Raw genomic sequence first — 81,759 nt, 5'->3', positions numbered from 1 at the left:
TGTAAAAAAGAGACCGACAGTTTCCCTTGGTAATTAGCAATTACGACAGAATTGCTTGGTAATTAAGATACGACAAAGTCGCTTGGTGTTAACAGCGGTGTTTGTAGTAGCTCAGACTTGATCTGACAGTTATCCGTTTTTCTATCGGTGACTGTCAGTTTAGATTTGAGCTAAATTCTTATCGGCCCAAATCGATTTTCCATCAAGTAATGTTTCAAATGGCGTTCTGCCACAGCACATTTTTCCTTGATGAGTTCGCTCATTATTGTAATAAGCCATCCATTCGTCCAGATCTTTTTGCAGTTCTTCAAGCGAGCTATAAAGCTTTTTACGGAACGTAACCTGATAGAACTCGTTAAGTATCGTTTTGTGGAAGCGCTCGCAGATACCATTGGTTTGAGGCGACATCGCTTTAGTTTTGGTGTGGTCGATATCGTTAATCGCTAGATATAGCTGATAGTCATGATGCTCAACCTTGCCGCAATATTCCGTGCCTCGATCAGTTAAAATGCGTAGCATTGGTAGTTCGTTCTGCTCGAAGTACGGTAGAACCTTATCATTGAGTATGTCAGCCGCCGTAATTGGGGTTTTGGTCGTATACAGCTTAGCGAACGCTACTTTTCTATAGGTATCGATAAACGTTTGCTGATAGATACGGCCAACACCTTTGAGATTGCCAACATAGAACGTATCTTGTGAGCCTAGATAGCCCGGATGTGCTGTTTCGATTTCACCACAGGCTTCGTCATCGTTTTTCTTTTTCTCAAGCGCAGCGACTTGGCTATCGGTTAAGATAATGCCTTCGTTAGCGACTTTTCCTTCCAGCGCCTTTAAGCGCTTTTTGAAGTTTTCTAAGTCATGACGCAGCCAGATTGAGCGAACGCCACTGCCTGATACAAACACGCCTTGTTTACGAAGCTCATTGCTTGTTCTGTGTTGACCGTGAGCTGGATAATCAATTGCGTATTGAACAACAGCGTTTTCCGTTACTTCATCCACACGGTTTTTGATGTTTGGTGATCTGCGACTTTTATCAATTAACGCATCCAAGCCTCCGTCTTCGACTAGTTCTTGGTATCGATAAAATGTATCTCTTGAAACGCCCATAACTTTGCAGGCTTTTGACACGTTACCTAATTCTTCGGCTAGATTAAGTAATCCAGTTTTGTGTTTTATGATTGGGTTGTTAGTATGCAACATGAGAGTTACCACCTTTTGGGTTGTTTTGATTAAAAGATTCGACACCTTTATCAAAACGGGTAACTCTCAATTTTTCAAATCGAAATGTCAGATCTTGTCTGAACTAATACAGTTTAAAGTGATGATAATCTCACATTCATCTCTGCTACGGCATCTGTATGTATGGAACCATGAATAATGACTGGCTCTGCACATTCACGTTTAAACTCAGCTGTTAATTTTTTCTTTCGTATATTACCTCGTTAGTTAATTTAACTTAATCCCTAACGAGGTCTCTAGTTAAACTTTACCGTTATAGAAGTCTACGGACTAGTTTTTTCAAAAAGCTTTAAAAACAAACAATACTGAGTACCAATGGAGCGTAACGATCATTATTCGATATTCTGGATCTGCTCGCGTAGTAGAAAAATAAAAACCATTATTTCCAGATTGTTAAGCTTTATTTGCATAGGGTGATTTAGCTTTATGTCACCAATCATGTCACCACTTAGTTTAAGTATTTACGCTTAGCTTGTTTGCTTGCGTTTTCATTCCTGCAAAGATCTTATCCGATACATCTATTGGAAAGTCTTCAGGAAGGTTTGTGTTGACATTTTCAATAACAGTATCAAGTACTCTAATCACTGAGTCAATAAGCTCAATTACTTCTGCCTCGGTAAACCCCACTTCTTTGCCTTGCACAATGAAATGGCGATATTGTATTTTCTGTAATTGATAGTAATTTTTGCTACCACGAATGGCCATTGCCATTTTTACTTTCTGTTTAGCAATTTGATTCGCCTTATTGCCAATAAGCGGGTGAATAGAAAGTACATCATATAGCGGTGTTAGTTTGTATTTATTGTTTGGCAAATGGGTAATGCTAAAGTTTTTTGCGTGGCCATCGGTTGCTGCAAGTAAGTAAAATACAATTTGTGCTTTAAAAAAGTGCTGCTTATCCAAAGTTGCATTTTCACTACTGGCAAGTAGCTTCATACAATCTTCAATACTTAAACCACCATCGCTTTGATATTTAAGTAATGACGACAAACCAGTTGCTTGACAAAAATCTTCTTGAGGCAATCGAATAATCCATGAGCCATCACTTGATAATTTACGATCAAAGCGCTCAACAATAAGTGCTTTTTTACCCGCAAAAGATCCCATATCACAATGCGCAATCGGAATATCAAATTCCGCGATAATCTTCGAGCATAACCATTCATTTTCAACAGAGGCTTCCATGTCTGCTTTCATATTGCCAACTAACCCTATTGGCAGCTTAAATATGTGTGTAGTTGGCGTTTCCCCTAAAGGTTCACACCATTGGTTTTTGTGCCAAAGCAGTGCGGTTTTTTCTTGTGCGCCAGCAAGTGAAATTCTCAATTCATCATCGTCATCTAATCGACCAAGTGGGTAGCTATCAACGGCTTTATTTAGTACCCCTGCAACTTGCTGTTCATTTAGCGGTTTGTACTGAATTTTTTTAATATTGTGAGGCTTATCGCCTTCTGGTAGTAATTGAATAGCCCCTACACAATCTCGACCAAGCTCAACAAGCAAATCAAATACTTTAGTGCTAGCGGTACTAAACCGTCTTGCTAATCGTTCACGTATATCTCTGCTATCAGGAAGTAAATTATCAAAGTAAAATGAAACGATATCGCCTTTGATTGGCTGGTTTCCTGGGGTGAAAGGTAATGATAAAGACAAAGGACGACCACGCGGGTTTGCTAGCCATTCATCTGCGTATTGCAACTCATCAATCCCTGACTTTATTCGCCAAGTGCCAACAAACTCTGCGTTCATCCAAATAGTTAATGCGCTTACTTTACGTTTTGCCATTACCATTCATCCTGCGCGAGTTCGTTACTGGGTAGGCTATTCTCCAGCGGTTTATTTTTTTCTACAAATTGTAGCTTTATATCCAACATAGAAAGCACTTTAAACAGACGTTCTATCGTTACCTTTTGTGGTGCGCTTTCAAGTGTTTGATAACTTTGTTGGCTAATACCCAGTTTTTCGGCTAACGCTTTTTGGGAAAGCCCATTAGACTTTCGAAACCCGACTAGAATCGGTTTAATTTGATCAAGAGTATTAATTGTGTAATTCACGCTAACCACCAAAACAATGTATAGGCTGTTTTATCTAAAAACAGTATATAAGCTGTTTTTTAAAATAACAACTTATAAGCTGTATTTAGAATTTTAGTCAATTTAAGCGCAGAAAAGTGTTGTTATTAGCTAAATTTATCCGCAGAAAAGTGTGGTTTAACTATTTTTTCCTAATCCACTCTTGCACATCAGTTAACCGCCACCCAACGTTACTCGCAGTTAGTCGCACTCGTGCTGGAAACTTTCCTTCCCGTTCTAAGCGCCAAATGGTGGTTCTTGATAACCCGGTTAGCTCTTGAACTTCTTTCGACCAAATAATTTTGTCTGGTGGTGGAGAAGTATTTGATTGGTGATTAGATGAATTGTTCACCGGGGCGCTTACTTGAATATTACCTAATAAATGATTAAGTAATTGAAAGCCAAAAAACTCTGTTTTTTTTTCAGTTAATTGAATGAACTCAATTTGATGATTCGCTTGTAGTTTAGTTATTTCAGCTAGCGGACACCGCAAAAATAGTGATGCTTCAGTAGGCGTAAATCGCTGATATAACGATATACCCATACTATCTGCTAGTTCACATAAATTTGGGGTAAACGGCTTATTCATTGAGTCGTTTAATTCCTTATCACTACTTAATCAGCCACATAAATACGTATGAAAATATCGAGTCTTCGAATGTGATCTGCTTTAATTAAACAGGACACTTTAATAATGGAATATAATCCAATTATTGAGGTGTTAAATGACAAAACGAACAAACAGAAGTTATACGACAGAATTTAAACAAGAAGCTGAACAAGACATTAAACGACAACGCAGAGAAGCGGAAGAAGCAATTCGCCGGGAGGCTGAGAACCTAAAGCGTGAGCAAGAAAGAGCGCGTTCAAATCGTAATAATAGTCAAAACAATTCTAGACAGGAAAGTAGCCAAGATAGACACAATCAAAATCAATCTAACAGCTCTGATTCAGGCCACTTAAACCCTAAATATTTCCCCGATGCTTGTGAAATATTAGGCAAAGGCCAAGGCTGCACCAAAAAAGAATATAAAGTTGACTATATGCAACTAATTAAACTTTATCACCCAGACAAAATTGCCGGTTTATCAGGCTCTAGAAAAACCCAAGCCGAAAATGAAGCTAAGTTAATCAATGCGGCTTGGGATACAATCAAGAAGAAGCTAAGGTAACCACTTGCAATCTTGATGAAATAATATTTTTTATCATTTAAGATAGCGAGAAAAGTTACTAATAATAAAAGGATTTAATTTTGTTAAAAAAATCTCTTATTGCACTGTCAATCTATCTAATGTTAATGAGTTATGGCTCAACAACACCTCAAAGTTCAAATTACATTTCACCAAAATCAAGCATTCATACAATTAAAAACTATTTTGAATATGTGTCAGAGATTACATGGGACTTTTATGACGAACCATATTTCCTTGAATACGATGCCAAAACAAAATTGATTTGGGCAATTCAAGATGACTTATATGAGCTACCAGAAAAGAAAAACTTTACTCCTTTATTCCAACATTCTATTTATGACGCAACAAAGCGTCATTACTCTTATACAATACGTAGCATTTATTTACCCACAGTATTTTTTTATAAGAAATGGAATAGTGAAAAGGATGCCTTTGATTTACAACTTCATAAATATCCTATCGCATTACAAGGTTCAGCAAATTTAAAGTTCGATGATTCTGCTTTTATTGGAACAATTGATAATTTAGTCATAAATGGGGTTAAGCAATCATTTACATTTCCAACAATATCACAGCTTGAAAAATCAAAGGAAAAGTATAAAAAGTTAACAGCGTTTTATGAAAGAAAACATCACATTTTTATTAATGATAATTCTGGTTCAATCAAGGTTAATATACATAAATCAGGTCGCTACGAAAAGGAATATGCTGTAGTAGATAGTAAATGTTTGGATACGCCTAATTATTCAGGAACCAGCGAACGCTGCAAAAAATGGTCAAAAACAGAATATGAAAAGCCACGCTTAGCTCAGGGATACGGTAATAAAAACGTGATTGACAATATTCCTATGTTCTTAGTAAAGGTGCCCTCCTCAAAATATGAAAAAGTTATTCATAGTAACTTAAGTTCAAGCGATAAATTAAAAATAATAACAAACTTACTAACAGAGGAAAGGCTTAAGGTTAAAAAACCTACTTTAAGCAAAGTTTCAGAACCTCAATATCTTAAACAAAACGTTCTAATAAAGGGGGAGTTTGAGAAATCAGCAGATTATCAAAAAAGAAAAACTTCGCATAAGTTAGATATTAAGCAAAAAAATCAAAATTTAAGGAATCAATTTGAACTAGCTAAAATTTCAGCAAATCAAGATTTTAATAGCAAGATGGAGGCATATAAAAGTGCTGTTACCCGAAATAAGGAAGAAAATATAATTACTCAGGCTGCAAATGAATCGGCAAAACAAGCAATTACTATGGTATATGGAGACCCAAAGTTTAAAGACATTAAATATGATGCAGATAAAGAAATGTTTTCTGCTAACGTTTACTCAAGATTGAATTCTTTTAATATGAACGTAGACATTCCTGTTCATATCGATGAAGCGGAAAGCTTTAAAAAGAAAATGAGCGAGCAATATTATGTTCCTTCGATCAAGTTCAGCGTCAATAGCGAAAAGCTAACTTTCAACAATTTGAAGGTTGTTAGTAATCAAACAAAACAAGAACAAGATTTCAAAATAGCTAAAAGCAAAAATACTGTTTTGTCATATTCTGATTTCATTACGCTAAACCCTAAAGCCCCGCAAACTAAAATTGCAAAGCAAAAAATAGATGAAATTTTGGAAGCTAAGCGTATTGCTAAAGCTAAAGCTGAAAAAGAAGCAAAAGAAAGAGCTAAAAGAGCAGCAGAGGCTAAAGCGCGTGAACAAAAAGCCTATATGAAAGAAAAGTTTGTTGGTGACAAAGTCTGCATGAGTGGGAGTATGGCATTTGGATTTATCAACCCAACTATTAGTGGATTCGTTGAAGGTAAAAATGGCAATAATATTCAAATTAGAATAGCCAACACAGATGGAACTTCCCCTCATTATAATGGCGTAACATTACGAGCTAACCTCTTAATTTGGGATAGTTATTATTCATGGAAACATTGTAATTAGCTGGTAAAAATCCAGAATAGATGAAAATAAGCAGCTGGTAATATCAAACGTCAGCTGCTTTTTAAAGGCTTAAAGTATATTTTTTGCAAAGCCTCTCGCCTTTCATCTAAATAATCATAGCGATCATAAATACCTACCACACCTTTTAATTTGTGGTTGAGGCAGCGCTCAGCAACATGACCTGCAACACCCACTTCAGCTAGCAAACTTCTGCAAGTACGGCGAAGGTCATGCACGGTAAAATGTTCAACAGGCATTTTTTCTTCTCGGAATAACTTTTGAATAGCAGCATTTATAGTATCTGGACTGATATGATCAAAACGCTTACTAGCGCGCCTATTTGGGAAAACAAACTCTGAGCCGTAAGCTCGAATCTATAACTCTTTCAACCATTCAATAATTATTGGTGCTAACGGTACTGAAATTCCACGCCCGGTTTTACTTCGCTCTTGTGGTATATGCCAAAGAGCAGCATCAAAATCGAACTCTTGCCATTTAGCTGCCACCAATTCGCCTTTTCGTACTCCTAAGCAAAGCAATAACGCCACAGCTAAATAGTTTTCACGAGTAAATTAATTGTGGTTTTCACGTAAACATTTAAAAACGAGTGATAGCTCATCTATCGATAATGCTCTGCTACGGCTTTTTTCAACGCCTCCGGCATCACTTACAATAAATGCTTCAGCGGGGTTAGAAGTACGTAAATCGAGCTTTATAGCGTGCCTAAATATCTGCTTACAGTACATCAAGCAATCATTCGCTACAGTTGGTCTATTACTTTCCGCTATTTTATTGATTATCGCCCTAATATCTCTGGCCGTAACTTGATCAAAACCAAGCTCACCGATAGTGGGGGCAATGTCTTTGGTGTAGACACGCCTTGGGATATTGGGATGTTGGGATGTTGGGATGTTGGGATGTTTAAGCCGTTTATCGCACTCTTTCAACCAATCTTCGGCAAGATCATCAACAGTATTAAACTGAGGCGTTTCATTGCGTTTTTTCTCAGCGATTGGATCAATGCCATTGCTAACATCTACTTTTATTCTTGCAGCTTCTAATTTCGCATCAGCCAAAGATAACTGAGGATATTTACCAGTAGTCACTTCTCGGCGTTTTTTATTAATGGTGTAACGAATAACCCAATAGCCGATATTGTTATTTGCAATACGTAGATATAGACCATTACCTACCGCGTGCCGCCCATGTTCACCTTGTTTAATCAGAGATTTAACTTGTTTATCATTCATTTTTCTATGTTACTCAGTTAGTTAAGTTTAAAGTGGTGACATAATTTAGAAAAATGGCTAAAAAAAGTGGTGTTTTTAAGTTTATGTCACCACTATTCTGAAACAAAGCGTATAACTAGTAAACAGTCTGAAAAAACAAAACCGCCTAAGTGGCGGTTTTTATTATAAATTTTAATCAAGTGAAACAGACTGAAACATCATTCGATATTTTGGATCTGCTCCCGCATCTGTTCAATAAGCACTTTAAGTTCAACAGCTGAATTAGTAATATCTGCATTAATTGATTTTGAGCCTAATGTGTTTGCCTCACGATTAAATTCTTGCATCATAAAATCTAAACGACGGCCTTGTGCACCACCTTTTTTAAGTATATTTTTAGTTTCTTTTACATGGCTATATAGACGATCAATTTCTTCGTCTACATCCATCTTTTGTGCAAGTAATACTAATTCCTGTTCGACACGAGTAGATTCAAGTTCAATTTTAGCCTCAGTAAATTTGTCAATTATGCGGTTGCGTTGCCATTGAATAACTTCTGGCATGAATGCTTTCACTTTTTCAGCTTCAGCACTTATGCCGTCTAAGCGCTGCTCTATAAGTTGTTTCATGTTTTCGCCTTCGCTTGCTCGCGCGGCGATGAAGTCTTTTAATGCTTGATCAAATCCTTTTAAAATATCGGTTTGAATGATATCAAGATCAGCTTCTTCTGTTTCCATCACGCCTGGCCAACGCATAATTTCTACAGGGTTTACTTGGCTGTTAAGGGTTTGTTCGTTTATCCAACTTGCATGCTCTAATAACTGTGTGGCAAGTTCTTGGTTAAGTGATAACTTACCTTTAGCTGATGGATTCGGGTTAAACCTTAAATTACATTCAACTTTACCGCGTGCTAAAGCTTTACGAAAACGCTCCCGTAATACGGGTTCAATGCTGCGAAATTGCTCAGGTAAACGAAAGTAATTTTCTAAAAAGCGTTGGTTAACACTGCGAATTTCCCAAATTGCATTACCCCAAGGTTCTTTAACTTCTACGCGAGAAAATGCCGTCATACTGTGGATCATAATCTTTCCTATTAATTAATTTTATAAGAATGAACAGGGGAATTATGCCTGACATGAAACATTACAGCTATGTTTAATACGCTAAATAAAGACACCTACAATAGTTAATTGAAATTTAGGGATATTATTATCGATAAATAACATAGAAAATCACACAAACTTAAAATAGAACTCAAAAGATAGAATTTTATAAGTATGATAAAACAGTCATCATCAAGAATGAATTTGTATTAGAATAAGCCTACAATGCTCTTTTCTAATATTTAAATGTATTTTGTTTAACTTTATTTATTTTTTATCTTTCATCATTTTCTTTTCAGTGTTTGCTCAAGCCACAGAACAGAATTGCGTAGATTGTCATAGTGAACAATATAGTGGTTGGCAACAATCAGATCATTTCAAGGCAATGTCACTCGCCAATAGCAAAACAGTATTAGGGGACTTTAACAACGCAAAGTTGTCACACTTTTCTCAAACTGCTGAGTTCTTCACGAAAAATGATGATTACTTCATAAGTCTTTCGAATAAAAACGAAAAAAATACATTCAAGGTAGCGTATACCTTCGGTCATTACCCTTTACAGCAATATTTAATTGAAACAACCTCCGGCCGGTATCAAGTCTTTCCCTATTCTTGGGATAGCAGATCAAAAGAGTTGAATGGCCAACGTTGGTTCCCAAACCATCCAAATGAAGAGATCCTGTCAAACGATCGTTTACATTGGAAGCAACCCTTGCAAAATTGGAACGGAATGTGTGCTGATTGTCATTCTGACGGATTAAAGCGAAATTATAATGAAAAACTAAATATCTTTAATAGCACGTTTGATAATGTAAATATTGGTTGTCAGTCGTGTCATGGAAAATTATCTAATAACCATGGAATTCAGAAAGTAACCGTTAAAAAAGAACAAAAACTTCCAAATAACTATTGGCAGTTATTACCTAATAGAAGTGTAGCCAAATGGAGCGGCACTAAGCGTAACAACAACTTTATGAATAATTGTTTTTCTTGTCATGCACTGCGCACTCCTTTAACCGATGGGTTTGATCAAAATAAACATTTTCTAGATCAATTTTCACCTACCTTGCTACAGTCGCCATTTTATCATGCAGATGGACAAATAAATCATGAGGTGTATGTATACGGTTCTTTTCTTCAAAGTAAAATGTATCAAGCCGGCGTTAATTGTCTAGATTGTCATGACGCACATACAATGAAAATTAAAGCAAAAGGAAATGCTTTATGTTTGCAGTGTCACAGTACACAAGTTTATCAACAGCCAGCACACCTTATTCATAAATCTGATTCTGCTGGCAGCTTATGTGTAAATTGTCATATGCCCAATAACCGCTACATGACAGTAGATGACAGAAGAGATCACAGTTTAAAAATACCTCGTCCTGAGCTTACGATAAATTATCAAACACCGAACGCTTGTAATAATTGCCATCAAGATAAATCACCACAATGGTCACTCGAACAAATTAAGTCACATTATCCACGAAAAAATAAGCTATCTACAAATGAGAAGTTGTATATAAAACTACAAGCACACCAGAGATTGTCTTTAGCGCATCACAAAGCCGTTATTAACGACAATACATTAAGTGAAATTCATAGAGCGAGTGCAATTTTATTACTACCGAATTCAACACAAAGTCTACATGATGAAACGATAGCGCCTTGGGTGAATAGCCCATTACCGCTAATTCGTTTTGCAACAGCACAAATTGGCTATTTGTTAACGCCTGAAGACAGAAAGAAAACATACATAAAGTTACTCTCTGATGAATTTAAAGCCGTTAGAGTTCAAGCCGCTCAACACCTAATTAATCTGGTAGAAAAAAATAATGCTGCATTCAAGCTTGCCTTGAGTGAATTAATGACAACGAATGATTTAGCAAAATGGCGAGGCGAAGGCTGGTTAAATGAAAGTTTAATAAAACTTCAACTAAATCAAATAAAACCAGCAATAATATCTCTAAAACAAGCAATAAAAATAGAGCCATACCTAGAATCTTCATATATTGCGTTAGCCGATATTTATCGCACACTACATGAAATGAATAAAGAACATAGCATCCTTCAAAAAGGCATTAAGGCTAATCCAAAATCTGGTCAATTACATTATAATTACGCGCTTTCATTAATTCGAGCATTCAAACATTCAAGAGCTATTGAATTTCTAGAAAAAGCAAAAAGCCTATCCCCAAATAATATACTATTTGCCTATACGTATTGGTTGGCTTTAGATAATTTAAACGATACCCAAAAGGCACTTAATTCGTTAATTAACGAGTTACCCCATTACAAAAATGATCAACAACTAATTACATTAGGAATTTCTTTAGCTCAAAAAATAAATGATGAAAAAAGTTATAAGCATTTGAATAACTTATTAGATTAAAATACACACCTATTGTGCAGATTACATAGATACATTTAAAAATTTTCTTCGCAGTGTGGACGAATAACCAATTCATGTATGTGCGTATTATTATCGGTATTTATTTGTTGAAAAATCGCCTTTGCTACTTCTTCAGCAGATAAATAATCTGGTCGGCTATTGTCACGGAAATACGTATCTACACCTCCTGGGTAAATCGATAACATTTTTACCCCTTGGTGTTTAATTTCTTTACGCATCACTTTTGTATAACTATCAAGCGCAGCCTTACTGGCTGTATATGCAGCAATGCCTGGGTTTGAAAATAAGCAAACGGTTGATAGTACATTTACTATTGTTCCACGTTCGCGGCTTAACATTTGAGGAAGGACTGAATTGATACACTGCACGGGGGCATAGAAGTTAACATCCATTATCAATGCGAGTTCTTCTGTATTAATATCTTGTGCTTGTTTTCGAATATTGTTGAGCCCCGCACAATTAACAAGCACATCAACATCTCCATGCTTTGCATTCGCTTTACTTAAGAAGCGTTTAAAACTAGAGTTCTCAGTAATACAGAAAGAGTCTGCCACGGTATTAGATGAACGTTTAAGTTCCTTTAGGGTTTGGGTTAATTTGTTTTCATTTCGGCCACATAAACTTAATTTACAGTGATGATTCTCAGCCAGAATAGCAAGTGCTCTACCAATGCCTGAAGAAGCTCCGGTAATTAACAGGTGTTTTTTCACAAAACCTCACAAATATTGTATAACGGACAAAAAAGAAAGTGTTATTTCATGGTCGATGTGATTTGTAATACCGCTTTAGGCACTGTTAGAGTTGCCCAAAACGGTAATAACTTAAGCGAGCAATAATTTAATCATCATCGTAATTTTTATCATTAACGCGTTTAAATTTCGCATTTTTAAGCGGAAATTGCGAGCCAGAAAGGTTGGGATATTTTTTACGTAACTCATCGTATTCTGGGTTTATCGCTAAATCCCCCCAAATACCTAGCATCAACTTTAATGCGGCTTCATCCTCAGGGAATTGTCCTTGATCACCACTGGTTCTTATCCAGTCTTCTAATACGTTCCGATGCTCTAAGAGTACTGAATGATAAGCGGGATCTGTAGCCAAGTTAACAATTTCATGTGGATCCTTTTCCAAATTATACAATTCTTCCACCGGCCTTTGAGGCTGAAAATGTTGAGCTTGGATTTCGTTTAACTTTCCTTGTTCATATAATTCTTTTGTTACTTTAGTAAGTTGCCAATAATCTCGATAACTAGGTTGCATACCAGAGCGTTCAGGATAGAAATTCTTTATATATTTAAATTTTTCAGAGCGAACAGAGCGTATTCTATCAATCGTAAAATCACACCTATCTCTCGCTGAAATAACATATTTTGGCGCTTGATAATTTTGGGCGAACAAGTTATTTCCTTCGAAATAATCGGGTTTTTCAATACCAGCAAGCGCTAATGTAGTTGCACTAATATCAAGTAAGCTAATTTGTTCGTCACGAACTGTTTTCTGTACAATATTTTCGTGACCTTGCCAGTAGGCAATAAAAGGCACTTTAAGTCCGCCTTCGTATAAAAACTGTTTATGCCTTAAAAAACGCATACCATGATCAGCAAAGAAAAACACCACGGTATTTTCAAGCTCACCATCATCTTTCAACCGTTTTAAAATACTCGCAACTTCTCTATCCGTTATTTGCAATGACTCTAAATAACGTGCCCATTCATTAACAACAACGGGATCATCAGGATAATACGGCGGTAAAACTACTTTTTCACGGTCGATAGGATAAAGCACCTTATCTTTCATGTTCCGATTAAAGATATGCTTTCCACCCTTAAGTTGGATTTGTCCAAAAAAAGGCTGATCTTTATTTTTTCTCGCATTCCAATCAATAGGCACTCCAGATTTACCGTACAGAGGGTGCACTTTGTAATCGCCACTGTATAAATCAAACCTATCGTACTCAAAGTTATAATCATCTTTGCCGCTATTAAACGTAAAGTATCCCTTCTTTTTCATAATTTCAGGCAAAGTCTTCACGTGTTCAGGGAGTTGAATCATTGATTCTGGTGTTCTAGAACTATGATGATTTTGAATCCCTAAATTAGTCTGCATTTGACCGGTCATCATAGCTGAGCGCATCGCTGAACAAACTGGCGCAGGTGCAATAGCATTCGTGAACTTACTCCCTTTCTGTGCCAATTGATCTAACGTAGGAGTTTTAACTAGCTTTTCACCGTAGGTTCCCAAATGTGGAGAAATATCTTCAACAAATATCCATAAAATATTCGGTGGTTTTTTCGTCGTTGATAACTTCGTGTCTGTTGTTGTAGCATCAACACGACAAGTGAAGATGATAAAAATAGCGATTAACAGTAAATTTAAATTTTTCATGTAAGTACCTTAACAACAACATAGCCCCAATAAAGGGGCTATGTTGAACTTCTTGCGTGATAGTATTTAGAACTGCGCTCTTACACCTAAGGCATAACGTGAGCCAAAGTCTTCATATCCAGATAATAACTTTTTATCTAAGTCATAGAATTGGCTTAACGTTTCATTCGTAATATTAATGCCTTCAACAAATACCTGGAAGTTATCATTAATATCGTAGCTTGCTCTAAAATCTAATTGACCAAAGTTATCAGTCGATTTAGGACCGCCAATCCAACTTACCGCTTCATTGATAAAATCTGAACGGTAATTGTACGCAAATCTTACTTTTACTTGTTCTTTTTCATAAAATAAAATTAAATTTGCGTTATGTTCTGAAAGTCCTTCAAGCGTTAGCTCTTCACTATTGCCTAAATCACTATAGTCTGCACTACTATCAATATTTGTATAATTGGCTTGGATACCTAAACCATCAAATGGTGCTGGCAGGGTATCAAACACTTGCTGATATGCAATTTCATAACCAGTGATCTCACCTTCACCACCGTTACGTGGTCGTGTATCACCGAACTCAACACCTAAAATAGTAACAGGCTCCGTTGAAACGGTAAGAAATGAATCTAATTGCTTATTAAAAGCAGCAAATGTTAACGAACCAACGTCATTGAAATACCATTCTAATGACATGTCATAGTTAGTAGATTTGAAAGGCGTTAAGTTCGGGTTGGATGCACTTACTCGTTCTGCACCTACATTGGTAGAGTAACTAATTCTAGTTGATAAGCTACTGATTGTAGGTCGTGTTAATGACTCTGAAAATGCACCACGTAATAATAGGTCACCTTCTTCATCCAGCTCTATACGAATACTTGCACTAGGTAGTAGTTCTGAATAGCTATTGTTAAAAGAGGTAGCCGTAGGATCACTTAAGGTTACAATTCTGTTTTCCACAAAACCATCAGGGTCAACAATATCTACTAATTCGATAATTTCTTGGAATTGACCTGTTGATACTTGATCCGTTTCAATATATCGAGCACCAATTAGCGCATCCCAACGTTCACCCATTAGTGATAATTGAAAATACGCCGCTAAGCTCTCTTCAGTTACACTACCGCTACCACCAGGGTTAGCTTGTGGCTCAAAACCACCTGCAGCAATGCGTGCTTCAATACTTTCTCTGTCAGCTGCTGATAACTGACTTAAAGCGGCTTCACTAGTTAAGTAAGCAGGGAAGTCATCAAAATTAAAGTCTATCCAAGCATTCGTGAAGTTACCACTCGCTTCACTCATATAATTACTTGGTTTGAATGTGCTGAAAAATGAAGTGTCCGTATAATTTATTTTTCCGCCATTATAACAAGTTGCACAAGGTCCGCGTAATGATGCGTTGATGTCTTTTTCACGGTCTGAATAGTAAAGACCAAATTTAGTGCCGTAAAGCACTCCCATATCATCTATCACATAATCAAAGTCGACTTTCGCTTCAAGCACGCTATCGTTCGTGTCATTACCTTGTTTAGCAACAACATGCGACTCCCAAATACTTGGATCAGTAAGATCTTGCCCAGTCGTAATTTGCGGGAAGTCACCTACCATATTAAAGGTTACGTCAGTATCTGCTCTAGCGATAAAAAATCTATCTTTACCATAGCCATTACCTTCAGCTTCAGAGTAAGCAATATCCGCTACCATGCTGAGGTTTTCGTTTATGGTCCATTTATGATTGTAACCGAATTGGAACGTTTGCGTATCACGCGGGTTAGCCCCTTTGATCACGTCAACTCGACCATCTTTGGTAGCCGATGTCACAAAATTATTGCTATCAACAACAACATCGCTAAAGCCAAGAGACCTACCCGCATCTAACGGGAATGCCGCTTGATAACTTGTATCATCAACATCAAACAATGAAAACAAACCATCGATTGTAATTTCATGATCGTCTGCAGGTTTCCATTGGAATACCGCAGTACCACCTAAACGTTCACGATCTTGGTTAAAAAGTTGGAAACGCTGAGCTGCAAGAGTTTTTGCGCCTGTAATGGCCTGACCATTAGCTGTTTGATTTGCATCAAAGTCCATATCTCTATAGCCATCAGAAAACACGCTGTCTAATCTTGCCGTACGTTGACTATAGGCCAATGAAAACAAGAAACCCATGGTGTCATCATCAGATGTTGTACTGTAGAGTGTAGAGGCTTTTATATCATTTTTTTCTGAATTAGTGTCATATGTACCAGATACTGAGCCGATCATTTTCGAGCCTTCAATCTGGAAAGGACGCCATGTTGTAATATCTACCGTTCCACCAATCGCCCCTTCCGTTAATGCCGCATTTGAACTTTTGTATACCTGAGCACCATTGATTAAATCGGCTGATAGTACATCTAAGCTAAACTCTCGACCTGCATTTTCTGTTGCTAACATACGACCATTAGCAAGCACTGTATTGAACTCTGGCCCAAGCCCCCTAACAGTAATAAATCGACCTTCACCACCAGAACGGTCAATCGAAACACCGGTAATACGCTGAAGTGATTCAGCAACATTACCATCAGGAAAAACCCCTAAATCTTCCGCAGAAATACCATCAGTAATACTATCAGAACTTCGCTTAGCATCATTAGCTGAAAACATGCTTCGTTTGATACCCGTTACTTCAATTACTTCCACTTCTGATTTTTCAGCTTCTGAAAGCTCTTGACCGATTGCGATAGACAATGGGGAAAGAGCAAAACTGCTCGCTAGTACAGCACTTAAATATGTCGCTTTATTTTTCATCATTTACCCTTAATTATCTTGTTATTATCAAAGCGACATCTATGATGTATATTTCCTAAAAAATATCAGGAATAAAACATTAAGACTTTCATGTTCGTCGCTAGGTATACTATTGATAGCAACTTTGCTGTTTTTTTGCTTATCAGAAAAACACTAATGATTCTTAAATAATCACATTCGTATATTCTTGCTGAAAAAAATAATGAATTTTATTGGCACGAGAGTATCAACACGATAAAAAATTAGACACAAGGCTAACAAATGAAGAACTCTACCAGGCGTGCGAGCATCTACTGTAGAGGTTAATTATGGAATGTTACGCAATAAATAACACATGTTTTATGTGCAGTAAGCCTTACTGCACACATGATAAAGCATTCGATAAATCGTCAATGAGGTCTTGAGGGTCTTCTAATCCTACAGATATTCTCATATCTCCAAGTGATATACCCATTAACTTAAGTTGTTCAATTGGTTGCTCTTTATAACAACTAATTGCTGGCGCATAAATTAAACTTTCATGTCCGCCCCAACTAACACCTCGTTGGAATAAAGCTAATGCATTAAAGAATCGCTTAATCTCAGCAATATTTTCTGTTGCTAATTGAAAACTCAATAAACCTGAGAAACCCGTCATTTGTTTACGAGCTAATGTTGCTTGTTTAAAATCATCGAGACCAGGGTAAAAAACCGTTTTAATTTTCGGATGTTGCTGTAAATAACGCGCAATTTTTCCTGCACTATCACTATGACGTTGCATTCTTAAGCTCAACGTTCTTAAACTACGTAATAATAAATTGGCCTCAACAGACGCTAGCTTACCACCTAATAGCTCATATTCTCTTAGGTGTATTTGTTCAAGGATTTCGGTACTGCCTATGAGTACACCTGCCACAATATCACTATGCCCACCTAAGTATTTTGAACATGAATGCACCTCAAGATCTACCCCGAAGGTTAGCGGTTTTTGGTAGATAGGTGTTGCCCAAGAGTTATCAACTATTGTTGCAATATTATGTGCTTTAGCCAAATCGACAATCGCTTCAATATCTTGCAATGAGAACACAACAGACGAAGGACTCTCTAAGTAAATTAGCTTTGTATTAGGCTGTATTGCTTGGCGAAATTCTTCAACATTATCCCCTGATACATAACTCACTTCTGTGCCCATTTTAGGTTTCATAAAGCTATTAATGAAACTCAACGTAGGACCATATGTATTCTTAATGGTGATCATATGATCACCTTGAGACATAAAATGTAAAATCCCTGCTGATACCGCTGCCATGCCTGATCCAAACAACTTTGCTTTTTCGCCTCTCGCTAATTGAGCAAGCTTTTTTTCAACAAACGTAACGGTTGGGTTGTTTCCTCTTGAGTATATGACACTGTTTGCTTTATCTGTAAAAGCATGCTCAATTTCTTCCCAAGTTTGAAAAGTAAACAACGAATTTTGATAAATAGGAGGGACAACCGCACCATATTTATCACAATTGTCATCGCCATCAAAAACTAACTCTGTTTCAAAATGTCGTTTAGGTGTCATGAATCATTTCTCTTAGTTCTTTTCCAAAGATATTGCACACCAAGCTGCGCAAAAATAATCGCTATTGCCATATTGATTAACGATAAAAACTGCCAGCTCCAGTATTCTCCAACAGAAACTCCCAATGAGGCATAAATAAATACAGCGGTCGTACTCCAAGGTACTAGACTTTCAATCATCGTCCCCGTGTCTTCTATTGATCGAGATAAAATAGGTGCAGGCACCCCCATCTCTTTATATTTAAGTGAGAATGCTTCTCCGACAATAAAGCTATTTGCATACTGGCTAGAAGTTAATGCATTGGTTAATCCAGACGCGAATAAGGTGCTTGTGATAAGGGTCTTTTGATTATTCACTTTATGAAGCAACGAACTTACAATGGTTGGTATTACTCTCATTTGATCGATAGTGCCAACATAAATAAACACTAAGATAGTGATCACTATCGGTTCAATAAGTGCGTATATTCCACCACGATTTAGTAATCCATACACTAACGTCATTTTGTCACTAGAGACAGACGAGAGCATTTCTACGTTAAAGCCTTTATGTAAGGTATTGAATAGATCAGTAACAGAAACCTGTTGAAACATTAACGCTAAAATACTGGCAACAATGGAGGAAAGAATCAGTGTTGGTAATGAGTGCCAACGTTTAATAGAACCCCATAAAATAAGCACCGGAGGTAATAACAACCAAACATTAAAATCAAATAACGAGGTTAAATAAAATTTCGTTGATGTTAAAGTTTCCATTTGATCTGACGTGATCGTTGTTGGATATACATAGCCTAAAATAAAATATAAACAGGCAGATAAAAGTGCTGCCGGCACCGTAGTCGTTAACATGGCTTTTATATGCTGTTGCACTTCAATTTCAACGGCAATCGCTGCTATGTTTGTGGTGTCAGACAAAGGCGATAATTTATCTCCGAAATATGCCCCTCCAACAATGGCGCCAGTTAACATCGCCAAATCAGCATTAACCACTTGTCCAACCGTTATTAATACTAAACCTAACGTTGCTATTGTGCTCCAAGATGAACCTGTGCAAAGTGAAAAAATAATCGGAACAACAAACGCTGTTAAATAGATATGCTGCACAGAAACCATGTCTAAGCCAAGATAAATCAACATCGGGATAGTGCCAGATACCATCCAACTACCAATGAGAATACCAATAGCAAACAAAAGTAAAATAATGGGAAATGCTCGGTTTAATTTAATCAGAATAGCATTGATAAGTTGAGGCCAAGTATGCCCCATCAACAAGGCTTGGCTGACAACAATTGCCGAAGCAATTAAAAAGACAATTTCTAACGCAAGTGCTGGTTGCTCAAGAACGATAGGTCGATAAATCAAACCGTAAACAACAGTTAATAGCAAAACCGCCACTGCAAAAAATGAAGCGGATAACTGACCCTTACTATTAACTGCTTTCATTATTAATGTTTACTCTGTTTTTTCGAAATACGTGCTACCCAACCACCACTTGGGGCTAAGTGAATAGAAAGAGAGCTATGTTGATTAACTGATTGGTACTTTTTCTTATAATCGCTTGCATACTTATCAGCATTTACACCATCTTGGAAAAATTCCATTTGATACTCTCCCTCACTTAAGAAGTCTAAGTCAATCGTATGATTTGCTGCTTTACTATTACCCAGCGCAGCCAAAAACCATTCCTCACCAGAACGTCTTGCCATGACAATATGATCTGCAATTTTTGCTGATAATATAACTGTTTCATCCCAAACGGTTGGTACTTGGCTAATAAATGCGGTTGATTCATGTTCTTTAAGATAGTTTGAAGGGCTATCTGCCAACATTTGCAAAGGACTTTCAAACACAACGTATAATGCCATTTGATGCACACGAGTAGTTTTACTCATCGGCCTATTAAATGATACATGGAAGTTTTCTGGTTGAGTATTTACCATTGCACCCGGCGTGTAATCCATAGGCCCTGCCACCATTCTAATAAATGGCAAGGTTAAGTTATGCTCAGCAGTGATATATTCAGCCCATTTGTTATGTTCTAATCCTCTTACACCTTCGCGAGTAATAACATTAGGGTAAGCTCTTCGAAGGCCTGCTGGTTTATATGAACCGTGAAAATTAACCAATAATTGATGTTTTGCAGCAACTTCCGCGACACGCCAGTAATAATTCACCATATGTTGATCATCGCGTTGCATAAAGTCCACTTTGATGCCTTTAGCACCCCATTGTTGATAGGTAGCGAGGATATGGTCTAAATCTTCTTCGATTGTTTCCCAGATCACCCATAAAATAACATCAACACCTTTTTCGCGACCGTATTTAATAATTTCTTGCAGGTCAATCGTATCTACGATTTTTAATGCATCACCGAGTTCATACCAACCTTCATCTAAAATTATGTATTCGATGCCGTACTTTGACGCAAAATCGATGTAATACTTGTAAGTATCAGTATTAATACCAGCTTTAAAATCTACACCATATACATTGTTTGCATTCCACCAATCCCATGCAACTTTCCCCGGTTTTATCCAGCTAGGATCATCAATTTCCAGTTCATCAGCTAAAAGGTAAGACAACTGATTTGTTAATAGCTCTGCATCATTTTTACTTATCGCAAAAATTCGCCATGGAAACGTAGTTGGTGAATCAGTATTCATTGTTGCAATATCGTTCGCACGTTTATTGATCACTTCATTGCGATCAGAGCCAGGCTTCAATGCAGACGAAAGCACACGTTTAGGGTGTATTCCTTCTAATGCTGTTTGGCTAGTTCCTCTAACCCAAAGCCCTGGATAATTCCTAAGCCCACTCTCAGTAAAAACAAGTTTATACTCTTGTGTGTCGACCAATAAAGGTAGGCTAGCCATCTGCTTATTATTGATTTTTTTCAACTTAAGTGGCTGATATGTCCTTTCATTATGAGAGTAAAAACTCTTCTCTAATGGATATTGAACTAAGTGATCGTCAACAAAGTTTACTTTAACAACTTCATTATCTACGGTGAATTTTCCGTGTTTATTTGTGATAAACCGATAAGCAACACCTTCATCGAATACGCGAAACTCTACTGATGTGCCATTATCAAAATGTAACGTCAATTGATGATAATGTTCAGTGATAGTAGCTGTTTTTTGCTTAATGTACGGAGTGATGGTTGAATCAACATATTTTTTGTCAACGCTAACGACCGACGCTGTAGACAAACTTTCTGCATGACTTAGCGAAATATCAGCTTGTGCGTTTTCTATAACAAGGTTTTTTTCAATAGAGACAGAGTAACGTAGGTGCTTACCGCTGGTATCAATATTGACGAGAATTTTTTTATCTGGAGATGTTACAGAGTATTCTTTAGCAACCGTTAAACCCGAAAATGCCAAAAGAAAAAGAACTGATAAAACCTTGTTATGCATTTGCATTACCTTCTTTACTTTTTAAAGTTAGTTGGCATCCTTGCTAACTAATGGGAGATATGTGCCTATGTACACACTATTGATTCAAATTAAAACACGCTGAAATAGAAATGGCTTTCTGTTTATTCAGCAATCCCTCCCAAAAAGTAACCTTTATACTGTTAATTTGTCTTAATGATAGATGACCTAAACTCAAGTGGTGACATATGTAATTCTTTTTGAAAAATATCATAAAAGCGGCTTACAGAACCAAATCCAGCAATGTTAGCAACATTAACCACAGGCTCCTCCGTATCAACAAGTAAGGCCTGTGCATGCTGTAAACGTAATTGATTAACATATTGTTTAATGCTAATTTTCATCACGCGGTTAAACAATTTCATTGCATAATTTTTATGTAAACCCGTTGCGCCAGTAACATGTTCTATCGTTATTTTTTCATCATAGTTTTCTGCAATATAAGACAGCATGGTTTGCACATGGCTAATACCGCTTACAATGCTTGATTTTTTACTTTTACAATGGCGTTCAACCAAGTCAAATGTTGTAAAGTTTTCAATGGCCATACGGTTAATACGGCTACGAATTTCACTAATCACTTGCACCGTCAGTTGTGGATCATCTTTGTTTAAATCGTTCTCCCAAATATCGGTTACTAAACGATCGCTTTCATACAAGCTTTCCGACACTAATACTTCACCATAAAGTAAAAGCTCAATAAATCGGTGAGGGAGTTTCCATGAAAGAAAGGCCTGTAAAGGCAAATATAAATTCACCATATAGCCATCTCCTTTGTAATCCGTCATTTGGTGCGGTATTGATGCCCAAAACAAAATCATCTTACCTTCCGGAACTTCTATATGGTTACCATTAATTAGATAGCTTGCCGAACAGCCAAAAAGGTAATTGATTTCAATATGGCCATGCCAATGGCTATGCTCCATTATTTGAGGCGTATGTTTTTGAAAGCCAAACTTTGCATCTTCACCTTGAACTTCCAGAGGTCCAGACTCTCTAGGAATAATCCTATTAATCCAATTCAACATAATATCCCCTTCAACTAATGCTTTTGATCATCATATTTATGCCACATAGCACGAATATTACCACCAAGTTGCATACAATATAATTAAAATTACGATTATCATCACCGCTGAAATATTAAACGTTGTCTTAGTATCGAACGACACTTCTTGAATGTTCACACAGGTATTCTTCTGCTTTTCTGTGGTAAGTAGAGAAACAACGACACAGCTAAACAAACATAAAACAAAAACCAAGCCAACACGATCCATGAAAGGAAGCCCAGGCCATAATATTTTAAATATCAAAGAAAAAACTGCAGAACCAATTGCGGCCGCAAGTGCCCCTTTAGAATTGGCATTACGCCAAAACATACCCAGCATAAAAATGACAACAATACCTGGGGTAAAAAAGCCAGTAAACTCTTGAATATATTGAAAGGCTTGATCAAATTCTCCCAATAGTGGTTGGGCAACGACCAGTGCAATGGCAAGCGCGATTAACGCTGACATTCTGCCTATTTGTACATAATGACGCTGTGACTTTTCAGGCACAATTTTAGCGTAAATATCCATGGTAAAAATGGTTGAAATACTATTTGTCATTGAAGCCAGTGAAGAGACAATAGCAGCAACTAATGCAGCAAATACTAAGCCTTTTAACCCAACAGGCATTAAGGCCATCATTGAGGGGTAAGCTAAATCAGGAGAGGTAAGTTGAGGATACAACACCACAGCAGCGATTCCTGGCAATACCACGATAATGGGCATTAATAACTTTAAAAAAGCAGCAAATGCAATGCCTTTCTGCGCTTCGTTGATATTTTTTGCCGCTAATGCTCGCTGGATAATATATTGATTAAACCCCCAATAACTAAAGTTCATCACCCATAAGCCGCCCACAAGTACAGATATACCAGGTAAACTCATATAGTGTTCATTGTCAGCGCTAAGGATCATATCGAAGTGACTAGGCATTTGCTCAGTCAGAATCGAAAAGCCAGCAATAACACCTTGACCATCCGACACAGCATTTAACGCTAAATAACTCAACAACAAACCGCCAAATACCAATAACACTACCTGTAAAATATCGGTATACGCCACAGCCTTTAACCCACCATAAAGTGAATAAGCAATTGAAAAAACGGCTAAGAATATCATGCCAAACATCCAATCAACGCCAGCAACAGTTTCGATCGCTAACCCACCTAGCCATAACACGGCAGTCAAATTAACAAAGATATAAACCGCTAACCAAAATAATGCCAATGTCGTTTTTACGTTGGTATCAAAGCGTTGCTCTAAATACTGAGGCATGGTGAAAATTTTGTTTTTCAAAAAAATGGGAAGTAAATACTTACCTACAATTATCAAGGTAATTGCCGCCATCCACTCATATGAAGCGATGGCTAAACCAATAGCATAGCCAGAGCCTGACATACCAATAATTTGCTCCGCTGAAATATTTGAAGCGATAAGTGATGCACCTATTGCCCACCAAGGAAGCGCCTTACCTGCTAAAAAATAGTCTTCGGTATTTTTACCTTCTTGTTTTTCTTCCTTTGATATCCATAACGCTATTATTAGTAGACCAATGACATACGCAATAAACACACTTACATCTAACATTTCGAGTTTCACAACGAACAACCTTTACGCAAATTAACAAACCCTCAGACGTTATAACTTGCTTAGGTTTGCTTCAACTAAACTCTTATCAATTACTACTTATTAGGAGCATTTAGTTTTTTATCCGGACTACCCAAAAGAATTCATGTTTGTCTTTTATATTGGCCACTAAAAAAAGCCGCATTATTTGCGGCCTTTTTTTAGTGCAATGTCCCGTCCTGAAATGTATTTACATTTTTACTATAGACAATAATCCTGATGCAGGTACCTCAACGTCAAGTAAAGACGATTGCAATCGTTTGATAGTTTTACTCACAACGTTACCTTCACAGTCTTGAACAATTAATTGTACCTTCTGCCAGTCATTCTCAAACTTAACAATAACAGACGTGCTTTTCTTTGCATTAAGGATATCTGTTTGATTGACATCGTGTTCACTGATATTAGCGATTACGTCATCATAAAGTGCAATGATTTGCTTTTGCCCTTTCTCACTTGAAATAAGCGGATAATTAGCAAAAATACCTTTAGGTTTAAATGAACCATTAAGTAAAACATCTTTATTTTCAGACCAATATTGCGTGTAATGCGTAACCATATTTAAGTGGCTTTTGGGTAGCTCCGCCAGCCTCACTGATAACTGTGGTACAGAATGGAAAATATTCAATAATTGTAGTGCCGCAATTTCTACAGGCTCTTCATAATGCCACATTAGCATATCAGAATGTACCGCAGTGTCTCCGCTCAGTAATCTTAAATCAACGATTCTTCTTCGGTTCGTTACTGCGCCATTTGGAATATCTGTTGCGCGAAACATATTGCCATACTTTCGCATAGCCGGCCCTATGTATCTTTGTCTAAATTCCACCATGACATCAGGGTTAATCTCTGTCAGTTCAGTGATCAAATCTGACATCAGCTTGTCTACGGCTTCATACACTGACGCAAAGTCACGACCATCTCGCTTTTCAAGTACGGTATCTTTATTTGTTTTAAATTGATCAATAAAATCTAACTTTAAACCATCCCATTTCCAATCTTTAATCGCGTGAACATAATGATCAATTAAGTACTTTCTTACTTCAGGATAACGCGGATCTAATACATAAGTCTCTAATGATTCACTATGACTTAAGTATTTACCTTTAAATTGTTCAGCTACTTTTGCTTTTTCTCCTACAAAAGGAATGGAATACCAAAGTAACGCTTTCATGCCTAACTGATGAATGTCATCGACAAATTTTTCAATGTTATTTAACCGCTCTGGCTCCCAATCACCTGTGTATGCGTATCCTCTATTACTGTCTTTCGTTTGCCAACCATCATCCACAATAATAGCTTTATAACCTAACGAAGCCGCTATTTTCGCTTCAGCAAGTAATTCTTCATGATCAATAACTTGATGATAGCTATACCAAGTAGAGTACATAGGATCAGTAGCATCATTTGGCACATGTGTCGGTTTAAATTCAGGCATACTAGCCCACCAACTAGCAACATCGCTTAATGATTGATAGAACGGAACGCTGCGCATATCGATTCGAATTTTTACAGAATAGGTGTTCACCGCTTTATGTTTTTCAGATAAAAACTCAAGCTCATGATAAATCATTGAGTCTTCTTCTCGCACTTTCGCTGAGAGGTGTACTAAATTTACCGCGTCACTAACAGCCACAGTGTAGCGATTAACATCATCGTGACCAAATAATGTATAAACAGGAGCATTTCGCGTTAGCATTGAATCTAGCGCTTTGCTACTCCAGTCTGCTGGAATAATATGATCATTATTAAAGATAGGGTTCCACACACCAGCAATGTCGTGTGACGGCGTTTGCCATTTTACAGAAAACGTTGTTGGTATTGCTTTTTCATGCTTATCATTTAACGATTGATGAATTGTCGCATAGTATATGCCGTTTTCCATTCGAACATCGCTGGTCGAAAATGAAAAATCACTTTTAAGCGATTGTATTTGGAACTTTTGTCCGTTAATTGAAAACTCTTGCTGAACATTTTCAGCGCGCACATTGTTTAAGATAATTAACAATGTAAAAAATAATAGTGCTTGTATGGCTTTCAAAAGAAAACTTCCTAATCATATAAAACAGTAAGCCAAATGCTATCACTAAAACCCTCAACGTCCGTCTCATTTAACATGAAAACACTCCCAAAAAATCATCTTTTTTGACAATTCATAAAGACTTTAACGATATAATATCACTAAAAACGTCGAGTAAATTAAACACAATATTGTTAACGCATCTACATAGAATGTAAAACTTCTTCGTATATTAATGAAATAATACTGCCGTACTTCCCTGTTTCAAACTGCTTACCTTTGAAACTGTAGTGCTTTTCATCACCTTCAATTAATGTATGTCGTGCATTTGTCAGTAACACAATGGCTAAATCATGCTCTGGATCTATCACTGTAACTGTTCCTGTCCATCCTGTGTGACCATAAGCGGAAGAACTAGCATAGGGACCGAAGTGCCATTTTAAGGCGCCGTTATTACTACGACGCCAACCTAAACCAAAACTACCATCGCTATCATCAGGCTTAGTAAATTGATCTAAAATGCGCTGATTAAAAAAGTGTTTATCGCCATAGCCACCACCATTTAAAAGTGTTTGCATCAGTACACCGATTTCTAATGTTGTTGAAAACAGACCTGCATGTCCGGCTACGCCATTAAAAGAATGAAAGGCTTTTTCATCGTGTACTTCACCTTGCAATACATACTTACGGACATTACTAAAATCAACACGACCGCCTCTGGTTGTGCCATGTACTTCTGTTGCGGCAAACTGTTGTTTATATTTACCTTTATCTAAAGGGTTAAATAATGTGTCGGTTAGCCCAAGTTGTTGGTATATGTGTTGTTCGACATAAACATCTAATGACTGTCCGGTTATTCTTTCTATTAACATGCCAAGCAACATAAAGTCTGTATCGCTGTACATGTGCTTAGTATTACGCCCAACAACAAAGGGCACATTATTTAGAATGAGTTGCTTGGTTTTTTTATGGTGTTGAGAATAAAAGCTCTCACCTAATTTATTCTCTTTGGTAAAGAATCGTACTTGAGGTGCGTAGCCTGCTGTATGCGTTAGAAAATCTTTAACTAAACGGCTATCTCTACCTCCACCACTGTAATCTGGTAAGTAATAAGAAAGCGGCTTAGTCACATCGAGTCGTCCTTCTTCTGCCAATGTCATTAAGGCAAAATTAGTCGCAAACATTTTCGTATTTGAAGCAATATCAAAAATGGTATTTTTCTGCATTTTTACCGGCTGTGCTAAAAGCTCACCACCATCTGCAAATTTTCTGGCATAACCATATGCCTGATGTTTAATAATGTTGCCATCTTTTATCACTAATAAAGCGGCGCCAGGAAACCCTTGCTCAATATCATCAGTAATTTGTTTATCTACCGCTGAAAAGCTTTTAAGGTTTTTAGCATTTTTATTCATAGACTTATCGACGAGCGTAGGATAAGGAATAACAATATTAATTGTGGCACCTTCAGGTATTACATTTTCAACTCTAAGCGTGTTATCACCATTTTTAGTGCGTCGTGCCAAGCTGTATTGATAGCGGTTTCCAGCAACCATTGGAGAAGCAATAGAAATCTTTTGGCCATTAATGTAAATATCAGCTGATGTAGCGTTCATGCTATCAATAATAATTTCGCCGCGCCCTTTATACGCTTTAAAAATTGCTCGGTCATTTACCAATTCTCTTTTGCTGCGTTTTTCTTCCGCGTCAGGGAATACTCTATCTATTTGCCCGCGTTTGGCACGATATACAGGTTCTATCACTGGTTGCAGTTCAAACTGATAGCGTTGCCATAACGCTTCAAGCTTATTGGGCTTGTATTTTTTCAATAACGCAAACAATGTCGCGACAGTTTTAGCATCAGCTTTCCCATTAATATTCCAAGGAATAAAATGCATTTGAAAAGCGGTCAATGTATCAATGGTATTACTATCTAAAATCCCAGTTTCAATGATCCCATATCCATAGCGATTAAGCGCTTTTTGTACTAGGCCGATATTCGGAATATCTCGCTGAAATATTTGCCAGTATTGATCCATATCTGACTTTTCATACCAAGCACCGATGCCGGCTTTGTATAACTGATACCAAGGAAATCTAGGGCCTGGATCCGTCTTTCGAGCCGGTGCAATATCGGCATGGCCAACCACTTGCGTAGGACCAATATCAGGGTTTCTTGCTAATATGTCTTTTGATAGTTTAATTAATAGCTGTATTTGTTCAGGGTCATAATCAGGAAAAATACAATTTCGGCTATCACTGCTTCTACCTATAAGTGCTTTATTTTCAGTACGTTTACATTCTGGTACGTTGACTATTTCTATACCAATTGAATGATCATTTAAATCTCGTCTTCCTTGCCAATAACTTGAACCCGCGTGCCAAGCGCGGTCTTGTTCATCAACAAGTCGATAAATATTTAAATCACTATGATCATAGGTGTTGTCTAGTCTTTCAGGTAATAGATAATGGGAGCTCACACCGCCTTTATCCACTAGCGCCGTTACCGAGCGTTCATAATTGATCGCCGTATAATGCATCACCAAAAATTTAATGCGTTTGCTATAGTTTTCAGAAGGTAATTCTTCGATGGAAAGCGAGCTACAGCTTGAGAGAAAAAGCAAGTATGTTGCCATCAATGCTGTAAGGGCTGTTGGTTTTTTATACGGCGACAATAAATTATTTTTAAAATAAGACACTAGCATGATGTAACGTTCAAAGTTCCTGTTTAATGTTATTGTTTAATCAATGATAATTAACAATGAGCAAACAATAAAATTAAGAAAAATCCCCGTAATTACGGGGATTTTTATCTAAACCATTTATCAATAAATATTGGCTAATCTCAGTTTAAAAACCAATATTAACCGATAGCTGTAAGCGGCGTGCATTAATCAAGTCACGCGCTTTACCGAAGTTCTCACTGTCGGCAAATGGGTCGTAGTTGTAACCGGTTTGGTTATCAAATACATTAAATAAATCGGCACGGAATCTCACAGTGTAGTTATCAAACACGGTAAAGTTTTGCGTATAATTTAAGTCCATTTGCCAATGACTCGCTTCGCGGCGACTGCCGGCATGCTCAGCATAACGAATGGTGTCACTTGCATAGCCAAAGACCTCACCATCCCATTTTTCCCATACATCACCTGATTGGTAGACTAAGTAAGCACCAATATTGGCTTCCCAGTCGGTGGTGTAATAGCCATACGCTTTAAATACGTGAGGTTTATCACCATTTAATTTACCGTATTTACCATCCCATAGTTGACGACCTATACCATCCGCTAAGTTAGATGAACCGATAAATAAGTTACCATCACTGGCACCACTGGTAATATCTTGGTCATAGTTACCGTAGTAATGGCTCCACGTATATGAAACACTAGCAAAGTATCTGTCTGCGCTATATTCAGCTTCTAAACTCACTTCATAGTAGGTGTTTTTAGCGCCATCAAGTTCTGCAATAACGTAAGACGAACCGCCGATTTCATCACGCATTGCAGCTAAGTTTTCGATATATAAACCTTTTTCAGCAATATTCGCTGGCACACCACCAAATGGGCCATATTCACCATAAAGCCTTGCATTGTTCGGAGTATCTTCCCAAGGGTGTGATAATTCGCGGTGACGAACATGACCTTTTACGTATAACTTGTCTGTGACTGACTTTGTTGCACCAATGGTAATTTCATCGATACGTTTTGGCTTGATGCCTTCCTGGAAGAACTTACCCGACGAGCCACTCGCTGGTTGGTCAGTAATATAATCACCGTTCTCATCAAAGAGTACATCGATAGATTTTTGTGAATTACGTGCCCAAGATGCCGCACGCGCCAAAGACGATGCTTCAGGGTTATAACTTGCGTAGTTAGCAAACACGGTTGCATCTTCGGCATAATTCCAGGTAACGCCTAAGCGCGGCTGGAAGGTATCTTTAAAGTCAATGGTATGCATTTTGTATTTATGACCCAATGCAATTTCATAGCCTGATACATTTGAAGAGTTAGCTTTTAAATCTTGTCCATATAGCACATCTTTACTAATGACAAAACCCACGTTATAAACAAAATCACCATGTTCGATGGTGTCATTTACTTCGATGTTATATGACTTACTCGAAGAGGTAATTGGTGCAACGACATCACCCGTTTCACTTTCCAAACTCATTTGTTGCACACTAGCCGCATAGTAAACAGGTATATCGCCTTCGTAGTCATCAAATTGCTCACCACCAACATATGAAATTGAGCCCCAGCCATTTGATAAACGACTTAACACTTCAGTACTTTCTTTAAATTGAAAGCCTATGTGTAGGTTATGGAACGCATCACCAACTTCTAATGCGTGATCAAGTGAAATTTCAAAACTATCACGATAGAAATTTTGATTATTAAACTCATTGTCACCACCAATTGAACCACCACCACGTTTAGTGCCGTCATCACCAACATAACCGTACTGGTCAATCAGCATTTGTGCAACAACGTTGTCATAGATATCAGAATCTTCATCAAGCTCAGGGACTCTAAATAAGCCACTTTGATCAAGCTGACCCAATGGTAATGAATCACCGATACGCGGGTTTACATCATCAAATGTAGTATCTGGCGCACCCGCTGTTTCATAATCAAATTCACTGTATTTAAACGATAAGGTTGTCATATCATCAATTAGGTATGACCCTTCAATCAGCAAAATATCTTGTGTGGCATCATCACCGTTTGAGGTACTGTCGTGATCAAATGAACCAACCGATTGACCGCGGCCATCTCTATCAGAGGTCCGGTAGCTTAAATCTAATAATAAATCTTCAGTAGGTGCCCAAGTAAATTTACCAAAGTATTCGTCGCGAACACTTTTATAATCTTTTGCAGGACCATACGCGGTTTCTTTATTTACTCGCGTAACATCTGGGCGATAAAAAGAACCATAGAAAAACAATTCGTCTTCAATAATTGGGCCACTAATGCTACCGATAATCCAAGACTTATCTGTGGTAAATTGTGCTAGTTCTTTATTTTCAATATCTCTGTCGGCTACAAAGTTTTTATTTTGAATTTTGTATTCTAGGTTGGCATGAAATTCATTGGTACCCGATTTAGATTTAGAGTTCACCGCTACGCCGCCAGAACGGTTAAAGCCTACTGCTTTAGCACCACCACGGTCCATAGATACATGGGCAATATCATGTGTAGATGGTTCTGCAGATAAGTTACCGAACATAGGTAATGATACATCTACACCATCAAAGCCATATTTATTATCACGGCCAGAACCACCTGCGTTTACCCCTAACGTGGCATTTTCGCTGTATTGCACTCCAGGAATAAGCTTCATCATGTCACGAAAATCTTGGCCAACGGGTAGTGACTCAATCGCTTTTGAACCGATGGAGTTTGTTAGTGACGAGTCACCTTCACGCACAATATAAGATCCTGAAACTGTAATCACTTCGGTTGTTTGTGAAGGATCGATTAGAACCATATTCAGTTTCGATGTTTGATCTAAGAATACTTGAACTTGCGCAGTTTGCACGGTTCCATCTTTGGCTTTAAATGAGAGTTCATAGTTACCCGGTAATAAAGCTGGTAAACTATAACTACCATCGGCGCGAGTAACTGCCGTTCGAGCTTTTGGCATTACGTTACTTTTAGCGGTTACAACAACACCTTCTACTGAAGATCCTGTTCCTTCGCTCAATACTTTACCTCGAATGTCTGTGGCTGCGTTGGCGCTGGCAATGGCGCCTAGCCCTAACCCTATACATAAGGCTATTTTTTTAAGTTTCATGTTTGGCTTCTCCTAATTTATTATTATTTAATAAATCACTTGGTTAGCGAACGCCTCATTCTAAAAGTAAAGTACTATTAGTTACGTTATCCATGAGTGATCATTAATTATCCAACATAATTAACTTACCACACAACACGACAATGTAAATAATTTATTATTATAATTTTGCTATTTTAAAATATTTTAGTACGAAAATGTTGCTAATTTGTTAACACAAAATAAACAATATGTATACTTATCATAATTACTTGTGCATGATCTAAAATACATTGCTTTATGCAGACTCACTTACTTCGTCCAATAAATAAATAATAGACTGATATGGAATTCCACTATGTTGACTTAGACCTATCTCGCAGGTTCTACTATTACTAACCCCACGTTGGCAATTTTTTGGAACTTGATCAGACAAAGGACCTAATGCAGCTTTATTTAATTCTGGTAAGAAAAAACCTTTATCTCCAGCAAAGCCACAGCAATTAATGTCATTAGGAATAATAACATTATCGCAACACAATTCAGTTAGCATCGTTAACGCTTTAGCACCATCTTGTTGAATACTACTGCAGGTTTTATGCAGCATAATTGGTTCAGCAGTTTTTGTAATCGAAAGAGAGGGCACCACAGAGGTAAGTAAGTAGTCAGAAAGCTCAAAAATTCTGGATTGCTTTAATTGGCTTAACGTTAAAGCACAAGGGCTTGCATCAATAACAACAGGCCAACGTCCATTCTCAGAGGCAACATTTACTGCATCAATCAATTGCTGGGCTTTTTGGTCGGCCACCGCTTCATTCCCTTTAGACAACCAAGGCTTGCCACAACATAATGCATCAATTGAGTTAGGAATAATTAATTCTATATTTGCCTTCGCTAACACTGAAGATAAAACTGTGATTAATGAGCGCTGATCTTGCGCATTTTCGTCTGTTGCAAAAACTCGGTTTGTGCACGAAGAAATAAAAACAACTTTGCTTGCTTGCTGATTGTTTTTTTCACCAGAAGATGATGAGTGTGCTTGTTTAAGGTCGCTACGACTAGCACCATTCGGCCAACTATTTTGCCAGAGCGGAATTTTGTTATAGCTAAGTTTATTTAGCCATTTAAACATCATCTTTGTACGCTCTGGCCCCAACACCCGTGAAGTTTTGGCGATTAATGTTACCGCTTTGTTCGCACCCCATAATACCTTATCAAAATACTTAGCACTTAATTGCTGCGCCCATTGAGACTGGTTATTTCTCTCTCTTAAGGTATGAATAAACTTTCCTGTATCAATACCTACTGGGCATTGGTGAGCACACAACCCTGTAGCTGCACAACTATCAATACCGAAAAACTGATAACTTTGTGCTAATTCTTTGTATTCTAGCTGTTGCTTTTCAGACAGTTTCCCACGCTTATCTCGCGCTTTTAAATCGCTAATATGTCGCCAAACAGCAATGCGCTGTCGTGGCGTTAAGGTATAATTTTTTGACGGACATACCGATTCACAAAACCCACATTCAATACATTTATCAATAATGTTATCGGATTGCGGTAAAGACTTTAGATCTAATAAATGTGCATTCGCATTGTCATTAATAATGACTCCAGGATTCAATATATTTAACGGATCAAAAGCACTTTTGATTGACTGCATGACTTTGTAAATATGTTCTCCCCATTCCATTTCTACAAATGGGGCCATGTTTCTACCTGTGCCGTGTTCAGCTTTCAACGACCCTTGAAAATCAATCGCGATAAGATTAGAAACCGAACGCATAAATTGACTGTAGCGCTCTATTTCTTTTTGTTCTTCAAATGACTGACTGAAAACGAAATGTAAGTTTCCGTCTAATGCATGACCAAAAATTATTGCATCGTGATAGTTGTATTGCTGAAAAAGTTGATGCAACTTATCGACGCCATTTGCTAAATGCTCTAATGGTAAAGCAACATCCTCTATAATTATCGTCGTACCTGTTGTTCTAGCTGCGCCTACGGCTGGAAACATACCTTTGCGTATTGCCCACAGTTTTTCGATATTTTCTTTGCTTTGCGTAAATTTTTGAGCAGCGATCAAGTGAGAACCACAATCAGTAATGTGTTGTTCAATTAAGGCTAGCTTATTTACTAGCTCATCCGAAGTATCAGAGGATACTTCAATAAGTAGTCCTGCATGACGATGCGATAGCTGCTCTACTGAAATAAACGCTTTTAATTTATCTGTTACTGAATTTAGTGCCGTGCCATCCATTAACTCAATGGCAGATACCGACTCTGTCGCCAATTTGTGCACAAGTTCGCAGACTATCTGAATATCGTCAAAAACAAATAAACCAACCGCTGAGAATGGTTCAATTTCAATCGTGTGGTAGGTGATATCAGAAATAAAACCTAAAGTTCCCTCTGATCCAATCATCAAATGGCTAATGATATCAATAGGATCTGTGTATTCTAATAGGGCATTAACGCCATAACCCATTGTATTTTTCAATCGATATTTATGAGCAATTTTAACAGCAAGCTCAGGGGTTTTCTTAACGTTTTCGGCTAACGCCGATATTTCCGCAATTAATTTAGGATTCTCTCGAAGAAATTGTTCTCGCGACAATAAGTTCGCTGTATCTAGCACACTTCCATTCGCCATCACGATACGCATATCAGCCATAGTATGGTAACTGTTATTCTTTACTCCACAACACATACCAGATGAGTTATTTGCTGCAATTCCACCAATTTTACAACTATTTATCGATGCGGGATCAGGGCCAATTTTACGATCATAGCTTGCCAACGTACGGTTTGCATGTGCGCCAATCACGCCAGGTTGCAATCGTATTTTTTTTCCTTTCTCCAAAATATCAATTTTGCTCCATTCATGAGACAAAATTATCAAAACTGAATCCGTGATCGCTTGACCAGACAAGCTTGTGCCTGCGGCTCTAAAGGTAACGGGAACACAATATTGATATGACGCTTTCATCACATCAATAAGTTGCTGTTCGTTATCGATGTTAATGACAAGCTTTGGCACTAAACGATAAAAGCTTGCGTCTGTACCAAAGGCATAACGTTGAAGTTTATCAGTAATAATTTGGCTTTCGTCGAGAATCCCTTTTATTGCTTGTTGAAAAGCTGGGAATGATTTTTCTAACATTATTGCACGCTCGTTTTCTATTCCACAATTACAAAGTTAAGTTCTTATTCCATCAATTATGAAAACTGGAATAGTACACTGCTATAGACTAACGTTATTATTAATATTTTTAAATAAAATATGAATATTTTATTCCAAATATTTTTTATAAAAATATGCTTATTTATTTATTACTCGCTTATTAAAATGCGATGTCGCAATATTTTTTCTGGAAACTTTATTAGCAGTCATGATATAAATCCAAAAATAATTTATTACTTGTGAACTTTTAATCGATGTCAGCTCTTATCAAAATTAAAGCAATACAAAATTCGTTATCGGCAAGTGAGGCTAAAATAGCGTCGTTCGTATTAAAGTCCTCTAATGCAATAAGAGATTTATCTTCTCAAGAGTTATCAAGTGTTATTGGTATCAGTCAATCAAGTGTTATTAAGTTTACACAGAAATTAGGCTATAAGGGGTACCCTGCATTTAAGTTAGCGATAATAGATGCCCTGAATAGCGAAACTAATGATCCAAAACTACACGGAGAAATTACGCTTAAATCTAGCCTACCGCAAATATCTGACGTACTACTTAATAGTAAAGTTTCAGTGCTAACCGAAACTAAAATACTGATAGAGCAAGAATCTTTAGAGCAAGCTGTTAAATTAATTACTTCCGCGAATCGTATTCTCATCTGCGGATTAGGTGGCTCTGCATTAGTAGGTAAAGACTTTTCATATAAGTTACAAAAACTAGGCTATTCTGCATATGCGGAGCCTGATGGTCATGCTCAATTAGCTTTTGTTTCCACGTTCAAAAAAGGCGATCTTGTTTTTGCTATAAGTGAATCAGGACAAACAAGAGAAATTAGATCCGTCACTGAGCAGGCAAAAGCAAATAACAGTTCGGTTATTTCTTTAACAAAATACGGCTCAACTCCAGTTTCTGAGAATGCTGATGTCAAACTTTACTCAATAGCAGAACAAGAGTCATTGCGACTTTCATCTATTCTTGCAAGAACATCACAAGAATTTGTCATCGATATTTTATTTATTGCTATTACACAAGCATCAAGTCAAGGGCGTAAACTCCTAGAAAAAAGTAATATCGCCGTAAAAAGTTTTAGAGAAAGCTAAAGCGTACTAGTCAGTGCTAGTCAATGCTAGTCAATGCTAGTCAATGCTAGTCAGTGCTAGTCAGTGCTAGTATGATATTGTGTGATCTGTTAGCTAGCACTGACTAAAAACCAAATTCATTTGCCTTGAACACAACGTATACGTAAAGTGCAATACACTTTAAACAGTCTTTTGTTACTTATACAACAGATATTGTTTTCTTTGACGTTTAAATTCAATTAAGTCTTCTTTCCATGTCTCAACAATTTGTTCCTCACTGTTGCCAGCAAGTATCATCTTTCTAATTTTATCTGTTCCAGAGAGTTTATCCATAAAGCTCGGAGATTTGAAAAATTCAGCATCATGTTGCTTAAACTGTTGGTACCACTGGATAAGTAAACTTAAATCGAGTCCTTTTATATCGACATTTCGCAAGTCTTGACCTGTTAATTCTTTATCCATTAATTTAGGGTTAAGTGCGCTTCCAGGCATCGAAACAGGCGTAAAGTTAAAATTACCAATAAAGTATTTATCATGTCCTAACACTTGAAAAGGGTACACTGTTCCTCGACCTAAGCTAACATATGTTGATTCAAAAAACGTCAATGAAGGATAGAGCCTTATCGCCTGGTCATTAGGTAAATTGGGACTTGGCTTTATCGGCAAAGAGTAACGTTTATCTCGCGTATAGTTCTTAACGGTTATTACATTTAAATTCAGAGTGTTTTCCGTGTTCAACCAACCTTCACCCTGTATCATCAACGCCAATTCAGCTAAAGTCATCCCGTGTAAGATAGGGATAGGGTGCATTCCAACAAAAGAACGAAACTCTTCTTCTAAAATGGGCCCGTCAACAAACGCAATATTTGGGTTAGGTCGGTCGAGTACAATAAACTTTATATCAGCATCTGCTGACGCTTCCATCATATAATGCATTGAACTTAAATACGTATAAAAACGTAACCCAACATCCTGAATATCAAAAAGAATGACATCTAAATCCGTTAACACATCTTGTGAAGGTTTTTTATTTTTTCCGTATATAGAAATAATAGGTAGATTCGTTTTTGTATCAATGTTGTTATCGACAACTGCACCTGCATCATGATTCCCTCTAAAGCCATGTTCTGGCGCAAAAATGGCCTTTACTTTTACGTTTTTACTTAGTAAAAAGTCGACCAAATGTTGTCCGTTAACCAATGAAGTTTGGTTGACGACTAACCCCACTTTTTTATTTTTTAATAATGGTTTATACACATCCCACTGTTCAGCACCAACAACAATTGACTGCGCATGGCTATTAACACTTAACAATAAAGTAATGCAAAACAAATAATGTAGTGCGTATTTTATCAATTTCATTTTAAGTTAACTCGTTAATTGATTGATCAACCGCTTGTCTTAAAAAGCCATTGTTATTGTTCAATAAAAGCTTGGCTTCATCGACAGACAAACCCGTTAACACGAGTAAAATGGCAAGCTTCGCATTATTGCCTGCATTCGCGAGGGCACGAGTTGCTGTTTGTATATCACACCCACTTGCTTGCATCACAATACGTATAGCTCTTGCTTTTAATTTTTCATTACTCGCAAATACATCAACCATTAAATTTTCATAAATCTTGCCGGTTTTAATCATACTTGCAGTAGTCAGCATGTTTAGTATTAACTTTTGCGCGGTGCCTGATTTAAGTCGAGTGGAGCCTGTTAACGCTTCAGGACCTACTTCAGCACAAATAGCAATATCAGCTTCCTTGAGTAGTTCAGAAGCAGCATTACAAGCAACACCTATCGCTTTAGCGCCAACCTCTTTCGCATACTTTAACGCTGATATGGTATAAGGTGTTCTACCGCTTGCTGCTATACCTACCACAATATCATTTTTCGACAATTGCTTTTGCTTGAGCTCAGCGATTGCAAGTTCAGGATCATCCTCAGCTCCTTCAACCGCTTTATACATCGCACTTTCACCACCAGCAATTAACGCAGTTATTTGCTGATCAGTAACGCTAAACGTAGGAGGGCATTCAACTGCATCAAGTACTCCTAAACGACCACTTGTACCAGCTCCAATATAAATTAATCGACCGCCTTCACCAAAGGCCTTAACAATTTCTTCGACAGCTAATGCTACTTCCGGTATTGCCTGCTGTACAATCGCAGCTACCTTATGATCTTCTTTATTCAAAGAGACCAACAAACTTGTTGTATCTAATAAATCCAAATCCATGGTGTCAGGGTTACGGCCTTCCGAAGCCATGAATTGTAGTTCTTCAATCAATTTTGACTGGTCATTATTTACGTCGCCATTCATAACTACGTATTCTCCTTGTTTTCTTTATATAACAGTTGTTCTGCTAAAAAGCAGGCTCCGTCCAAAGCATTACCCTTGGGGGAAATTAAAAGTTTTAAAACTAATGGGTTTAAATAGGGTTTAGTTGGTTCTGCAAGGCCACCCAATAAAACGACAGGTAAATGATGGTCACCTCTCGTTATATCAATCAAAGTTTCAACATTCTTTATATGTTGAGATAAGACAGTTTTAGCCGTGAAACATTCATCATATAGCTCAAAAGCTAATGGCGCTATACTCGCAAAATCTACAGGCCGAGCCATTGTCGACCATTGGATGAGCTTATCTCTACCGCCAGAAATTTTATCGCAGAGCGCCTTACCTAAAAGACTGACTATTTCATCATTTGCTTCTAGCTCTGATAGTATGGACTGAATAATTAAAACGCCTAATTTGGCGCCGCTTCCTTCATCCCCTACCGTAAAGCCCCAGCCTCCTTTTAAAGCGCTATGACCGTTACCAGTCAACGTAGCTCCAACCGATCCTGTTCCTAATGAAATCATTGCTACTGGTTGCCCAGCATTCGCACCATACAGAGATGTTTTAGCATCGGTACAAAGTTCAAAACAACGAAAGTTTTTAGACAACCTATCAGCTAGTTTAGCTGACTTCTCTTTGTTACCAGCTCCAGCAAGCCCTACAACAATAGCAATTTGTTCTTTACGAGCACCAGAGAGCGTTAATAATTGTTCAATTAAGCTTTCACAGGTTTTGAGCGCTAGTTCATAGTCATTGGTTAACGATGCTGCCCCTCCTCTCACTTCCCATTTTTGACGGGTCTCTATATGTTGTAATCTAGCAATGGTTTTAGTACCGCCACCATCGACGCCTAAAATATAGCTTGGATTATTATTTTTAAAATTCATGCTTATCGCTCCATACAAGCATCAACCGGAATATGTGTCTCTTTGTTAGTCCCAAAACAACAGACTAAAAAGGAAACAAAAGCGCCTATGCATAATTGCCATGTAAAGCCTAAATCAAAGAGTAATTCTGCAGGTAAGAGTATCGACATTACATAAGGCTGAAAACACAATGTGATTAGAAAACCCATCACTAAAGCAGCAAGCACCGATGTTGAATTACCACGTTTTGTAAACAGTGCCGTTAAAAAGACACCAATTAGCCCACTATAGGAAAAGACCATGACACTCAGGGCAAACTTTAATAACGGCATATCTGTATAGCGTTGCCAATAAAAACAAAGAACAGCCATTAAGAATAGCGTAATTGCAACCAACGACATTCCCATTTGCCCTGTTTTAACATAATGTGATTCAGGCAGGCTAGCTTTGTTCTTTTCTTTGTAAGGTCGATAAATGTCATTTACCAAGACAGATGACATCGAGTTCAAACCAGAATTCAACGTTGATAAAGCGGCCGCTATTATGCCGATTGTCACTAAACCGCGAACACCCGCAGGAATTTCATTAAGGACGTAATACATAAAGATAGTGATTTTTTCCCCCTGAAAGCTTTGAACGAGATCACTACCTGCAGAAATTTGCATAATGTCGGGGCGTTGATACAAAATAAAAAGCAACAACCCAATAATGATAAATAACAGCATAACGGGTATAACTAAAACAACAGATAACAACATCGCTTTGTTTGCTTCTTTAACATTTTTACAGGTTAAAATTCGCTGTGTCATGTCTTGATCTAAACCAAATGCAGCAAAATTAAGTAAAACAAACCCGGTAATTGCTGACCAAAAGTTAAATACACCTGAGGATGAAAAATCCCAATCAAATTTGAATAAGGTTAATTTTGAGTCAGCGCCCGGTGCGGGATGTTGTAAGGCATCAATGATTTGCGTAAAGTTCGCTGGTATGGCTTGATATAAAAAATACAGTACAAAAAAAGCTGCGCTAACATAAACAGCGCATTGAATCACATCACCGTATATCACCGATCGAATACCGCCAAATACGGTATATAACAAGCCTGCCGCTGTTAATACCATTGTTGAAATAATGACGCTATTGGCATCAATATTACCAAATAAGATCATTGATACCGCGAGGGCTGCCATATATAAACGCGCGCCACTGGCAAAAATACGACCAAATAAATACATCATACCAGCTTGTTTTTTAGCCGCACTGCCCATGCGTTTTTCCAAGAGTTCATAGACAGTAAATACTTTGTTTTTATAAAATTTAGGGATCAAAATAATACTGACCAATATAGCGGCAACTACCGCACCTATATTAGTTGCTAAATAGGTGAGATCGCCTTGATAACCTTGATCTGGTCCACCTAAGAAAGTCGCTGCAGATTGTGATGTTGCTAATACCGAGATAGCAACCATCCACGTTGGTATCGTGTTACCGCCAAGAAAGTAATCTTGTGTATTGGTAGATTTCTTACGATTAAAATAAAGACCTGAGCCGATTAATAATACGCCGTAAAGACCGAATACAATCCAATCCAATTCAGAATATACTGAAGTCATAATCCCTCTATTCAAATATAGAAACAATCTAAGAATAATTTATTCTTATACTAGCACAATGATGTAATTAAATATAACTATTTAATTACTGAAATTTAATTAATCCATCGATTGATTCGATACCTAATCCAGGAAGGTTATTCAATTTAATAAGAGAGTTATCAAAAAGTACTCCGCCTTTAACAGGATCAAATCGTCCTAACGCAGGCCCATCTAAGTCGATTTTGGTAATAACCGTTGATTTTGCGACTGCTAAATGCGCTGCCGCAGCTACAGCAATACTTCCTTCGAGCATACAGCCTATCATGCAATCTACCTGATAAGCCTTAGCGATATCCGCAATGGTAATGGCTTTAGATATACCACCGGTTTTCATCAATTTTATATTGATAATATCAACACATTGGTTCGTGATAAGTTCAATAACTTGAGTGGGTGAAAATGCACTTTCATCGGCCATTATCGGTGTATTAATGCGATCACTAATATATTTCAAACCAGCAAAATCGTCTGCTTTAACCGGTTGCTCAATTAGTTCAAGTTGTATGCCTGCATTTTCAAAGAGGTTAGCGGCATAAACGGTTTGTTTAGCGCTCCATCCCTGATTAACATCTAAACGCAATAAAGCTTTTTCACCTACCGCTTGATGTATTGCTTTAACACGTTCAACATCCTCTAAAATATTGTGACCTATTTTTATTTTTAAAATATCAAAGCCATTTTCTAGCGCTTCCATTGCGTCTTTAACCATTTTATCGATCTGATCAACACTAATAGTAATATCAGTACGTAAGTTATTAGCACCTCCACCTAATAACTTACTCAACGGGGCTTTGTACTTTTTTCCCCAAAGATCATAAATAGCAATTTCTAATGCTGCTTTAGCGCTGGTATTATTCACCATACTCGTCTGAATAATTGTAATAATTCCGTTGAGGTTCTCAATTTCCATTCCACGTAGCTTGGGCAAATAAACTAATTCAACAGCCGCTATAATTGAGCCATGTGTATCACCCGTAATCACAGGTGTTGAAGGGGCCGAACCATACCCTACTTCTCCTGCATCCGTTTCAATGATGACAACTAAATCTTCAATATTTTCAACTGTTCTCATCGATGTTTTAAATGGCGTAATCAAAGGAACAACTAACTTTGCAAAACGAATATTAGTAATTTTCATTAGATTTCCTTGGGTTGCAATAGCGTTACATTAACGATATTTAATGACTTCTAATACGCTTAATATTATAAATTTTATCGATGTAACTTGTGTCTTGTGAAAGCTGTAATGGTAATAAAGGCGTTACAGACACCCCGTTTAATGTACCTCGATAATATTTATTATTACGATCAAAATACGCCATGCCTTTTACATCATGAATAACGTAAGGTTTACCTTGGTCATAGCCTAAAAACATTACAACATGTCCAGGAATATAGATTAAATCTCCGACTTCTAAGTTACTGAGCGCAGTTAACTTGTCATCAAGGGTTGAGTCATGGTTGAAATTGATATTAACGCCATATTGTCCCTTACCCTGCCAGGTTGAATTACGCGGCATTAAAATACCAAAGGTTTTATAAATTTCGCCAATAAAACCGGTACAATCTCTAGCGTTGTAATCATGGCCCCAACCATATCGCTCACCTAAAAACTTAAATGCTTGGTTAATGATGTTTTCTTTATTAAAAGCCAAATACCCGATATTAATATCCTGATTTTTAGCGATAAGTGCTAATGAAAACACTAATTTTCCGTTTTCATTTCGTGTGGGCATTTTTACGACATGAGAAGCAAAAGGATTTTGACCATGCAATTCTCCGCCTAAGTCATCAGCGTTTATTAAGGGGAGTTTAACCCCCATATCTAATTGCACTTGGGAGATTCTATTATTATTCGGCACAAAATTCGTAAACACTTTATCGCCCGTCACAACAATAAAATCTTCAACTTGTGTAAAGCTCGCAATTTCTTCTTTTGAACCAATGGCAATCGCCTGTTTAGGCACCCAAGCAAGATAATTATAGCTTCTTACTAACAACCATTGTTTGTCGGCACTTTCATGAATTATTGCGACCGCCTCACCTGGAAAAATACCTGTTTCTTGAAAGCGATCAAGATCTGTGTCCATGGCACTGTTAAATACACGATCGTAGGTAGGAAACGTTCTCAAAGCACTGCGTTCTACTGCAAGTCCCCATTTCGTAGCGTAGTTTTCTTGCACGTTTTGCAAATTTACGTTTGCTAGATAGTCATCAAAGTGAGACTTTTCTAATAACGTACCATCAGCATAATAGCGTTTACTGGTTGGAATAGTGCTGATTTTATTAATTAAACTGACAACTTGTTGTTTCGTCAGTAACTCATCCATCGATAACGGATCTATGACATAAGGGTTGCTGTCGAACAATTGCTGATTAAATTGACTAATCGCTTGTTGTTCCATCAAAACAGTTTGGTGAACTTGCGGCTTTTGCCAAAAAGTCGCAAGCAAATGTCCTTGAGTAACACCAATAACATCAGACACTAGTGTCTTGTGAGTATTATTGACACTATTGACATCCTTGACACTACTACATGCTGTTATAGTCATTAACGCAAAGGCAGCAAAAACTAATGCAGAGAAGTTCAGTTTCATCATTTTTCCTAATTACAAGCTGTGAATATACTTAAATAGAGATTGGCAACTTTCCTGTCGCTTTGATTTGACCAGTAATAATTTCAGCTAAACTATTAAACGCTGGGCCTGTGTACTCAGGTGAATCAGCTACTTGAAACACCTTGCCATCAAAACTTGCTAATACCCAGTCAGAAATTTGATTAAACTTTGCTAATTGGTACGGCGCTTTAAGTGAAATAAAAATACTGTCTACGTGTTTTTCTTCCGCATACTTTAAAATATTAAGCGAGAAATCAGCGTTGCTGTTCTTGCTGTTATCACTGCTGGCAATAACATCAATTGCTTGACCAAGCTCCACTGCCGTTTCCTGGCTATCACTTGCAACAATCAATAAGTCACTTTCGTTAATTTGTTCGAATGTAATGGGTAAATCTATATCTTCTAAACTTGACGTTGTGATTTCCCAAGGTTGTCGACCCAGCTGTTGCGAAATATTATTTAACGCAAACATCATCGCGTTAGCTTGCGTGTGTTTAGGGAAGACTAAATGTAACTTTTTAGCTAACTTAATTTGTTGCGGTATCGATTGGTTTGCTTTGATCTCTACAATAGACTGTTGTGCTAACGCTTTTTCTTTTGCTCGATGTTCTTTAGATGACAATAAAACATTTGCGTGTTGAAGCTTGGCTTCAACCGTTTTGTTAGAAAGCCTTATTTCTTGTTTTAATTGGTCAATTCTTGTTGCTGATCTCTCTAGTTCCACTAGCGATATTTCACCGGCCAACACTTTGTCAACTAGATGCTCAATCAATGCTTTAAATCTTGGAACATCTGATGGTTGTCTGATCTTCATAGGCATCATCGCAATATCAGCCCCAGCATTAAAGGTTTGGACAACCGCTTCTTCTTCAGTAAAAAAATTAGCAATACCTGCCATATCTAAAGCATCAGTGATAATAACACCCTCAAAGCCCATGCGTTCTCTTAATAAATCCGTTAATATTTTTTTAGACAAAGTCGCGGGTTTTAACATACTTTCCCCATGACGGTTGATTAACTCACTATTATCTAAAGCAGGATACTGAATATGTGCTGTCATGATCATTTTGACGTCACTATTATCAATGGCATACTGAAAGGGTAATAAGTCTACTGACTCTACCGTTTCGAAAGAATGGTTAACTTTAGGCAGCCCTGTATGGCTATCAGTATCGGTATCACCGTGTCCGGGAAAATGTTTTAAAGTGCCGATCACTCCTTTTGCCTGCAATCCTTCAAGCATTGCAGCGCCTAATTTTGCCACCACCTCTGGGTTTTCGCCAAATGAACGCACATTAATTACTGGGTTATTTGGGTTAATATTTACATCAACGTTAGGAGAGTGGTTTACGTTAACACCTAGCGCAGATAATTCAGACCCAATCACCTCGCCTACAATGGTTGCATATTTACTTCCATGGTTTTCAAAGGTGGCTCCAATTGCCATATTACCAGTAAAAGAAGTTGCGATTTCTCGCGGTAGACGCACCACTCTGCCACCTTCTTGATCAATCGAAATCAATAAAGGTTTAGCACTTTTTGATGATACAGCGGCTTGCTGTAAATCTTCAGTTAATTGAATAGTCTGCTTAATACCTGTAAAGTTTTCAGCAAATAAAATGATTGAACCTAGCGAGGTATCTTTAATGAGATTTTTTAAATCATCGGGTAATTCGGTGACGGGAGTTGTACACTTATTGTCGCTAGTCAAATCGACATGTTCCGTATAGTCAGCGCAATAATAGCGAATATCTAGCATTATTTTTTGCGCAACTTTTTGTGCAATAGCCTCTCGTTCTAATTGCCCTAAGAACCAGACACTGAATGCCACGATAACACTCAAAATAAGACCTAAAAATATTTTACTTTTCATTCGATTTAACATATTTCCTCACGAATTCTATCGAGATAGTAAGCGCGATATTCGCACTTGTTCTATTTCACATTGAGATGATACTAATTACTCGGTAATGCGACTGAAATTCAAATCGTCGTAGTCAAAACTTGCGTCGATATCATCATTCAAACGTTCCATCATTAAGCCAGTAACTTTGCCATTTTTATCGATCACAAAGCGTGCTATCGCATCACCTTCTAAACTTCTATCGTTATACCAAACAATAAACTGGTGCTCTTTGTACTCAAGCATTTCACCAACGAGTTTTTTTGATTTAAGCGACTGAAAAGAGAGTTGTTCATTAACAAGTGAGATTTTAACTTGTCCAAACCATGGATCTTGATAAATACCTGCGTAAGATGCTAAAGGTAAAAGCACACCTTTTCTTTCAGGTTTAGTGTTAGATAAAGCTTTAGCAGTATTATCAGCAGCCCGTCTTGCGTGTCTTTTTTGTTGTTTAGCCACCTGTATCGCTAGCCAGTCTTGTTGTTCTATATCCATAAACATTTGTACAATACTATTCATGAGTGTACTGCGAGCATAATAGGAGCTTTGATTTATCAGTACGATAACACCAAGGTCTAGCTCAGGAATTAATGTGATGTAGGCTAAATTCCCAGATAATGTACCCGTATGAGATACACGTTTATAACCATGCGTATCTGCTAAGCCCCAGCCTAAGCCGTAAGATTTGAAATTTGTATTGTGATATTTCTTGTCATTTGTAGAGACAGACAAAATGGTATGAGGCGCCCACATTGCTTTACTTTGTCTTTCACTAAAGAGCCTGACTCCCTCGGCAGAAACACCTCTATTTAATTGTGTTTCAACCCAAGTAAGCAAGTCATTAACACTACATTTAATTCCGCCAGCTGCAGCCATAACACTCTGTTTATGGTAAGTTTGATTACGTTTAATAATTTCAACGTTACCGTTTATTAAACCATGAGGTTGGGCAATATTTTTCATCTGTTTTTGGGGAACCGCTCCAGCAAAACAACGCTCCATACCTAAAGGAGCCATAATGTTTTGTTCAACGAATCGTTCCCAAGACATACCAGTAATTTTTGCTACAACTTCACCAGCAACAATATAAAGCAAATTATCGTAGGCGTATTCGCTTCTAAACCCAGAGGCAGGCTTCAAAAACTTCAAGTTATTGATGATCTCTTCACGGCTAAACCCTGCTGGTTCAGGCCATAACATTAAATCGCCAGCAAAGCGTGCTAAACCACTACGATGTGTTAGCAAATCCGCGATGGTGAACTCCTTTGTTACCCATTCATCATACAGGGCAAAGTTAGGCAAAATATCAACAACCTTGCTATCCCAACTGAGTTTATTTTGATCAATCAGCATTGCTAACGCCGCACTATTAAATGCTTTTGTTGTAGATGCAATTTTAAATAGCGTATGTTGATCAACCAAGTCAGGCTGATTTATATCTTGAACACCATAGCCTTTATTCAACAGGATTTTTCCGTTTTTAATAACGCCTACTGCAGCACCTGGTACTTTAAATGTTGATAATGTTTCTTCTACTAACCTATCTATCTTGTTTTCATTGAAATGAGTTGTTTTCGCATAGGCAATTTGTGATGCCGTCAAATAAGCAATGGCAAAACTGAGTGATAGAATGTTCATATAAAATAGCCCTAAGTAACGTTGAATATTAACCTGGTCGAAAATTGCGTTTATAAAAAAGCGATACCGTATAACGTATAAAGAATTAGTGTTAACGTTCCGCCAAATAACGCATAAGGCAATTGTGTTTTAACATGCTCTAATAATTCACAACCTGAAGCGATTGCTGAAACCGCTGTAGTGTCTGAAATCGGAGAGCAGTGATCACCAAAGACTCCACCACCTAGTATCGCTGCGATAATAAAAGAAGGTGGTAAATCGAGCGCTTGAATTAATGGAACACCGATAGGGATCAAAATCGCGAAAGTCCCCCAAGAGGTTCCCGTTGAAAAGGCAATAAAAGCGCCTGCTAGAAATAACATTGGTGCGATCATAAAGACAGGCAATGAATCACCTACAATTTGAGCCACATAAACACCCGTACCAAGAATTTTTAAGCTGGCACCTAAGGTTAACGACAACAGAACAATAGTGACTAAAGGCAATAACTCTCCCATGCCATTAAAGCCAATTTTAACTAACTGGCCATGAGTGAATTTTTTTGTCGACAGCATCATTGTATAGGCGACTAAACATGCACAAATAGTGGCATATAATACCGACTTGGAGCCGCTGCCGTCGGCCAATGTACCGTTTCCTGTCCAGAACATAAATCCAATCATTCCCAGTACCATCGTCAACAATGGAACAAACATAAATCTCGCTTTTGTTGGTGCAAATTCATGTTTATGCTCTAACTCTTGTTCTACTTTTGACTCAGCGCGCGCTAAAGGCCCATGTAAGTTGCCAGTAAACGCGGTATACCAAACCATCATTAATGCGATAATAGGGTAGAAATTTAACAAGATCGTACCCCACATTATTTCAGCGGCGCTTTGTTCAAATTCGTAATTACTGAGTAACCCTAGTACAAAAGCACCCCAGCCATTCAATAACACTAAAATACATATCGGTGCAGCACTACTATCGATAATATACGCTAACTTAGCTCGGCTCATTTTATAGCGATCAAATAGGCCTCTTGATACGATACCCGCTGTTAACACTGATAAGTTACTTTCGATAAAAATTGCCATGCCGGTAAAATTGGCCATAAAGGCGACTTGGCGTTTATTTTTCCCTAACCCTTTCGAGATGACATATTCAACCATGGCAGTTACACCACCTGAATGGCGCATAAACGCTAATACAGCACCAATAATTAAACTAAACATTAAAATACGTGTATTACCTGGCGAGCTAAAAATAGAAACAATACGTTCTATTGTTGCGATGGCACCATGAAAAATTACGCCTGAGCCATTTTGAGATAACAAGAGTTCAGAGGTGAAAATAGCTAATAATAACGCTAAGATAACTTCCTTTTTCCATAAAACAATAACGACAGCAACAATTGGAGGTAACAATGAGTACCATTCCATACACAACCCTCAACACAAATAATATAAGCATGAATATACTTACAAATAATAATATAATATTCAAGATATAATAATAAAATGTAATTTTTTATTATAAAACCTAAAAGAGATAATACGAAATAACTTAACTAGAGCCGAATATTTCTTGGTATGCAAATAATCCCTGGCTTCCCCCTGTATGGATAAAAAGTAATTTACTGTCTTCTGCAAAGAAATCTTTTCGGCAGAGATCAATCATTCCTGACATGCCTTTACCCGTATATACTGGATCCAAAATAAGTCCCTCGTACTGAGCACAAAGTGTAACGGCCTCAATCATTTCCTTAGTCGCTATGCCGTAACCTTCACCGTAATAATCACCATTTGCGAAAACCTTCCCGTTCGCTAAGTTTTCATCAAGGCCTAGCAACACAAGCGTGCGCTCTAGTAATGCTGTCACTAATGCCACTTGTTCTGTAGCTGGCCTACTGACACAGATCCCCATCACTGGAATATCAATGCCCGCTATAATTAACCCTGCTAGCAAACCTGCTTGGGTTCCCGCACTTCCCGTTGCCAGTACAATATGATCAAGCTCGACGGCTTGTTGTTTGATTTGACTGATAATTTCTTGTGCACATTGTACATAACCTAAACTGCCAATTTCATTTGATCCTCCTACCGGAATAAAATAAGGCGTTCTTCCTTCTTTAGTCAGCTGATCCACGAGATTGTCAGTATATTTCTCACAAGTAATGCCGTCAGGAATTCGATGAATATTCGCTCCTAACAGCTTATCGAGCAAAATATTACCATTTTGATAATAATCTGCTTTAGGCGTGCCTTGTACATCTTCCAACACCAGCTCACAATGTAAACCAAATTTAGCGGCTGCGGCTGCGGTTTGGCGCGCATGGTTTGATTGTAAGCCACCAACAGTAATTAAAGTATCAGCGTTAGCCGCAAGTGCTGCGGCAACGAGGTATTCTAGCTTTCTTGTTTTATTACCGCCTCCCGCTAAACCAGTGCAATCGTCCCGTTTTACATATACACTTCTTTTCAGCACTTTAGATAATTGTGGCATTAGCTCCAATGCAGTGGGGGCATGGGAGATAACCACCCGAGGAATAGCATTTAAATTTGACATTTATGTTTAACCTTAATGTTGAAAGTATATGTTTACATACAAGAATATTGTTCACCAACCACACAAAAAATACTATTAAATTCTAAATAAAATAAATTTTAGTAATAATTACTGTTTAACCAAGCACCTTATTTTGTTATGTTAAAACAAAAATAGGAATAATTATGAGTGACAGACGCACGTTTTTCAAAGCATTAGTGAGTACCGCTATTGCGACAAGCATTTTACCCAATATAGCAAATGCCGACGACACAAATACGCAAAGATCTCATTTGCCAATTAAACCAAAACGATTGAAAGCAGGTGACACTATCGGCTTAATCGCTCCTAGTAGCAATACGTGGGAAGACGAAGAAATACATTTCGCTATAGACGTATTGAAATCTTTTGGCTTCAAGGTGAAAAAAGGCAAATATATTTTCCAACGTAGAGGCTATCTTGCAGGGAATGACAAAGACCGCGCATGGGATATAAATGATATGTTCCAAGATAAAGACGTTGACGGTATTTTTTGTTTACGTGGTGGTTATGGTTCTCCTCGGATACTACCGTATCTAAACTATGATGCGATCGCAGCTAACCCTAAAGCATTTATTGGTTATAGTGATATTACCGCATTATTAAATGCCATTTACGCACGTACAGGCTTGGTAACTTTCCACGGCCCTATTGCCAAGCAAAATTTCAGTGAATACACCTTACAAGGCTTTAAGGATATACTTTTCACGCCTAAAGCCAATATAGACCTAGGTACACCACCTTTATTTGAAGCAAGAGAAGGTCAAGCTGAGAAAAAAAATAGATTAACACTCGTCACTGGCGGTAGCGCACAAGGCCGATTGATTGGTGGCAACCTTTCGTTAATGGTAAAACTTGTCGGCACACCCTTTGAACCCGATTATCGCGGTAAAATTTTATTTCTCGAAGACGTTGAAGAAGCCCCTTATCGCGTTGACGGCATGTTAACGCATTTAAAAATATCAGGTAGGTTAAACCAGCTTGCTGGTATTGTTTTTGGTAAATGTACTGATTGTACCGCCAGTGGTGATTCTTTAAGTATTGAAGAAGTGATAAAAGATCGCTTAGGGGATTTAAATATCCCTGTACTAAAAGGCGTCATGATCGGTCATATTAAAGATATGTCTACGATTCCTGTTGGTGCTATGGCAACGCTTGATGCAAACAACAAACGATTAATATTAACCGAAACTGCCGTAAGTTAGGAATAATTAATATGCTCAGTTTAGCTTTAGTTCTCTCTAGTGCACTCACATTTCCCCAGCAAACGAATATCTACCTTGACGTTGTTGGCGATAATAATGACGACAAAGATTGGGCTTTTTTTGCGCCTCATGAAAATGAAAACGTCGCAAATGATTACGTCGCGAAAAAAATCGTAGAAAAAGGAGGGGTTTTTGTTGTACTGCGACAACATGGCGATCGACTCATTATTTTAGAGGTTGAAAATCAAAAGATCGCAATTGACCCGAATAGAATGTTTACCAAAGCCGGCAGAATATCTAGTATCGCTAGGTTGAATCCAACCCTTGCCAAACAGCCTTTATTACTGACTAAGGCGGAGCAACATGCTAAGCAATTAAGTGAATTTGTTCTTGAAACACTTAGCGGTAAAGAGCCGCCAAACACATTCGTTGCCATGCATAATAATAGTAATGGTTACATGGGTGACGGCAAAAAAGGGATTGGCAATGTTTCCATTGAACGTTATCAAACCAAACTAGCCTCTGGCGCACAATATTTAATAGATGTCGCAAGTGGCGCACATGATGAAGACGACCTGTACTTTGTTACCGATAAAACCGACTTTAGCAGTATGAAAACTAACGGTTGGAACGCTGTATTGCAGAATCCTAACGTGGCTCATGATCCAAACGAGGACGATGGCTCACTTTCTGTCTATGCCGAAATGAAAGGCTATCGCTATATTAATGTTGAAGCTGAACGTGTTACCGACGGCTTTGGTGAAGATCACCTAGCAACGCAAATGAAAATGGTCGACTTTACCTTTTCACTGTTAGAGCAAACCGATTGATTAAAAGGGGGAAGGTAACCTTTTTGTTCACAGCGTAACTTTATATACCTTTTTAAAGTTACGGTTTTGTGAGGGTACCCATTCCCCACCTATCACTTCAATATTGTTAACTCCCATCTTGCTCAGAGACTTTAAGTCATAGTAAAAACCAATATATTCATACGATTTATAACGAGCTTTATAATCTCCTATTTGTCCATAATAAGGTAACTTGGGGTCTACATTTATCTGAGCAAAAAAATCTCGCTCAAGTTTTTGACGAAACTTCAAACACCTTTGAGCGGATTTAACAATAACTTCTATAATTCCATCTGGTTTAGCGCACGCACCTTTATCGGCAAAAAATTTATGCTTCAGCTTGCTTTCTAATGTAGATATCTTAAGTAAAAAAGCTTCTTTATTTTCATAAGAATCATTATATATATTTGGAAATTTGTGTTTGGTAAGCATTTTATTTAACAGGTTTTTTTGGAGCATCCCGCCGTGATAAACGATTAGAGAATCGTTTGATAAACGCTTTTTCTTACCTGCAGGAAACACATAATTTGCACAACTAGACGCGCAAAATCTCCGTATCTTTATATCCATGCCCTTTTCTTGAAGAAAACGCCCAATTAATATGCCGGCTAATCCATTCCCACCACCACTAGTAATTTCTAACGTCGACGGCTTTTCCTTCGCGTTGCTGTATATTTCAATAAGTTTTTCATAGCCTTCAAAGCTTATTCTGCCCGAATATCGAATATGATTGCCTTGATTTGAAGAATAAATCCAAGGATCTGGCCTAAATAGAAAAAACATAATGAGCAGTAAAAGTAAGATTAATAGACTTATTCCAATAGTCTTTAACAATTTCAGCATATACATTCCTTTGTATCGAATAGCTATATGAGGTTATCAGGCAAATATCTAAGTTGATGCTTTATTAATTTAGTAATTTAGCAGCTAGATAGCTATTATTTCTAGCCACAGGGAAATTTGGCATATGTCGGTTCTACTGCAATCTTTCAATTACTCAGTCAAATATGTAACTACTTACATGAGGTAAGCCGTTAAAAATAAATACTAACGTGCAAAAGCCCTAATTACCACAAACACTTATTGTGGCAATTCTGGGACGTTTTTAAGGTTTAAATTGGTTAATGAAGCACGTATTTGATTGATAAATGTTTCACCGGGATCGGTTTTCTCAGTTAAATAGTTCGGATTAACTTCTTTCCAAAGTGGATGGTTAACAAAGTTTTTATATTCATAGTGACCGATCACATATTCAATCGGAAAATCTTGGCTCAGTTGCTTGATCAGCGCAATATTCGCATTTAACTGCTCAGTGGTAAGTGGTAACGTACTGCCATTACCAACATTTTCAATACCAATGGCACTATGGTTTAAACCGATAACATGACGCGCAAACGTAGTATTCGGCAATAGTTGATAAATAGTACCGTCGCGGTCAATTAAATAATGCGCAGAAACATTTAATTGGCTTGCACTACTAATTTTACCCCGAGAACTTGGTAGCATGGGTGAATTAAACGCATTAAAAGAAGCCTTTAACGTTGGTATGGCAGTCCAGTGTACCACCACCATTTTCGGCGTTATTTTTGCTTCTTCTGCTTTAATATTATAGCGTTTGTTCAAATACTCTAGTGACAATTCCTCTCTTTTGTCATTGTAGATGATAGGCCATTGAACTACGGTCAATGCTGAACTTTCCTTTGTTTCAGTCACTTGCTGATCGACACTAGCAGAACATGCCATTACCCCTAGTAACGACGAAATCATGCAAATTTTTCTAACTGTTAACAACATCGGTTTTCCTTTTTAGTATCGAACGCGCTACACCCTAAAGCCTATTGTACGCCGCACCTTAAAAAGCAAAATAACGGCTCAATATTGAATAAAGCTTGAAAGCGCGTAAAGATGTAAATATATTATTCCTAAACACCAACACAATAGTAATTATTTAGTAATGAAAATACAACCTCATATCTCATATCAAGATAATACAATGCATGTAGAAAACGTTTCAATTGCATCTATCGCCAAAGACATCGCAACGCCTTTTTATTGTTATTCTTATGCAGCAATAGAAGAAAACTACTTAGCGTATAAGCATGCATTTAGTCAGCAGAACACTTTAATATGCTATGCAGTAAAAGCAAACGCTAATCAAGCTATATTAACACTGCTAGCTAATTTAGGAGCAGGTGCCGATGTGGTTTCTGAAGGAGAAATTAGACGTGCATTACAAGCAGGGGTTCCAGCCAATAAAATTGTTTTCTCTGGGGTTGCCAAAACACGTGACGAAATAGCTTATGCATTAGATCACAATATTCTCCAATTTAATGTTGAATCTGAGCCTGAATTACAACTCATAAGTGAGCTAGCGACAGCCAAAAACACAATCGCGCACATATCAATCAGAGTTAACCCTAATGTCTGCGCCAATACCCATGAAAAAATTACTACTGGTAAATCCGAAAACAAGTTCGGTATACCAATAGCAAAAGCAAGAGACGTATATCAATACGCAGCATCATTACCGGGTGTTAAAGTGCAAGGGGTAGACGTTCATATTGGTTCTCAATTAACCGAGTTAACGCCATTTGAACAAGCTTTTAGTAAAGTCGCAGCATTTGTTACCTTATTAAGAAGTGATGGCCACGATATTTCAGTCATTGATATTGGTGGCGGTTTAGGTATTAATTATAGCGAAAATGAAACCCCGCCGAATAAAGAGGATTACGCCCAATTAGTTCAAGCCTTGCTAGGACATTTAGGATGTAACATTATTGTTGAGCCTGGACGCTCTATTGTCGGCAATTCAGGCATATTAGTTTCCAGCGTGGTATACGTTAAAAAAGGAGAAGAACGTCAGTTTTTAATTATAGATGCTGGTATGAATGACTTAATAAGGCCAAGCATGTATGACGCCTATCACCAAATAAAGCCCGTTGATATCACCACTAACGAAACCTCTCGCTACGATGTTGTTGGTCCTGTTTGTGAAACTGGGGATACTTTCTCTAAGAATAGGGAACTTCCAACAGCGAAAGCAGATGACTTAATTGCTATTCTCAGCTGTGGCGCATACGGTAGCGTTATGTCTTCAACCTATAATACACGGTTGAATGCACCTGAAATCATGGTTAATGATAGCCAATACGCTGTTATTAAGTCTCGACCAAGCTATGAAGAAGTCATCGACCAAGATATCGTACCGAATTGGTTATAGCCGCTTAACTTCTCACCTTTTTAGCACTAAATTATTTAAGCATTTATAAATGATTTAGTGCTTTTAAACTCAAAATAAGTATTTCTTCCTCAATCGCATAAAGAGGGGTTTTACTTGCTGGTTTAGCCGGATCTTCACCTAAACCTGTTATTAACGCAATAACGCCATCTCCGGTTATAGGATCAAACCAAAATTGACCAAGTAAGCCATACGCTTCGCCCATATGACCATAGTATTTTTGGCTATGCTGAGTTAAACCCCAATTTTTTAAATCGATAATATGTGTTGATAAACCATAGGTGGTTTTAAGGTTAACCGCGCTTACATCATCTAATGCGCTTTCGCCGCCCGTATGACCATTTTTAAGCGCTTTATCGTATTGCCACACTGGTTCGAGCATTGATGATAGCGTTTTTTTCGAAATAACGTGTTTGTCATTTTCACCAATAAACACTTTCATCAAGGTTGCTAGGTCTTTTGCTGAAGCTCTTAAACCGCCTTGCGGTGAAAACAACGTTGGGTTACTACCAAGTTGATAATCAGCTAACATTGACTGATCTGGCTTTGTCGTTCGGCTGTACTTATCACCGCCATAAAAACAGGAAATACTATGACCATCAACCTGCGGGATCCAAGGCCCCTGAGCATCCCAAACATAGCCACCTTCGCCTCTACGATACAATGTAGCAAGGTTTGAATATTGCTTTTGATAAAAGTCGCAAGCATTAAAGCTAACATCTAGCTCCAACGGGTCAAACAACACCTGTTTAACAAAGCGATCCATGCGTAATCCACTGACATTTTCAATAACGCCTGCAATCAAACCAAAATTTAGGTTCGCATACATAAAGTATTCGCCTGGCCCTTGCTTTTCCGTGGACGCAAAATGATTTTTACTTTCTGCGTATTCATCAGTATCAAAAAAGCGTTGATAGTTTTCCCCAAGAGGCAAAAAATATTCACCGTTATCTCGAATAGAAGACACATGCGCTAAAACTTGCCTTACGGTAATTTTTTTATCCGGAAAATGAGGGTTACGTAAACTAAACCCTAAATACTGAGAAATATCTTCATCTAAATCTACTAAACCGTCATCAATCAAGGTCATTAAAGACATCGTTAAAACAAACTTTGAAATGGAAGCAATTCGCACTTTATGGTTTACCGTTAAGGGTAATTTCTCGCCAGTCGTTGTGATAGTAGAGAACCCTTCGGCATGTTCAAACTTAACCTGACCATTTTTAATCAATACGAGTTGTAAGCCAGATATTTCAGTAAGCGCTTCGTTTGGTTGATACACTAAGTTATGCATCTGATCTTTAACATCCGCATAAACATTTTGTTTCTGTTGAACTGAACAAGAAGAGAGTAACAACAAGCACAATAAAAAATTAAAACGTTTCATACATGATTCCTTAATAATACGTTTTCATTGCTACACGAGCATTGATAGTACTTTGCCAACAAGTAAACCGCCTGCTGTACCAACAATATATCCAATCAACGCCATTAGAACACCAACGGGGATTAATGCTCTTGAATATGCAGCAGCCAGTATAGGGGCGGATGCTACCCCACCGATATTTGCAAGCGATGCGATACCACAGGTAAATAAATCAAACTTAAAGAGTTTTGCAAATAGAACCATTAATACGCCATGAATAAATAAAATGACCATCCCCATAAAAATATAGAGTGGTGCTTCGGTCAATTCATAAAAATTTGCTCTAGAGGCGATTAGAGCAACAATAATATAAAGCATGATGTTTGAAATAGCTTCTGAGCCTTGTAGTTTTCTGATTGGTGTCATAGCCGCAAAAGCGCCCAAAATCGTTACGATTAAAACTGTCCAGGTAGTTTCACTAAAGAAGGTCGTTGTCGGTAGCATCGAAGCAGCAGATTGCGTAACTACCGAAACCAATAGCGACAATGAGAGTAAAATTAATAATGCTGTTGTGAGTTCACTTGAACTCTCTGTACATTGTTCTTCCGCCAAACTGTGCGCAACAGTGTCAAGTTTTTCACTGCTTGTTCCTATCCAACGATCAAATAATTTTGCATGAGGGACTAACGCTAATAAAAGCATCACCCATAACGCGTAATCAATTGAATCTATAATAAGCGTGTAACCCATTCGGCTGTCGGGTACATCTAATGCGAGTTGAATGGCCGCCATATTGCCCATGCCTCCCATCCAACTACCGCTAAGGGCTGCAAATGTTTTCCAAGAGTCAGGTTCTAGAGACGGTAAAAAAAGCATAAAAGCAACGACAAATGCAACACCAATACTCACTGAAGCGCTGAAAAACGCTAGCACAATTTTCCCACCAAGTTTCTTAATTTGTCTTAAGTCTGCTTTAAGTAACATTAAAAAAATCATGGCGGGTAAAATATTTGATTTTAACGAACTATAAGCATCCGTTATTTCTGTAGATTTTTGCCAAAGACCTAGCGTCGATAACAGCATTATGACGAAATATAAAATCACAATAGCGGGTAAAATAGTAAATAACTTACTGTCACTTTTATATTCAACAAGCTTCAACCCTCCTGCAATCGCTAGTAAGACAGTAAAAAAAGTGAAGGCTGAAGTGATCATAGCAATGTGATAAATTTTTAAAGTAGCGTTAGGCTAAATTACCATTTCCACAAACTAAAAGTAAAGTTTTTATTCCAAACCCATCAACATAATGAAATTTATTATTCCTTTCTATTGTAAATCCTTAATCAACATCAAAAATGAGAAATAATTCACTCATCTGAAAGCTAATGTGAACACTTAAATGGTTTAATAAAGGTACCGTAGCGTCGAAACAACAACGCTACATTAATACTAACTTTGTTTTATACGAGTAATATTTGCACCAAGTGCTTGTAGTTTAATTTCTATCTTCTCATAGCCGCGATCAATGTGATAAATTCGATTCACTTGTGTTGCTGTTTTAGCGACTAAGCCTGCGATCACAAGACTAGCTGATGCACGAAGATCCGTAGCCATAACTTGTGCGCCATGTAAATTATCCACTCCTTGTGTAATTGCTTTATTACCTTCTAAGGAAATGTTAGCCCCCATGCGTTGCAATTCAGGCACATGCATAAACCTGTTTTCAAAAATAGTTTCAACTGTCGTTGATTTGCCTTCAGCAATTGCGTTAAGAGCAACAAATTGCGCTTGCATATCGGTAGGAAACTCTGGGTAGGGTGCAGTGCAAATAGTTACTGCTTTAGGCCTTTTTGTCATCGACAATTCAATCCAATCATCACCTTGTGTAATATCTGCGCCAGCTTCTTCAAGTGTTGTTAAAACAGCTTTTAATGTATTAGGGGCGGTTTTTAGGCATTTAACTTGACCCCGTGTAACAGCCGCCGCAACAAGGAAGGTGCCCGTTTCTATTCGATCAGGCATAACGCTATATTCTTTACCTGCTAAACGAGCAACACCTTCTATTGTCAGTGTATTTGTTCCGGCGCCCGTTATCATTGCTCCCATGGAATTTAAACAATTGGCTAAATCAACAACTTCAGGCTCCCTAGCTGCATTATGTATGACTGTTTTACCTTCTGCTAATGTGGCAGCCATCATTAAATTTTCTGTTCCTGTAACACTCACAGTATCAAGAAATATAGTGGCTCCTTTTAATCTGCCTTGATTTTTGGCGATAATGTAACCATTCTCAACTTCAATATCCGCCCCCATAAGTTTCAAACCATGAATATGCAGATTTACAGGCCGAGCACCAATAGCACAACCTCCTGGCAAAGATACTTCCGCGTGTCCAAAGCGCGCTAATAATGGCCCTAAAACAAGAATAGAAGCTCGCATTGTTTTCACGAGTTCATAAGATGCTTTATACTGATCAACGGTTGTAGCGTCGATTATTAGCGTTTCATTCTCCGCCCATGTTACTGTAGCGCCTAATTGCATCAACAATTTAATTGACGTTTCAATATCGTTTAGCCTAGGCACATTATGAATGGTAAGAGGGCTTTCTGATAACAAACTTGCCATTATAATGGGTAGAGCAGCGTTTTTAGCTCCTGAAATGGTTACTTCACCTTTTAGTGATGTGCCACCAATAATTTTAAATGAGTCCAAGGAAACCTTCTTTTATCTTTCTCGTGCCTTGTAGATAAGTTAAACATTTTTAACTTCCACATACCACAGAATATATTATTTTAATAAAACTTGACAAATAGGAATATTTTATTTAGGTTAAGTTAAATGGAAATTATTATTCCTGCAGAATAACAACAAAAGAATAAAAAATTACACAAGTGTCCAGTCGATTATATAAAAATGAATGAGGATATATGGAAACGCTAAAATTAAAAAAAGCCGCATTTGCTATTAAGTTTGCTTTGCTTGCTACAACTACCTTATCTGTAAATACATTTGCAGAAGAAGCAAATGATAAAGAAAGCAAAAAAGACGAAACAGAAGTAATTGAAGTTAAAGGCTTTCGTGGTTCAATACAAAAAAGTTTAAACATCAAAAGGTTTGCAGATACCATTGTTGATGCTATTTCTGCTGAGGATGTCGGTAAGTTTCCTGATCAAACAGTAGCTGATGCCTTACAACGTATAACAGGTGTACAAGTAGAGAAATCTGAAGGAGAAAGTAACCGAGTCAGTATTCGCGGTACAGCACCTCATTTGAACTTAACTTTACTTAATGGTCAAAATGTTGCTTCAGCGACTGCCTCTCATTCAATATTAAAAGCTTCTCGTGGTTTTAATTATTCATTACTACCCACAGAAATTATTGATACCTTAGAAGTACATAAGTCAGCACAAGCGAAAGTTCAAGAAGGGTCTGTTGGCGGTACCGTTATTGTCAAAACACGTCAACCTCTTAAAGAAAAGTCTAACACTGCTGTATTTTCATTAAAAAATGCGTATCAAGAAACAAGTGGTGAACATTCACCAACGTATTCAGGCTACTACACCTGGAAAAATGAAGATGAAAAATTCGGTTTTAATATTGGCGCTGTTGTTAAAGAAACAACAACTCAACGCGACGGATATAGCTCTTCAGGCTTTGAAAAATCGCATACGGTAAATGATCAAACCGTTTATACTCCGCTTGACGTAAGCTCTTCTCGATATAAATCCGATAAAGAACTAACCACATTCTCTTCTGCATTACAGTTAGAGCTAACAGAGGGTGTGATTTTAACGTTTAATAATTTAATTTCAGGAGTCGATAAAACCAATAAAAGCACGTCAAACGGAGCTTATATCGGTTATAGCGATCCAGCTAAGTCTGGTCTTACTGGCACGCTTACTGGAGATATATTAACTTCAGGTTCTATCATGTTAGATCCTGCAGACTTAGGCACAGATCCGAAATATCAACATAAACAAGATTATTTTGAATCTCGTTATGCGTTATCGCGTGAAGTTGGCGAATATGAAACCAAAGTACATGACTTGCGTTTAGATTGGCAAGGTAATAATTTTGATCTTGCGATACAGGTTGGTATCACTAAAGCTGAAGGCGACATTGCCATACAAGCTTTAGACTATGAAGCGCAAACAAATGCTAGTTTCGATGTGGGTTCTGGACGACCTTCATATGAACTGCAATCAAATCCTCAGCCAGAAGATTACTACGGTACTTACATGGCTGATAAACTTTACGAAAATGAACAAGAAGAAACATATTTTCAGACTGATTTAAATTACCAATTTGACCATGATTTTGTCACATCAATTGATGTTGGTTTCAAATATGTCGACCACGAAAAAAGCTCTCAGATTTTCTTGGAGATTAAGTATCCTTGGCTTTCCTATAATGAAGAATATAGTGGCTCTGCTTGGTTAGAAAGTATATATCCAGGCTTTGGTGTGCAATCGATCAATATGGGTGGCATGACAAACGGATTAGCGACCAATTTCATGGGCGGTGGCACTCACCCTCACTTATTTAACTATGACTTTTCAAAATTAGATGGTGCCTTTGATCAAGTTGATACATTACGAGAATATAATCATTTAGGTTACTCTCTAGCGCTTGAAGAGAAAATTACCAGCGGCTACGCACAAGTTAATTTTGAATCAGGCAAATTAAAAGGTAATGCTGGTGTACGTATTGCTAAAACGGATCAAACAAGTATTGGCGTTGATATCTTAACTCCCGCAGGCTGGTATAAGCCGGATGTTTTATTTGATACTGCTGTCCCTGTAAGCGTTGAACGCGATTACACCGACGTATTACCTAGCTTAAATTTATCATACAACATTGAAGACGATATTATTGTACGTTTTGCCGCCGCTAAAGTTATTTCACGCCCAGATTATGACTTATTAGCACAAAGAAAGATTTATTCTCGTGCAGGTGGTGTTCAAGGTAATCCAATGTTAGATCCGACAAAGGCAACACAGTATGATATTTCTGCAGAATATTATTTTACTGACTCGTCAATTTTATCATTTGCTTACTTCATAAAAGACATTGAAACCTATGTAGATACAGAAAATGTCATGGCAAAAGTATTATTGCCTGCGGATGATTCCGTTAATGAATTCGGAATTGATGGGGCTACCTATGAAGTTACAGAAATGGAGCTAAGAACTCCGGTAAACGGAAGTGGCGGTACTAATAAGGGCTTTGAAATCAATCTTCAACATGATTTCAGTAATGGTTTTGGGGCATTAGCTAATTACACCTATCAAGATGCCGATATGGACGAAGAAGGTGCTGTATTACCCAATAATTCTAAAGATACCTTTAACATGAGTGGTTACTATGAAGTAGAAGACTATTCAATTCGTTTATCTTATACATACCGTAGTTCATATTATTCTGGCATAGCGAGAAATATTGACCGCTATACAGATGATTATGGCCAATGGGATGCAAACCTCAATTACAATATTAATGAACATGTTTCCTTGAACCTTCAATTATTAAACTTATCTGATGAGAACAAAGAAACGTATGTTAAATCTGAAACTGGTGATACTGCTCGTTTAGCTGAATATAACTATGGTCGACGAGTATTCGCAGGAGTTTCTGTCAAGTTTTAACCAATAATCCCTTACACACTGTTGGTTAAAAAAGGCCAATACTAACCTTAGTATTGGCCTTCTTTTTATTCAGTATTTTATCGAAAATTAACGACATGAATCACCTACCTTACTAATTCGCGGTTTCTACTCTTTATCTCCCGATTTACAAGGTTCAAGATCGCTTCATTCATATCAACACTATTGGCACAATTCGGAGTAAGCTCTTCATGTCAGTATTAGCTAAAATAAAAATACATACTCATACCTTTACAGCTATTGAAAAAAAAATAGCCAATTATATTTTAAATCACCCTAAAGAAGTCCAGCTGTATTCTTCTGAAAAACTAGCCGAAGAAGTTGACGTTAGCCAATCTAGCGTAATTAAGTTTACGCAAAAGCTTGGATATAAAGGCTACCCTTCATTGAAACTTGCTCTGATAGAGTTAAAAAAAGACAAACAAACACTTAACTGCTTACACGGTGATATTGCACTTAATGATTCTCTTGTTCAAATGAGTGAAAAGCTACTAACAAGTAAAATTGAAATGCTGCAACACACCCGATTACTCAATGATGATGAACAATTAAATATCGCCGTATCAGCGATTCTCAAAGCGAATAAGATACTTATTAGTGGTATTGGTGCTTCAGGCTTAGTGGGCCAAGATTTTTGCTTGAAACTTCAAAAAATTGGCTTGGCCGCAATTTATGAATGGAGTGGTCACAATCAAATAGCCTATTCAGCGACACTTAATGAAAACGACTTAGTTATATGTTTAAGTGAATCAGGCAAAACGGCAGACGTTATTGCCGTGGCACAACAAGCGAAAAAGCAAGGTTCTGCTGTTTTAGCCATTACGAACGTGGGTAAATCCAAATTACGTAAACTATCAGAAATCTGTCTATTTACAGTCTCCGAACCATCTTCTCTTCGCTTATCTTCTATTTTGGCGAGAACCTCTCAAGCATTAATTACTGACACTTTGTTTATTGCTATCACACAAAAATCAAAGGCACTAAGAATGCAAATTAAGAAATCAAACGAAGCTGTAGCTATTAACATAAATGAACGTGAGCACTATTCAAATACACTATAATATTTTGATAGTCGCTTGAACTTATCATTATATTTAGTTAGCTTAAGTAACCTTTATTTGAACCGTTTTTATATTTACAAGGACTGTAAAATGCTTAAATTAAAACTGCTCATAATTCTTTTGTTTTTTTCTTTATCTTCAACACTTAGTGCTAATGAATTGCATGACGCACTACTAAAAAAAGCTAGTTCTGGCAGTGCTGAAGCAAACTATCACCTGGGAATGTTATATAACAACGGCATAGGCGTTAATAAATCACCACTTAAAGCTTTCAGATTGTTTTTAAAGGCCGCTGAACATGGTGATGCACTAGGTCATTACAAAGTAGGTTGCTATTACGCAGGACAGTTTGGCAATATTGAGGGGGTTGGGTTAAATAAAACTAAAACTTTCGAACACAAGCTCATAGCCGCAAAGGCCGGTTATAGTCTAGCCCAAAGTGATATAGCCGCCATCTATTATCGCAACGGAGACCTAACACAAGCGATAACGTGGGCGCATAAAGCAGCAGAACAAGGGCATGTTCAGTCATTGTCGAATTTGTTATCACTATATCAAATGCCGCAATCACCTAGTAAAAGCAACCAAAAAGCTTACCTTGCATTACTAAAAGCAGAGAAATTGATTCCCAAGAATGAACAATTAATATCATTAAAAAAACAAATAGCGAATAAGCTTTCAAGTATTGAAATTGAAAAAATTGTAAAGCAAGTCACAGAGTGGGCACCTAAAAGAACTGAACTTACAGACAACGCCATGCAAGGCATTAAAAGAGCTAGTGCGGTGGCTGGCCTTACTTCTATAGAGTAAACGTTACTAACCATCGGGACTCTTCGCTTGCCTCTATAATATTCCTTGAGACGTTATGTGCTTAGTCAGCACTATACTTTGAATATTACTTGTTTTTGATACAGTTGATAAAAGATTAAGTAGCAAATGACACAAAAGCATAGCGCGAAACTAAGTGAACCAAAGGTAGGTGAAATTATTTGGCTAAAGTAATTGTGATATAAAAAAGTCTTAAGATTAGTTTCACCGGCAGGGATCATTAATAATAATCGAGCAAGTACGCCAGAAAACACAAAAAAGCCTATCGCGTTAACCCCAAAAACAATAAAAGGTGTGCTCCACTTTTTATAACCTTTAATATCAATTAACCATATCAAACTAGCTAGCATTGTACACGCCCAACCTGAAGAAACTAGCACGAAAGAAGAGGTCCACAATTGTTTATTAATCGGCACAATAACACTAAAAATATAACCGACGAGCAGCATGATTATACCAAACTTTACAACTATTTTTGCTTTACTTTCTTTATTAAGTAAGTTGTTCGTTAATGTATTTGAAATAAGCACGCCTGTAAGCGCTGATGCTATTGCAGGCATAGTGCTTAACACCCCTTCAGGATCAAAGGCAAATGGTTGAGCACTATGGTAATAAAGGTGTTGGCTAGCAATAAGAAGATCATCAAACCAAGCCACTAAACTATTACCAAATGCTAATTCTCCAACATAAATATTGCCAACGCTATCTTGGTAAGGCATAAATGCGCTTAGCGCCCAGTACACAATTAATATACCGAGCAGAATCGCTTTTTGTGCTTTTTCACTTGTATAAAAAACGAGGTAATAAGTAACAAGATAAACGATAGCGAGTCGTTGAAGCACGCCGAAGTATCTTATTTTATATAACCTATCTTCAATCCAACTAAACCCAGCTTGATAAAAATTAATATAGAAAAGAAATAAGAATAAACCTAATCCAAATAACTTTACGGTGCGTATCCATACCTTTGAATGTTGAAAAGGCTGTGATTTTGCACGGCGAATTACTATACCAATAGAGATGCCCATCATAAAAACAAAGAAAGGAAAAATAAGATCAGTTGGTGTGAGTCCATGCCATTTCGCATGCTTCAAAGGTGCATAAATATTTGACCAGCTTCCCGGATTATTGACTAAAACCATAGCAGTTATAGTCATTCCCCTTAAAACATCAAGGGCTAATAATCGATTTTCAGCATAGCGAGATAACACGCTTTCCGCATGGCGGGAAAAAAATTGAATCAAACTTTAGTACCTATTTTTTGTGTTGTTTTAATTTACGCCTAATAACTTATATACGTCTAATAACATGGTGTTTTGTTTTACAACTCCCCCATTGCTCTTAATCTATTAACTCGTTGATATAAACTAAACTTTCAATACCGGTTTTACTGACAGCAGAAACCGCAACTTTCTGTAGTACTGATGTTTTATCAGCGCTTTCATCATGATTTGCCATAACAATAGAAAATAAAGGTAATGCTGCTTTACGTGTGGTTCGAGGCAAGACCTGATAATGCCATCGGTCATCATACTGGCTATATAACACGTAATTACCAATAGTTTCAGGCGCATTATGCTCAATGCTTATTTCTGCCTGCTGATTTATATCAATATCAACCTCTACGGTATCTGGTTGTTCACTCTCTAACCAAGGAGATGCAGGCATTAATGCTGGTTTGTTAAAACTAAAATTATTCAACCTTTCGGTCATCACTTGATTATTGATTATCCCGCCGATATGCCAGAATATTTGTCCGGTATTATCGTCAAGGAGCGCTCTATTAATCATAATTTGGTTTTGTACTTCATCGACCATACGCTCTGTTTTGGCATTATGGGTGCGAATGCCAGGCCAAATATGGCGTTGTAAATCATTTTGTTTCTGCCACCAATTTAACAGCATTGGGTAACTCTGGCCTTCCTTGCTAATATTCCAATAAAGTTGTGGTGAGAAATAATCGACCCAGCCTTTTTGTAGCCAGAGTCGGGCATCTGCATATAATTTATCAAACTGATCAAAGCCCGTAATCCATTTGGGTTGCCCCGGACGCCAAATACCAAACGGACTAATACCAAGTTTCACTTGAGTTTTTATTTCTTTGACTTGCTTGTATAAGGCCTGAACAAACTCATTAACATGATGTCGACGCCAGTCACCTATCGATAGTTCGCCACCTTCCTCAAGATATAACTGATAGTTTTTACCATCAGGAAAGTCTTTGTCGTTATGATAAGAAGGGTAGGGATAGAAATAATCATCCATATGAATACCATCAATATCATAACGTTGGGTAATATCTTCTACGACATCTAAAGTATGGCTAACCGCATTTGCATCACTAGGATCTAACCAATAATAACCGCTATCTAATTTGATTACGGCTTCATCTAGCTTATTCACTAACGAATGGGCTGAAATATCCCCCCCATTAACATGATGAACTCGGTAAGGATTAAGCCAAGCATGTAATTCAAGGCCTCTTGCATGGGCTTGTTCAATCCAAAAAGCTAATGGATCATAAAAGTTGTCAGGCGCCCAACCTTGTTTTCCTGTTAAATAATACGACCATGGTTCAAGTTCGCTGGGATATAAAGCATCCCCCTGAGGACGTACTTGTAAAATAACGGCGTTAAATTTATGTGCTTGCAACGCGTCTAGTAAGCGGATGGCTTCTTCTTTTTGTTGGGCTTGCGGTAATCCCGGTGCACTTGGCCAATTAATATTAGCCACGGTTGCAACCCAAGCAGCTCTAAATTCTCGTCTGACTTCGATTGGTGCGGAAACATAATTTTTAGGCCAACACCACCATAATAGTAACGCAAATACGACTAACACTGAGGCACACTGTTTGGGATATTGAATGAACAGCTTTGTTAACCGGTTTTTTTGCAATATTACAAACTTCATCCTTAATTACTCTTGTCCCGTTTATAATCATCTATCGATGTTTTTAATATTTTCGCTTTCGCGGTTTTTTCTGGAAGAGTTGCTGCTAAAGCTTCGAATTTAGTAATGTTTTGTGCATTTAAAATGTGACGAACTTCCTTTGCTACAGTGCGTGATACATAAAAACTACCCGTGGTTAATGTTTTCAGAAGCATATTTTCATACTGTTCTTGTTGCTTTGGGTAGTGAGTGAGCACTGACATTGCTTTTGCCATCACTTTACTATCATAACTGTCGCTAAGTGCGTTAATTAAAATTTCAGCATTCGACTCATCTTGTGGTTGTTGTGCAAACATATCGATAGCTTGTAATTGCACCCGTCCAAGTGAACTAGCTAAATATTTGCCGATAGTCTCGGTATAAGTGGTATCAAATACTTGCTTTGTTTGATGCATTTCCTGCAACTGCTTTAGTGTCTTGACGAACAAAGCTTCTTGTTCAAACATAGCCTGTTTAGGGTCTTGTTCATTCGTAGAGCATAAGCCATTGTTTTCACAATCTTCAATTTCATCCAGTTGAGTTAATAGCTGCTGCCTTTGCTGCAAAAAACCTTTGACAACCTCAGTTTGCATAACCGATGGTGCCTGAGTCTCCTCTTGCTTTTTTTCATTTGCTTTGTTTGATATCGAAGCGTTATCTAACGTGGTGGCAATATCGTTATCTGGCGTTGTTGTTACTTTCGCCACTTTTTCCGGTTGAAAAATTTGGTAATACATAATGACAAAACCAACAACTAACGCAAGAACGACAATGAATTTTTTAAACATCTGAATTTACCGCCTTTAATTGCCATTTCCAGCACAAAACTACCATCAAGAATATCAATACATGTAAATGCCAACTGCCACCACTACTTGATGAAGACTGGTTATTGCCAGGTTTATTAGGCGGTTCGGTACCGTTATTAATAGGCGCTGTAAAACTCACATTTGCTGATAAATTAAATGTCGGTAGTAATTTTCCTGCGTGAATTACCCCTGCTTTTCCGTTATTGGTCACATGATAGAACACGTCATTACTAGCACCTTGAATGCTAACATCATCAATCGTTAAAGCTGTATCTTTGGAGATCGTCGCAAGTGTTTCTGCACCACTTTGGGTTGATGCAAGCAACGATAAACCATTATCATTGACTACATATACCGTATCACCTGACATTGCGATAATTTTATTGTTATCGTCTAGCGCACTCGCATCGCCTTCATATGCCCAGTCTTGCCAGGTATCGTAATCGCCAGCGAACACATAACCAATAGTCGTGTTTTGTTTAATTTTATAATATCGCTCTTGTACCGGCGCTAAAGATACTATGACATCTAAGATCTGGTATGCACTACCTGTTTCACTATCAACGTTTGTATCTGCACCCGCGGCAGTGTGTCGAATATTAATATCTTTAGCAGTGATGATGAGATCGCCAACTGAAAAGCCGTGTTGTACCTCAGCAATGCATTGATGGCGCTCGTATATTTTTTTAGGATAAAGTTGGCTCTGTTGTTCAGTCAATGTTATCGCACTAGCAGTCGCAATCCGGTCAAACATAGCACTTAAACACACGGCATCTTGCTCTTGTGCAACGCAGCGATATTCGTCTTGTACTAAAAGACAAGTTTCACCCGTGGTTAAGGTTAAAAAGTTAAACCACCATACTTGTTCATCGGTATCATGATCTTGCTCAGGTGGCTGGTAATCAGGTAAGCAAAATTCTACCCCTTCCATCAAACACTCAACATCAATTGCAGATTCCAGCATTTCATCCGTAATATATAATTGCCAGCTTTCGGCTTCAAACTTCCCTAAAAAACCATCATCTTGCCAAGCCGGGTTATTTGACCATCGACAAATTTTTGTTGGACCACCATTGTATGCAGAATAGGCGGCACGTGTTCTTTCAGGCCAATTATTGGCTGAAGACACGCACGTCGCTTCTGACGCGTTTTGCCATTCCGCATAGAAAATCTCCATGGCGTAAATCATGTTTTCAAATATCTGCCAACCTTTACCTTCATTGATTTGTGTAAAATGCCAGCGATCATCTATTTGCATCATGCCGTGGCCGTGGCCATTATCACCACGCATCATTTTCGTTTTACTATCTAGTATTGAACGAAAATAATGACTCCAAAACGTTTCTTGATTAGCCACTGTTTTTATCGCATTGATCCAAGCCAAGACTTCTTCATTTGATGCATCTGGTTTACGCACAGATAAGTAGTATTTAGCAGCAATTTTGATTACAGCATTTAGCTCATTCATATAGCGACGGCGCTCTACCACAACGTCACTCTCACTGTTAAAAATAATTTGAGAAAGATAATCGTCAACAAACTTAGGGTCCCCAAAAGGACTAATATCACAAAAAGCAGGTGCCGTTCCAAAATTCCATGTGGTACTCTCTGTTGTTTTTCCTGCGCATAAGTAGAAGTTTTCTGTATCATTTGGTAAGGCATTTGCCTTGAACAACACTAAAACTGTTAAAATAAACAATATTGAACGATTCATAATAAATAAAAACCACCAGTAGGTAAGAACAAAATAACGACAATATTCTAAAATGTAAAGGATATAGGAATATAATATTCTCGTGTTGCTTGATTTTTAATCACAAACTGATTTATCCTTTTTATTGCTAATGTCCTAGAGCCGGCTATATTCATACCTTTGTAATGCATGAACTAAAAAGTTTGACGAATTAATCATTGGATAATAACTGTCATTAATATTATTTACGTGTCTTATTAAAAATAGATAGATGTTTTGTTAGTTAAATAAAATACCAAGAAATATTTCGTCAATGATCTTTAATAAAGTTTAATCTTCAATGTGAATCACCTTTAAACCAAAGGAATACATTAATATAATTACATTGAAAAATAGGAATATTATATTTATTATTTATCGCTAAAGATGAAGTGATAGATAGTAAGGTGCGTGGCGGAGATAAAAGATTAAAATCAGGTCAGGCCTTAAACACTATATGGTAACTGCTCCCCAGTTAAGTTTGACCAGTTCATACCTTAATCAGTGAGAACCTTTAATTACTGAACTTGAATACTTTACCGATTATTTTAGAGAAAAATATGAACACAGTTTATTTAAACAATCAATTTATCCCAAGCAATGAAGCAAAAATTTCACCAATGGATCGTGGTTTTTTGTTTGGGGAAGGCATTTATGAAGTTATACCTTGCTATGAAGGTAAGTTTATTGGCTTACAACCCCACCTTGATCGTCTTTATAATGGCTTAAAATCTTTAGGAATTCCCTCGCCTTTCAGCAACGATAAGTGGACAGAACTCTGCCAAAAATTAGTAACGCTTAATAACGAAGCTAATGTAGCTGTTTATATCCACGTAACTCGTGGCTCATCACCAATACGGAATCATGCATATCCAAAAGATACAATACCTACTGTTTTTGCTTTTACATTTGAAATTCCTACACAGCCTGTACCAGATAAACACAGCGCAACAGCATATAAAGTATCGAGCCAACAAGATTTGAGATGGAAGAGATGCCAAATTAAATCCACTTCGCTATTAGGTAATGTAATGCATTTTCAACATGGAATTAACGAGGGGAACAAAGAAACTATTTTATTTAACGAACTAGATCAACTGACAGAAGCAAGTTCAAGTAATGTTTTTATTGTCAAACACAATATCATAATGACACCGCCGCTAGATAATCAAATTTTACCTGGTGTGACACGACATATTTTGTTGGCGATTTTAAAAGAACATAGCAAGTTCACCATTGAAGAAAGAGCAATTTCGTATAAAGAAGTCTTAAATGCTGATGAAGTTTGGCTAACAAGCTCAACTAAAGAAATTGCTCCCGTCGTAAAAATAGACAACGATATGATTTCTTCTGGAGAAATTGGTGATATTTGGCTAGAAGCTCAAAGGTTATTTTCTCAATATAAATACCAGTATTAGGCAGATGTAAGTATCAAGAAATAACAATGAAAATCTCCTCACTTTGGGTTCATTAACAAAGTGAGTTGTGCTTTCAATGACGTATGTAATGCTATTATTTTTAATTACCAATACTGTGCCTGAAGGATTATGTAGTTGTTACTCTCCCAACACTAACTGATGACCACTCACTTGCGTAATCTGCCCTAAAATAGTTGCTTGCAGCGCCCCTGTAACACTAGGCGCGTTAGCTACTTGGCCGGTAATACAGCGATAACCGAGCCAAGCAAATGCAAGGGCTTCCATATATTGGCTTTCTATCCCTATACTCTCTGTAGTTTCTATATTCCATAAAGGTAACAAACGGCTTATGGCCCTCATTAAAGCTATATTTTTTGTGCCTCCGCCAAATACCAAAAGATTACCCGAAGACTGAAACTCTGGGTTTGACTCAACATTTATCGCTTGATTTAGTTCATTAGTAACACTTATCGCCGTAAGTTCAACCAAAGTAGCCATGATATCCGCATCTGAAATTTTGCATGATAGAGAATGCTGTTCTAGTTTTTGATTAAGCCAAGCTAAATTAAAATATTCTCTGCCGGTACTTTTCGGGTGCGGTAATGAAAAATAATCATCGGCTAACAGCGTCGCCAATAGGGGCTTGTTTACTTGACCTGACAGTGACACTTTTCCATCTTCATCGTAAGGTTGTGAAAACTTAGTTTGCATCCAACTATCAAGTAAAATATTACTTGGCCCGGTATCAAAGCCGGTCAAGAGATCTTGATTAATAAGCGTTAAGTTGGCGATACCTCCTAAGTTAAGTAAAGCAGTATTTACCGAAAAATCCGATGAGTCGGTAGAAGATTCGAATAAGCTTTGATGAAACATAGGTACTAGCGGTGCGCCTTGTCCCCTAAACGCAAGATCCATCCCTCTAAAATCAGTTACACAGGTAATGCCTGTTTCTGCGGCAAGCACATTAGCATTGACCAATTGCATTGAAAAAGGGTGCTCACCAAACGGATTATGTAACACCGTTTGGCCATGGCAACCAATTGCCCTCACTTGAGATCGTTCAATATGGTAATTGGCTAAAAGTTGTTGAACCGCTTTCGCGTAACTTTTGGCAAGCTTCACTTCAAGCTGGCCTAGTGCTTCTATACTGTAATGCGTATTTTGACAAACTGTCAGTATTTCCGTTCTAATGCTGGCATCAAAGTCACATGAATATCCCCCAATAAGTTCTGACCTATTATCAGCTATTTTAGCCAGCACCACATCGATACCATCGACACTGGTGCCTGACATTATGCCAATATAAAGGTTCGCTTTATTTGTATTTGTACCACTTTCCACATGATTACCTATTTGATTCATTTACTTACAATTAATTCAGCTTAACTTTAGGGGTTGTTGATTATTCGAGACTAAATATTGTTCGAATTAAACGTGACAAATCTACCTACTCTAGTGCATTCATCATATTAATTTTTATCATCTTTGCTGTATAGCCCAAACATGACATTTATGCTCAGGAATAGTCATTATTTTTTATCACTTTTGCCCTTTGCGACAGCAACCATTGTTGTTTAATATGCTCAGCAACCCTAAAAGCATTTGCATATATAGTATAGGTATATGGAACACTACCACCTGTTGGCATAAAAGAACCGTCTGTCACATAAAGGTTTGTCACTTCATGTGCTCGGCAATTTTTATCAAGTACAGAAGTATTTGGATCCTCACCAAACCGACAGCCCCCAGCCATTAAGTTAGTCGGTGGCGCGCTACTGACGGATGTTGTTATATTTTTAGCACCAAGTTTTTCAAGTAGTTTAGCGCCTTTTTGCACCAGATACTCTGCTACCTGAATATCTTGAGGGTGAGCACCTATACGCACTTTTGCAACAGGATCGCCCCATTGGTCGGTCACTTCTTCATCTAAAGCAACGAAACAATCATCATTTGGTAACCAATCGGTAAAAGCCTCAAAGCGTAAGGTTTTATGAGAAGTAAACTTGTTGTAGAGCTTTTCTTTTAGTTGTTCGCCCCAAATAAGATCGCCTTCCTCGTCATATTCTGTGTCATAAGCGCGAGCAATCGGGTTATGGTAAAACAGAAAATCAAGCGTGCCACCTTTGGCTTTCCCTTTTTGGCTTACACCCTCAAAGTTTTCATCATTGATTTGGTACCAATCTTGTAACGCACGATTAATGAATGGCCCTTCAGTTTGTAATTCACGTGCTTGTTCAGGTGTTAAATCATCAAAGTAGAAATCACCTCGACCACCGCCACCGCCACTGAAAATTAAGTTTTTACCGACTTGACCATTGTTATTTGCCAAGCCTTGTTGAAAGTGTTTGCTTTTTGAACTCAGCAAAAGTCGACTGGTTTCAATAGCCTGACAAGCAACCACGTAAGTATCTGCGATGATGCGTTTTTTATGACCTTTAGCATCATAATAATGAACAGCACTCACTTGGCTTTTTTGTTCACTTGCTAAATAAAAAACTTTCGCATTCGGCACTATGGTTAAGTTCCCCGTGGCAACAGCGTGGTTGAGTAATGCCGCTCTACCGCTACCTTTCGCACCAGTAGAACAACCATAACGACTGCAATAGCCTGAATATTCGCAGCTTTTCCTACCCATGGCCGGTTGCGATAGTATTGCGCGTGGAATGGGGAAAGCATGGTAACCCAGTAAATCGGCTGCTTTATCAATCCATTTAGCTACTGGGTGATCAATAAGTGGGGGGTATGGGTAATCCTCTTTATGAGGTTCTAAGTATGGATGCTCAACCACTTTTCCTGAAACGCCAATTTCACGATCAACTTGGCGATAAAAAGGTTCAAGTTCCTGATAACTAATCGGCCAATCAACGATGTTAGCACCTGCTATATCACCAAAAGATGATTGTAACGCAAAATCAACGGGCTTTAAGCGATGAAAATAACCACTCATAAAGTTAGAAGAACCGCCTACCACATTACCGTTCCAAAATGTCCAACCCGATTCGCTGGTCGCCTCTTTATGCCAATGAGTTTCACCATCTTCTACATGACTTTCTTCAATCACATGCTGTTCATCAGTAAGCGCAGGGTTGTAACTGTCGCGTACATTGGCAGCAAGTTCATCTTTATAAAACTCTTTTTCTGTCAACCAAGGGCCTTTTTCTAAGACAATAACGTTAGCGCCTGCTTTTGCTAATGTATAAGCAATAGGGGATGCGCCAGCCCCACTGCCGACAATACAAATATCATATTTCATGCTTTATTAGACCTATAAGAAGGTGGGCGTTTAACAATGTTCTCGGTTACATTTTTGGTGGGAATGACAGTCGAATTTACTGCAACAGTGCTTCTTGCGGGCAGTTCATAATACCGTTTTCCCTTTTCCGGTAAGGGGAAGCCCATTTGATGTGCTAACCATTGCCAACCAATACCCTTTGGGTTTCCACCATAAGCAGGCGGTGAAAGCATGGCTTCATAAATATTTAAAATCATCATATTCAACCAGCTTTTCCCCGCCGTTGAACGACTAATTCCTGTCAACACCTGCTGTTTCTCATCATCCGTCAAGGCAATAAATAATCGATCATACCGCTTGTTAGTAAAGCCATTTAGCCATTGTACGCCTTGAAAAATGAAAGCAACTTCTTCTTTATCGGTTGGTTGCTCATAAACTAATAAATATAAATACAAACACGCATTAATCTCCTTAGCACCTGGCCCAGAAGCCGAACTTGGTAAAAGGTGTTGTTGTACCGAATCTAACGTTTGCCAATCACCCTGTTTTTTATCTTGCTGATATTTATCAAGTAAGTCTTCACTTACTGCTGACATAGGAAAAGTAGAAACTAAAGCACTTGCACCAGCGGCTGACTTTAATAATTTACGACGATTAAGCTTCTTTGACAGCCACGATGGCGTTTGTTGATAACGTTGTTCAAAAGACTCACTCATTCTGCCGAAATCCTTTTTAAGTTCTGTGAATTCTGACTCATTTGCCAAGTATCAATAAACATAAGCCAAGATTTACGAGAATGTTCGCCATTTGCATCAATAAACTCTCCAGTATCTTTTGAGAGCATCACTTTCCCTGTATTCGTCGACACAAAGATATGCGGATAGCCAACCACTGGTGGAAGAGACTTTAGAAAATCATTATTATCATTATGTTCACTGACATTAATTTTTAATAAAACAAATGCTTGGTGTAATGCGTTATTTACGTCTGGATTTTTAGTTAAAAATACCTCCATTTTCTGGCACCACACACACCAGTTACCTCCTATTTCTATTAAAATATTACGTTGTGTTTTACTCGCTAATTCAATTGCAGCTCTCGCATCATCGAAAGGGTTTCTTGACGCATCATACCCTTGGCTAAAGGCAGGTAAATTAATGCTTGCCTGCGCGAAAACTGGTTTAACATTCGAACTACTACAAAGTATAAACAGCATAACAAGCAACGTTTTCAGCATATTTTTTCTACTTTTATCACATCAATAATCATTAAGACCTCAGCTTCCTTAGCTTTCTTTCATTAATTGATGCTAGCGTGTTCCCCTCGCTTTCGCAATTAAGTTGCTTGAATGCAAAATTTGTTGTAATTACTCACTAATTACGGTGTCAAAATGTATCACTAACACATATAATTGCCGCGTCATTCGATCAAACAGGAAATAATCTATGCGTCCTAGTGGAAGAACTCCCGGCCAAATTCGACCGGTCTCAATTACACGCCAATTCACAGCCCATGCTGAAGGCTCGATTCTTATTGAATTTGGCGATACCAAAGTAATTTGTACCGCTTCTGTCGATGAAGGCGTTCCTCGTTTTCTTAAAGGTCAAGGCAAAGGTTGGGTTACTGCTGAGTATGGCATGTTACCGCGCTCTACACATACACGTATGCGCCGTGAAGCGGCAAGCGGCAAGCAAAGTGGTAGAACCTTAGAAATTTCTCGATTAATTGCTCGTTCTTTACGTGCTGCGGTTGATTTACAAGCACTTGGCGAAAATACCATTACCGTTGACTGTGACGTTATTCAAGCCGATGGCGGCACACGTACTGCATCTATCACAGGCGCTTGTGTTGCTTTAGTTGATGCACTAAATTATATGCGCGCTAAAGATATTATTAGCACAAATCCCTTAAAACACATGATTGCCGCTATTTCTGTTGGTATATATCAAGGTGAACCTGTAGCAGATTTAGATTACCCAGAAGATTCTGCAGCAGATACAGACATGAATGTTGTTATGTCGGATACTGGCAAGTTAATTGAAGTACAAGGCACAGCCGAAGAAGAACCTTTCTCTTTTGAAGAAATGCAACAGATGATGACGTTAGCTAAACATGCAACCAGTGAGCTTTTTGATGCTCAAAAAGCGGCATTAAGTTAAGGAGAACGTTGATGAAAGATTACCAACGTGAATTTATTGAATTCGCCTTAGAAAAGCAGGTATTACGCTTTGGCGAATTTACCCTAAAGTCTGGTCGAACAAGCCCTTATTTTTTTAATGCTGGCCTGTTTAACACGGGCAGAGATTTGGCTCGTTTAGGTCGTTTTTATGCCTCAGCACTTGCAGATGCCAATATTGAATATAATTTATTATTTGGCCCTGCGTATAAAGGTATTCCAATTGCCACAACAACTGCCGTAGCGTTGGCTGATCATCACGGTCAAGACGTTCCCTATTGCTTTAACCGAAAAGAAGCAAAAACACATGGTGAAGGTGGCAGTTTGGTGGGATCACCACTGCAAGGTAAAGTTATGTTGGTTGATGACGTTATTACCGCTGGCACCGCGATACGTGAATCGATGGAAATTATCAAAACACATGGCGCTGAATTGTCAGGTGTATTAATTGCCCTAGATCGCCAAGAAAAGGGTAACGGAGAACTATCAGCTATTCAGGAAGTTGAGCGTGATTTTTCTACACAAGTTATCTCAATTGTAACCTTAGGTGATTTGATTCAATTCTTAGAAGAACAAACAGGGCAAGAAGAAAGTTTAAACGCGATTAAAGCGTACCGTGAGCAGTACGGAATTTAACTTCTAGCTTCAATCACTGTTCTAACAAAGCCAGCATTAATTGCTGGCTTTTTAGTATTAGGTTAATTTGAAGTATTTCATCGTGACTGACCAACAAAGGTTAATACTACCTTATCGTTTTGATCATAAAACATGAGTGTATTCTCGGTGATATGACCTTTGGCTACTTGTTCAAGCGCTTGCACAAATAACGACTCAACCTCAGCCGTTTCCATGCAAAATCGTTTGCTCATAGCAAGTGGTGCAAATTGTATCGTCGAATCATCTATGTTCACGCTGCCTTGAAAACGATTACAACCTGAAAAACCTGATACCTTTCCTGTTTCGATAAACTCTATAAACGGTATAAGTTCTGTTTTATTTGGCAATGAAAAACCTTCTGCTGATTCAAGTTGCCATCGAACATTTTTCAACGTTTCAACCGGTAAACTAAGGTTTCCGTCACGTTGTTCTTGCTGACAAGCTGAAAGTGTAAAGACCAAAAAGAATACTGCAAATGCGCGACTAATAAACATAACATCTCTCAAAAAATAGAATATATTGCGTATTGTAGCCGTCTGGTGAAAACATTTATGACAAAATCGCTGGAAACCCGTGAAATTACGACTAATGTCTAACCGCATTTACTTTTGCCATATCGCTATAACTTTGGTTTAACGTTTTACCACAAATAATATTTGCTAGAATTTAGCTGATCCCATATGGTTAACGTACTACATTTATTGTATTTATCATTTCGTGAAAATTTAAGGATATATGTGTTCAAATTTAAGGACAAATATCATTGGTGCACATCGCTTCGCCTTAACGTAACCATTTTATTGCTTACAACTTTGATATTCCCCATAAAAGTAGGCGCTACCTACTTAGAAGAAGCACAACCATTATCGCAACGAAAAACCATTAGAATCGCATTACCTGACCAAAAAAGTATTGATTCAGCATCACAAGAACGCATGCAAGCATTAATAGCTTTTCTCAAAGAGTTCTGGCAAATATGGGCTTTAGATCACCAAAAACAGGTGCAATTTTCCATGCTTTCTGGCAAAGAAGCAATGGAACAACTCAACAACAACACAATAGATATTATTGCGATTAATATCCTTGAACCCAAATTATCAGCGTTTTTATACAGCATTCCCTATGCAAAATTTAAGCAACGCGTGTTTCGTAATCAATATAAAAAGCTAAAGAAAAACACACACGTCGCCATTCATGATCCTAGCCATGCCGCGCTAAACTATTTACCTGAGCATATTAACATTACCTACTTTGATAACGTTGATGCATTAGTGAAACAATATCAGAAATTTGATGTACTTTACTCTATTCACCCTTGGATGTTAGAGAAGGCGCTAGAGGAACACAAAATTAATGAAACGTTTTATGTGAATCAAAATGAAGTACCTGAGATGACGTTGCACTTTGCAACGCGGAAAGCTGATCGCCAACTCATGTATATTATTAACGATAGTATTCGTCAAATAAGCCTTGCTCAAGCTGACATTTGGAGTGAAAAATACCTTTTAACAGAACCGAGTAACTTCTCATTATTGTTAGGCAGTTATGTCACACCGCTGACTGAAGCTGAAAAGCACTTTATTATTAACCATAACACCATTCACATACCAGTGCCTAAAACGGGGATTTCTCCTTTTATTATTACGCGTAATCACGCCAATATAACCGATCGTGGCTATTCAATTGATTTACTTAATATGATTTCAAAGAAATTAGGTATTGTATTTAAACCCGTTAGGTATGAAAATTATTTGGGTGTATTTAAAAGCGTTAATAATAATACAACACAGTTATTTCCATTTTTTGAGATTGATGAAGAATTATCAAAGCGCTACATATTCAGTCAACCATTTCTTGATGCGCATTATAGTGGTATTTATAATCCAGATATTTCAGAGTTTACTCAACTGACTGACGCAAATAACCACACCATTGCCTTAGTTGAAATGTTTGCTATATCGCAAGCCATAATAGATCACTTTCCTAAAGCAAAGTTTATCACTTATAGAACGATAGATGATGCTATTGCATCAGTTGCCAAAGGTGAAACAAGTTTATTCATCGGTCGCTCACTATTGGCTGCCGCAACGATAAAGCAACATGGACATGCTAATTTAACCTCAATTCCATTATCAGATTTTCGCCCCGATGCCCAAATTGCATTTGCCACTACGCCACAAAACCATATGTTGATCTCTTTAATCAATAAATCATTAAATGAAATATCCGCCGATGAATTAGACACGCTTTACAATAAGTGGAGCCAAACCGCTTTTCCTATCGCTGATGTGCAAGGGAAAGTGGCTGATGCTTACCGTCAGGCAAGTTATGTTTTTTTTGCCATTTTATTAATCGCGTTGATTATTTTTTGGGTGTATTTCCGACAACTACAAGTACGTAAAATCGCACAAAAGAAAATTGAACATGCACTAGCTATTGCCGAAGCAGCAAGAGCTGAAGCAGAACGTTCTGCACAAGCTAAAATTAATTTTCTCGCAAGAATGAGTCATGAAATACGCACTCCAATGAATGGTGTACTTGGTATGGCAGAAGCACTCTCTTTTACTGCTTTAAATAAGGAACAAAGCGAGTTACTTGATACCTTAGAAGGCTCAGCACGGCACTTATTAGCATTATTAAACGACGTACTTGATTTTTCCAAAATGGACGCAGGTAAACTCACCTTAGAATCAGTGCCTGTTAATCTACATTTATTGGCAAAGAACTTATTAAAAAGCTTCCATCATATTAAGACTGAAAGAAATTTACGTTTGAAGTTGAATATTGATGAAAACATTACTCATAGTTACTTCACTGATCCGACTCGATTAAATCAAGTACTAAACAATTTGATCAGTAACGCGATAAAGTTCACTGAAAAAGGCTGCATTACTGTCGCAGTTGAACAAATTGCGCAAGATGTTCAAGAAATAGATATTTATGATCAGATACGCATCTCTGTTAAAGATACAGGCATTGGTATTTCTGAGCAAAACCAACGCTTGTTATTTTCTCCTTTTACTCAGGCAGATACTGATATTACCCGAAAATTTGGCGGCACTGGTTTAGGACTCAGTATCTGCAAAGAAATCATCGCCTCAATGAACGGTGAAATAGCCGTAGAGTCTACGCCTGGAGAAGGAAGTGAATTCTATTTTACCTTATGTTTAAAACAGGCAAAATTTAAACGTGAAACTAAAGACAGGCGTAAAAATAGCCGAGTAGTCAATGAACCTACAGATAATAGGTTTAGTGATCTCAAAGTACTCGTTGCAGAAGATAATTTAGTGAATGTTAAGGTACTTTGCGCACAACTTTCTCGTTTAGGTATAGAAGCTGACATCGCCTACGACGGCGTTCAAGCACTCGAAAAGCATAAAAAATCCCCCTACGACATAATTATTTCTGATTGTCATATGCCAAATATGGATGGCTTTGAGCTAGTTAAAGCGATTAATCAACATAACAATCATCCTATTTGGTTAATTGCTGTGACTGCTGATGCACTAAGTGGTGCTGCAGAGAAGTGTTTAAATGCAGGTTTCAATGATTATATGGCAAAACCTTGTCCACAAGAAGAAATCACCAATAAAATGAACCATGCTTATCGGGCACTACAAGCAATGAAGATAGAAATGCAAAAGGGTGATTAACTACAATCAAAAAATCCAAAGTTCACTCACTTTAAACAATAGATACTAAAAGGGTTGATTTTGGGTTAACAGCCAATCTATTAGACTTTAAACTTACCAACAAGTGCATTTAAACTACTAAACTCAGCTTGCAAACTGTCACATGCTTGATGCGTCTGTTGAAGATATTCTTCACCTTGCTTATTTAATTCCATTAACTGCAAAATGTCCTCATCAATCGACTTGATAACATCACTTTGTTGTTTGGTTGCCTCGGCAACAGCATGGTTCTCATTATCAACATTTTGTAATGAATTAACGATTGCTTGCATACGTTCATCAGCAATGTTCGCTTTTTCTACGCTGGAACTACTGTTTTGTTGACTTTGTTCCATCGAACTCACTACAGATACAGTGCCTTGCTGTAAGGTTTCTATCATGTTTTCAATTTCAGTCGCCGCTTCTTGTGTGCGTTGAGCTAATTGACGCACTTCATCGGCAACAACCGCAAAGCCTCGTCCGGCTTCACCTGCACGCGCTGCTTCTATCGCCGCATTAAGTGCTAATAAATTTGTTTGTGAGCTCACACCCATGATCACATCTAAAATACTGGCAATGTTTTTCGCTTCGGCGCGTAATTTTTCTACATCACCGCTAGAGCTTTCCATCGTGTTTGATAATGCTTGTATAGAACGAATATTTTCATTGAGTGCTTCCATGCCTTGTTGAGATTGCTGGCGCATTGCTGAAGCCAAATCAGATGCGTTACCTGCGTTAATCGATATCTCTCCAGAAGAACTGTTCAACTCTGTCATCGCACTCGATACATTCGTCCCTCTACTAAGTTGCTGTTGTGCCATATCAATACCGAAATGTGCACTGCTTCTAACTTGTTCAATATGCTGTTCAAGACTGCCAGCAGAGCTATGCACTCGCTGCATAGTTTCATGCACAGTTGCAATAAAATTATTAAAGTTTGCTGATAGTTGACCAATTTCATCTTGGCTATCAACAGAAAGTCGCTGTGTTAAATCACCATCACCTTCCGAAATATCCTTGATAGCATCATTTAAGCGATAGATAGGCTTCATTAAATGATTAAATAAGAAATGCAATAACAACACTGAAATAATCAAGCTAGCAATGCCGACAATAATGGCTGAATTACGTGATGAAATTAACGGCTTATAGGCTTTTTCGCGATCCAACACCACACCCACATACCACTTAACAGACGCCACACCTTCGATAGGAATAAACGAGACAATATTATCGCCAAATTCATGAAGTATGCTGTTAAAAGCAGGTAAGGAAGGAAGGTCAAG

Annotated in this window: 57 protein-coding genes and 1 pseudogene (1 of these 58 running past the window's edge); 14 read left to right on the top strand and 44 right to left on the bottom strand. The window is 37.7% G+C overall.

Annotated features, from left to right (window positions below):
* Window positions 1-159 precede the first annotated feature (159 nt).
* From BI291_RS15640 to BI291_RS18240, 4 genes are all read right to left on the bottom strand, one after another.
* On the bottom strand, window positions 160-1,200 hold the full coding sequence (locus BI291_RS15640; protein ID WP_074499749.1) for an IS481 family transposase: 1,041 nt from the start codon (window positions 1,198-1,200) through the stop codon (window positions 160-162).
* 492 nt (window positions 1,201-1,692) lie between these two features.
* On the bottom strand, window positions 1,693-3,024 hold the full coding sequence (locus BI291_RS15635) for a type II toxin-antitoxin system HipA family toxin (protein WP_074499746.1): 1,332 nt from the start codon (window positions 3,022-3,024) through the stop codon (window positions 1,693-1,695).
* Window positions 3,024-3,293 (bottom strand): helix-turn-helix domain-containing protein, encoded by a 270-nt coding sequence (locus BI291_RS15630; protein WP_175573140.1) that lies wholly within the window; start codon window positions 3,291-3,293, stop codon window positions 3,024-3,026. The genes BI291_RS15635 and BI291_RS15630 overlap by 1 nt, the downstream gene beginning before the upstream one ends.
* A 160-nt stretch (window positions 3,294-3,453) precedes the next feature.
* The gene (locus BI291_RS18240; RefSeq protein WP_254849599.1) at window positions 3,454-3,900 is read right to left on the bottom strand and encodes an AlpA family transcriptional regulator; all 447 of its coding nucleotides are present in this window, start codon (window positions 3,898-3,900) and stop codon (window positions 3,454-3,456) included.
* Between the two features lie 136 nt (window positions 3,901-4,036).
* Between BI291_RS18240 and BI291_RS15620 the strand changes: the two genes are divergently transcribed.
* Both BI291_RS15620 and BI291_RS15615 read left to right on the top strand, forming a co-directional pair.
* On the top strand, window positions 4,037-4,483 hold the full coding sequence (locus BI291_RS15620; RefSeq protein ID WP_074499742.1) for a DnaJ family molecular chaperone: 447 nt from the start codon (window positions 4,037-4,039) through the stop codon (window positions 4,481-4,483).
* Between the two features lie 80 nt (window positions 4,484-4,563).
* Entirely contained in the window at window positions 4,564-6,444 is a 1,881-nt protein-coding gene (locus BI291_RS15615) for a hypothetical protein (RefSeq protein WP_074499739.1), read from the top strand.
* Window positions 6,445-6,494: 50 nt separating this feature from the next.
* Here BI291_RS15615 and BI291_RS18760 read toward each other — a convergent pair.
* The 3 genes and pseudogenes from BI291_RS18760 to BI291_RS15605 form a co-directional block, all read right to left on the bottom strand.
* A pseudogene (locus BI291_RS18760) lies at window positions 6,495-6,992 on the bottom strand (site-specific integrase).
* A 24-nt stretch (window positions 6,993-7,016) separates the two neighbouring features.
* Window positions 7,017-7,694 carry a tyrosine-type recombinase/integrase gene (locus BI291_RS18755; protein WP_368482976.1) on the bottom strand — a complete coding sequence of 226 codons (678 nt, stop codon included), beginning with the start codon at window positions 7,692-7,694 and terminating at the stop codon, window positions 7,017-7,019.
* A 197-nt stretch (window positions 7,695-7,891) separates the two neighbouring features.
* On the bottom strand, window positions 7,892-8,755 hold the full coding sequence (locus BI291_RS15605; protein ID WP_074499736.1) for a YicC/YloC family endoribonuclease: 864 nt from the start codon (window positions 8,753-8,755) through the stop codon (window positions 7,892-7,894).
* A gap of 274 nt (window positions 8,756-9,029) precedes the next feature.
* On the opposite strand from BI291_RS15605, the gene BI291_RS15600 reads away from it, so the two are divergent.
* Entirely contained in the window at window positions 9,030-11,165 is a 2,136-nt protein-coding gene (locus tag BI291_RS15600) for a multiheme c-type cytochrome (protein ID WP_074499734.1), read from the top strand.
* Between the two features lie 35 nt (window positions 11,166-11,200).
* On the opposite strand, the gene BI291_RS15595 is transcribed toward BI291_RS15600, so the two are convergent.
* The 12 genes from BI291_RS15595 to BI291_RS15540 form a co-directional block, all read right to left on the bottom strand.
* Entirely contained in the window at window positions 11,201-11,896 is a 696-nt protein-coding gene (locus BI291_RS15595; protein ID WP_074499731.1) for an SDR family oxidoreductase, read from the bottom strand.
* 127 nt (window positions 11,897-12,023) lie between these two features.
* Window positions 12,024-13,571, bottom strand: coding sequence for a sulfatase (locus BI291_RS15590; RefSeq protein WP_074499728.1), 1,548 nt, complete (start codon window positions 13,569-13,571; stop codon window positions 12,024-12,026).
* Between the two features lie 66 nt (window positions 13,572-13,637).
* Window positions 13,638-16,358, bottom strand: a complete 2,721-nt coding sequence (locus tag BI291_RS15585; protein WP_254849598.1) for a TonB-dependent receptor — start codon at window positions 16,356-16,358, stop codon at window positions 13,638-13,640.
* 352 nt (window positions 16,359-16,710) lie between these two features.
* Window positions 16,711-17,901, bottom strand: a complete 1,191-nt coding sequence (locus BI291_RS15580; RefSeq protein WP_074499723.1) for a PLP-dependent aspartate aminotransferase family protein — start codon at window positions 17,899-17,901, stop codon at window positions 16,711-16,713.
* Window positions 17,898-19,343 (bottom strand): Na+/H+ antiporter NhaC family protein, encoded by a 1,446-nt coding sequence (locus tag BI291_RS15575; protein WP_074499719.1) that lies wholly within the window; start codon window positions 19,341-19,343, stop codon window positions 17,898-17,900. The genes BI291_RS15580 and BI291_RS15575 overlap by 4 nt, the downstream gene beginning before the upstream one ends.
* 2 nt (window positions 19,344-19,345) lie before the next feature.
* Entirely contained in the window at window positions 19,346-21,316 is a 1,971-nt protein-coding gene (locus BI291_RS15570; RefSeq protein WP_074499716.1) for a glycoside hydrolase family 97 protein, read from the bottom strand.
* Between the two features lie 161 nt (window positions 21,317-21,477).
* The gene (locus BI291_RS15565) at window positions 21,478-22,362 is read right to left on the bottom strand and encodes a helix-turn-helix domain-containing protein (RefSeq protein WP_074499714.1); all 885 of its coding nucleotides are present in this window, start codon (window positions 22,360-22,362) and stop codon (window positions 21,478-21,480) included.
* Between the two features lie 57 nt (window positions 22,363-22,419).
* Window positions 22,420-23,982, bottom strand: coding sequence for a sodium/sugar symporter (locus BI291_RS15560; protein WP_074499711.1), 1,563 nt, complete (start codon window positions 23,980-23,982; stop codon window positions 22,420-22,422).
* A gap of 217 nt (window positions 23,983-24,199) precedes the next feature.
* A complete protein-coding gene (locus BI291_RS15555) occupies window positions 24,200-26,050 on the bottom strand; it encodes a glycoside hydrolase family 36 protein (RefSeq protein ID WP_083602114.1) in 1,851 nt (616 codons plus the stop codon).
* A 182-nt stretch (window positions 26,051-26,232) separates the two neighbouring features.
* Window positions 26,233-28,734: a penicillin binding protein PBP4B gene (pbp4b, locus tag BI291_RS15550; protein ID WP_074499709.1), complete on the bottom strand. Its 2,502-nt coding sequence runs from the start codon at window positions 28,732-28,734 to the stop codon at window positions 26,233-26,235.
* Window positions 28,735-28,879: 145 nt separating this feature from the next.
* A complete protein-coding gene (locus tag BI291_RS15545; RefSeq protein ID WP_074499707.1) occupies window positions 28,880-31,822 on the bottom strand; it encodes a TonB-dependent receptor in 2,943 nt (980 codons plus the stop codon).
* A 277-nt stretch (window positions 31,823-32,099) separates the two neighbouring features.
* The gene (locus BI291_RS15540) at window positions 32,100-34,964 is read right to left on the bottom strand and encodes an FAD-binding and (Fe-S)-binding domain-containing protein (protein WP_074499704.1); all 2,865 of its coding nucleotides are present in this window, start codon (window positions 34,962-34,964) and stop codon (window positions 32,100-32,102) included.
* Window positions 34,965-35,239: 275 nt separating this feature from the next.
* Between BI291_RS15540 and BI291_RS15535 the strand changes: the two genes are divergently transcribed.
* The gene (locus BI291_RS15535) at window positions 35,240-36,085 is read left to right on the top strand and encodes a MurR/RpiR family transcriptional regulator (RefSeq protein ID WP_074499701.1); all 846 of its coding nucleotides are present in this window, start codon (window positions 35,240-35,242) and stop codon (window positions 36,083-36,085) included.
* A gap of 174 nt (window positions 36,086-36,259) precedes the next feature.
* On the opposite strand, the gene BI291_RS15530 is transcribed toward BI291_RS15535, so the two are convergent.
* The 10 genes from BI291_RS15530 to BI291_RS15485 form a co-directional block, all read right to left on the bottom strand.
* Window positions 36,260-37,426, bottom strand: coding sequence for an exo-beta-N-acetylmuramidase NamZ domain-containing protein (locus BI291_RS15530; RefSeq protein ID WP_074499699.1), 1,167 nt, complete (start codon window positions 37,424-37,426; stop codon window positions 36,260-36,262).
* A 1-nt stretch (window position 37,427) separates the two neighbouring features.
* The gene (gene murQ / locus BI291_RS15525; RefSeq protein WP_074499696.1) at window positions 37,428-38,378 is read right to left on the bottom strand and encodes an N-acetylmuramic acid 6-phosphate etherase; all 951 of its coding nucleotides are present in this window, start codon (window positions 38,376-38,378) and stop codon (window positions 37,428-37,430) included.
* A gap of 2 nt (window positions 38,379-38,380) precedes the next feature.
* Window positions 38,381-39,283 (bottom strand): BadF/BadG/BcrA/BcrD ATPase family protein, encoded by a 903-nt coding sequence (locus BI291_RS15520; protein ID WP_074499694.1) that lies wholly within the window; start codon window positions 39,281-39,283, stop codon window positions 38,381-38,383.
* A 2-nt stretch (window positions 39,284-39,285) separates the two neighbouring features.
* The gene (locus BI291_RS15515; RefSeq protein ID WP_074499691.1) at window positions 39,286-40,875 is read right to left on the bottom strand and encodes a sodium:solute symporter; all 1,590 of its coding nucleotides are present in this window, start codon (window positions 40,873-40,875) and stop codon (window positions 39,286-39,288) included.
* Window positions 40,876-40,960: 85 nt separating this feature from the next.
* Window positions 40,961-42,055, bottom strand: a complete 1,095-nt coding sequence (locus BI291_RS15510) for a dipeptide epimerase (RefSeq protein ID WP_074499688.1) — start codon at window positions 42,053-42,055, stop codon at window positions 40,961-40,963.
* Between the two features lie 40 nt (window positions 42,056-42,095).
* Window positions 42,096-43,517 carry an SH3 domain-containing protein gene (locus BI291_RS15505; RefSeq protein ID WP_139302637.1) on the bottom strand — a complete coding sequence of 474 codons (1,422 nt, stop codon included), beginning with the start codon at window positions 43,515-43,517 and terminating at the stop codon, window positions 42,096-42,098.
* Between the two features lie 28 nt (window positions 43,518-43,545).
* Window positions 43,546-45,408, bottom strand: coding sequence for a glycoside hydrolase family 3 protein (locus BI291_RS15500; protein ID WP_074499783.1), 1,863 nt, complete (start codon window positions 45,406-45,408; stop codon window positions 43,546-43,548).
* Between the two features lie 87 nt (window positions 45,409-45,495).
* Window positions 45,496-47,076 (bottom strand): serine hydrolase, encoded by a 1,581-nt coding sequence (locus tag BI291_RS15495; protein ID WP_074499683.1) that lies wholly within the window; start codon window positions 47,074-47,076, stop codon window positions 45,496-45,498.
* Window positions 47,077-47,126: 50 nt separating this feature from the next.
* Window positions 47,127-48,497 carry a Na+/H+ antiporter NhaC family protein gene (locus tag BI291_RS15490; RefSeq protein ID WP_074499680.1) on the bottom strand — a complete coding sequence of 457 codons (1,371 nt, stop codon included), beginning with the start codon at window positions 48,495-48,497 and terminating at the stop codon, window positions 47,127-47,129.
* Between the two features lie 124 nt (window positions 48,498-48,621).
* Window positions 48,622-49,623: a D-cysteine desulfhydrase gene (locus BI291_RS15485; protein ID WP_074499677.1), complete on the bottom strand. Its 1,002-nt coding sequence runs from the start codon at window positions 49,621-49,623 to the stop codon at window positions 48,622-48,624.
* Window positions 49,624-49,787: 164 nt separating this feature from the next.
* Here BI291_RS15485 and BI291_RS15480 point away from each other — a divergent pair, with 164 nt between their 5' ends.
* Window positions 49,788-50,846: an LD-carboxypeptidase gene (locus tag BI291_RS15480; protein WP_074499674.1), complete on the top strand. Its 1,059-nt coding sequence runs from the start codon at window positions 49,788-49,790 to the stop codon at window positions 50,844-50,846.
* 11 nt (window positions 50,847-50,857) lie between these two features.
* Window positions 50,858-51,676, top strand: coding sequence for a hypothetical protein (locus BI291_RS15475; protein ID WP_074499672.1), 819 nt, complete (start codon window positions 50,858-50,860; stop codon window positions 51,674-51,676).
* A 27-nt stretch (window positions 51,677-51,703) separates the two neighbouring features.
* On the opposite strand, the gene BI291_RS15470 is transcribed toward BI291_RS15475, so the two are convergent.
* Both BI291_RS15470 and BI291_RS15465 read right to left on the bottom strand, forming a co-directional pair.
* Window positions 51,704-52,537: a hypothetical protein gene (locus BI291_RS15470; protein WP_074499670.1), complete on the bottom strand. Its 834-nt coding sequence runs from the start codon at window positions 52,535-52,537 to the stop codon at window positions 51,704-51,706.
* Window positions 52,538-52,774: 237 nt separating this feature from the next.
* The gene (locus BI291_RS15465) at window positions 52,775-53,488 is read right to left on the bottom strand and encodes an N-acetylmuramoyl-L-alanine amidase (RefSeq protein WP_217693845.1); all 714 of its coding nucleotides are present in this window, start codon (window positions 53,486-53,488) and stop codon (window positions 52,775-52,777) included.
* A 160-nt stretch (window positions 53,489-53,648) separates the two neighbouring features.
* Here BI291_RS15465 and lysA point away from each other — a divergent pair, with 160 nt between their 5' ends.
* On the top strand, window positions 53,649-54,914 hold the full coding sequence (gene lysA, locus BI291_RS15460) for a diaminopimelate decarboxylase (RefSeq protein ID WP_074499667.1): 1,266 nt from the start codon (window positions 53,649-53,651) through the stop codon (window positions 54,912-54,914).
* Window positions 54,915-54,957: 43 nt separating this feature from the next.
* Here the strand turns inward: lysA and BI291_RS15455 are convergent, their stop codons facing one another.
* The 3 genes from BI291_RS15455 to murA form a co-directional block, all read right to left on the bottom strand.
* Window positions 54,958-56,319, bottom strand: coding sequence for a serine hydrolase (locus tag BI291_RS15455; protein ID WP_083602111.1), 1,362 nt, complete (start codon window positions 56,317-56,319; stop codon window positions 54,958-54,960).
* 30 nt (window positions 56,320-56,349) lie between these two features.
* The gene (locus BI291_RS15450; RefSeq protein ID WP_074499665.1) at window positions 56,350-57,513 is read right to left on the bottom strand and encodes a DUF819 domain-containing protein; all 1,164 of its coding nucleotides are present in this window, start codon (window positions 57,511-57,513) and stop codon (window positions 56,350-56,352) included.
* A gap of 234 nt (window positions 57,514-57,747) precedes the next feature.
* Window positions 57,748-59,010, bottom strand: a complete 1,263-nt coding sequence (murA, locus tag BI291_RS15445) for a UDP-N-acetylglucosamine 1-carboxyvinyltransferase (protein WP_074499663.1) — start codon at window positions 59,008-59,010, stop codon at window positions 57,748-57,750.
* A 215-nt stretch (window positions 59,011-59,225) separates the two neighbouring features.
* Here murA and BI291_RS15440 point away from each other — a divergent pair, with 215 nt between their 5' ends.
* The 3 genes from BI291_RS15440 to BI291_RS15430 all read left to right on the top strand — a co-directional run bounded on the left by BI291_RS15440 (window position 59,226) and on the right by BI291_RS15430 (window position 63,832).
* Window positions 59,226-61,943, top strand: coding sequence for a TonB-dependent receptor (locus tag BI291_RS15440; RefSeq protein WP_074499660.1), 2,718 nt, complete (start codon window positions 59,226-59,228; stop codon window positions 61,941-61,943).
* Between the two features lie 209 nt (window positions 61,944-62,152).
* Window positions 62,153-63,022: a MurR/RpiR family transcriptional regulator gene (locus BI291_RS15435; RefSeq protein ID WP_074499658.1), complete on the top strand. Its 870-nt coding sequence runs from the start codon at window positions 62,153-62,155 to the stop codon at window positions 63,020-63,022.
* Between the two features lie 90 nt (window positions 63,023-63,112).
* Window positions 63,113-63,832: a tetratricopeptide repeat protein gene (locus tag BI291_RS15430; RefSeq protein ID WP_074499657.1), complete on the top strand. Its 720-nt coding sequence runs from the start codon at window positions 63,113-63,115 to the stop codon at window positions 63,830-63,832.
* Window positions 63,833-63,903: 71 nt separating this feature from the next.
* Here the strand turns inward: BI291_RS15430 and BI291_RS15425 are convergent, their stop codons facing one another.
* The 4 genes from BI291_RS15425 to BI291_RS15410 form a co-directional block, all read right to left on the bottom strand.
* Window positions 63,904-65,094, bottom strand: a complete 1,191-nt coding sequence (locus BI291_RS15425; protein WP_074499656.1) for an acyltransferase family protein — start codon at window positions 65,092-65,094, stop codon at window positions 63,904-63,906.
* Between the two features lie 97 nt (window positions 65,095-65,191).
* A complete protein-coding gene (locus tag BI291_RS15420; protein WP_083602110.1) occupies window positions 65,192-66,760 on the bottom strand; it encodes a glycoside hydrolase family 10 protein in 1,569 nt (522 codons plus the stop codon).
* A gap of 2 nt (window positions 66,761-66,762) precedes the next feature.
* Complete coding sequence (locus BI291_RS15415; RefSeq protein WP_074499655.1) at window positions 66,763-67,566, bottom strand: hypothetical protein; 804 nt, start codon at window positions 67,564-67,566, stop codon at window positions 66,763-66,765.
* Window positions 67,559-69,301 carry a hypothetical protein gene (locus tag BI291_RS15410; RefSeq protein WP_074499654.1) on the bottom strand — a complete coding sequence of 581 codons (1,743 nt, stop codon included), beginning with the start codon at window positions 69,299-69,301 and terminating at the stop codon, window positions 67,559-67,561. The genes BI291_RS15415 and BI291_RS15410 overlap by 8 nt, the downstream gene beginning before the upstream one ends.
* Before the next feature lie 578 nt (window positions 69,302-69,879).
* On the opposite strand from BI291_RS15410, the gene BI291_RS15405 reads away from it, so the two are divergent.
* A complete protein-coding gene (locus BI291_RS15405; protein ID WP_074499653.1) occupies window positions 69,880-70,737 on the top strand; it encodes a D-amino acid aminotransferase in 858 nt (285 codons plus the stop codon).
* Between the two features lie 138 nt (window positions 70,738-70,875).
* On the opposite strand, the gene BI291_RS15400 is transcribed toward BI291_RS15405, so the two are convergent.
* The 4 genes from BI291_RS15400 to BI291_RS15385 all read right to left on the bottom strand — a co-directional run bounded on the left by BI291_RS15400 (window position 70,876) and on the right by BI291_RS15385 (window position 75,206).
* The gene (locus BI291_RS15400; protein ID WP_254849597.1) at window positions 70,876-72,078 is read right to left on the bottom strand and encodes an anhydro-N-acetylmuramic acid kinase; all 1,203 of its coding nucleotides are present in this window, start codon (window positions 72,076-72,078) and stop codon (window positions 70,876-70,878) included.
* Between the two features lie 175 nt (window positions 72,079-72,253).
* A complete protein-coding gene (locus BI291_RS15395; protein ID WP_074499651.1) occupies window positions 72,254-73,990 on the bottom strand; it encodes a GMC family oxidoreductase in 1,737 nt (578 codons plus the stop codon).
* Entirely contained in the window at window positions 73,987-74,685 is a 699-nt protein-coding gene (locus BI291_RS15390; protein ID WP_074499650.1) for a gluconate 2-dehydrogenase subunit 3 family protein, read from the bottom strand. Before BI291_RS15390 ends, BI291_RS15395 begins: the two co-directional genes overlap by 4 nt.
* Window positions 74,682-75,206 carry a thioredoxin family protein gene (locus tag BI291_RS15385; protein WP_074499649.1) on the bottom strand — a complete coding sequence of 175 codons (525 nt, stop codon included), beginning with the start codon at window positions 75,204-75,206 and terminating at the stop codon, window positions 74,682-74,684. The genes BI291_RS15390 and BI291_RS15385 overlap by 4 nt, the downstream gene beginning before the upstream one ends.
* A gap of 208 nt (window positions 75,207-75,414) precedes the next feature.
* Here BI291_RS15385 and rph point away from each other — a divergent pair, with 208 nt between their 5' ends.
* Both rph and pyrE read left to right on the top strand, forming a co-directional pair.
* Window positions 75,415-76,128, top strand: a complete 714-nt coding sequence (gene rph, locus BI291_RS15380) for a ribonuclease PH (protein WP_074499648.1) — start codon at window positions 75,415-75,417, stop codon at window positions 76,126-76,128.
* An 11-nt stretch (window positions 76,129-76,139) separates the two neighbouring features.
* Entirely contained in the window at window positions 76,140-76,781 is a 642-nt protein-coding gene (gene pyrE, locus BI291_RS15375) for an orotate phosphoribosyltransferase (protein WP_074499647.1), read from the top strand.
* 77 nt (window positions 76,782-76,858) lie between these two features.
* Here pyrE and BI291_RS15370 read toward each other — a convergent pair whose 3' ends face one another.
* Entirely contained in the window at window positions 76,859-77,296 is a 438-nt protein-coding gene (locus BI291_RS15370; protein ID WP_074499646.1) for an META domain-containing protein, read from the bottom strand.
* A gap of 243 nt (window positions 77,297-77,539) precedes the next feature.
* On the opposite strand from BI291_RS15370, the gene BI291_RS15365 reads away from it, so the two are divergent.
* A complete protein-coding gene (locus BI291_RS15365) occupies window positions 77,540-80,455 on the top strand; it encodes an ATP-binding protein (protein ID WP_074499645.1) in 2,916 nt (971 codons plus the stop codon).
* Window positions 80,456-80,535: 80 nt separating this feature from the next.
* Here BI291_RS15365 and BI291_RS15360 read toward each other — a convergent pair whose 3' ends face one another.
* Window positions 80,536-81,759, bottom strand: the 3' portion of a protein-coding gene (locus BI291_RS15360; RefSeq protein WP_175573139.1) for a methyl-accepting chemotaxis protein. Its footprint extends 660 nt past the window's final position; the window shows 1,224 of its 1,884 coding nt (coding positions 661-1,884); its start codon lies off the right edge, out of view — the gene reads right to left on this strand; its stop codon occupies window positions 80,536-80,538.

This window comes from Thalassotalea sp. PP2-459 (assembly GCF_001913705.1).
GTDB classification, from domain to species: domain Bacteria; phylum Pseudomonadota; class Gammaproteobacteria; order Enterobacterales; family Alteromonadaceae; genus Thalassotalea_C; species Thalassotalea_C hakodatensis.
The sequence above is the reverse complement of the archived record's forward strand: the minus strand, read 5'-3'. Positions and strand labels throughout refer to the sequence as shown.

Bases quoted from the DNA above. Each gene is read 5' to 3' on its own strand.
- BI291_RS15640 (WP_074499749.1), bottom strand. From the start codon at position 1,200: ATGTTGCATACTAACAACCCAATCATAAAACACAAAACTGGATTACTT.
- BI291_RS15635 (WP_074499746.1), bottom strand. From the start codon at position 3,024: ATGGCAAAACGTAAAGTAAGCGCATTAACTATTTGGATGAACGCAGAG.
- BI291_RS18240 (WP_254849599.1), bottom strand. From the start codon at position 3,900: ATGAATAAGCCGTTTACCCCAAATTTATGTGAACTAGCAGATAGTATG.
- BI291_RS15620 (WP_074499742.1), top strand. From the start codon at position 4,037: ATGACAAAACGAACAAACAGAAGTTATACGACAGAATTTAAACAAGAA.
- BI291_RS18755 (WP_368482976.1), bottom strand. From the start codon at position 7,694: ATGAATGATAAACAAGTTAAATCTCTGATTAAACAAGGTGAACATGGG.
- BI291_RS15605 (WP_074499736.1), bottom strand. From the start codon at position 8,755: ATGATCCACAGTATGACGGCATTTTCTCGCGTAGAAGTTAAAGAACCT.
- BI291_RS15590 (WP_074499728.1), bottom strand. From the start codon at position 13,571: ATGAAAAATTTAAATTTACTGTTAATCGCTATTTTTATCATCTTCACT.
- BI291_RS15585 (WP_254849598.1), bottom strand. From the start codon at position 16,358: ATGATGAAAAATAAAGCGACATATTTAAGTGCTGTACTAGCGAGCAGT.
- BI291_RS15580 (WP_074499723.1), bottom strand. From the start codon at position 17,901: ATGACACCTAAACGACATTTTGAAACAGAGTTAGTTTTTGATGGCGAT.
- BI291_RS15575 (WP_074499719.1), bottom strand. From the start codon at position 19,343: ATGAAAGCAGTTAATAGTAAGGGTCAGTTATCCGCTTCATTTTTTGCA.
- BI291_RS15570 (WP_074499716.1), bottom strand. From the start codon at position 21,316: ATGCATAACAAGGTTTTATCAGTTCTTTTTCTTTTGGCATTTTCGGGT.
- BI291_RS15565 (WP_074499714.1), bottom strand. From the start codon at position 22,362: ATGTTGAATTGGATTAATAGGATTATTCCTAGAGAGTCTGGACCTCTG.
- pbp4b (WP_074499709.1), bottom strand. From the start codon at position 28,734: ATGCTAGTGTCTTATTTTAAAAATAATTTATTGTCGCCGTATAAAAAA.
- BI291_RS15545 (WP_074499707.1), bottom strand. From the start codon at position 31,822: ATGAAACTTAAAAAAATAGCCTTATGTATAGGGTTAGGGCTAGGCGCC.
- BI291_RS15540 (WP_074499704.1), bottom strand. From the start codon at position 34,964: ATGTTAGAAAAATCATTCCCAGCTTTTCAACAAGCAATAAAAGGGATT.
- BI291_RS15535 (WP_074499701.1), top strand. From the start codon at position 35,240: ATGTCAGCTCTTATCAAAATTAAAGCAATACAAAATTCGTTATCGGCA.
- BI291_RS15530 (WP_074499699.1), bottom strand. From the start codon at position 37,426: ATGAAATTGATAAAATACGCACTACATTATTTGTTTTGCATTACTTTA.
- murQ (WP_074499696.1), bottom strand. From the start codon at position 38,378: ATGAATGGCGACGTAAATAATGACCAGTCAAAATTGATTGAAGAACTA.
- BI291_RS15520 (WP_074499694.1), bottom strand. From the start codon at position 39,283: ATGAATTTTAAAAATAATAATCCAAGCTATATTTTAGGCGTCGATGGT.
- BI291_RS15515 (WP_074499691.1), bottom strand. From the start codon at position 40,875: ATGACTTCAGTATATTCTGAATTGGATTGGATTGTATTCGGTCTTTAC.
- BI291_RS15510 (WP_074499688.1), bottom strand. From the start codon at position 42,055: ATGAAAATTACTAATATTCGTTTTGCAAAGTTAGTTGTTCCTTTGATT.
- BI291_RS15505 (WP_139302637.1), bottom strand. From the start codon at position 43,517: ATGATGAAACTGAACTTCTCTGCATTAGTTTTTGCTGCCTTTGCGTTA.
- BI291_RS15500 (WP_074499783.1), bottom strand. From the start codon at position 45,408: ATGAAAAGTAAAATATTTTTAGGTCTTATTTTGAGTGTTATCGTGGCA.
- BI291_RS15495 (WP_074499683.1), bottom strand. From the start codon at position 47,076: ATGAACATTCTATCACTCAGTTTTGCCATTGCTTATTTGACGGCATCA.
- BI291_RS15490 (WP_074499680.1), bottom strand. From the start codon at position 48,497: ATGGAATGGTACTCATTGTTACCTCCAATTGTTGCTGTCGTTATTGTT.
- BI291_RS15485 (WP_074499677.1), bottom strand. From the start codon at position 49,623: ATGTCAAATTTAAATGCTATTCCTCGGGTGGTTATCTCCCATGCCCCC.
- BI291_RS15480 (WP_074499674.1), top strand. From the start codon at position 49,788: ATGAGTGACAGACGCACGTTTTTCAAAGCATTAGTGAGTACCGCTATT.
- BI291_RS15475 (WP_074499672.1), top strand. From the start codon at position 50,858: ATGCTCAGTTTAGCTTTAGTTCTCTCTAGTGCACTCACATTTCCCCAG.
- BI291_RS15470 (WP_074499670.1), bottom strand. From the start codon at position 52,537: ATGCTGAAATTGTTAAAGACTATTGGAATAAGTCTATTAATCTTACTT.
- BI291_RS15465 (WP_217693845.1), bottom strand. From the start codon at position 53,488: ATGTTGTTAACAGTTAGAAAAATTTGCATGATTTCGTCGTTACTAGGG.
- lysA (WP_074499667.1), top strand. From the start codon at position 53,649: ATGAAAATACAACCTCATATCTCATATCAAGATAATACAATGCATGTA.
- BI291_RS15455 (WP_083602111.1), bottom strand. From the start codon at position 56,319: ATGAAACGTTTTAATTTTTTATTGTGCTTGTTGTTACTCTCTTCTTGT.
- BI291_RS15450 (WP_074499665.1), bottom strand. From the start codon at position 57,513: ATGATCACTTCAGCCTTCACTTTTTTTACTGTCTTACTAGCGATTGCA.
- BI291_RS15440 (WP_074499660.1), top strand. From the start codon at position 59,226: ATGGAAACGCTAAAATTAAAAAAAGCCGCATTTGCTATTAAGTTTGCT.
- BI291_RS15435 (WP_074499658.1), top strand. From the start codon at position 62,153: ATGTCAGTATTAGCTAAAATAAAAATACATACTCATACCTTTACAGCT.
- BI291_RS15430 (WP_074499657.1), top strand. From the start codon at position 63,113: ATGCTTAAATTAAAACTGCTCATAATTCTTTTGTTTTTTTCTTTATCT.
- BI291_RS15420 (WP_083602110.1), bottom strand. From the start codon at position 66,760: ATGAAGTTTGTAATATTGCAAAAAAACCGGTTAACAAAGCTGTTCATT.
- BI291_RS15415 (WP_074499655.1), bottom strand. From the start codon at position 67,566: ATGTTTAAAAAATTCATTGTCGTTCTTGCGTTAGTTGTTGGTTTTGTC.
- BI291_RS15410 (WP_074499654.1), bottom strand. From the start codon at position 69,301: ATGAATCGTTCAATATTGTTTATTTTAACAGTTTTAGTGTTGTTCAAG.
- BI291_RS15405 (WP_074499653.1), top strand. From the start codon at position 69,880: ATGAACACAGTTTATTTAAACAATCAATTTATCCCAAGCAATGAAGCA.
- BI291_RS15395 (WP_074499651.1), bottom strand. From the start codon at position 73,990: ATGAAATATGATATTTGTATTGTCGGCAGTGGGGCTGGCGCATCCCCT.
- BI291_RS15390 (WP_074499650.1), bottom strand. From the start codon at position 74,685: ATGAGTGAGTCTTTTGAACAACGTTATCAACAAACGCCATCGTGGCTG.
- BI291_RS15385 (WP_074499649.1), bottom strand. From the start codon at position 75,206: ATGCTGAAAACGTTGCTTGTTATGCTGTTTATACTTTGTAGTAGTTCG.
- rph (WP_074499648.1), top strand. From the start codon at position 75,415: ATGCGTCCTAGTGGAAGAACTCCCGGCCAAATTCGACCGGTCTCAATT.
- pyrE (WP_074499647.1), top strand. From the start codon at position 76,140: ATGAAAGATTACCAACGTGAATTTATTGAATTCGCCTTAGAAAAGCAG.
- BI291_RS15370 (WP_074499646.1), bottom strand. From the start codon at position 77,296: ATGTTTATTAGTCGCGCATTTGCAGTATTCTTTTTGGTCTTTACACTT.